The following is a 115,343-nucleotide window of genomic DNA, read 5'->3' on the forward strand; positions in this document are numbered from 1 at the left end:
ATATATTCAGTAATATCAAGAATCCCACCAGCGGTATGTATTTTTTGTAAACTTCCCGCAATTTCTTGTAGATGGTACATTTCTACTGCTTTTTCTCCATACGTGGCAACCTTGTATAAAATTCTGTTTAACTGCACATATTCCGCTTTCATTTTTTTGTATAAAGCAGGGTTTGTCGCAAGATACCACTTAAGATGGGTGCCTTGTAAGGTAAATTGATCTTCCAGTGCAAGTAATCGCTCTGTTGCAATTTGAAAATATGTGAAAAAATTTTCATCAATGCCCTGAACTGCAAGAACATAATTTGTATATTCTTCAAGATATTGTAATGCTAATTTTTCATTTTCATCGTTATAAGAAAAATCTTTATCTCGTTTTTTTTCTAAATAATCTTTTTTATTATCACGATCTTTTACAGCTGTTTTCAGGCAGGTAAGAATGTCTTTTTTTCTTTGAATTTCTTTTGCTTGTTGTAATGCAAGAATTTTTTGATTGCGAGTCTGAATGAAATTAACAAATGCTGTTGTCGTATCGTCAAAACCATCAGTTAAAGCTAGGGTATCAGCAGCTTGTATAGTGCTGTTCGATATATTTTTTTCAGTAATAAGCTGATCTAAATACGCCTCATCTTCATCAACTACTAATTGCTCAGGTGCTAACTTTTTTTTCTTTTTTATAGATTTATTTTTTTGTATAGCAGCTAATTTTGCAGCAGCAGCTAAAGCTTCTTCTTGTTGTTTTATCAAAGCAGCTTGATGACGCTCTTTGTCAATTCGACTTTGTTCAGCTCTTTTTTCATCAGCAATTTTTTCTTGCAGCTGTTTTTGCAGCCGATTAGTTTTTGTATGCATGCTTAAGAGACTTTTTTTAGATACTTGCTTAGTTATATTCTCTTGTAGCTGCGTATTATTTTTTGTTGTTGTATCATTTTCTACTGTTTTGACAGCTGCTTGAACTGGTAAGCCGTTTTGTACGTTATTTTCTGCTTGCATGTGCATGAGAGCATCTGTGTACTGACTTTTTTGGTCAGCAAGATTTTTAACAGCTACGTTCTTTTGTTCGTAAGCGTTTGTTGTATCTACAAGAATATTTTTTTGATACTGTAGACTTTCGTATAGATTATGAAGAATCATCGTTCTATTAAGATTCCATAGTGCACTATGTGCATGTGGGATTATTGGAATCAAGGTTTGAATGGTTTCATGGAAAGGATAATAAGATTCAACAAGTTGATCTTCAATTGCTTTCATAGCTTGCGTGTATGGGTGATCCTTGAGTGAAAAATATTTTTCAAATAAACATAAGAGATGAATTGCAGGAACGGTTGTACTCATTGCCAATAATAAAGGGGCGATGTTTTTATTGTCGATGAGGTCGTAAAAAGTGGTTGTTGTCGGTAAATTTTGCAGGGTTGTATCTATATCAGAAATTGTAGCAAGCAAGCAAGCCTGCTCTTGTGCATTGTGTAGGTATAGTGCATTAAAATTTTCATACTGCTCTATAATGTTAACAGCGCCTTGTAAAGAAGCTTGAGTTATTGTTTGATCTTGGTTGTCAAACTTATTGTCTTTGGTAATGGTTTCGTAAGCAAATTGTGGCGCACAGGTAATGTACGGTGTATGCTGAGTGCTATTGATGGTATGAGTGTATGATGATCGAGGTTTGCTTTGTTCTTGCATGCTCCAAAGATTGCCGTGTAAGAACAAAAGTAAAAGAGAAAAATTTACTAATATATTCATAAGAGATTCGATTTGAAAAAATTATAAGATGATAACACAAGATCTTAATATGCCATAAAGTACACATATTGAAAACTTGTATCTATAATTTTATGTAATTTTTTACGATACTGAGGGCAAAAATTTTATTATAAATTTTTGCCCTCCATTTTTTTATAAAAATATTGGGAGATTGCAGGCAAGTGGGGTATAACTGTTGAAAGTTCATCAAACGTAAAAAATGCCTAGGTTGAGTGAACCAAATTTTTACTATAGAGTTTTGCCCTGCGTTTTCTATGAAAACTTCGGGGGTCGGGAGGCCGGTGGGCCTGATGCACTTTTTTTCAACTAAGAAAGCGTATAGTGGCCGCTGCCACCCATGTTTCCGGAAAAGAGCGCAGCGATATTGGAGGATGGTATGATTATTTTAAATTTGGTTCACACAGCCTACGATTTTTTTATCACAAAGTCTCTAAAAGCTTATTACTTTGTTCAATACGTTTTTTTCTTTCAAGATCTTTTGCTTGCTGCTTAGCAATTTCTTCATCAAGTTCTTGTATATAATTTTTCAGGTCATGATGCGGGGTGCTTACCATGATTGGAGTCGGTGTAGTTTGTACTGGTTGCATGTGCGCAATAATCGAATCTAGATATTCAAGATCTTCATCGATAATTGGTTTCTTCAGCTTGTTTTTATTTTTTGATTTCACACTCGATTGTTTTAAACTTTTTTTAACTTCTGTTAGGTCAGGAGCTGTTTGAGATGCTTTTGTCGCAGCAAGATCGAGCTGTTCTTTTAGTACCATAGCTTGTCGCTCTTTATCTCTTTTACTTTGCTCTGCTCGTTGTTCAGCTGCAAGTAAAGCAGCTTTTTCTTTTTTAGATAGTTCAGGAACATTGATTACAGGTTCCTGTGGAGTTTTTTTGACCGATTTTTTTTGCAGTTTTTTCTCGTGTCGTTTTTTTAAGTTTTCAATTGAATCTTTTGCCTGTTGATATTGATTTTTTGTATGAGTTAGTTGCTGATCAAAATTTTGTAAATTATGAAGCTCAGTCATATTTTGAGCATAATCTAATTCTGCATCTTTTAATGTATTGAGTAATCCAGATGTTACGGTGAATTTATGACCGTTCCAAACTTTATCATAAAAAACTGGAAGTAGTTGAGCCATATCATCAAGATTTCTTAGATTGTATTTCTGTAAATCATTGATTAATGGTATTTGGTATGGTAGCAAAGTCCAAAGTTGATGGAGTATTTGATTTTTTTCTCCAAATGAAAGCGTATCGTGATACAAAAGATATTTCTGGCTTGCCAGTAAGTATTGCATTGTTTGTAGACCTATGCCTATCTTTGCAAGGCTTAAAAGATTCTGATCGTTGAATAAAGGGTCAAATTCTTTAAGTCCTAATGGTTGTTCTTGAGCTTGTTTACTGATAGTTACAATTTTTTCTATACCATCATATTTATTTTTTAACACATGCAATTGTGATTGTATGCGGATATTTTGCAACGCTTGATACTGTTCTACTATATCAAGAGCACCTTGTATCTTATCAAGGTTGTTTTGAGCGATAATTTGTTCAGGATGTAAAAAAATTTGATTTGTTAGTATAACATTTGATTGGTGTATCATTGCTTTGCCATAATTTGGGCATAGCATAAAAACAGTAAAAATAAATATGATTTTTTTCATAATGGATTCACTTTTCAACATAATAATAAATTATTGTACTTTTATAAGGTTTATTGCAGATGATGCAACAAGCCTTGTATGTAATGATACTATATTATTGTTTCAAATTGAAAGGTTTGTGTTTTTTTGCAAAGGTTTTGGTTTGTATTATTAATATGTTTCATACAAAAAGGGAGCTTTATAGAAAAGCTCCCTTTTTGTAGATTTGATCAAGATATTTATCGATTGCTTACGCAACGATTGAATAATCTTCTTTGCTTGTAGGTTCATCAAAAACGATTGTTTCTACAACAGTTTCTTTTTGTTGTACAGCAGCTGTTGTTCTTTTTTTGTTAGAACATCCAGCGCCAAAAACAACTGATGTTACCAGCAATAAGCTGAATAAATTTTTCATATAATATTCCTTATAAGAAACGGGTGATACATATTTTTTAGTTGCTTGCAGTTACCGTCTTCTTTTTTTTAGGTGCGCTTGTTTTTTCTACGCTCTTTTTCTTTTCTACTTTTTCTTTTGCTACTTTACGAGTAAATGGATTTTCTTCCAATGCTCGTTCAAGAACTTCGTCCATATCTTTTGCAAAAAATAGGTTAACATTTTCAATTTCATGAGCAAATTCTTTGATATCATCTTCGTTTGGATATGGTAAAATAACATCCGTCATCTGATACTGTTGTGCTGCAAGAAGTTTTTCTTTTAATCCACCAACACCAAGCACTCTGCCTCGTAGTGTTATTTCACCAGTCATTGCAAGATGCGGTTTTAATGGAACACCTGTTAACGCCGAAACCATAGCACAGCACATTGATATTCCTGCAGAAGGGCCATCTTTAGGTGTTGCACCCTCTGGTAAGTGAATATGAATATCTTTGTTGTTAAACATAGTTTGCGGTATTTTTAAACGAGTTGCATTTGCTTTAATATAGCTAAATGCAGCTTGTGCAGATTCTTGCATAACTTCGCCAAGTTGCCCAGTTAGCGTAAAGTTTCCTTTACCTGGAAGTAAAGCAACTTCGATTTCTAAAACATCGCCACCCATTTCTGTCCATGCAAGGCCAGTTGCAATACCAACGCGATTACCAATATTTAAGTTTGTTTTTTTAAATTTAGGGTAACCAAGCCATGTTTGTATCAGGGCAGGTGTTACAGTCACTACTTTTTCAAGGTCACCGTTTAAGAGTTCTTGAATTGCTTTGCGAATTAATTTGGTAACAACTCGTTCAAGCTGACGAACACCAGCTTCTTGTGTATATTCATTAATAACAAGCAGCAGGGTTGCATCATTAATTTTAAACTGTTTTTTAGGAACGTTATGTTCTTTTAAATGTTTTGGAATTAAGAATTTATTTGCGATAAAAAGCTTGTCTTTTTCTGTGTATCCAGCAAGCGAGATGATTTCCATACGATCGTATAACGGGTAAGGAATCATTTCAATCATGTTTGCTGTTGCAATAAACATAACTTGAGACAAATCATATTCAGCATCCACAAAATGATCGATAAATGATTTGTTTTGTTCTGGATCTAACACTTCAAGCAAAGCTGCAGAAGGGTCACCAGCATGGTCACGCGCCATTTTATCAATTTCATCAAGCAAGATAACAGGGTTGACTGTTTTTGCTTTTCTCATAGCCTGAATAATCTTTCCTGGCATTGCCCCAATGTAGGTTCTACGATGGCCACGAATTTCAGCTTCATCACGAACCCCACCAAGAGATATACGCACAAACTCACGACCTAAACTTGCTGCAATTGAGCTTGCAAGTGATGTTTTACCAACACCTGGTGCACCAACTAAGCAAATAATTGGAGAGCGTGTCAGATTTTTTGCGAATTTTTTTGCTGCAATAAACTCAATAATTCGATCTTTAACTTTTTTTAGGCCGGCATGTTGCTTATTTAAAATGGTCTCAGCTTGTTTTAAGCTGATAGAGTCTTTGCTTATTTTATGCCATGGCAGGTTAATAATCCAATCAAGATAGTTTTTACTCACCGATGATTCAGCAGACATTGCTGGCATCTGTTCAAGGCGAGACAACTCTTTATCTGTTTTTTCAACCAGATGAGCAGGCAACTTTAAGGCTTTTAATTGAAGACGAAGTTCATTAACTTCTTCCATCTGATCTTCTTTACCAAGCTCTTTATGAATAGCTTTAATCTGTTCTGTTAAATAATATTCACGTTGATTTTTTTCAACTTGATCTTGGATACGACATTTAATTCGTTGTTCAACATCTAAGATGTCGATCTCATTTTTTAATAAGACCGTCAGGTTGATCATACGGGTTGTTAACTCTGGAGTTTCTAAAATTTTTTGACGATCAAGAAATGACAGATTTGCATGCACTGCAATAGTATCAACGACAGAGTCTTTATCCGTAAACGAGCGAGTCATAACCGTTAAGTCTGTTGGTATTTTTGTATTAACTTTTATGTAGCTTTGGTACACGAGGTCTAATTGTCGCCAAGCAGCTTCCATTTCTGAATTGCTTGAACTGTGTACAGTTGGTATATATTCAAAATTTGCTTGTAAAAAATCAGACTGAGGAGCCATTGATGCTATTTTTGCCCGATGAATACCTTCGATTAATATTTTAAGTGATCCGTTTGGCATTTTAATAATTTGTAAAATGCTTGAAACCGTACCGTATTCAAACAGATCATCGAGTTTTGGATCTTCTGTATCAGGGTGTTTTTGAGACGTTACAAAAATAGTTTTATTGTTATGTTTCATAGCATATTCAACTGCATTAATAGAAGATTTTCTTCCAACAATGACAGGTACGATGCTACTTGGCAGGGTAACAATATTTTTTAAAGGTAAAACAGGAAGTGTTAATGGTAAATCTTCTATAGTCGTGTCCGTTGAAGCATTATTGAATTCGGAATCTTTAGCGAAAGTTGTGATGATATCTTTTTCTGAGTTCATGTACAAAACTCCCTTTCTCAATGATATTTTTCCCTAATCTATCAGACTTTTATAGTTTATCAGAGATCACGTATTTCGCAAACTGATATGCATAGTTTTAAAAAAAAGAGAGTTCAATTCATACAATCAGAAAAATGATACATAGGTTAAGTTTTATTGAATATGGACCTAGGTTTTGGGAACCAAATTTTGACTTTAAAGTTGTACCCTACGTTTTCTATGAAAACTCCGGGAATTTGCTTACCGGTGGGACTGTTGCACTTTTTCTTTACATAAAAAAAGCGTCAAGTTGCTGATGCAAAAACTATGAGTTAATTATATTTTCTACGTACGTTTGGCATTGCTGTCATTATATTGCTATCTTTTTCTAAAGAATCGTTCTCTCTGGTTCGTTTATTATTGTCAGAGCTGCTTGAAATTGGTTGCTCTAAAGTTTCATGTTCATCAATTATGATAATTTCTTGTAAAGTTTGTATAGGACGTTTATTTTTTATTTTAGATTCTTTTATGATGTCTAGTAAGGTAGTCATGGCAGTTTTGTTGCGGTGCGTAAAAGTTTCAGGTGTTTGTTCTTGGTTTGTATCAGGCAATGATGGAAAAGAATCATTTAACCATAGATCAAACAAACTTGGCCCTTGCTTTATTGGCCCTTGCCTTAACGATATATTGAGATTTCTTTGATGTGGAGTAAAACTTATTGCGTGATGATCTTGTAATAATTGAGCTATTTCATCAAGATTATAGCGTTGAGCAATTTGTAAAGCTGTGCCATCAAATATATTTGAAATATTCACTTTTGCATCATGATTAATCAGTAATTTTGCAATTTCTAACGAATTTGCATAGACAGCTTCTTGTAAAGGAGTGTATCCATAGAGATCTCGTTTTTGGTTAGATTCATCAGAATTTTCATTAAAGTTTGGCAGAGAATCAGTAAGTTCTTTTGTTTTTATATCAACTCGTCTTCCAGAGCTATCAATTTGGTGAGCTATTTGTCCATCGAAAGTCATTGGATGTTCTTCTTGAAATGAAGTTGGGTTATTTGCATCTGCACCAGCTTGTAAGAGAGCTTGGACTATTTCTATATTTTTTTTCTGAACAGCATGAACTAAAGGAGTTAAGCCTTTATCATTTTTTTCTTCTATATCGACAGGAGATGTAAGTAGTTGTATGACAGCAGCTGTATTATTTTTATCAATAGCCATATCAAGTATGGTATTACTTGGAAATACACCATGGGAGAGTAAGAGCTGCAACATTTCCATATCATCATTTAAGACTGCACGTTCTATAAGAAACGAAAACTGTTGATAAAGGTACAGAGGTGTTTTATCTAAAACTAGTTTTGTTACAGGGAGCGAATAATTTTCTACTGCATTTTGCAAGTATTTACGAATATTATATTTTTCATGATGCATGTCAATTGCATGTGAATTAAACAACAGCGTAGCCAAAGGTACATGGTTGAATCTTATAGCACCATTAACTAAGCTGAATAGCTGAGCAGAATTATTTTGTCTCAGTTTATTAAAAATAGAGGGCAAAAATATATGTTGATATTTCAATAGGTAGGTACATACAGGGTTGTCTATTTGATAAAAAGATGTAATGAGAGCTTGCTGAATTGTTGGAATATTATAGATTTGATTATATTCTTTTTCGTATTGACAAGTCATATCATAATCTTTATTTTGCCCCGTACCTATTGCTTGGTACGATCTAAAAAATCCTACATCACTATCTTTAAACATCTTGCCATTGCATGGGAAACATAATTGATTTCTATCAAATTTTATATATGCATCTTTTGCTTGAGCAATTTCATTTTCTAATGCATATAAGAATATTTCTTGCATGCTGTCTGCAATATAATCTTGTGATAATTGAATTACTTCACCAAAATTAGTTTCATCATCTTGAATAAGATGATTTTGTACATAATCATGGAGCTTTGGTGTCGTTGAATCTAGAGAATGTAAAATTCGAAAACCTTCTTCAAGTATAGGATATTGCGTAGCTATGTTTGATATATCAATAATATCATGATTATCTTTTGATTCTTCTGCTGCATGCGTAACATGTAAATTATGCAGCATCGTGCATAGCAGGGCTATGTGTAAGATGTTATATTCTTTCATATTATTCCAAATTTTCATAGAGTCTATTAATAAAAATATTCAATGAGTAATAGTATACAAAAAAAATGTTATATATTTCAATGTATCTTTAGTTTATATGTTTTTTATTGTATTGATTATTGGCAGCTGAATCTATTGATGTCGCTCCAGCTATTTTAGTATGATGACATAGCAGGCTGAATATTTTTATTATAAAAAAGGAAAATTATATGAAGTTTATACCAGTAAATAATTTTATGATGTGTGTTTTATTGTCAATATTGGGTAACGCTTCGCCTATGCAAGCTTTTGGTTTTGAAGATTATCATACTTCGCATACTGTTACGTTAGCTCAAGTTGTTGATTCATATCCAAAATTTGAGGTGATTAGGGATTATTTATTGACTCAATTATCAGCTCGAGCAGAGGCTTTAGGGCAGCAACCTTCTGGAAAAGACTTTATTGCAATATATGATGCAATGCCAAAAGACTTACAAAAAGATTTAAATAATATGTATCTTACGATGCCTCTATTTGCACAAAACGAAGTAATTGAACAGTTTGGTTATGATCCAAATGAGCTTCATGCTGTTATAGCAAATGAAATTGCACAACGGGCAACTAAAAAAATCAATAAAGAAATTAATAAAGCTGCTAAAAGTTTGAATACATGGTGGAATGGTAAATAAAATTTACACGTGCACAAAAACCTACGATATTGCTGGGCTCATTTACGGAAATGCACTATTTTTAGTTTGAAAAATAGTGCATCAGGCCCACTGGCCTGCAAATTCTTGGAGTTTTATTAGCAAAACGTAGGGTAAAATACGACAGTGAAAAATTAATTCACTGAGCGCTACTTTAAAAATTATTATGAGATAGTACATCTTTTTTCTTGAGATTTGGGCGCATTTTGTAAAATTTCATACATGCTTTTATGCAAAGCTACATTTGGTTGACGTTTAAAAATAGTGATATCTGCACCAGCATCAATGAGCGTTTGTACTATTTTTGCATGATAAAATTGAACAGCTATATAGAGAGGCGATTTCCCTTGGCGATCAAGACTCTCGATACAAGCATCATTACATAGTAAATTGCGGGTAATTTCATCTGAGGAATTATATTTTGCTGCATAATGTAAAGGTGTCCATCCGTTCATATCTGCGGCGTTACTATCTACTTGTTTGCGCAAAAGAGCTTGTACTGCCCTCAGGTTATTATATTGAACAGCTACATGGAGGGGCTTTTTGCCTTGATGGTCTGGTATGTGTGGATTTGCACCATGATACAGCAGTAAAGTCACTTTACAGCATTCATCCTTTTGGTGGTTTTTATGAGCGGCTGCAAGGTGAAGAGGTGTTAGCCCGTTAGATTCTTGCGGATTAATGTACACACCTGCATAAAGCAAAATTCCTGTTATTTTATAGTTTTGTATAAAATGTAAGCAGCTTAAGCCTTTATTGTTTACCAGGTTTACATCTGCTCCCATTGCAATAAGGTCTGACACAATACACATTAAAGAGCGTTGCTGTTGTATTCCTTCATGAGAATTTGGTTTAAATATAAAAGTGTTTACAACTTTATGTAAGATGGTATTACCATCTTCATCGTGGGTATTTATAAGCTTTTTAATGTATGGTTGACTAAATTTGGTATGATTTTTTTTAAGATAGCTATAATACGGATGATCTAGATTGCTGAGCACAGGAATAGGTTGTTGAGCTGCCGTTGTTACAATGTCTAAGAAAGTATCTTTCATGCGGTCTAAAATAATAGACTCAGCTTGTGCAATAACATGTGCAAAGTCTTGTGTGAAGTTTTCATCTAATATATTTTTAACATGCAGTTCAGATTTTAAAAAATCATAAAATGATAATTTTTCTTCTGTAAGATCAAAGCCTTCATCAATATGTTTGTATGAATGAACAATATCTTGCACAGGAACTGTTCTTGTTTGCTGGCAACTATACAAAGTGCTCTGTAAAAGTGAAAATATGTTACCTGCAATCAACAAGCATTGTTTAAAGTTCGTTTTTATTACGTGTTGCGTATGGGATTTTTGCATGAGTTTAAACCTGTTTAAGCACTGCTGTGATTTCTCTTGTTTTTTTTCTTATCTGATTAATGAGGTACGCAGAGTCTACTTCGTAGGTAGGGTAGCCAGATTTTCTTGTATCACGTAATGCTCTATAATATAAACATAGTTCATCCATATCGTGAGTTCGTTTGATTCTAGCAGCAATATTTTTTTCATCGACGATTATCATAGATGATTGTATTGCCGTAGACATAAAATCTGTATTGGATTTTTGAGAAAATGGAATATGGGAAACAATTTTTTTGTTGCCAAGAAAATGTTTTTCAGATGAATGCGTTTGCGTCGTAACAAATACAAGAACAAGCATTATTATTTTTTTTATACATTTCATGATATATATTTCGTTATATGTAAAGAGCTGTTCTTGACTGCTTTGTATTAGTATCTTCAGGTAGTTCCTCAGCTTTTCGTTTTTTTTCAATTGCAGCAGTGAGCATTGGTGCAATGCTCGTGTTTCTTGCTAAAGATAAAGGAGTAGATCCTTGTAGCGATTTTATTTCAAGATCAGCTTGTGCATCAAGAAATAATTGAATTATTCGTGGATTTTCGTATTGTATCGCAAAATTTAGAGCTGTATTATTGTATTGACACTGAGCGTTGACATCAGCTCCAGCTTGTAACAACAATTGTATAATTTCTGGTCTGTTTTGTAGTGTTGCGATATGTAAAGCAGTATAATTATATCCATGTCGTATGCTTAGATCAGCTTTCGCTTTGATAAGATGCTTAACACCATTAATATTATTTTTATTTATAGATTCACTTAATGCTGTTTCTTTGTTATCGCTCATAATATCAGGATTTACACCAGCCTTGAGTAATATTTGCATTGCTTCTGAGTCTTCATTGCTAGCTGCAATAACCAAAGGTGTTTCTCCTAAGTAATTTTGAGAGTTCCCATCAAACTGCTGCTCAAGCAACATGCTTATTATGGAAACTCTGTTGTGTTGAACTGCGACATGTACAGGTATATAAACTTTTTCATGAATACTATTTTTATTGATATCAAGTGCAAGCAAAGTTTTAACAACTGGTAACGCATTGCTTGTAATAGCAGAAATGAGCAACTCAAACTCTTCATGTTTCCATTCTTCTGTTATAAATTTCATCCACCCAGCATGATGATTTTTAACATAGATACAAACAGGATTTGTATCTGTTGTATTGTTTTTATTTTCAATAGCATCACTAAGTGTTTGCATGAATAAAGGATGTATTGTGCGTGCAATAAGAGCTTGTGCTGTTTGTATTGCTGCATCAAATCTATCAACAAAATCACACTCATCTTCATGTTCTTGTTTGTTTTTTAGGTGTGTTGCAAATATAGTTGCAAGTGTTGGAATAGTTGTATTATGTTCCCGCAAAATAGTAAGCCCTTGTTCAAGTGCTGGATGAAGGTTAACGTAACCTGCAATTTCATCGGCATCAATTAATTGGCTTGTATCTTCAGACAGATGCAATGATGCAGTTTGAGCTAAAATTACTAAGATTAAAGTCCGGTATTTTTTAAATAAATAATTCATATGTGAATTTTTTCATAAATAAATAATTGTTATAATGGTAATGTAAGCATGCCATTATTTTTAGTGAACGGCAATTGCCAGTTGCGTACATCATATTTTTATTACGGTGCTTTGCCGTGATTTTGTTATGAAAATTCTGAGTGTCTGCAAGTCAGAAGATCTGATACAATCTTATTTCAACTAAAAAAGTATAACATAGCGCAGACTGCCGATAAGAATTTTGTTCTATGATTTTTACAAAAACTCCGAGAATTTGCTAGCCGGTGTGCTTGGTACACTTTTTTTAGATTAAAAAAGCGTCTAGTGGCAGCCGCCACCAACTTTCCGGAGATGAGCGCAGCGATATTGCAGGCTTATGTATTGATTTTAAAACTGTACAAGATTTTAACTATTTGCAAACAGGTTTTGCATTGCTCTCATGAAATTGATATGCTTTATTTATACAGTATGTATTAAATTTCAAGATATCTTAGTAAAGACTATCAAACTTCAGAAAAAACTGTTTGCGTATAGAAATCATTAAGATTTTTTCTTTATGGTTGATATATAAGATTGTGTACATGAAACATGTATACTTTTATATTTTTTATACGAGTTGATGCTTTTTACATTGATAGAGCTGAGTGTATGCAATTTTTTAATTTTAAAGGATGTTTCATGGGTTCGGGTCTAGAAAAAACGATTCATAGTGATGTGAAAAAATATGAGCAGCTCAAATTTGCCCTTTTGACGCTTGCTTTTTGTCTGGTAATTGGCGCATATACTATTGTGAAAGAACTTAAGGACACGATCTTCGTTGGGATTGTCGGAAAATCACACATACCAGAAGCAAAATTTTTAGTTGTCTTCTTTTTAATTCCGGCAGCGCTTTTGTATGCAACTTTGGTTGATAAAATTCGTCGTTATCAACTTTTATCATTTTATTGTTTCTTGTATGGATTAATTTTACTCTTCTTCACCTATTTATTAGGTTCTCCCGAGCATGGGCTTTTAAATACGGTAACCAGTCCTTGGCGTATTTTTGGATGGATATTCTTTTTTGTTCTTGAAGGTTTTTCACCGTTTGTTGTTGGTGTATTTTGGGCGTTTGCCAATTCAGTTTCTGATCCTGCAGAAGCAAAATCAAGTTATGCAACTATGGTAGCAGGCTCTAAAATGGGCGGTATGGCTACAGCTTTATTTGCATGGTACATGATGAGCAATCTTCGCGATGTCTGGTTTTTTGATTTTTCTGATGTTGTTGCACATCAAGTTTTACTTGGTTTGTCAGCAGTTCTTCTTCTTTTAGTTCCCCTTGTTATTTATATTTTAATGAAAAAAGTTCCTGGTCGCTATTTGCACGGTTACGAAGTTGTGTATAAACAAGAAAAACGTAACAGCAAAGCAGGTACTGCAAATACTGGTATGTTATCTGGTTTGCAGATTATGCTAGAATCGCCTTACATATTAGGTATCTTTGCACTCGTATTCTTTTATGAATCTTTAAACGTTGTGTTAAGTTATCAACGGATCTGTATTTTAGAAACTGCAGCAAAAGGTGCTAATGGGTTGGTAAGTTTATCGCATCTGACCGGATCAATGTTTTGGCAAAGATTTTTAATGCACTTTGCAGGCTTAGTTTTATCATTGTTTGGCGTTCGCGTATTACTTAAACGTTATGGCGAAAAAGCATGTTTATTGTTGGTGCCTTTCTTAGTAGCATTATTATTAATCTATTTTATGGTTGTGCAAACAGAAGATTCAATTACATTTGTATTTATTGGTTTAGGTTCTATTAACTATTCATTCTCGCAACCACTGCGTGAAAGTTTGTATATTCCAACCATGAAAGATATTAAGTTTAAAGCTAAATCGTGGATTGATACCTTTGGTACAAAAATATCAAAAGCAGCTGGAAGTAGTTTTGTGAGCGTTGCAAAACATGCAGTTCCAGGTACAGCAGGTTTTTATTGCATCTACACAGGATTTTTTACCGTGTTAATTGCGGTATGGTTTTTAACTGCCTATTTGCTGGGTCGCCGTTATGAAAAAGCTGTTGAATCAAACGAAATTATTATGCAGTAATATGGCAACTTTGTTGTTGTGTAAGTAATAAATTACAGATAAATAAAAAATATAATCTATTAAAAAGGTGAGGTTTTATGGCACAATTGCTGAAAAGAATGGGATTAACTTTAGATCTAAATAAAAGAGATTTATTTAAGATATTTCTTTTATCGCTCGCATTTTTTTGTGTGATTGGTGCATACACAATCTTAAAAGAGTTGAAAGATATTCTTTTTACTCAGTTTGTTGGTAGTGGTTATATGGGTGACGTTAAGTTCATCTCAATGTTTATGTTAGTGCCAGCAACATTGCTGTACGCAAAGCTTGTTGATTCGATGAGTCGTTTTAAGCTGTTATGTGTGTACAGTGGATTATATGGCATTGTTGGTTTAATTATTGCCTATTATTTAGGTGATGCTCAGATTGGTTTACCAAATGCTATTGCAAGTGGTGATCGTTGGTTTGGTTGGTTTATTTATCTGTTTTATGAAGGTGCAGTTCCTTTTGTTGTCAGTCTATTTTGGTCATTTTCTAACTCAGTGACGTCACCAGAAACAGCTAAAAAAGGGTATCCTTTAATGATTGCAGCATCAAAACTTGGTGGTATGTTTACTGCTGGTTTGGCATGGATGTTATTAACTCCAACAGGAATCATTGGTAATATTGGCTTGACTGATGTTGCGATTCATCAACTCTTACTTGGTTTAGCATCAGTTATGTTATGCATTGCACCTGTTATTGTGTACTACTTATTAAAACTTGGTAATCAAGAAAATTTACATGGTTATGAAGCTGTGTATAAAGTTGAAAAAAAAGAAGAAGCAGATGGAACTGATCAAACAGGGATGTTTTCTGGTTTAATGATCATGTTTAAACAACCGTATATTTTAGCTATTTTTGCAATGATTTTCTTTTATGAATTGTTGAATGTTGTTATATCCGTGCAACGTCTTGTTATATTAAAATCAGCAGCAGAATCATTTAGTGGTTTTTCTGGAGCAATGTTTGAACAACGACTCATTATTCATGTTATCGGATTCTTTGTTTCGTTCTTTGGTACTCGAATTTTATTAAAAGTTCTGGGCGAGCGCGCATGCTTGTTATTAAATCCTATGTTTATTGGCTTGTTGCTTGTTTACTTTATGGTTATGCGCGATGCTCATGCCGTGTTAGTTGTGTATACAGGTCTTGGTGTTTTAAACTATGCATTTGCTTCTCCATTAAGAGAAAGCTTGTATATTCCAACAGTTAAAGATATTAAATATAAATCAAAATCATGGATCGATTCGTTTGGTATGAAAATATCTAAATCAGTCAGTTCATTATTTATTAAATCAGCTAAAAATGTTGTGCCAGGCACCGCTATGTTTAATGTTGTCTACATATCGTTTTTCTCAACCGTTATTGCACTATGGATTTTAGTTGCATGGTGGCTTGGCAGAAGATATTGTAAAGCTATTGAAAACAATGAGGTAATTGGGTTACAGTAAATCTTGTTGGTGCAATTAAGCTTAAATATAGTAGTTGCACCAATGCATTTTTTACAAAAAAAATGATATAAGGCACACCGGCCTGAAAATTTTCAAAGTTTTTGTAAAAAACGTAAGGAATGCTGTGCAGTGGTAAGGTAGTTTGTTCGTAAGCTTGTTGTTTATACAACGTATGTGTAATTATTTTATATCAGTTTGGGTTGTAAATATTGCTCTTTTTGTTATTTAAAGTAAACTTAAGTATGTATAGAAAACAAAGCATAATTTACGTGTAAATTAAAATGTTAATAGATCATTACTTTGTAATGTAAATTTTCATAAATCTTTTGAGTGTATACAAAAAAGATAAGCGCAGCGTAAGCGTATCAATGTAATGTATTTATAAAGTTATATCCTTGCAAAAGGAATTTTAAGGTGTTTTTATGATAGATTTTCGTGATTTAATTCAAGCTGGTTTACATTTCGGTCATCAGAAGTCTCGTTGGTGTCCAAAAATGGCTCCATACATCTGGGGACATAGAAATGGCGTACATCTTATCGATGTATCAAAAATTGCTTTCAACTTAGAAAAAGCAGCTAAATTCTTAGAGTCAGTTTCTGCTAAAGGCGAAACTATTCTTTGGGTTGGTACTAAAAAATCAGCAAAAAGCATGGTTGAATCTATTGGCCATAATTTAAATATGCCATACGTTAGTCATCGCTGGGTTGGTGGTACAATCACTAACTTCTACCAAGTTAAAAAAGCTGTAACAAAATATTTACATCTTTTAGATGTGATTAAAAAAGCTGATGAAAGCATGTACACGAAAAAAGAATGTGTAGTGTTCCAAAAAGCTGCAGACAGACTAGGTAAAACAGTTGGTGGTCTTATTGATCTTAAAATGCCAGTTGGCGCAATTGTGTTAATCGACGTAAGAAAAGAAGCTACTGCATTGCAAGAAGCTGTTTCTGCGGGTGTTCCAGTTGTAGCGTTAGTTGACTCAAACGTTGATCCAACAGGTGTTGACTATGTTATTCCAGGAAACGATGATTCACCAAAAGCAATTAAATTAGTCCTAGACTATTTAGCAGCTGCGGCGGCTCGTGGACTTGATAAAAAAAGTTTACAAGAAGAATCTGAAGCTATTGCTCAAGCATCAGACACAACAAGCAAAAAACCTTTTTTGAAAAAAGTAGTAAACGCTCCTAAAAAAGCTGAAACTCCAATCAACAAAAAATTTGCAATTGCTGAACAACAAGAACAATTAACAGCAGCTCTTGCAGAAAAGCTTGAAACAGAAAAGTAATTTTTTGAGCTAAGATAGCTTTCGCAGGAGAGATGTCTGAGTGGTCGAAAGAGCATGATTGGAAATCATGTATACCTGTTACAGGGTATCGAGGGTTCGAATCCCTCTCTCTCCACCAAAATATCTTACTTTATATTTTTAGCTTAGGTTAAAAATAATAAAGAAAGATAGTAGCTAAAGAATAAAAAATTGGGGAAGTTTATAAGAAGTATGATGTTTACTTTGTCAGGTCCGAAAGGAAGCAGCAAGAACACTTATATTTTTGTATGAACTTCCCCTTTTGTTATACCATTCCCTATCAATCGATAAAGATATACCATGGATCACATAGAACTTAATTTAACTCGCAAATGGCGATCAAAAAACTTTCAAGAAGTTGTTGGTCAACCTTTAGCCATTCGAATTTTACAAAACAGTCTCTATCTTAAACAGTTTTTTCCCGTATATCTTTTTTCTGGTCAACGGGGATGCGGAAAAACATCAACAGCTCGTATTTTTGCAGCAGCAGTGAACTGTGCTCGTCTTCCAGAATTTCAGGTCGATCCGCGTAAAGTAGCATTGCCTTGTTTGCAATGTGAGTCATGCGTTGCAATGAGCAAGTCTCAGCATCCTGATTTTATCGAAATCGATGCTGCATCACACACAGGGGTTGATAACGTACGAAACATTATTGATTCATCATCATTTTTACCATTATTAAGTCACAAAAAAATATATCTTATTGATGAAGCTCACATGTTGAGTAAGGCAGCTTTTAACGCCTTTTTAAAAATTTTAGAAGAGCCGCCAGCATCAGTGATATTTATTTTAGCAACAACGGACATGCAAAAGATTTTAGAAACGGTAAAATCACGATGTTTTCAGATATTTTTTGATCCTGTCGAACATCAAGTTATTCAAGACCATTTAGAAAAATTATGCATAGCAGAAAATATCCAGTTTGATGAGCAGGGTCTTTCGGTCATAGCTCGCCAAGCAGATGGTTCGGTTCGTGATGCGATTAATCTCTTAGAACAAGTACGATTTGCAACAAAGAAAGTTTCTAAAGAAGCAGTTCTATCGATTCTTGGACATATTGATGAGTCAACATTATTGCAGTTGTTTGAAAAAATTCTGACGTGCAATGTGCAAGATTTATTACAGTTTTGTAGTTCGTTAGAAAAATATGAGATTTCGGTTGAGTACATTTGGGCTCAATTAATAGAGTTAGTGTACGATGCAATTTTAATAAAGTATCAGGTGCAACCACGACAATTCACTGATTTGTCAGCAGGGCATATACTGTTTATTGAAAAATCTGATCTTGGAATGTTAACTGCATTATTTGAGATGTTGTGCAGCCAAGAACAGTATCTTGCAAAAACAACCAAGAAATTACGATTCCTTGAAATGATGTTGTTAGTACATATATCACAAGAGAGTCCTCAGGGAACAAAAAAAAAAAATAAATCATTTGTAAGCGGTAACGAACAAAAACATCAATCAGATGAACAAGTTATAACACCAGAAAATCAATGGCAGCAGTTTATCAGTCATACCAAAGTTTTTGATGATCTTGTTTTGGTTACGATGTTTCATGATGCAAAATTTATAGAATTTGATGCAACAAGTAATCTGTTGACCGTCTCATTTTTGAAAAAATTTACGATTTTTAAAGATCGTTTAGAGCAAGAAAAAAAAGTATGGCATGTCGTTTTGCAAAATGTATTTGGGCACCAAGTTCAATGCAATTTTACATTTGAGCATGTCAGTGAAAATATAAAACCGGTTGCAGTGCAAGATCGTAGTGTAAGAATTGAATCAACACCGCCGTCATCATCACTGACACCGTCTCGTTCAGTAGGTAACAAATTAGATATATCCGATACAAATAGATGGCAACTTGCAAATGAGTTGATACAGCATTTTGATGGGATAATTACAGAAATTAGTGGGAACATGTATGAGTAAGTTAGCAAACGTTGTTTTAGTTGGTAGAACAAACGTTGGTAAATCAACGCTGTTTAACAAAATTACCCAAAAACAACGAAGCATTGTATTAGATCAAGAAAACGTAACTCGTGATTGCATCATGGAAGATGCTGAATGGAATGGCGTAGCATTTAATCTTGTTGATACTGGTGGAATTTCGCTAGTTAAAAAACAAGATTATATCTCTCAACAGGTATACGACAAAGTAGAACATATGATTGAAGAAGCTTCAGTGCTTTTATTGGTCTGCGATGTTCAAATCGGGATTACTGGGGAAGACCAACGTATTGCTCGTAAATTATTAAAATTACAAAACGATACACGTAAAGTATTTGTGGTGGTTAATAAAGTTGAAAACGCAGAAACAAGACTGCGTGTGCATGAATTTGAGCAATTAGGATTTTCTCAAGTTTTTGGCGTATCATCACACCATTCTCAAGGAATTGGGGATCTACTTGATGCGGTAACACAAGTTGTGCATGCTGCAACACCAAATTTTACGCGTGGACCATTAATTCCACGAATCACCTTGGTAGGGCGTCCAAACGCAGGTAAATCATCATTGATTAACTGTTTATTAGAAGAAGAGTTTGCGATTGTTTCTCCAGTAGAAGGGACAACCCGTGAAGCTTTAAAACGTAAAATTCAGTTTAATAAATCATCATTTGAGCTTGTTGATACAGCTGGTATTCGTCGCCAAAAAACGGTAGAAACTGGTTTAGAAACGATGATGGTAAAAAATAGTTTACAAGCTATTCGTCACGCGCATTTAGTTTTATTAATGATGGATGCAAGCGAACCACATCTTTCTGCACAAGTTTTAAAACTTGCAGAATATGCATTTGAAAACGGTTCAGCGCTTATTTTATTAATTAATAAATTAGATTTATTTACCAAAGAAATGAACGAGCGTCTTGAAAACAGTATGCTTGAGTATGAATTTATTATGAAAAAAATTGAAGTGTTAAAAATTTCATGTCTTGATGGTAAAAACATCGGCAAAATTTTACCACTCGTAGAGACGGTGTGGGAACGACACTCAACAAAATTCCCAGAAAATTATTTAACAGAGCTGTTCAAAAATGCATTACTACGTGCTCCATTGTACAAAGCAGGTAAAATATTAACATTTTACAAAGCAGTACAGGTTGGTGCAGCGCCGATGCGTATCGAATTAGTGGTAAGAAACCCTGAATTCTTTGGTCAAATGCAATTTTCATTCTTCGAAAACGTGTTACGTAAAGAAGTCAACATGAAAAGTATGCCGATCGAATTTAAGGCTCGTACCAAAAAAGGACCTGTTGTTTAACAGATTGTTTATATAAGTATTATGAAAAAGCGCTCACTATAAAAATATAGTGAGCGCTTTTTACATTAAAATGTTTTATACAATTGGTACAAATACATAATAAGTAGTATCAATGGAATCTTTTAGATATAAATTTAGTGCAGAATTTTGTACATAACCTGTAGGTGCACCTACTCTTGATGATCTTGTACCAGTTCTTTCAATAAAATTTGATGGTTTGCCATACAAATTTTTTGTATTGGTAGAGCTACTACTTTGAGTAATATGACCATGATTTGTTTGTTTTGACAGTGTTCCTATTTTTTCATATGTTGAATCATTAGATTTGTCAATTTTTGTTACATCAGTATAAGATTTAATCATTTTATTTGTTAATGAGTCTCGTATGATAGCATTGTTTGTGTTTTCATCCCAATAACCAGTACCTTCTAAAGAAGGGTAAAATGTTTCTGCTGAAATATTTACAAAACCGACAATCATTGCCAAAGCCATAATTTTTTTAGTCATATTTTTCATACATTATCCTTTTTTATATGTTTATTATGCATATTGATAGTATCAGATGCTATCTGTAAAAGTAAATAGAATTGTATTTTTGTTTCACGCTGAAACTTTGTTGATCGGTGCAAAAATAATAGCATAATAGTTTTAACTGATACTCAATATAGAGTATGATCATTGCGTTGATATCATATGTGCTTTTTAATAAAGGATATTTCATGCACATTAAAATTACGTATCGAGCTATGGATCATAGCGCAACCATTGAAAAATATGTACGCGCTGAAGTTGCAACGTTTGAGCAGCTTTTTAAACGAGAAGAAGGTAAACCATCTGTTGAAGTTATTTTGCAGGGTCATACAAAAGAAAATCATTTTACCGTAGAATTTGTGGTGAAAAGTGGTGCTTACAGTGCGTCTGCACGTGTAGAAGGCAAAGATGTTTTTGCAACTATCCATGATGCAACTCATAACATCACGCAACAAATTATCAAGCAAAAAGGTAAAATGCTTGATAAAGAACATCATCGTCCAAAGATGCAATAACGAATGATTTTTTAGAATTACAAGGGGAGCTTTATGCTTCCCTTTTTTGTTTACGTTTTTTAATCAATTTTTAATGGTAAGACTTGGCTCATAGTTTTTATAAAACATCATGATATCGGCATGATAGATTATTTATTGTATGTAAAAAAGCGTTTTGTGGCCGCCGCCACCCTGTTTCCGGCTGTGTCCGGCGTAGCTTTATGCGAAGCCTGGGAGATGAGCAAAGCGATATCGTAGGTTATTTTTCATTTCTCATATTACGTTTTTTTCTCTTGAAAATACAGCTATCGTTTTATAGATATTAATTGCAATAAGGCCTTTTTACAAGCAATTTAACCCTTTTGTAGAGCCATTAATTACAATTCGTCATAATAAAAAAACATTCTCTTTTTTTGCTTGAATAAACAACTATTTTTCCATACAATGACTTGAAATCATTGATCTTTTACAGGAATATTGTATGAAAAAATGGTATCTGGTTGTAGTTGTAATACTATGTTCGCTGGTGTATGCAGACAAAAATAATGATGATTTTAATCTTCATGCAAATTCATGGTCGCCTGCTTTAAACCAACCCGGAGGTGCTACGCGTAAATATGTTAATAGTGTTGATGGCATGGAATGTTTTATTACGGAGACTGACTCTAAAAAAATTATAACATCCTACGATTGTTATGGTAATAAACTTCATACGTTTGATCTTTTTTATGGGAGTAGCCAAGAATCTGATTTTTTAAGTCTATTTCCTCAAGCAGCTGGCAGTTCTTCAGGACATTCTTCTCCTCCGTTACCTACAAATTATAACACCCCGCGTCTTAGTTCACCTCAGCAATTACAACAATTTATTGAGCATCAAGAAAATGCTCGGCCAGGCAAGCGAGCTCGTAGTTTTCAGAATTCTATTACGGATCAACAAATTTTATCCAATCGCTATTTAGCTGGTGATGCAACCGATGAAGAAGTCAGGGCTTATTATGAAAATTTAGCTGTTGCTCAAGCATATGCAGAGCAACAAGAACAAGATCGATTACAAGCAATTGCTGATTTAAAAGCATTACAGAAACGGCATGCACAGGAATGGAATCAGCTTCGTGCGCAACAACATGCAGCTCTTGCTCAAGAAAAAAAGAATCATAAAGATAAACATTATATTAAACGATTGCGCGCTTCTCAAGAGCAAGCGCGCAATGAACTTTTGTTACAGCAATATGCTGAAAATCCTACCATGGCAAAATATTTTTATCTTGGATGTAAAAATATGAAAGATGGAGTATCCTCTCTTTTTGGGACACAATACAATCCATTACCAACTCAACAATCTACAATCATCAGCCCAGATCAGATTGAAGAAGATAGAGCTTTAATAACCTATGCACAACAGCACATAGATACTCATGCAAGATCATTAGATGATGAATATAATCTGCTTGATCAATCAAAAAATCTTTCTCATCCATCACCTCAAGATGAAGTTGAGTTGCAAAATATCCATGATGAACATGTTGAACTCCTTGCAACTATTGCTGAGAATGCGCCGCAAGAATTTATCGATGTTATGCAAGATCGATTGCAAGCTTTGCATGATTCATTACAAAATCCTACGCCTCGTGTTGTAAATTATCATTTACAAGATGATACCATCAAGACGCTGCAGGCGTATAATATTGATCCTGCAATTTTTCTGAGCACTGACGGAGTTGCAATTCATCAGCAGCTTACGCAAGAACTTGTTGATATGCTTGATAATCTTGGTGCAATAGCGGTAAAGAATCCCACCAATATTGCTATGCAAGAAAGTTCTTTAATGTGCGCACAAGTAGCTGCATTGGCTCAACAAGAAAATAAAATTCATCATCTTGCACAAGCAGTTAGCGCTACCAATTGCACACACGGGCTATTCCATTATCTTGATGGATTAACACAGCATGGCTTTGAAAAATGTGAAAGTATGATGCAATCGTTAGCATATTTTTCGACCGAGCTTGCAAAGTATACCGGATCTGTAGCACGTGGTACAGCCCAAGGAATTATCGCAACAGAAATCAGCTCTGCTGCCTTGGGGGCAGTTGGCTCTCTTGCGTCAAGCTGCGCGCCTGTGTTAACGGCTACTATCAGCTCAGCAGCATCTGCAGCTATTATTCCGATTGTATTAACAGCAGGATGTGTGTGCGCTACTGTTGCAGTTGGGGAACTTGCGCAACTTGGGTATTTTTATGCTACGGACCAGATGGTATCGTTTCATGAAGAGTGTGCCGGTATAACTAAATTTGCATCACAGTTTTATGATTTTAATCAAACGAGCTATCAACATGTTGAAAATGTTTCTCAAGCAGTAGCAACCGTAGTCTGGCCGAGGAAAGGTCAAGCAATCGTCAATGCATTGCAAGGCTTGCAGACCGTTCATTGTGATTTATATGTTGCAGGCGAAAAATTAGTTCAAAAATCTTTTGCGACAACCAAAGACGTAGTTGCTCGAGCACAATCGATGGTTGAACATCATCAGCTCGATGCATTTAATGGTTTGTATAAAAAAATTATGGGCGAGCATTATTTCGATTTTTTTAAGAAAGAGCAGCTCAAGTTAGCAGGGGTACTAGATTCGGTCAGCATGCACGATCTATCATTATTCTTGCCTGCAAATACCCACGTATTGCTACAAAAAAGCATTGAAGAAAAAATTATAACTTCTGGTGTGAGTCAACTTGGCCAACATGCTATTGAATCTGCAAACAAGTTAACGCCTGAACAAATGGCTGATTTTATCGCATGTCATAGCCACGAAGTTATAGCTCTACAAAACACCGTTCAGCAAGAAATTATGCAACAGCTCAATCGTGTGCAGACGGTAGTTGATCTTACCATTCCGATAAGTTCAGCACGAGCTGTACAATTAGCAGAGCTTGCTCCTTCAATTCGCCAACTGCAAGAACTTGCAAAAAAGACTGCTAACTTTACCAACATGCATGAATTGATACAAGAAGATATCATGTATCTTAATCGAGTGTATAATTTGCAGACCTATAAACAAGAGCTTTTAAAGTTTCTTCAAGAACATAGACCATTTTTTATCTATGAAGGGCAAAAATATTATGTTGAAGATGTTGCATCGTATCACATTCATGCTGGAGATTACTTTTTGAAGCATAATCCTGATGGAGGTCATTCTAATTATGGAGGAAATAAACTTGACCACTTTAGTTCACAGCTTATAAAACATGGTCCAGCTGGAAGTAAAGATCTATTGTTTACAAATCCAAGAAATAAAAATCGAACTAAAAAATCTTCTATATATCCTGAAGCTTGGTCAGAGTTGTTATGTGATTTAAAAGCGATAGAAGCAATGACGAGTAATCAAATTTCCATAAAAAAAAGTGATGATTTGAAAATGATTAATATAACTGGATTTACACCAGAAAAAATTGAAATAAAAATATGTTACGATATAGCTAATAAAAGAATTAAAACTCATCATCCTTTAATCTAACGTAGGTTTTTAATGAAAGAATATTTATTTTTATATAAAGAGTTTAATAATAGATACTATAGCATTGTAAATCATCCAAATACTTCATTAAGATTTTTAAGTACTTTTCTGGCAGAAGATTTTAGGCCTTGGGATACAGATTTTTTAATTCAACCGATAAATCTCTATAATGACAATTTTATTTATCATGATTTTGAACAAAGAATGTTGTATATAGGATTTTCTGAATGGTCTTTATCTGACGGAGAAATGCACTGTCCTGATGAAGAAGAATTCCCTCAGTATGTCAATGAAACTAACAGCTGCAAAATGAGTGTTGATAATTTTATGGAATTTAGACAAAGCTGGATTGCAATAAAAAAGAATCTTCCTGATTTTGTGTTACTCTACCGTGATGAGTTAGATTGGGTTCATTGTAGAGGTTTTGCTACACAAGCTGATATGGAATTATTTGTAAAGAACTATACAGTTCAAGTTGCCCATTAACAGATAGTTGCATACGTTATATTTATGAAATAAACAGAGTAAGTAATGACCCCGGACTGAAGTCCAGGGCTTTCAAAAATGAAAACGGTCATTCATCCCCGGGCTTAAAAGACCCAGGGTTTTCTGACCTGGGTAATAAAAATAGAAGGGAGCAGCTGCTCCCTTCTATCATATATTGATGTTCTAGAATTATTGAACGAACTTTTTAAGTTGCGCAATAAAAAGTTCAATCGTCATGCTATACGGTTCGCTGGTCCATTTTTCAAGCACCGTTTCAGTCGTTGGATCAATTAAAAGCATCGTTGGCTGCGCGTAGACTTTATACTGTTCTTTGAGCATTGCGTAGTCAGGGTTATTACTATGCGTTGCATCAATTTTTACAAAGGTAATAATGTCTGCAGTTGCGCGATTAAAATCATCATTTTTAAATACTTTTTTATCAATTGCTTTGCAGATTGTGCAATGGTTTGCCCAGAAATCAACAAATAATAATGTTTTATTTTCTCGAGCGGTTGCAAGAGCAGTTGCATAATCAGCTTGCCATGCAACTGATTTTTGCGTATTGATCGTCTCTTTGTAAAAAGTCTTTTCGTACGATTGCATTGCCATTAACATGGTTGCACCAATCATGATAATGCTGATTCCGTTGTACACATTTTTTGTGGTAGGGCTACTGTACGCACCAGGACCTGCAAGATAAAATGATGCAGTAAACATGGTAAATGCAGTGAACAACCAGTACACAACAGCAACTGGTAAAATATTTGAAAGGTAGTAAAAACAGGTTGCAAGCATAAAAAAGCCAAGTGCTTTTTTAATCTCGACCATCCACATACCAGATTTTGGTAACAAGTACAGTGAGTTTGAAAATGTTCCAATAACAATAAGTGGGAAGCTTAAGCCAATACCAAATGAAAATAACAGCATAAATCCTAAAATGTTATTACCCATCGTTGCAACGATACTTAAAAGCAAAGCTAACCCAGGTGATACGCATGGGCTTGCAATGGTTCCACTAATCGCACCAAATAAAAATGCTGACATGTACGGACCAAAGCTTTTGTAGAGTTTGATTTCGCCTTTCATGAATGGCGGAATGTACATATCTATCACACCAATCATCGTCAGTGACATGTAGCCAATAAACAGCACGAGTGCAATTACAAACATTGGTTGAGATAATAATGATCCAAATGAGCTTCCTGCAACGGTCGCAAGGAGTCCAAGGCATGCAAAGGTTGTTGCCATACCACATGCATAGCTCATAGAGCCTAAGAAATTAGACAGCAATGATTTTTTACCATGGCTGTGCAAAATACCAATTGTTATAGGAATCATTGGGTAAATGCATGGTGTTAAGCTGAGTAAAAGACCTAAGATAAGTGCCAGTAAAATTTGAGCCCATGGCGTCTGTGTTGTTTTAACAAGATTTTGAAAATAGCCAACCCATGAATGATCTTCTTGAAATTTTGTTTGCTGAGCAACTGGCATTGCAACGATGTTGGTCGTTACTATTGGTTGATCTTCAGCTATGTGATTGTCAAATTGTAGCGGGAAAATAGCATCTTTTAAGCTATTTTCTAACGTTGAAAGATAGCTAATATGCAATGAACCATCAACTTTTTGTTGAGGTTTTGTGCATGTAATGCGCGTTGTTACGATAAAATCTTGATCGTATACTTGTTTGTCTTGTTTAAATTCAGGGATATATTTTTTTGTTGCAGGAACATTCGTAGAACTGCCTATAACTTGCAAGTCAGGATTATTGACTGAAATATTGAGCGTTCGTGCAAAGATTGCTTCATTTTCTTGCAGTGTAAAGGTTACTGCAATATTTTGGTTGAGCTCATCAAGTTGCGTAACTTTATACGAAAAATCAACAGCATTGAGCATAAGCGTTGAGCAGAGCAAAAAAAAGCTTATAATTTTTTTTGATTGTTTTACATAGAGTGGATATTGATGTTGCATACGGTCATTCATAAAATTCCTTTTAAAAAATATCATTTTGTTTGGTATACGGAAGAATTGCAATACAGCCGTTATGAGCAGTCATATGCAATGCTGATGCTGGCGTTCCAATTGAGCCATCAGCAGTTTGACGAAACTCTTTCCATGCAGCTGCATCAAGTTTGGTTGTTTTACTGCTCAGAGTTATAGGGATATCAGATGTTATTTTACCTTGAGGAGCACAAGCATGAACATGTGTATTACTAGTTGCTGTCGTATAAAATTCAATATTTCCTTTATCAGTTTCAAGGTTGCATATTTTATCTGCTTGCATGCTATCAGTTCGCATGCAGATTAAACCATTGCCAGTGTGCGCTTGCAGGTTATCGTGAGGGTTGAGTAATTTTATATCTCCAGCACCCGTTGCAAGATCTAAGGTCCCGTATACATCTTTTACGACGATGTCACCTTGCTTGGTTTTGATAGTAATGTTGGTATCATGCGGGACTAAAATATTAAAAAGGACCGATCCTTTTATTTTAGAATCAAGAAAGGTTGTATGAATTTTGATACTGTTGTCGATACACTCAATATCAATGTTAATATCTTTGATGGTAGCCTGTGGGGCTGTTGTAATAATTTCTAGAGCTATAGTTTTTTGTTTCCAACTATTAATAATCACTGCGCCTTGTTCATTGTTGATAGCAATGAGTTGCGCTTTGTCAAACTCTTTATGCATAATAAGTTCAGTGGTATTATTTATTTTTGTTACAATGGTGTCGATCCATGTATTCCAAAAACTATGCATCACCTGCGTTGATGATAAAAGTGCCATGGTTACGCAAACGTGATAAAATTTCATGAACGTATCTCCTTGTATAATAAAAGAGCGATAATATGAAAATTCTTAATGCAATTCAACTTAGTGTATCCAAGATAGTAAAAAAGCAAAGGTTCGTAAAAAATATTTTTGCAGCAATCCATGAACATGGAGGTAAAGTTCTTTTAGTTGGGGGAGCTGTTCGTGATCTTTTATTAGAAAAAACATCTCAAGATCTTGATTTTGAAGTGTATGGAATTCCCCTAGAAAAATTACAAGAAATCTTAGAATTACATGGCCCGGTCAGCTTTGTTGGCAAATCGTTTGGAGTGTTACGTTTACATGGCCTTGATGTTGATTGGTCACTGCCACGAAAAGACAGCTCCGGTCGCCATCCCGTCGTTGCTTACGATCCGTACATGAGCTATGAGCAAGCTTTTATTCGTCGAGACCTGACAATCAATGCCATGGGAATAGACATGCAGACGTATGAACTCATTGATTTGTATGGTGGTTTACATGATCTGCAGCATAAAATTTTACGAGCGCCTGACCTAGAATTTTTTGTACAAGATCCATTACGATTATTGCGCGTCATGCAGTTTGTGGGTAGGTTTGAGATGTTAGTTGCTCAAGACTTATCAGATGCGTGCAAACAGGTCGACGTCAGCAAAGTGTCACAAGAGCGCATCGAACAAGAATTTTCGAAGCTTTTTTTGCAAGCAGCACATCCATCACTTGGCTTACAGTGGCTTGTAGCAATAGATCGATTCCATCACTTTTTCCCGGGAATTAAGCTGACTGAAGAATTAACTGCAATGATCGATCAAGCTGCACAACAACAGCATAATTGTGATCAAAAAAAATTAGCCTGCATCTGGGCTGTTATCGCAGGCTCTTTGCCACTGTATACTCAGCGTTCTGAAATACATCTGGTACAAGCAACTTATGCTGATAAACAACCCGTCATGCAGTTCATGAAAAAATTAACTGGGCACCAAAAACTAGTCAGCATGATTGCAGACCTTGTCTGGTATGCACCTATGTTATCAACTGATCTGACTGATGCGCAACTCAAGTGGCTTGCAGTCTGGTTGAGCCCAGATACCTCTTTGCGGCTGCTCGTGCAGTATGCAAGATTGCAACAAGGTGATACTGACAACATAGCTCTTGTAAAAAATCGAATTGAGCACTTAGGAATTTTAGATAGGCCAGTGCAACCGTTACTGACTGGCAAAGATTTGCTTGATATTGCACAAGGTCCTGCGCTGGGAAAGCTTGTTAAAAAAGCATACCAACTGCAGATCGATCAAGGTATCGTTGATCGATTTGTTCTCAAAAATTTGGTTCACACAACATAGTCTTATTATTTCTGTTATACATGAGTGTTACATTTTATGACCTTGTAACACGTGTTTTCTGTCAGGGCACACTGTTATGTTTGATCATGTATAACAGAAATGATTTTTTTAGACTCAGTACAAAGTATTTCACGCTGAAACTATAATGTCGATTGGCAGCTTATTATAAAGATTTTTAAATTTGACTTATGGTGTAAATAAGTTCAAATTTAAAATAATAAGTATGTTCTCTTCACGATCGGGTTGTTATGTTTCAGGTTCAAATTTTTATGTTGTATTTTATCTTATTTTTCTCACACCTTCTAGCAGAAAATCCTTTAACAAAAAATATAGCTGTGCATAAAGTTATGCAGTCACGTCAAGTAGTTGTATCTCAAAATCAGGAACAAACGCAGCTTGCTCAAGATTCATTATCACGGGATCGAAAATCAGATGTAGTTGCTTTAATACTTTACCAAAAAGAAAAGAATCAAGCGCTAGAATTGAAGTTAGAGATAACAAATGAAGCAATAACATTTGATATCGATGCAGTAACGTCTTACATTGTGTATTTCATCAGTAAGCAAAAAGAAGCATTCAAAAGGCTATTGATATCTTTTTGTGATAAAGATGATGGTATGTGGGTTCAGCTTGAGGATGTTTATTTTAATGGCAGATATTATAAATATCATGTTTTATCACAAGCTGCAAGAAACGGTACACAGTGGGATAGTTGTACTTTATCGCCTTATGATAAAAATCTTCATTACTTACATTTTGAGGATAGAAAACAGTTAGAAGCTGCTTTAGGTGGTGGAGCTTCAGTTGATTATATATATCAATTGGCAGGGCTTTATCCTGATGGATCGCCATATTCAGGTGACATGGTAGTAAGTAATTCTCCACAAGAAAAGCCATCAGGTCGAGTGCCAAAGCTGTCATCAGATGGAACGCCATTGTCAAAGGGTGCTCAAGGTAATGGCCAAACAGGGTCTGGCGATGGATCAACTACAGATCCTCAGGCAAAGTATCAAGTAAATCAACAAAAATCAGTATCGCAACCATTAAATTCACAATCATCGCTGTACAATCCAGGTACCTTGCAAAAAACTGACACACAGCAAGCAATCACTGAAAACAATATCAGGAACCAAGATTTAAAGGCGTGTGCAAATTTTGAGAACTATCTTAGCAATAAATATCCTGAGTTAGAAAGTTTGATTTTGCAGGATAGGAAAGATGTATTTAATGCTCACAATGGAGTAATGAGTACATACAAATCTGAAAATCCAGGAAGGGTTGTTAGCTTTTTTGGTAAAAAACCTGAAGTGCATGATAGTTATACTTCTCAGCAAGTTGAATACGCACAGCGTATTTTAAAAGAAGGACAAAAAAATCCTCATCGTCATAGAGCTAAAGCGATTCAACAAGCAAATAAAATTATTCAAGTTGATGCAGTTGCAAAAGCAGAAGCATTAAAAAAAGAGCAAGAACGAAAAGCTGCTGAAAAAAAAGCTGCAGATGAAAAAAAGGCTTTTGATGATCAGCAAGCTAAATTACATGACATGCAAAAAAAGCAGAAAAATAATCAACCTGTATCACAAAAACCTCCCATTAAGAGTTCGAATAATTCTTTTGGTACACAGGTATTGCAAGCTGCAGTCTCAGCCTATATACAAGATTGTCAGCAAGGAGGTTTGCAAAGAAGAGAACATGAAAGAAACATGCAAGAAGAGCAGTATCAAGCTGTTACATATCAAAGGTACCTACAACAAAGAAAAATTGAAGAACAGCGAACAAATCTTATTCAGCAAAAATATATCCAAGAAAAAAAAGCTGAAATAGCTTTTTTAGATCAGCAGGGGTATACGTACGAACCATCAGAGCAAGATTTTATAGAGTTAGTAGCAAATCAACTTCGTTTAGAATCTGCTCGAAACAGTTATAGTTCGATGAGTAGCTTGTCATACGATTATTTGATGAGTAGCAAGTCAAGCAATCTTAAAAAAATCATAGCGGATAGTGATGCAAAGGTTGCGTATCTACAAAATAAAATTGCAAAAGATCGATACGATTGGCATGCAAAATCGTTGCAGGAAATAGCTGGTACCAGCAAATCGGGAAGTACAGCTGTTCAACAAGCAAAAAATAGTCGATTGGTAGATGCTCACAATATAGATGATTTTGCATCATCAAAAATATTGATAAAAGATTCTGAACATCGTTATACCATGCCAAGTTCTGTTGCGAACGCTATTCGTGGCAAGCTTATTGATCGTGATAATGAATATTCTGGCAAAGTCAGTGCAGATGAAATTACTATCATAAATTATATGCTTGATGCGATGGGTAAAGCTAACAATAGTATGACGGTTGAATTTGCTCAAGCAGGCTTGCAAGCTTGTGATGATGCTCAGCATGCAAAGAGCGATCAAGAGCGTGCTTACCATAAAGAACAAGCGCAGCTTTATTATAACAAAATAAAAAATAGCCAAACTAACTATTCACTTGCAAATAAAGCAACACCAGTTCAAGCATCTGATCTTGCTACCATGTTGCAAAATTATAACAGCGTTATCGGTCAGCATAAAAATGCAGCAGCATTAGATTCTCAAAAAAACCATAACCCGTTTATTGACCGGCTTGAAAAACGAGCACAAGCGATAACGCAATCGCAAGAGCAGCTACGTACCAACAAGCTTGTGCGTGCTGATTTTAAAATGAGTTCACAAGCTCGTGGTTATTTAATGGCCAATCATCTTAATTATGCAGCATTTGATCCGTCTGAAGGAACAAGCATTCAGCATTGTTTAACGCAAGAAAATTTAGACATTATAGAATCAGCGGTTCAAACTGCTCATCGTTATGAACACCAGCCAGAGACTAAAAAAATTGTTAAACAGATTTGTAATCAAGCAATCACCGCGCAACAACTTAATCAAAGATCGCAGGTGCAAGCAGCAGCTTTGCTAACTGATTTAAACTATATCAATGCTTATTTTGCACAAATCCCTGAGGGTCAAAATATATTCTTAGATCTTGCGATTGGCACTGCACAAGGGCACGCTCAATTTTTATGTAAATGGGCACATTTTTTTAAAAACTTGTACCAAGATCCACGCCATTCTGTTCATGAAATGGGCAAAGACTTACGTGCTATTGCAAATGCTTTATCTGGTGTAGCATCTGCAGTCTATGATTTTACACCGTTAGCAACCAATATTGATACGGCGTTCGATTCTTTTGGATTTCAACCAGATAAAAATAAAAATGCTGATGGTACTGTAAAAACTTATGCAGATCAACGCAGCCTGAAAAAAATGCAGACGATTGAACATCTTCTTTCTACAAGTCGTTCGTTTGTTGAATATATCCAAAAAAGCTCTTTACGCAAAATCACCACAGATACAACAGAATTCGCAGATGGCATGGCGGTTGATGGGTACCTTACCCACAAAGCAATGACGTTAGCCGGTTCGTTAGCACAGCAGGTAGGGCAAAATATTAGTCTAGCAGGTGATAGCATGTATAATCTATTACCGCCTGAGCTCATGGATGATGTTGTGACCTATGCAACAACATGCAAGGGTGACACACTTGCCTTGACTGAAAAAACAGCTATTGATCTTGGAGCAGCTGCAGTACATCAAGCAGCTGTAAATAAAGCTCTTCAAGCTGAAAAAATTGCTGAAAAGAAGAAATTAATTAATAGTACTGTCAATAAAATTACCAAGACAAATCAACAACATATAACAAATTTTACAAAATCAATGGAATCTCATCTTGTGTATGACAAAGTTCTTAATCCAGAGCGGCTTAAAACTATTAATGATATACCACAAATTAATTTATACAGAGACTTTACGAATAATTTTAGCCCAGAAGGTTTAGCTAAATTAAAACCAGAAGAAATTTTACATCTTAATTTATGTGAATGGTTGGAGCCTCGGGCAAGAGCTATAAATGAAAATTTGAAAAAAACGGGTGGAATTAAAATAGTTGAAATAAGAGATTCTATACAATGTGTTACAGATATTCATGAATTTGATTTATTTCATTCATTATTGGGTGATGTCAAACCAGGATCAATTCGTTCTCATACTTCTGGAGGACATTTAATGATCCCTGAATTAAAAGCAGCTCTTTTAGATATAGCTGAAATTAAACATGTTAGAAATGAATTTTTTGATATGGCAATTCAGTATGCCGGAAGAGAAGCAGATGCATATATAAATAAAACTTTTTTTCCTTTCGGGACATCGGTAGAAGAGGCTGTTGAAATAATAGAAAGAAGTATTAAAATGCCTAAAAAAATAGATTTTGATGTAATCAATAATATAGGAAGAGTCCCTGTTTATATTACAGATACATTAGATAATGAATTTGGTATTTATATATATAAAGGGGTTGCAAGATTTTATCCGATGAGACCTATAAAATAAAGGCGGTTAATAATGATTATTAAAGATAGTACACAATTAAGATACAGCGTAGGATTTCATGTTTTTTTTACTATAAAGCCTGAGATACAAACTTCTATTTGTTTAGTTAATATATTTTTTAGGGAAAATTTACGTTATCTTAAAGATGAAGATGAATTAAATTTTAAACAAAATATAAAAAAACTTTTAGAGCATGGGATGGGATTTGAAAATATTTATGTGAGTGTTGATCAGGTTCATCATTTAGTATATCTGAGTGAGTATGAGAATGACTTCTATCGATCAATAAGTGATGAAATAGAAGCATTGCTTGAAGAGCAAAATTTTATAGAACTTTGTAAAATTGGATTTTTAGATCACGTCGTTTTAACAAAAGATAATTTACATGATGTTATACTAATATGGGATAAAGCTTTAAAAGAGCAGTCACCTTTTCTTTTACTTTATCTTGATGATAAGAGTTGGTACAATGTGTTGCCATTTGAGACAGAAGAAGCTATGCAAAAATTTGTAGCTGATCATACTCAGCACGAAACTATCTAAAGTAATTAATTTGTAAGGCGCATTTCATTTATTTGATTGTGCCTTATTTCTTTTGAATTTCTCAATGAGCATTTTATAAAAACCATTGTACGATTTCATCCTGTAAATCCTAAATCTATTAAAAAATAAAGAAATGTTATTATGAAAATTAAACAAACAGCTCAATTAAGATTTAATATAATTTTTAATCGTTTTTTTCCTGCAAAGCGGACTATAAATAAGCCTATATCTTTTATATATTTATTTTTTTTAGATGCGACTGGAGCAATTTATGGAGCTGGAGTTGAAAATTATATAGAGGAATTAAAGACTATTTACAGAGAAGGTATGAATTTTCAAATGATCGAATTGAGTTTGGATTATGAAAATCAACTTGCTTATATCAATGAACCATTTGATAATTCAAAAAAAGAAATAACTCCTGAAATAGATGCATTAATAGAATCTCAAGCAACAGTAGAGCTTTGTCGTAGAGATTTTATGGGATACGCTGTTATGACTCAGGATAATTTATTTCATTTGTTGCGAGCATGGAATAAAATTTTACATAAAAATTCTTTATTTGCTTTAATTTATCTTGATGATAAAGATTGGTATGATGTATTGCCATTTGACACGCAAGAGGCTATGGAGAAATTTGTAGCTGATCATACACAGCAAGAAATAGCTGAAAATAAGTAAATAATAAGGCGCAATTCATGAAGTGAATTGCGCCTTGTTTTCTGTTCAGCAGTAATTTTTTGGAATGAATTATTTGTTAAAATTTTTTAACATAACCATTAATGCAGCTTCCCCATCGCATAAAATAAGAGCACGGGCTTGTTCTTCGCAGACGGTTGGAATTCCTTCAGCATTTTGTTGAGCGTCTTTTTTGATGCTTTCTAAACATTTGCTAAAATTTGCTTCTGCCTTAAGATATTTTAATCGTTTATTTGCTTCTTCTGTTCTAACTTCTGCTTCTGCTTGTTTTGCGATATCTTCTTTTTTTGGAAACATCCAGTCATATGCAACAGTTCCAGTTTTCAAAAGAGCAGCGCTTGTAAGACCTATTACACCCTTATTAATTTCGTCCTTATTAGCCTCTGCTTGTTTAGATAATTCTGAACAAATTTGATCGCTGTTTTGAGTAATTTTTGTCCATATATACCAGCTGTTTTCTGAGATATTTGCAATGACATAGGTAATTAATTGATTTATTGGTTCATCTGAAGCATGCAATGATTGGCTGTTTGAAACAGCTGTTAATAGTAACAGATGTAAGATAAATTTTTTATACATTTTTAAAATTCCTTGAGTGTTATTTGAAAAGTGATTGGTATCGGTATGACAACAAATTAACTGCTTATTAGTACATTAATTTTTAAACTATGCCTTTCATATTTAATTGATGAGTGATGGGATATTGAATATTTCATTGTGCTATAATACATTGCTATGTGCACTGTTAATTTCGATCAAGATTGATATTTTCTAACAGCTTAATTCCATATGAATTGCACTTGGTGATAATTTATTCAAATTGAAAACATTGATTGAGTCGTGTTCTATATAATAATAATATACGACTACAGAATGTTCGTCCAGTAGAAATAAAGAAGATTGTAAACATATTAAATTCGATTCACATGCATTATTTATTGATGTATTCTGTAACATAATAAAGTGCTGTTAAAAAATATTTTTAAATAAATTTATAAAGGTTAAATTCGTGATACATTTTACAAAAAAATTCTATGCAATGATGTTTGTTGTCTTTTGCATGTCGAACATTATGCAGTCACATGACATGAGTGATGAAGAAGGCAGAACAGAAATTATGAATTATGTGATAGCGATAGAAAAAGAGATTGCATTAAAAAAGTCTGAACTCGAAAAACTTTGGAGTACTTATTTTTATACTAAAATAACTGTTACTAATAATGCGCTTATTAAAGATACAGGCATGCAATATTATGATTTTACAACTTTAAGAAAAGCTTATACGACTGAGGCAGATGTTGAGCATTATAAAAAAGTTAAAGATGAATATAACTCATTTATTAAAGATATACGTGATAACATTAAAAGTATGGTTTTGGATGGTGCCAACTTACAAGCACGTGATGTAAAGGGTAAATCTGTTTCAGATTATTGTTGTTCATGGGAAATGTATGATATTTTACACGAATTGGGTGCACCAAGAACACTTAACCAAGAATTTTGGGGAGCTATTGTAGGTGGTGTAGTAATTACCTCATCAGGTGCTGTAATTATAACAGCGGCTGCTGTTGTTGCAACGGCTTGTTATAGAGCTTGTTTTCCTCAGTAAGCATAGCTAAATTATAAGCTGCCATATTTTAAAAAGGGAGAGGTATAGATTTGTTGTCTATATCTCTCCCTTTTTTGTTAAAAAATTATATTTCTAAATCCAGAATTCGTACCAGGCTTTTGATGCAGGATCTTCAAGCAGTTCTATGAGGTTGGTATTTCCTGACTGTTGAGCGTATGCCAAAGCCGTCAGCCCGCAAGCATCGCTGATATTTTTATCTGCGCCTGCAGCAAGAAGTAACTGAATCATCTCAACATTATTTTGTAGCGATGCGATGATTAACGCTGTTTGGCCATCATTATTTTGTAGATTAAGATCAGCGCCATGATTAATATACAGTTGCATGAGTTCAATTGTATCATGCAGAGCTGCTTGCATGAGAAGCGTCTGACCATTTTGATCTTGGTAATTAATATTGATACCTGAAGTAATGAATATTTTAATAGCTTTTATTTCTTCATCATCGTCATTACTCTCATGAGCAAACATTATCATGAGCTCCATCACGCTGTTTCGGTTATTATCCCTTGGTAGACAGCCCGATTCGATAAGCAGTTCTTTCATTTCGATATAATTAAAAAAAATTGTTAGCGATACAAGTGTTATCTTATCCATGATGCGAAGATGTTCATTTGCGCCATATTGAATGAGTGTATATGCAATATAAAAATCGTTCCTAGCCACAGCAAAGCTTAAAGGTGTTGACCCACAATTATTTCTAATCTCAAGATTTGCACCATATGCAAGCAACATGCGTACGGCATCAAGATCTTGACCATCGACAGCATGCATCAAAGCTGTGTTTCCATCTTCATCTTGAGCATCGATATCGATACCATCTTGTATAGCAATCTTCATTGCATGAATATCACCGCGGTATGCCGCTTGCATGAGGTCATTTTGCCCGTACGAAATATTCATAAAACCAAGACACAGTAGAGTTAACAGTATTATTTTTTTCATGTATATCCTTATCGTATATTAAATAGTTAAAAATGATGATTTCTAACTATTTCCAAAATTTATACCAAGGTTTTGAACTATTATTTTCTAATAATTCTACGATATCTTTATGGCCTCTAAATGAAGCAATCCTACAAGCTGTGCAGTCTCCAGCAAAACGAATGTTTTTGTTAGCGCCTTTTTCAAGAAGAAAGCAAACAGCTTGTATGCATCCATAATGAGCTGCATACATTAAAGCTGTTAAGCCATCTTTGCTTATACAATTAATTTTAGCACCATGATCAAGTACTATTTTCATGAATTCAACGTCATTATTTGAAGCTAAACACATTAATGCAGTCCACGTATTACTACAAATATTAACATCTGCGCCATGTTCAATTAAAAGTTTCATAATTTTAGGTGCATTATACCTAGCTGCCATAATTAAAGGAGTTTCTCCTTTATGATTTTGTGCATTTATATGTGCGCCATGCTCAATAAGCAGTTGAGCAATTTCAACTTTGTCTGCATCGGTTGTGTACATTAAAGCTGTATATCCTGAATTACTTTCTAAATCAAGATGAGCACCATAGTGTAGAAGAAGTTTGACTATCTCAATGTTGTTTTGATAGATTGCAAGCATGAGGGCTGTTTCTTCACCGCCAGATTGCACATTAACGTTTGCGCCTAATTGTAGTAACCGACGTACTATTTTATCCTGATTATTTTCAATTGCAGCCATTAAAGCTGTTTTTTTGAAGCGTGGTTCTTGAGCATTGATGTTAGCACCATGAATTAATAATGATGCTATTTTGTGTTCATAACCTAACCGAGCAAATGTTACCAATGCAGTTCCGTCGTCATATTGCTGTTGATCGAACCTTGCTTTATGACTAACGAGCATGTCAATTATTTCCTGTTTATCATCTTGAGCTTTCCATATTTTTTTATATTTGCTCACGCCTTGCTCGTCAAATAATGGAGCATCCATCATTTCTTGTAATCCATGAATTTCATATAGCACTGCATATTGTAAAGCTGTTAAGCCCATGTTGTTTCGAGCGTTAACATCTGCCCCTTGCTTGAGTAAATATTCTACCATAGGAACATATCCATAGTATGATGCTATCATTAAAGCTGTCGATTGATCAAGGTCTGTTGTATCAATAGTAATAGAACTATTGTATTCAAGCAGATCTTGCATCGCTCCCAAATTATTAGCATATGCTGCTTGTATAAAATCATTTTGAGCTGGCATTACGGTAAAAAAGCTACAAAGCATGAGCAAGGTGACTATTTTTTTCATAGAAGAAAAAGGTTTGCATGATTGATTTATATTGTTTGATGTTTGCATGTTTAGAATCGATTCGATAATAAATGGTTGGCAAAATAGGGGTCAATTATTCAAGGGACAGTATAAAACAATCCAGTAAAAATAATAGATGATGCAGCCCTTGTAAGCGCACCAAAAAAAAGACAGATCGACCAGCGTTGAGTTGATCGATCTGTCGTAAAATTATCTATAGATAGACTATTATTTAGAATTTTTCATGTATAACATAGCACTCAGCACCACAATCGTTGTGATGAGCATCGCATCGACTGAATCGATCTCGATACCTATGTCAGGTCGTATCTTTTCAGCTTTCATAGAAGGGGAAAAGTCTTGAGGTACAGCAGGTCCAAATAATATTTTTGTCAGTTTTTTATATAGAGTTATTTTTTTATCAGATTGAGGTAAAAAATTAAGAGCTTCTTTTTCTAATTTTTCTTCTTCAAAATATTGTACAAGGTCAGCTGGATCTTGCGTGCTTGGCACAAAAATTCGATAATGCCCATCGGTATACAGAATTGTCGCTATGCCATGCGCAGGCTGAGCTGTACTGATCGCTAATGGTTGATACTGGTTGTGCTGACTGATGGTGTAAAGACTGATGCCCGTTGCTTGCGCTAGTAAGCGTGATTGATCAAGTGTGAGTTCGTCTTTCCAGGTTACAATTTGTTCAAGGTACTGCGGTAAGGTAGTATTATCTGCTTGTAGTGCATCGGCAAGCAGCAGCTCAAGTTCGCTTGCCTGAGTAAACAGTTCTTGATCTTGGTCGCTGATAAAATCGCCTGTATGTTTTGCTATGCTCGTAATAGTATGAGCATTGAGTTGAGCAATGTTATCTGCAATAAGATAGCGCAAAAACATAATCATATAATAGACAAATGCATACTCTGTATTCAGGTGATCATGAATTTCTTGTAGATCGGTATACTCAGATAGTTTTTGTAACTGTTCAGTCAAATACTGTTTAATTGCAACTGCAGTGTCATCTTTATTAGAGCTAAATTGTGTATCATGTTTTTTAAATAATGGTATATATTGTGCATCAAGAAGTTGGTTGAGGTGAACGAGTAAGGATGCATTGTCAGATTGGTTTGCGTTGATAAAAATAGACCCTAAAAAAGATCGATACCCACAGTTACCATCACCTTTACTATCGATAATATATTCAGCTGGTGCAAGGTTGTGCTCAATAATATTTTTATCAGGATCGTAGTCATAGTTAATCAGATAGTCTTGCGTATGTTCTACATCACCCAGATTATCACTGGTACGATCTGATGATACCCATGCAGTTTTCTTGATGGTATCAAAAAGTGATATTTGCTGTGCAGGAGCTATTTCGTGATCGCTGTGATTATCGGTATCCATAAAGCGAAAGCTTGGGATTATAATTTTTTTATTACCAAGGCTTGCATCGATGATGCCGTGTGAAAAAATCATGCAATACGTCAGCATGCAGAGCATTATCTTGTGTAAATTCATGATAAAGAACCAATATATTTTATAAGTATTCTTAATGTATAATTATAGTATACAAAATATACAGCGATCATATCAATTCAATCTGAAATTATTTGTTGTACCATGAGCTGTACCAGCTGGATTTTTTTGGGATAAGCATATGATATTGACCAGGTGATTCTGTTGCAAGCAATGAACTGGTGCCCAATTGCGGCTGCCCTTGGTATGTTGTTGTGCATGCAGGGGTGTCAGCTGGTTGAACGCAGATACTCATTCCGGTAGCCTTAGCAAGCAGGGCTAAGTCAAGTTCGCTTGTGTACGCTCCCCATTTTTTCATTTCTTTGGTGTAGGTAGCAAGATTTTGCGACCGAATAATAATTGCGGCGTGTTCCTTTGTGTGCTTGGCAACGTAGTCAATGAGCATATATTTTAAAAAAGTAATCATATAAAAATCAAAGACTGGTTCTTCGTTCCATAACCTGACAACCTGTTCAAGATTTGTGCAGGATTCTATTTTTTTCAGCTGTTCGATCAGATATTTTTCCAGCGCATGGGCAACTGATGGTTGAATATTTTTAGGAAAGAGCTGATCATACTGCATAAAAAGATGGACGAAGTTTTCTGCAACTAATTTTTTTATAGCATTGATAGATTGTTTTTGATTGGTGTCGATTGCATGCATGAAATTTGATGCAAGCACGCTACGATACCCACTGTTACCATCATGAGCAGTTTGTATAATAAATTTATATGATTTTAGATAATCTTTACCTGATTGATTACCCGATGTTTGTATAAAAGAATCGATCGTTTGCACAGGGCTGAGGGTAGGGATGAGTTTTTTTGTTGATGCTAGCTGTGGCTGTGCCAGTTGCACAACAATGTTGGTCGCAACATCAACTGGTTTTATCTGTAATTTTGGTTTGATGAGTTGCAGGCAATCAAGTAGGTCGGTCAGTTGAGCTTGTAAGATTAAAATTTGTTCTTGGTCAAATTGAATGGCGTCTGTTTTTCCCTGTAATTGGCTTGCAAGTAATGCTATTTTATCCAGCACGATAGCAGCTAAAAGATATTGACTCTCAAAATCTTGTAAAATTTTTGATTGTTGTAATGCTTGGCCAAGGTTAATTGCTTCTTGTACAAAAGAAAGCGCATGCAGCGTCGTTTGAATACTACTTTTTTCATCTTTAATATAGGTCAGCACTGCCTTGGTGTTACTATTCCAAAATGATATGCCCACTTGAACTAATTTTTGTAATGCTTCATTGGGTGTTAAAATTCGCTCTTCACGTTTGTACAGAGTGTCAACCGACGATGCCATGGTATAATCAAAGACGTGTGAAAATGTCTGATCTGAGATTGCATACAGGATGATGAATAAACGTCGGTATACTTTCATCGATAACCAATCTATTGTTACATATTTTATTTTTTATAAATTTTTTACAACCTACCAGAAACATAGCTACAAAAACGATAGTTTATCATAAAAAATTTAGATTTTGTTAACTCAATGTAAAATATAGGTACGAGCCTGCGATATCGCTCCGCTCATCTCCGGCAAAATGGTTTGCGGCGGCCACGTTACGCTTTTTCAGATCGAGAAAAGTGCATGAGGCTCACTGGCCTTGGGGTCCCAGGAGTGTTCAGAGAAAATGTAGGAAAAAATTCTGTAATAAAAAATTGGTTCACACAATCTAGACTCATTTGAGCACAAGGTGGGGTGGTTGTCACTATGCTTTTTTACTATCAATATAAATATATATAATTGTTTTTTTTTAGAAAAAAATGTATAGGATACGAATTTAGTATCATCATTAAAACAGGAGAATAAAAAATATATTTTTAAAAATTGTTATGAAATTGTGAATTATAATTTTAAAAAAGGATTATGAATGAGCGTCAAAAAAAAATCTAAATCAAGATGTTTTTTTACTATGTTCTTAGCGGGATCGCTCTGCGGATCAATAAATTACATGCAAGCTGATCCAGATGCATCATCTGATGATCTATCTGAAGAACCACAACATAGAATACAAATTACCGGAGCTTTAAACGTAACATTAGCTGCAATAGATACCGCAGTTGAAGTCTTAACTGGTGGCAATCCAACAGTAAATCTTTCAACGGTTCAAGATAATGGTGTTCCTACAGGTACTGTTATTGTAGGAGGAACTACGTACACACCTCATACCAATGATCTCACTTCACTTTCTCTTGGTGTATCTACTATAAAAGGTACTGATTTTAATCCTGCAACAGACAGTCTTAAAGCTATTTCTGATGTCGTAAGTTCTTTTAACGCTGATTTGGACGGCGTTGCAACATCAGCACAATCTGATGATATTATGGGTGCTGGTTTTGATAGCACAACAGACAGTCTTAAAGCTATTTCTGATGTAGTAAGTACGCTTGACCTTAACAATGTTGCGACAGTGGCAAACCAAACAACACAAGGTCTTGTTCCATTGGCGACATCAGCGCAAGCAGTTGATATTATGGGTGCTGGTTTTGATACGACAACAGACAGTCTTAAAGTTATTTCTGATGTAATAAGTACGCTTGACCTTAACAATGTTGCGACATTAGCAAACCAAACAACACAAGGTCTTGTTGCTCTGGCGACAAATGCACAAGCAGTTGATATTCTGCAAGGTAGTACGGCTTCAGGGACTGTTATAGTAGGAGGAACTACGTACACAGCTGATACGAATGATCTTACGTCGATTTCTCGTGCTATATCTGCTGTGCAAGGTGCTAGTTTTAATACTGCAACAGATAGTTTAAAAGCTATTTCTGATACAGTAGATGCTCTTAACCTTGAGCTTGATGGTGTTGCGACATCAACACAATCTGATACTATTATAGCAAATCAAACATCACAGGGAACTGGTGCACTGGCGACATCGGCTCAAGCTCTTGCTATTCAAGGTACTACTTTTGCGACAGGAACCGATAGTTTAGAAGCTATTTCGAACAATAATATTTCTGTACCATTTGCGACTGCAGCAAACCTTGCAACGCTGCAAACAACTGCAAATACTATAAATACGAATGTAACAACACTTGGCACTGCTGCACTGGCGACAAATGCACAAGCGGTAGATATTTTACAAGGTAGTACTGCTTCAGGTACTGTTATAACAGGTGGAACTACTTACACAGCAGACACGAACGATCTGACTTCGATTTCTCGTGCATTATCAGCAATAGAAGGAGCTGGATTTGCTACGGGAACAGACAGTCTGAAGGTCATTTCTGATGGTACTGATACTATTATAGCGAATCAGACATCACAAGGTACTGGCGCACTTGCGACTGCGGCAAATCTTGCAACATTACAAACAACTGCAAATACTATAAATACAAATGTAACAACACTTGGCACTGCTGCACTGGCGACATCGGCACAAGCCGTTGCTATTCAAGGTGCTACGTTTGCTACAGGAACAGATAGTTTAGAAGCTATTTCTAATAATAATATTTCTGTACCATTTGCTACATCAGCACAAGTTGGTACTCTTACCAATACAGGTGGAACAGCAACAATTGGTGCTATTCTAGGTGACGCTGCAAACATTAGTTTTGCGACTCGACTTACAACTATTGATACAGAGGTAGGTGTTATTGACGGCATTGTAGATAATATTCTTGTTGATACAGCAAATATTCTGGCAAATCAAACATCACAAGGTACTGACCCGCTTTCAACATCGGCGCAAGCAGTTGACATTCTGCAAGGCAGTACGGCTTCAGGTACCGTTATAACAGGTGGAACTACTTACACAGCAGACACGAACGATCTTACTTCGATTTCTCGTGCATTATCAGCAATAGAAGGAGCTGGATTTGCTACGGGAACAGACAGTCTGAAGGTTATTTCTGATGGTACGGATACTATTATAGCGAATCAGACATCACAAGGTACTGGCGCACTTGCGACATCGGCACAAGCTCTTGCTATTCAAGGTGCTACTTTTGCGACAGGAACCGATAGTTTAGAAGCTATTTCGAACAATAATATTTCTGTACCATTTGCGACAGCAGCAAACCTTGCAACACTGCAAACAACTGCAAATACTATAAATACGAATGTAACAACACTTGGGACTGCTGCACTGGCGACAAATGCGCAAGCGGTAGATATTTTACAAGGTAGTACTGCCTCAGGTACTGTTATAACAGGTGGAACTACTTACACAGCAGACACGAACGATCTTACTTCGATTTCTCGTGCATTATCAGCAATAGAAGGAGCTGGATTTGCTACGGGAACAGACAGTCTGAAGGTTATTTCTGATGGTACGGATACTATTATAGCGAATCAGACATCACAAGGAACTGGTGCTTTAGCGACGGCAGCAAACCTTGCAACACTGCAAACAACTGCAAATACTATAAATACAAATGTAACAACACTTGGGACTGCTGCACTGGCGACAAATGCACAAGCGGTAGATATTTTACAAGGTAGTACTGCTTCAGGTACTGTTATAACAGGTGGAACTACTTACACAGCAGACACGAACGATCTGACTTCGATTTCTCGTGCATTATCAGCAATAGAAGGAGCTGGATTTGCTACGGGAACAGACAGTCTGAAGGTCATTTCTGATGGTACTGATACTATTATAGCGAATCAGACATCACAAGGTACTGGCGCACTTGCGACTGCGGCAAATCTTGCAACATTACAAACAACTGCAAATACTATAAATACAAATGTAACAACACTTGGCACTGCTGCACTGGCGACATCGGCACAAGCCGTTGCTATTCAAGGTGCTACGTTTGCTACAGGAACAGATAGTTTAGAAGCTATTTCTAATAATAATATTTCTGTACCATTTGCTACATCAGCACAAGTTGGTACTCTTACCAATACAGGTGGAACAGCAACAATTGGTGCTATTCTAGGTGACGCTGCAAACATTAGTTTTGCGACTCGACTTACAACTATTGATACAGAGGTAGGTGTTATTGACGGCATTGTAGATAATATTCTTGTTGATACAGCAAATATTCTGGCAAATCAAACATCACAAGGTACTGACCCGCTTTCAACATCGGCGCAAGCAGTTGACATTCTGCAAGGCAGTACGGCTTCAGGTACCGTTATAACAGGTGGAACTACTTACACAGCAGACACGAACGATCTTACTTCGATTTCTCGTGCATTATCAGCAATAGAAGGAGCTGGATTTGCTACGGGAACAGACAGTCTGAAGGTTATTTCTGATGGTACGGATACTATTATAGCGAATCAGACATCACAAGGTACTGGTGCACTTGCGACTGCAGCAAACCTTGCAACATTACAAACAACTGCAAATACTATAAATACGAATGTAACAACACTTGGTACTGCTGCACTGGCGACATCGGCACAAGCAGTTGATATACAAGGAGCTACGTTTGATACAGCGACAGATAGTCTAGAAGCAATTTCTAATGCTTTGGTAGTTGTTGATGGTGTTGTAGATGATATACTTGTTGATACTGGAACGACGCTTCCGGCTCAAATAGCTGTACTTGGTTCTTCGGCACTTGCGACATCAGCACAAGCAGTTGCTATCCTGAATAATCAAACATCACAAGGTACTGGTACACTGGCTACTGCAGCTAACTTATCAACAACAAACACGACGGTAAATACCATTAATACTAACTTAGGTAATCCTGCAGCTGTGATAGGTGTGCCTTCTATTGCAGCATCTTTAAATAATATTCAAGGAGCTGGATTTTCTTCTGGAACAGATAGTCTGAAAGTTATTTCTGATGATACGGATACGATTATAGCAAATCAAACATCGCAAGGTACTGGTGCATTGGCGACGTCGGCACAAGCAGTTGCTATTCAAGGTGCTACTTTTGCGACAGGAACCGATAGTTTAGAAGCTATTTCGAACAATAATATTTCTGTACCATTTGCGACAGCAGCAAACCTTGCAACACTGCAAACAACTGCAAATACTATAAATACGAATGTAACAACACTTGGCACTGCTGCATTGGCGACAAATGCACAAGCGGTAGACATTCTGCAAGGCAGTACGGCTTCAGGGACTGTTATAACAGGTGGAACTACTTACACAGCAGACACGAACGATCTTACTTCGATTTCTCGTGCATTATCAGCAATAGAAGGAGCTGGATTTGCTACGGGAACAGACAGTCTGAAGGTTATTTCTGATGGTACGGATACTATTATAGCGAATCAGACATCACAAGGTACTGGTGCTTTGGCGACATCGGCACAAGCGGTTGCTATACAAGGTCTTGGTTTTGTTACAGGAACAGATAGTCTAAAAGCTATTTCTGATAATACTATTTCGGTACCATTTGCGACTGCAGCTGCTTTGTCGACGACGAACTCGACGGTAAGTACGATTAACACTAACCTTGGTGATCCTGCAGTTGGGACCGTTGCAGGTAATATCGGAAGTCCTGTAGTTAACACAGCAGCTTCAACATTAGCTCTTGTTCTAGGTGATCCTACAGCATCGACTCCTTCGGCTTCAGCTTCTATTGCTGCTGCTTTAGGTGGTATCGAAGGTGCTAGTTTTACTACTGGTTTAGCTGCTTTGTTTATTATTTCTCGACAGACTGCATTAGCTCAAGTTGTTGCTGCAGCAAGCAGTTCTGCAATAATAACTGATGCAACTGCTGGCGGTGTAGGCTTTCTTAACTTTAATATCACTCTGGCAAACTTACGTGCAGCTATTATTACAGCTACGGCAGTGGGAGGTCAAACCAAAGTTAATATTGATGCTATAACTTCAACTGCAGATCTTGCATTCACATCAGCAGCAACTGAAACAATCACAGCACCATTTACACAAGCAGCATATCAAGCTGCTTTACAAGCATTATCACTAGCTTCAATAAATTGGTCAGCTTTCTACTCATAAGTAGATTTATTTTAAAAAGGATTAATGGTAAGAGCCCTGACTATAAAAAGTTGGGGCTCTTTTTTTATATGCTATGCATAGGCTGTGTGAACTAAATTTAAAAATTAAGATACACGCGTACGATATCGCTGTGCTCATCTACCAAAATATGAGTTGCGGGGACCACTGTACGTTTTTTAAGTTAAAAAAATAGTGTATGAGGCATACTGGCAAGCAAATTCTTGGAGTGTTCCTAGAAATCGTAGGGTAAAACTTGAGAGTGAAAATTGGTTCATTTAACCCAGATTGTGCTACAAGGTATGCTGGGGATGACCATCGCTATTTTTAAAATTTGAGGCGTTACTTGGAACAAAATTTGTTATTTGTTGCAATTGTATACCACTCTTATTGTAATCTATGCAATGGATGATTACGCACTACAAATAACGCAAAAAAAATTGTAAAAAATATACTTGCTTTTTACAAAAAATGTATCTAGGATCATGACAATTATTATAATCTCCAAGAAAGGATTGTTTATGTCTATCAAAAAAAATGCTAAATCAACATTGTTGACTGCTTTATTAGTAAGTTCACTATCATGTGGTTTACAAGCAAGTGATATGATCGAAGAAGAAGGCACAAGATTACAAATTACAGGTTCATACAATCTGTTATCAGCAGAAATCGCTGCTGTACAAGCAAGTCTTGCAGCAGTTCCGTCAGTTGCTCAAGCGTCTGCAGACAAAGTAGCTGCTTTAGCAATTAGTCCAGTAATTAATGCGTTTGTACTTACTGGTACTGGTGCAGGTACATATAATAGTGCTGTTGCTGCACTAGCTCCTTTAATTACTACAGCGTTAGCAACTCCAAATAATGCAAATATTTTAGCTGTGCAAACATCTATTAACGCTCCTTCTACTGGTTTGCTAGCAGCAGCGGCAGGTCAACTTTTAACACCATATGTAACAGCATCTGTTCTTGCTGCAGCAAATGAATTAAACGTTGCTGTAAATGCTTGGTTAGCTGCATACCCTGCGTAATAAACTGCGATAGTTTTACATCATTTTGATGTTTTTGGGAGTGACTTTGGTCACTCCCTTTTTTTGCGTGCAAATTCTGGCTGTGATGTTTGCATCTGCACCTGCATATTGTTAGGGGGCTTGCGACAATAATTTTCTTCTTTGTTTTTTAATTTTGTTTATACAGGGTATCTTGCGCACTCTATTTTGATGGTAGTGCGTGTACCAACATGATCTGAAAAATGTATAAAAAATTGTGAAAAAATTTGCTTGCATTTTAAAAAAATCTATCTAGGATGATGGCAATTATTATAATCTCCAAGAAAGGATTGTTTATGGCTATCAAAATGAATGCTAAATCAAAAACGCTTCTTACTGTTTTACTAGTAGGATCACTATGCAGTCTACGCGCAAGTGATTTGGTTGAACAAGAACCAAAAAGATTGCAAATTACTGCAGCAACTGAACAAATTTTAGATGCAATTGCTGATGTTTCAACATCTGGCCAAACAAGTGCTATTCAAGGTACTGGCTTTAATACTTCAACAGACAGTCTTGTAAATATTTCTAACAATACTACAAATGTGCCATTGGCAACAAATGCACAAGCAGTTGATATTTTACAAGGTAGCACTGCTGCAGGTACTGCTATCGTAGGCGGAACTACTTTCACAGCTGACACAAACGATTTAACTTCAGTTTCTCGTGGTTTATCTGCTATGGAAGGTGCTGGTTTTACATCAGCTTTAGCTAGTCAGTATGTTAATGCTCGTAATATTGCATTAGGTCAAGTTATTGCTGCAGAAGGTAATTCTGTATTAGTAGATATTTACACTGCTGGAACTGGTAATGGAACTTTCACTGCATTAAATACAAATTTGGCAGCTATATCGACTGCTATTACTGCAGCTATGACAACTCCAAGTAATGGTACTATAAGTCCTATTCTTACAGCTATAAATACTGCGCAAACAGCTATGTTTACAGCAGCTGGAGCTCCGCATTCAGCTGAAGCAGTTAATGCTGGTTTACAATCATTAGAATTTGCTGTAAACAACTGGTTAGCTTTCTACCCATAATCTGATTGATCTAACAACGATAGCTGGGTAACTAGTTTTCTTTGAAATTGATTCATAAAAAAGCCTCAACGATAAAAAGTTGGGGCTTTTTTTGTGCGTCTGACGCGCGCATAGTCTGTATGATGCAATAGTGCGTTCGCAATTTTAAATTTGTTGTAGCATAAAATGCTATAATTTCTTCTTTGTAATTTGTCATCGTATTACCTGGTAACACTCTTGTATAGAAATTTGATATGCAGAACTTATGGTTTGTGCATTTTTTATAAATCTGCGATACTTTTCATATAGAATTTTTTTAAGATAGATCATTTTGTCAACATAAGGAAAGTAGTTTTTATTATTGCACTGCTCTTATAAAAATAATATGTTCGTATCTATAACTATAAAAATAAAAGGTTTTTTTATGAAAAAAAGTTTATTCGTAATTGTATACATTTTTTCTGCAGTATCGTTATGTGCAAGTCAAGGTCAAGAGAGTCATCTGTTATTGACACCTCAAGAAACCAGGGAATTGTCGTATTGGAAAAATGTTGAAAACTTACGTACAGCCCGTTATCAAAAATGTATTGAGAGTAATAATAACACGCTTACGATGTATTATGGTCTTGAGGTAAAGATAGCACAACTTCGTCAGCGAGTAATTTTAGAGCCAGAAAATGTTAAAGAATATACTTTAAAAATTGAACAGTGTCTAAAAGAGCGATACAATAATACGCATAAATAAGAACTATGAATTGAGTTATTTTTGTCAGGTTGTGTGAACCAAAGTTTTGCCTGGAGTTTTTTTATGAAACCTCCAGGCATTTGCGCGTCCTGGGTCATCATGTACTTTTTTCAACTAAAAAACCGTCACGTGGCCACCGCCATCTGATAAGCGTAGTAAAATACAAATCATGCGATTGTCCAGGTAATTTGTTCCTGTTTGGTATAAATTACCTGGAAGATTGTGTTGCGGTTACAATTTAAGGTACATTATGTCTTGAAAAATAGATGGTAGTATCTGGAGCATCTATTATAACCTATTACCATTAACTTTAAAAAAGTGATAAAGTATTGTCATTTTTAGATATGAATCTTTTTCGATTTTGTTAGACTAAATGAGTTGTTTTTATAAGCATAATTTACAGGGGGATGTATGGTACAGGTAGCAGGTATGAATAGTATGTGGAGCCTTATTTTACAAGGCGATGCGATGACAAAATGTATCTTGATATTTCTTGTGGGAATGTCGGTGCTGTGTTGGTCAATTGCGCTCTATAAATTAGTACTATTTTCTATAAAAAACAAACAACTCAATCAAGTTGTGCAAGAATTACAATCTGTTCAGGATTTTAAAAATCTATTTGCGGTTGCAAAAAAACATGCAAAAACGTTACCAGGATATTTTCTGTCGCAGTCATTACGACATTTTAAAGAACTTTTATTGTTAAAAAAATCTGGTAAACAAGAGTATGCACAAGGTGCAGGTATCGATTTTTTACAGATGCAAATGAATCAATCTATCGATGAAATTTTACACCAAGAAGAGTCACACGTTTCTACGTTATCGTTGTTTGCAGCAGTTTCTCCGTTACTTGGTCTTTTAGGGACGGTATGGGGATTAGTGCATTCATTCTTAAGCATTAGTCAAAAACAGTCAGCTGACATTGTGACCGTAGCGCCTGGTATTGCAGAAGCGTTGATTACCACGATTGCAGGGCTATTAATCGCGATTCCAGCGTTGATGTTGTATTCGTTTGTCAGCAGCAAAGTACGAGAAATCGAGTTTCAGTTGTATATTTTATCAGATAAAATGATAACGATTGCTCGCAAGGTAATTGTTGAAGATCTGATATCGGTAGAGTTTGATGAAAATTTTATGCATGATCAGTTAGATCGGGAATAAGTATGAAAAATTTTCGTTCACGACGGGGACGTCGAGCTGTCGCATTGCCAGAAGTTTCTTTAACGCCGTTAATTGATACCGCGTTGACGCTACTTGTTATTTTTATGATCACCACACCGATGATGAATAATGTTATTAAAATAAACTTACCGTCATCATCAGTTAATGAAGGTAATAGCCGCGATCAGCAAGAGACGATTGTGTATGTTGATAAACAAAGCAAGCTGTATTTAAACGGTGCAGAAATGAACTTGCAAGCAATCTTGCTGAACTTACAAAAAATGAGCCAACATAAAGAAATCGACATTGTATTTGTTAAAGCTGACCAGGATGTTGAGTATGGCAAGGTGATTGAACTTGTTGATATTATGAAGACAGCTGGCGGTATAAAATACGTAGCTCTTGCGACACAACGTGCAGTACACTAAAAAAACGTTAAAAAAAGAGATTTTTATAGCGGTCATGGTAGCACATTGTGTGCTCCTCATGCTTGTCATCGTTTCCCAAAAAGGGGATTTTGAGCACGAAAAATTTCTTATCAACACAAACTCTTTAGGATCGACGGTGGTGTTTATGCCATTGCATAAAAAAGTTGCTCTGCAGCAACCAAGCAATGTCATGCAAAATTCATCCCAATCACGCCGTGTGATAACGCATGAGGTCTATCAAAAAGCCTTAGCATCTGCGCAAAAAAAGAGTAAGCCTGCCGTTGTACCAAAAAAAGTTGCACCTAAAAAAAGTGTACCAGTCCGACAACCTACAAAAAAAGTTACGACGCAAGCTGAAAAAGCATCGACAACCATCACGTCAGAAAAAATGATGCCAGTCGTCGAGAAAAAAAAGATTCAGACTGTTAAAAAACTGGTTACACCTGAGCCAAAAAAAGTAGCAGAAAAATCTGTTGATAAGAAAAAAGTTATCGAAAAGCAAGTTGAAAAAGCTGTCAAAAAAGAAACAATTGCTCCTGTTAAAAAAGAGATTGCAATTGAAAAGAAAATAGAACCAGCTCCAGCTGAAATCGCTGAAAAAGTGCAACCAGGTGAGCACGTTGCATCGGTACAGCCTGAGCCAATTAAACAAGAAGTACCTGAACTTCTTCAAGCTGTTCAACCTAATCAAGAATCTATTGAATCTGATGATGGTGATGAAAATCTTGATCTTGATTTGAGTAACGTTTCGTTTGTTGGTCGCCACGATCTTGAAAAATATGAGATACAAGAAAAGATAAAAGCTGAGATTACCAAGCACTGGAAGTTTCCGTTTGGTGTGAGTAAAACAACGTCATGTGAACTTGGCGTTACCGTCGGACTTGATGGTAAGGCGCTGCTTGTTATGATTAAAAAAGGTTCAGGAGTTTTGGTCTATGATATGAGTGCAAAAGCTGCAGCGTATCAATCACGATTCCCAAAAGAAATGTACGGTAAAGAATTTACAATTGTGTTAGGTTGCTGATGAAAAAAACTATATTCTCTATTTTTTTGATGATAAGTTTTGCAACTTTTGGTTTGCAAACGCAAGAAGAGTCGATTCATATTGCAGTTTCTGCAATGAAGCACGAAAAAATATCGATTTTACTCGGCACTATTGGTGATGTGTCAGCAGAGTTACATGAAGTGGTTGGAACAATTGCATCAGATTTTCAGATGACTGAGCAGTGTAACGTTACGGTTCAAAATTTTTCTTCGTTGCAAAAAAAGTCTCAAATTAAAGATCTTTTTACAAAAAAATATTATATCGCAATTTTTATTATACAAGACAAGCATGGACTCAGCTGGCGTTTGTACGATACGCACAATGCAGAGATGCTTGCAGGTAAAAAGTATGAAAAAAAAGGGACGATTGTTCGTGGTTGGGCTCATAATCTAGCTGACCAAATCTGGCAAGATTTTATGGGAACAAAAAGTTGTTTTTCGTCAAAAATTGCCTACTGTAAGCAAGTCTGGGTTAAAGTCAATGGTCGAGATAAAGTGTATAAACATGTCTATATTGCTGACGCTGATGGCAAACATGCACGCGTATTGGTCGATATTCCAACCGTTTGTTTAGCGCCACGATGGAGTAACCAGCCAACTGATCCAATTGTTTTTTATTCAGAAAATACACTTTCTAACGTCCGATTAGTGATGGCAAATATGTTTGGTAAACGCAAAACGATTTGTAGTTTTGATGGTTTAAATATGTTGCCAGCTTTTTCGCACGATAATAAAAACATAGTCTTCTGTTTATCTAAAGATGGGTCAAGCCAGTTGTACCATTCGTTTATCAATGCTGAAAAAAAACGAGTATTTAATCGTATGACCAGCAACAATGCAGATAATTTTTCACCATGCTTTATAGATGACAACACGATAGTTTTTGTTTCTGATTACAAAACATCTAAACCACAAATTTATGCAATGGATATAAAAACGTTACAGATTACGCCGATCACCAGCGACGGGTACTGTGCATGCCCTGCGTATTGTCCTGCAAACAATAAATTGTTGTATTCAAAAATGGTTGGCAAAGGTATGCAGATTTTCTTGTATGATTGTGCTACCAAGACTCATGAGCAGTTAACAACTGGTGCTGAAAGCAAAGAGGAAGGTTCATGGTCACCGTGCGGTAATTTTATTATTTTTGCTGCACGATCACACGGCAATAGTAGAATTGCTCGGTATAATTTATTAACGGGTAAAATGCATTACATGACGCCAAAATCTGAAAATTGTACCTACCCAGCATGGTCACCAGTGCATACGGTATTTGTTGAGTAACTAAATTATTATGTTTTTTCCATCTAACGCTGTCAGGTTGTTATAATGAATATAAAAAATAGCATCGTATGCATGAGCTTATTATTTTTTGGAATGTATACTTCGTTACAACTTTGTTGTGAAAATATTTTGCGACCTCAACTGGACTGTTGCCAAGGAGTTTTTCAACCAGAAGTTGATGTTACAAGCAATGAATGTTGTGGTGTTTCGTATAGCACGGTAGCGCTGACACTGACATCCTACACTTGTTTACAAAATTTAGCATGCTATGAGCCTTGCACGTGCAGTGTCCCGGTATCGTGTATTGGATGTTGTTGTCTTACCATTGGTGATCAATTACCAACCGAGCAAGCTGTCTATAAACCATTGCCAGATTTTTATGAAGATAATCCAATTTATAAAAATAAAGTGCGAGCATGGACAGGCAGACTCAATGCTCAATTACATACCATAGAAGAAGACCCTGAAGAACATTTTTAATAAAAAAAGGGAAACGCATTTTTATGCGTTTCCCTTTTTTTTAATGAATCAATGCTAAGCTGTGCAAATTAAATTTAAAAATTAAGATACAGGCCTGCGATATCGCTGCGCTCATCTCCGGAAACATTTGGTGGCCGCCATTTGACGATTTTTTAATAAAGAATTACGTTGCAAGCTGACGTACAATCTATGCAAAAAATGAAGCAAATTTTGAGAAATTAAACTTGGCTAAGATTTAGAATGAGTGCATCAGGCCCACTGGCCTGCCGATTCCCGGAGTTTTTTTAAAAAACGTAGGGCAAATTTTCATCGTAAAAATTTTATTCACTCAACTTAGAGATAGTTTGTAGCCTTGGCTGATGCCAAGGTTTTTTGTTGTCTGTGACGTTGAGATAGTAAAAATATGAAAAAATAGGTATATTTTGATCTTTATGATTGTACAAAAAATTTAAAATTCGAAAGATCTTAACCATGAAAAAAATTGTCGTCGGCCTGATTTGTTTACTTGGCTTTGGTTTTTTATATGTTGTTATGCAGCAGCAACGACATGAAGAAAGCAAAGCGGTTTATACCATCGGAATATTGCAAACAGCATCGCATCCAGCACTTGATGCAGTTGCACGAGGATTTCAGGAAGAGCTACAACGACTTATGGGTGATACCCCAATTGCTTGTGTGGTACAAAATGCCCAAGGTTCAGTAGCATCTGCTCACACGATTGCACAGCAGTTTCATGGATCAAAAAAATATGATCTATTCTTTACGATTGCAACGCCAGCGGCTCAAGCGATGCATGCGGTGGAAAAACAACGACCAATTATTATTGCTGCGGTAACCGATCCAGCTGCATTAGATCTTGTGTATCAAGGAAGTAACGTTTCTGGGGTAACCGATATGATTGATGTCCCAGCTCAAGTTAGTTTGCTACAAAAATTAGTACCTACTGCAAAAAATATTGGAATAGTATTCACGACAGGTGAAACTAATTCGCTTGTTTTGGTTGCACGTATGAAGTCTGAGCTGATCAAAGCAGGGTTAAACCCGATTGAATTTGCGGTTGGTTGCGAATCTGACGTACAGGCGGTGATGCAAGTAGCATGTCGAAAATCTGATTGTATTGTGACCCCAACTGACAATACCGTTGCATCAACAATTTCTCTCATCGCTACCATTGCTCGTAGTTATAAAAAACCATTAATTGTGAGTGATAATATGTTAGTAGCTGCAGGGGCTTTAGCTTCGTGCGGTGTTGATTATGAACAAACCGGTCAACAAGCTGCTCAATGTGCATGTGCATTGTTAACCAAGGTGAAAAATATTACAGAGCTGCCGGTAGAACAACCAGTTTGTAATCAAGTGTATGTTAATCAAGAAACAGTACAACTGCTTGAAATTGCTATTTCTGAAGATTTGCGACCATCTCTTACTTTTGTTTCGTAAAGGAAATTGTAGAAAGCTGCGATGTTGCAGTGATAATTTCTGGAAGCAGTAGGGCGTAACCCCAGAGCTATTGAAAGTTAAAAACTGCCTACGATTTTGTTATCACAAAATCTCCGGAAATTTGACGGCGGCGGCCGTACATCGCTTTTTTATACAAAAATATGAGTTGGATAGCGAAAAGTTTCCATATACTAAAAATTTTATAAAAATAAAATTGTATTTTAAATTTTTAACAAGTATGGGTGGAACTCATGATATGCTTTTTTATTAAAAAATAGTGGATAAGGCCCACCGGCCTCCAGCAAATCCCCGGAGTTTTTATAAAAAACGTAGGGCACAATTTCATAGTCAAAATTTTGTTTACAAAAACAAGGATATTTATTTTATAAAGGAAATCATCATGATTGAATTACTCCAGATGCTCCAAGGTATTCTTGAACGAGGGCTTATTTTTAGTTTCATGGCAGCAAGTATGTACATCGCAACACGGGTCATACATTTTGATAATTTATCGGTCGAAGGAGCGTTTGGGCTTGGTGGAGCAGTGACAGCGTATCTGCTTGTTGCGGGGTATAATCCTTGGGTAGCTTTTGTTTGTGCGGGATTAATTGGAGTTGTATCAGGAATTGTAACTGGTCTATTGCATACAAAACTAAAGATCAATGCATTGATTAGTGGCATTGTTGTGACCACTGGTTTGTTTTCAATTGCATTAAAAATTGCAAGTTCAAACATGACGCTTGGCAATAAGCCGACGATCTTGAGTTATTTGTCTTCATGGAGTATTGTCTATACACCATTCGTAATTCTTGCGCTTATAGTTACGTCTATTTTTGTGAGCATACATTGGTTTTTAAAAACTGAAGTTGGGTATCTTTTGCAAGCAGTTGGTGATACGCCACAAATGCTTACCAATATTGGTAAAAATGTTGATGTGTATGTTATGATGGGGCTTGCGATCTCAAATATGCTTGCTGCGATCAGTGGCTCACTATTTGTACAATATTCAGGATATTTTTCGATCTGGGCAAGTGTTGGCATTTTGATTATTGGATTAGCAGGAATGATTTTAGCGCAAACGATAAGTTCTCAATTTGGTCTAGCTTTAGTTGCAGGTTCAATTATTTATCAAGCAATTATAGCGCTGACGTTTGAGTTACAATTTGATCAGAATTGGAACAAGTTAATTACTGCAGTTTTGATTGTTGTGCTCATTGTTATCAATCAATCACTACAAAAAAAGTAGCGTCATCACAAAGGCTGAGTGAACCAAATTTAAAAAATATAAACACCTACGATATCGCTACGCTCATCTCCGGAAACATGGTGGCGGCGGCCACAATACGCTTTTTGTTACGACAAAAAAGAGTGTGTAAGCCTCGTGCATCATGCAAATTCCTTAAATTTGTGTAACAACGTAGGTTTGAAAAATTATAACTGAGTAGTTAGAAAATAGGACCTGTTATGTTAGAACTTAAAAATATTAATGTGCAATTCGGTCACAATCATGTGCTTAAAAATTTGTCGTGTAATGTTGAGCAGGGTGATTTTATTGTCGTACTTGGAACAAATGGAGCGGGAAAAAGCAGTTTTTTTGATACGATTGCCGGAAAAATCAAACCAACATCAGGCCAAGTTATGATTGATTATGAAGACGTAACGTCATTAGATGAACTGCAACGATCTGGCATGGTGACTCGAATTTTTCAAAATACTCGTTTAAATTCAGTTGGCTGTTTAACGGTTGCTCAAAATTTAGCTTTTGCTCATTACAGCCGCAGGCCAGCACAGTTTGTCGATGGAATGTCTCATATGCCCCGTGAAAAAGCAATCGCATTAGTTGAACAAGTTGGTATGGATGCATCGATTTTAGATCGACCAATGAACGCTTTGTCTGGTGGTCAACGACAATTGATTGCATTTGTGATGTCTACGCAATTAATACCAAAAATATTATTACTTGATGAGCCTACGGCAGCACTTGATCCACAAGCTTCTACAAAATTATTAGAGTATGCTGCAAAATTTATTAAAAAGCATAACGTAACAACGTTGTTGATTACGCATGATCCGCAGATTGCATTAAGTGTCGGTAATAAAATTTGGATTTTGCAAGATGGTCTTATAGCACAAGAATTTGGTATTGATGATAAAAAAAATCTGCAACCACATCAGCTCATCGGTCAGATTGATTATGATGCTTTACAAAAAATTTAGTGACTTTATCAAGCCCTGGAATATTCCGGGGCTTTTTTTTATGTAAAAAGTGCATCAGGCACACCGGCCAGCACATCCCCGGAGTTTTCATAGAAAACGCAGGGCAAAACTCTCTGATACAAAATTGATTCACTCAATCGAGTATCATTGCATTTTTGTATATTTTATATTACGGTGATGGCAAAGAATTATTACCAAAAAGGAGATGCGTATGTTCTACGATAAAAAAACAGTAATATTTTTGTCTTTATCGATCTGCTTTTCGTTATCAGCAGACAGTTGTACTGAGACAAATGTTAAAAGCAAAGCTGATAAGTTACAAAAAGATGCAAATACTTTAAAGGCAAATGCAGCAAAGTTGCAAGATGATGCAAATACACTGAAAAGTAATGCTACAAAATTAAAATCAGATTTAGAAACATTACAGGTTAATTGTATAAAACTTGAAACATTGCAACAAAATGCTGATGCTCTTGATGATGCAGTTGCTCAACTTACGACATTATCAACTCAACTTAAAAAATAATAGATGATTGTTATCTGGGTTGAGTGAACAAAAATTTTATTATTTGTTGTCCTGCGTTTTCTATGGAAACTTAGGGAATTTGCAGGATGTGTTGACCTGATAAAATTTTAAATTTGGTTCACATAGCCTACAGTTTTTTAACATCAGATAGTGATAATAGAGTAAAAATTATAGAGAGGATTGTATTTTTATGAAAAATAAAAAAATAGTATTGTTATTCGTTTTGTTATGTTGCCCGATGGTCGTACTTGCTAAAAAAAACATAATGAAAAGCGTTTCGAAAGGTTTTAATAGCGCAACAAAAAGCATTTCAAAAACAGCTACAAGTGTTGTAAATAGTACAGAACAGACAGTAACTGCTGCAGCAAATGTTGTTGTTAATACCGCTACAGAATTAGTAACTGCATGTGATACTTATAATGATAAATTAGCTGATTATTATACCGCTTTAGACCAATATAATACAGCTTTAGCGACGTACCAAAAAGATTTGGCTTCTTACAATAGCGATCTTGTAAAATATACTGCCTTGCAACCTCAAATTGATGCTATTAATGATGCAATGAAAGATTATGATGCAGAGCATGCTGAATACAAAACAGGTTTAAATTCATATAACACTCAAGCAGCAGCATTTAATAAAAAAGCTGGTAAGATTCTTGCACCGATATTAACAGAAAGTACAACGCCTAAAAGAACAGATTATGTTGGTAAAACATTATCGGGTGATCTAACAGGAATAGATTTTTCTTACCAGGATTTAACAACGACTATTTTAGCTGGATGTAATCTTACCAATGCTGATTTTACTTCTGCTAATTTAACGGGCGTTAATTTGAATGGGACTTTATTAGCTGGAGCTGATTTTACTCGTGCTAATTTAACCAATGTAACATTCTGGGCAGCTGATCTGCATGGAGCAGATATGACAGAAGCTATCCTAAAAGGAGTTGATTTGACCAATGCAAATCTTGCAAATGTAGTTGGTTTAACTCAGCAGCAATTAGCAACGGTAGCAAAGAAATAATAATTTACAAAAAATAAGCATATAAAAAAGGCCCACTTTATATCTAGTATAAAGTGGGCCTTTTTATCTGTCTTTTTTAATTAAGCAGCTTGTCCAGCTCTTTTTGCCGCAGCTTTTTTTACAGCTTCTGCGTGTGCTTTTTTACTAGCAAGAGCTCTTGCTTTTTCTTTGCCTTGAGCACTACCATCTTTGCGAGCAGCTTGTCTATCATCATTACGTGCAAATTTGTCTTCGTGTCCAGCAAATTTAGCTTTTACAGAACCATCACGACCATCACGTTTTTCGCCACGGTTCTCACGTTTTTCGCCACGTTTTTCTTGTTTATTGTCATTACCTGCAAATTTGTCTTCACGTCCATCAAATTTAGTTTTTGCAGAAGCGTCTTTTTCTTCAGCAACACCTTTTTTATCTTCAGCAGCAGCTTCATCTTCGTCAGTCATGCTTGCTTTTTTACCTTTAACAGAAGCAAATTTTGAACCTTTTTCGCTATTTGCACGACGTGAATGTGGTTTTTTTGCTTCATCTTCACCTGTGAAAGTCATTGATGTTGAAAGTAACATAGACAATGCTAATAATTGTAACTTCTTCATACGATTCCTTTTTTTGTTCATAATGAACGGTTGTATTATTAAAAAAAATGTATCAATATTGGTTTCTTTGTGTCAACGTTTTTAATTTTTTCTCTAGATTTTTACCTTCTCTTTTCTGTAAAAATTACGGGGATGTGCTTGCCGGTGGGCCTGATGTACTATTTTTTTACATCAAAAAAGCGTAACGCGGCCGCCACCACAACTATTTTCGGAGATGAGGGCAGCGATATCGAAGGTTTTTTATGCACATCTACATTTAGTTGACACCGCCGAGCAAAATTGTAGGTTTTACAAGAGGTCTATTGACAAAAACTTTCTAGATACGTAAAGTAACAGATGAATACAATCTAAAAAAATTAAGGAATATTTTGTGAATATCATAGCGACATTTTCTGTGTTGTTAGTATCTGTAGTTAAAGTCGGGACGATTTCTTCTCCCTGGCAACTATAATTCACGTTATATTCTATTTCTCATCTTTTCCCTACAAAAATTTTTAATCTATTGGCCTTGCTGGCCATAACTATCTTCATTTTTTAAACATGATCGTTTGTTTACGCTCACGATCATCTGTGTTACGCTATATTCTTTATAAAAATTATTGTGGAAGTGAAAAATATGAAAAATATTTTTAAAAAAATTCTGATATTAACTGTTGTAATGAGTGCTTTAAGTTTTGTTGCCTATGTGGTATTGCAACAAATGAATTTTGTTCAAAGTGATCAATCTGCTGTTACAAAAAAACGCATTGCTATTTTTGAACCGGCAACACACCCAGCAATTAATGAAATTGCTCAAGGGTTTATCGATGAAATGAATACGTCTGAATGTCACTATGTTTTTACTCGTTATAATGCCAATGGCAACAAGATGTTACTACAGGCGCAAGCTCAAGAGATCTTGCAATCATCCTATGATCTTGTTTTTACGATTGGTCTTGGTTGTTCTGTCGGTATGAAAGAGGTAACTGCAAAGCAGGGACGTAACTTGCCCATAGTATTTTGTGCGATAGATGATCCGATAAAATTTAATGTACAAGGCGAAAATATAACTGGAGTTATTGATACGACAAATTATCAAGAACAGCTTGCGCTTGCATTGCAGGTACAACCATCAATTAAGAAAATTATTTTGGTGTACGATGTATCGCAAGGCTCTGGCTTAGAAAAAGATAAAGAGTCGATTGTTGCTATTTTGCAAGAAAAAAATATTGATTGCAAACCAGTTGAAATTAATGGATTAACAGAAATACAGCAAAAAGTTTCTGGATTTATGGCTGATACAGATCTTGTCATGATTTTAAAAGATAATACGATTGTCTCTGGCATTGATACGATTATTAAATTGTGTCAGCAGTATAAAGTTCCTTTGCTTGCAACAGATTTAAATTCAGGTCAAAAGGGAGCAGCATTGGCGTATGGTATTCATGAAGCTGATTCCGGAAAAGAAAGCGCTGTTCTTGCACAACTAATTATAGAGCACGGCCAACAACCATCTCAAATTCCTGTCGTTGCAGTAAAAAACATGGTCATGAAAATTAATCGTCAGCAAGCAATCAAGCAAGGTTTACATAGTAATTTTGATACAATTACCAGTTCTGAAATTCACATAGATTAATAAAAATAGAACACAGGGGCTTGCGATATCCTACCAAAACAAGCCCTTGTGTTTGATGAGATAAAAAAGGTTTGAAAATGTATAATTTTATCATGATTGTGCTTGAGCAGTCGTTTATATATTTGCCCTTAGCATTGGGTGCTTATATAAGTTTTTCTTTGTTAAAAGTGCCAGATTTAAGTTTAGAATCAGCATATCTTATGGGTGGTTTAGCTGGAACAACAGCGTTATCATACCTTGTAGGGTATCCTCTTGGAGTAACGTTTGTTCTGACTATTATTGCAGCGATGTGTGGGGGTGCTTTGGTAGGTCTTTGTTCAAGTTGCATGACTTCATTTGGTAAAATTCCTCATTTGCTCTCAGCTATTATGACGTTTGGCCTGTTTCATGGAATTTTTCAATTCTGTTCGCCAGCGTATCAATCATTAGCTGCATATGATAATGGGTTCATGCTTTTTCCTTACTTTGCTCTGTATCCTGAATTATGTGCCCTTGGTATGGTTGGAATCATCATGACCTTGATAATCAGCTATCTTTTAACCACGCAGCTTGGGTATAGTTTTGCAATATTTGGTCACAATCCAAAATTTTTTAAACATTTTGGTATTGCAACTTCGTATGTGTTTATAACTGGCATGATGATCTCAAATGGTCTTGCAGGGTTAGCAGGATTTTTATTTGCACAAACAAGTAATTTAATTGAGCTCAATATGGGAATTGGTAAATCACTATTTTGTATTACCGCGCTCATTTTGGGTCGATCAAGTATCGCATCTAAAAAAAGTTCAATCATGATCCCCGTCACTGGTGTCATAACTTATTTTGCACTGCAACAAATGCTCTTAAAGATTGGATTTAATTTAAAATATTTTACGATGATGCAATCGTTGCTCGTGCTTGTTATTTTATTGATGACGTCTACAAAAAATAATGATCATCATGATCAGTTGGGAGTGTAATATGAAACTAGGTAACAAAATTGTTGTGCATGATCTTACATTTTCATTTAACAAAAATAGTAAAAAATTTTTTGATAAGCTGCATGTTGATTTTGTGCCAGGAACACTTAATTTTATTCAAGGTAAAAATGGTGTTGGCAAATCGACGTTGCTTAAAATTTTTTCTGGTAATATGAGTCCAGACCATCAGTTACAGGGGACATTACATATTAATTGTGATGTGTATGACTTTTGTCAACCAGATACCATGAGTAAAGCTGTCGCATTTGTACCACAAAAGTTTGATGAGTTGCTTGTTGATTCATACTCGTTGTATGAAAATTTACAATTTGCTCAGATGTCTGCATATCCATCATTAGTAAGTTTGCCAAAGATAGTCGCATTGCCAAAGTTGCTTGATGAGTATGGAATTGATTATACGATACCAGTTTCATTATTATCTGGTGGGCAGCGACAAATTTTATCAATGCTCATGATGCTTGAACGTAACCCAAAAATATTACTTTTAGATGAGCCAACAGCAGCATTAGATGAAGAAAATACGAAACTAGTTATGAGCTTTTTGCAAAATTTATGCGTTGAGCAAGGAATGACAATTATAGCAATTGTCCATAACCAAGAATTGGTAGATACTTATGCTCCATCAGGTTATTTTGAGCTTGTACAACATGATGGCAAACGAGCTATCAATTTTGTTTCTTCAAAAATATGATGTTTATGCAGTATCAAATATTGTTAGTATAAAAAAGCGTATAGTTGCAGCCGCAACCATGTTTCCGGAGATGAGCAAAGCGATATCGCAGGTGCGTATGAGGTTTTTCATTTTTAGAGTTGAATAAAGATTTTCTGTGTGTAAAGTTTGTCGACAGAGTGTCGAAATTTGATTATAATTAATGAGTTATCGATTGTTTCGTGATAAAAATGCAACAGTATCTTTGTTGTTGCAAGGGTACATTCATGATTGAAGTATCCAAAGATTTTTTAAATAACATCAGAAAAGGTTACCTTCACTATGTCAAAAAAACCATTTAAAAAACCATCATTTTTCGGTGGTCCTAAAGCGTTATTTATAGCAATCATTGTGCTTGTTGGCTTATTGAGTGTTTTAACTCAATTAACTGATTATGCACGAAATATGAGTGATTTAACGTATAAGCAATATATAGAAAAAGTTCGTGCTGATGAAGTAAAGTCAGTTACGATTTCTGGCCAACATATTGATGGCGTATTTAAAAATGACCAGTTTTTCCAAGTAACTCTGTCATCTGCTGATCAGAGCAAATCATTTGTTATCTCTGGTACCATGCTTGGTCATGAATCAAAAAATACAGATGATCCAAATTTTCAAGCGACGATAGTTCAACGAGATGGTGATTTTGATCTACTTGATAAACATGGCGTGACGTATAAAATTATACCTCCTGCTGCGCCAACAAACGTTTGGTATGTTATTTTATTAGTTTTGTTGTTAGTCAGCTTAGGTCTTCTTTCTGCTTGGTATCTTAATAAACAAGGTAAAGGCAATAATAACCAAGGTGGCGGCGGTCTATTTAACATGGGCAAAAGCCGTGCTAAAATTTTTATGCCAAATACTATTAAAGAAAAATTCACCTCAGTTGCAGGTGCTCATGAAGCAAAAGAAGAGCTTTTTGATATTGTAGATTTTTTAAAGAATCCAGGTAAATATCGTAAAATTGGTGCAAAAATTCCTCGTGGTGTTTTACTGCAAGGTGAACCTGGAACAGGTAAAACATTGCTTGCCCGTGCTGTAGCAGGTGAAGCTCAATGTCCTTTTATTAGTGTGAGCGGTTCTGATTTTGTTGAAGTATTTGTTGGTGTGGGTGCATCTCGTGTTCGTGATTTATTTGCACAAGCAAAACGTAATGCTCCATGCATCGTATTTATTGATGAGATTGATGCGGTAGGGCGCCAACGTAATGGCAGCGGAAATGGTGGCAGTGATGAACGTGAGCAAACATTAAATCAGTTGTTAACAGAGATGGATGGTTTTGAAGTTAATGAAGAACCAATCATTGTTATGGCTGCAACAAACAGAGCTGATGTTTTAGATAAAGCATTGTTACGTCCTGGCCGTTTTGACAGAATTGTTAATGTTCCAGTGCCAGATTTATTATCGCGTGAAGAAATCTTGCATGTACATTTGAAAAAAGTAAAAATAGCATCTGATATTGATGTGAAAAAATTAGCTCGCGCAACAACTGGTTACACTGGTGCTGATTTAGCTAATTACATTAACACTGCGGCTATTTTAGCAACTAAAGCAGGTTTGACGCAGATTACTATGGTGCAATTTGATGAAGCTTTATACTCTAAATTACTTGGTAAATTAGCTAAAACTATTGTTATGACTGATGAAGAAAAAAGAATAACTGCGTACCATGAAGGTGGCCATGCACTCATTAACATTTTAATGGGTGACTTGACGAGTCCTTTGCATAAAGTTACTATTACTCCTCGGTCAGGTGGTTCACTTGGTGTTACGTGTTCTTTACCAAATAGAGAAAAATATTTAAAAACAGTTGAAGAGAATTTAGCTGATATTTGTATCTGTATGGGTGGACGAGCAGCAGAAATGTTAGCATGTAATGTTATGACGACTGGAGCAAGCAGTGATTTTGCTCAGGCTACAAGAGTTGCATACTATTCAGTAGCTCATGTTGGCATGACACAAGCATTAGGAATGGTTGTATATGATCGATCTCATATTGCAGATGCAACTCAAGCTAAAATCGATGTCGAAGTTGCAAAAATATTAGAACAAGAGTATCAACGAGCATATGCATTGCTTGTGGAGCACCGTGATAAATTAGAAATTTTAGCAGCATTGCTTTTAGAAAAAGAAATGGTTGAAGCTTCTGAAATTTATGAAGCTTTAGGAATGATTCAACCTGATATTGTAAAATTGGTCTAATATTGTAGTGGAGTTGTATGCAATATTTCGATCAAATTGAAAATATTATGGTCAGATCCGGGCAACTGGTTATGCAATATTTTCGCCAAGATCTAGAAGTTTATTGCAAAATAGATGGTTCTCTTGCTACAAATGTTGATATTGAAAATGAAATTTTTTTGCAACAGGAACTTTTGCGAATCATGCCAGATGCAGGTATAGTAGCTGAAGAGTCTGGGGCTCAAAATGAAGACCGAGAATATATGTGGATTATTGATCCTTTAGATGGGACCAAAAACTTTATTCAAGGAATTCCTCATTTTTGTATTTGTATCGCATTAACATTTCGTGGAGAGCCAATTGTTGGAGCGATTTATAATCCTATAACCAAAGATCTGTATTATGCAGAAAAAGGTTTAGGTGCCTGGTTGAATGGTAAAAATAAAATTGCTATACAGGATCAAAACTTTGAAAATACAGGTGTTTTAGTTGTGGTTGATGATCTTCAACTTAAACATATAAAATTACAGCAGGAGCTTAAAAGTGGTTGTAACAATTTGCAAATATCAAATCGGTATTTTGGTTGTGCAGGGCTTGATAGTGTGTACGTAGCAGCTGGGTATCTTAATTTTATAGTATTTGAAAATATAGCTTGGTGGGATGTAGCAGCAGGAATGTTGTTAATTGAGCAAGCTGGTGGAATGGTAGACTGGAAGATAAAATCAAGTGACAAAAGCATAAGTGGTAGGTTTATTGCTGGACATCCTTCGATTTTTAAACAGTTTTATATGATTGTTGATAGCAAAATTTGTAATTAATTTTCATTGTAGTAAACTAAAAGTAATAGAATTTATTTTGATAATAAGGTTAATTAAATGGCAAGAATTTGTTCTGTTTGCGACAAGCGACCACATGTCGGTAATAATGTAAGTCACGCAAATAACAAAACTAAACGTTGGATTTATCCGAATGTGCACAAAATGCGTTTTGTTCGTACATCAAGTCCAAAAGTTATTGTTGAGCGTGGCGCAGTTTGCACGAAATGTGTTAAAGCTGGTAAAATAACAAAAGTAATCTAAGGGTAAGGTTTTATCAATGGCTAATAATAAATCAGCAAAAAAACGCGTTTTGCAAAATGAAAAACGTCGCATGAACAACTGTTCTCGCCGTTCTTCAATCAAAACTGCAGTTAAAAAAGTTATGGCAGCAATTGAAACAACATCGACAACAGCAAATGTTGAAGTATTGTTCAATGATGCTCAAGCTAAAATTGCACGTGCAAAAGGTAAAGGCCTTTTACACCGCAACACAGCAGCTCGCAAAATTTCTCGTTTAGCTAAACGTGTAAATGCAGCGAATGCATTAGCAGCAGCTGCTAAGTAATTAGCTTCTGGTAGCGAAAAATTTATGTGGTGCTTGCATTGCATATAAAAATTTAAAATAGGTATATCATCACTGATATACCTATTTTTTTGTCATAAAAATATGAAAATTTGCTATTTTTTAGAGTTCTGGTTAACGATATTATGTTGAGCTTTATACTTTCCAACAGCGTATGCAGTTGCAAGTAATGCCCCATAAGCAGCAACACCAGGAACACCCCCTGCAGCAGCAGAACCAATTAACCCGCCTGTAGCTACGAAAGCAGGGCTTGTAAATGATTCAATTTCTTTTACATCAACATCGATGTTTGCAAGATGACATGGAGGAGCTACAATTAGCCCTGTAATAATAGCTGCACTTCCGCCAGCTATAAGTCCAATTCCTGCACCTATAGATCCACCGATGACTCCTTTTGCACCATCAATAGTATATGTTTTTAACGAATCAGCAGATTTGTATTTAGGGTGTGATGATATTGCACGGCGTGCAGCGGTTGAAATTTTAGATGATGCCATCGATGCAGCTTTGCTATTGAACATAGCATTCATGTAATTTGAGCAAGTAAGAGCGCTGATAAAAATAATGTGAGAAAATAGCTTTTTCATATTCAGATCCTTCAGGTAAAAAACAAATTTACAATTCATTGGTACTCAGGCTTATCATTAAAAAATAGATGCTGTCATTTGTCAAATTAAGATGAAGTTGAGTCAATCAAATTTTTACGAGAGAGTTTTGCCCTACGTTTTCTACGAAAACTCCGGGAATTGGCAGGCCAGTGGGCCTGATGTACTCTTTTTAAATTTTAGCCAGGTTTAATTTCTCAAAGGTTGCTTTATTTTTTGCATAGATTGACGTAGTTTGTCATGAAAAAAGCGTAACGTGGCCGCCGCCACCACTGTTTGCCAAGATGAGCAAAGCGATATCGTAGGTTTTTGTGCACATGTACATTTGGTTCACACAGCGTAGAGTAGAGGCTGCCAAAGATGTGTTTAAAGATGAGATAAACGGTGTCATAGATTTGTATCTTAATTTTTAAATTTGGTTTACTCAGCCTTGCTATACGGTCTTGTATATATTTATTTTAAGCTTTTCATGTAACGAGAAAGAAACTTTTGAGCAACGCTTGTTGCAACCGTAGAGCTTCCAGCATTTTCAAGTAAAATGATCATGACTAAAGGATCATTATCTTGATAATAAAAATAGCTTGCAAACCATGCATGGCAGTTATCCTGTTTTTCTTTCGTATCGATCACTCGGCTTTTAGTTTGTGCTGTTCCAGTTTTTGCATAGACGGTAATATTTTTTAATCGATTTAAATTTTTTGCAGATCCACTGACAATTGCTGATTTCATAGAATCTTGTAAAACATCAAGCGTTGATTGCTTTACATCAAGACAAGTTGTCACAACTTCAGTTTCTTGTAATATTCTTGGTTTAACCAAATACCCTTGAAATATTGAACCGACCATGCAGGCAATTTGAATAGGGGTTGCAAGCAAAAAGCTTTGACCTATTGCTGCAGATAAAGTTTCACCTTTCCACCATGGTTCACCTTTTACGACTCGTTTCCATTCATTTGATGGAACAATCCCCGATGATTCTGGAAACATAATATTTGTTTTTACACCAAGGCCAAATCGGTATGCATAGTCAGCAATCGTATCAATCGATATTTTTTTTGCTATTTCATAACATGCAATATTGCATGAGTGGACAAGGTTTTCTTTTATTGTTAATTTTCCATGTCCCCAGCGATTGTTGCAATAATATTTACGACCTTTAAACGTTGTGTAGCCATGACATAAAAATGTTGATTCTGGAGTAATAATATCGTTTTCCAGGGCAGCTGATATTGTCACGAGTTTAAAAATAGATGCAGGTGGGTAGGATGCGTTAAATGCTCGATTAATAAAAGGGCGATTTGTTTGCAGTTGCTTCCATTCTTCTGTTGAAATAGGCTTAAGAAATATTGAGGGGTCAAATCCCGGTTTTGATACCAGTGCTTTGATTGCTCCATTTTGAGGATCAAGCAAAATAAACGTTCCTGCAAGATCATCAGGCATTGTCAATTCAGCAAGCTCTTGCAGCGATATATCAAGTGTTAGTATCAGGTTTCTGCCCGATTGCGAGTTTGTTAAAGGTGTTTTATGAAGATTTTTACCAAATGAATTAATAATATTAGTTGTGGTACCATGCTTACCCTTTAAAGACTCTTCAAATATAAGTTCAAGTCCCATTTTACCAGCAGATTGTGTGTGTGTGCTATCAAGATCACCAAGATAGCCAAGTATGTGGCATGCCAGATTTTTGTTGGGGTAAAAACGTTTAAAGCTTGTGGTGATGCTGATGTTTTCACTGTCGGCGCACTGTTCAGAAATTTCACTTAAAGCTTGGATGTTAAGATCGCAGCCAAGTCGAACTACTGTTCCAAATTTTTCTGCACGGTTAATTTTTGAAAGTGGTGCTATGATTGGATAGTTGTATTTTTGTAAAATTGCTTCAATTTTTTGTAACATAGTACGTTGCGATGTTGTTAATTTACCGGTACCGGTTCCAATCCAATCGATTTGTGTAATAGGTCGATTCGTGGCAAGTAAATTACCTTTACAATCAAGAATATTACCGCGTAAAGGTTCTATGTTTTTGATGCGAGTGAAGTTTTTTTGGCTTATTTTATCAAGTCGTTGATGATGATAGACTTGTAGATACAATAATCGTCCAAAAATAATAAGAAAAAAAACAAACGAAGTTATACCAATTAAACTCAGTTTTTTTGTTGATTCTTGACTTCTGTACCGCATTATTTTAGCGTTGCCATCATCGAATTGATGGGATGCAATGTGTCATACATAGTTTGTAAATCTTTTGTTGTCACGTGCGTGTATTTTTCGGTGCTTGAAAGTGATTCATGACCCAAAAGCTCTTGCAATGCTCGCAAATCAAGTCCTGCATTTAAAAGATGCGTTGCAAATGAGTGGCGAATTTTATGCGGTGAAAGATGTTTTCGTACCGTTAAATGTTTACTAAACATGGTAAAAATTTTCTGAATCGATCGACTGGTAAGTCCTGCTCCTGAATGATTTAAAAACAAGGTTGTGTCACCTTTATCATTGAAAATTCGTTCATCGTGAATATATTGCAAGATCTTATGTTTAGCTTTTTCACCAAACAGTACGTAGCGTTGCTTTCTGCCTTTGCCAGTGATCAGGATAGTTTTTTCATTAAAATTAATATCTTCAATTTTTATCTGAGTTAATTCAGAGCATCGTATGCCAGTTGCATAAAATGTTTCAAATATAGCTTTGTCTCTAATAGGTCGTAATGACCCAAGATCAGCATCTTGGACTGTATCTAGTAAATAGAAAATTTCATCAGTTGTTAAATACGTAGGAAGTTTTTTTTCTATCGATGGTCGTGTCAGTCGAAGTTCAATTGAAATACCGCATGCTTTTAAAAAACGTTCAAAAGATGTAAAGCATGATATTTTACGTGCCATTGATGATTTTTGTGTTTTTTTATGAAACATAGAAATCAAAAACCGTTCAAGCGCTGTTTTGATAGTAATACCTTGCTCAGATTCAGTATTAATTTTTTCCCAAAAAGAAAAAAATTGATGAAGATCACTTGCGTATGATTTACATGTGTTTGCTGTTAAATTACGTTCTACTTGTACATAAACAAGAAAATCAGCTTTTTTTTCTAGAGCATCAAGGTAGTTCATACGTCCTTTAGTGGGTGTGTTATAAAAGGTTATATTCTTTGCAACGTCTATTAACTGAAGATCTATTAACACCTAAAAATTGTGCTATTTTACTTTGGCATTGAAATTGTTGCCATAGCATCGACATGATTTCAGCATCTTTTAACGCATGTTTACCAAGATTAGCAGCTTGTAACAGTTTTGGATTGGTAACGTTAAATTCAGGATCAAAATGAGTTTCATGGAAAATATGATTTTCTTTTGATTTTTGCGCAAGTAGATGTTGAATCTTCGATTTGAATTCTTGTAAACTTGCAGGTCTACGATCAATTAACTGCTCTTTATCTCGTTTAGAGATTTGCAGTAATGTCGTAAAATTACTTTCTTCAATTGCTTGGTGCGCAAAGCCGTCAATAAGTTCTTGCAGCTCTGTTTCTTCCATAGTCAGTAATGAAGGAAGTGCAAGTGTTGTTGTAGCAAGTTCTTTGTACAGTGTTATAGAAAGCTTGTTTTGATCAATAAGCACTTGAGGGTTTTGACTCATAGAGCAGATGATTCTCACGTCGCTTGATATTTTTTGTTCGCTTTTTACCATGGTAAAGATACCGTATTTGATAAAGTGAGCAAGCTTGTTTTGTGTTTCAAGATCAAGTAATTCAATATTTTTAATAAATAGTGTACCGGTTTTGTCTAATTTCTTGAGCAAGGATTCTTCTTGATCTTGCATTAAAATTGGGTTTAACCCAAAGAGTTTCATAGCAAGGTTATGATTGCTCGAAGTTGGTTTTAAGTCTAAAATGTGCAGTGTGTTTCGTAAGCTAATATGATGAATAATCTCAACAATCGACAAAAGGTCGTCACTATGACTTTGTAGAAACGTTGCTTTTTTGCTCATCGAGATTTCTAATAATTTTATTTTAAAATTAAGAAGTATTTCGCTATTGCTTGGAATAATTTGATTAATTAATTTACCAGATTTGGTTGTTTCTAAGTAGAGTAAATAATCGATTTGGGATGGATCTTGTAACTGATCAATATGAGTTTTAATAATATCAGAAGTGTCTGGGTAATGAATAGTAAAAATAACACCACCATTATGATCAAGATGGGGCACCCCGGTAATCATTAATTGTCTATTATTGTTGTCGTACAAAAATCGAGATTGAATCGTTCTAAATGATTCAACTTGTTCTGCAAGCTTTGCAATCGTAATAGTTGTCGGATGTTTTGTTTGATGATTTAAATTAATTGGTAAAAGTTTTTGTGACGTTTCATTACCAAGCGAAAATTTACCATTTTTATAGAACAGAACACCAATTTGAGCATTGGTTTTTTGTTTTAATAAAATTTTAATACTTTCTTTGTACTGATTAATTTCCTGATGTTTTAGGTATAAATCTTCTTTAATTTTTTTGCTTTCTTGCAGCAACGTTAAGATGTTACTGTTGTGCATAATATTGATTGCACTGGCAAGAAAAGTTCCAAAAATAACAATTTTATTTTGCTCTGCAATGCTATAAAATTTGTGAGTGTTGCTACGATTAATAGTTAAGTAAGCAATAATCGTGTTTTTGTCATACATTGGTAAAAATATCTCACTAGATATTTTTGTTAAGAAATTTGAAAGTGTGTGCTGGTTTTTATCTGCTGTATAAAACGCATCAAACATGACTTCGTCAGCAACTAAAATTCTATACTGTTTTAACAGGTTGACCGCTTCATAATCAGTGTTGATAAATGATTCTATAATATTGCTTATCGAGCTACAGGAAGCTTCATTATTATTTGAGCATATTTCTTGGTTGTTGCGAAAATTAAGGCAAACATTTTCTGGCGCTATTTGAAAATTTTCTTTAAAAAAGATTTGAGTAATAAAAATAATTTCTTGTGGAGTTGTTGCTAGACTTAGATGTTCAATCGTGTTCTTAAAACTTCCGGTAAGAGAAGTCTTTGATCGATCTTGCACTTTGTTTGAAAAATTTAAAAAACGAAATCGTGTGACATGCATACTAAAAAAAATGATAGCAATAGTCATGAGTATTGTTGAAACTGCTGGAATAATACCAGAAATATCAGCTTGGTTGCCTTGTGGTCCAAAAAGTGGAACATATTGCAAAAATTCAATAAATAGATACGGCAGCATAATATATTGTAAAAATATCGTGAGCTGTTTTTTTAAAATGATGGGTAAGTTTTTCTGGTGAAGTTTTATTAACACGGTAATAATCGAAGGTGTTACAATAAAAAATCTATACAATGATGCAAATTGATACATGGCATCAAGTGAAATAAATCCAGTTTTTTTATAAATTCCAAGTGTTGTAATATGTACAAAAATTGGAATGAGTACGCTATTGATAGCAGCAAATAGTTTTTGATACCATCGAAAGGTGAATTTTTTTTCTAAAAGATTTTCTATAAAGAGACCTAAACTTTGATATTGAATAAAGCTTATAATCCATCCAAGAATAATAAAGTGCAGGACATACTTTTCGTCGATAGAAATAATGGATAAATCGAAAGAATATCTCAGGATCCAACAGATATTTGCCATAACCATGCCAAATATTACTATTAATAAAAAATAAAAAGCAGGAGCCTGTTTTTGAGTAAGTTCATTATGACGTATATAAGTTTTAATTAATAAAAAACCTATAGTAATTGATACAATACACCCTATTATTTCTGTATAAAGACAAAATAGGTCGCTAGAAAATATAGTTATAAAATCGATTAAATTGATCATAAAAATTTGATTTTATGTTATATGGTTACTATACTCATTGTAATTACTAGATATTAACATTTTATTAAATTTGACGGAAGAAATTATATTTATGAATATAAAATATCTTATTTCTAACTTACTGGATTTGTCAAAATCTGCAAGTTTTGTTTTGATAGCATTTTTTTCATTCGTGAATGTTAATCAAGTAGATGCGTACTACACAGGATCAAAAAATGAAACTGTATGTCAAGGCCTTCCGACAAGTGCTGAGTCAGGAAAAGGAGGATCATCAGGTTCTGGAAGTGGAAGTTCAGGAGAAGGAAGTTCTACAGGTTCTGGAAGTGGAAGTTCTTCAACAACAGGTAAATAAGAGTTGTTTTTTGTATGTATGAGCAGTCATATATTTACCTACAAATTGAAAAAAAATGAAGAGTAGTTTCTCTATTGATTTATTAATTCAATTACTGCAAAAAGCTACTCTTCACGCAGTTCCGCCTATGACTTTATCAATAAGTCAAGCGTATCCAAGTAATCCTTACCCAATTTTAATCAGTTGTCTTTTAAGTTTACGAGCTCAAGATAAGGTGACGTTACCTGTGTCTCTTAAACTTTTTTCTCGTGCTCATACTCCTGAGCAGATGTTACTGTTATCCATTGAAGATATTGAATCTATTATTCGCCCTGTTAACTATTATAAAACGAAAGCAGCTTTGCTCCATAGCGTGAGTGCAGATTTACTTAATCGCTTTGCTGGTAAAGTTCCTTCCAGTAAAGATGAGCTCATGTCGATTAAAGGAGTTGGTTTAAAAACAACTAATCTTGTTTTAGCTGAAGCTTTTGGCATACCTGCTATTTGTGTTGATGTGCATGTCCATCGTATATCAAACCGGTTAGGTATTATTGCAACTGACACTGTAGAGCAGACAGAGCAAGCATTGCAAATAGTATTGCCTAAAAAATATTGGATAGAGTGGAATCGTTTGCTTGTTATGCTCGGCCAAACTATGTGTACCGCTCAATCACCGTTTTGCTCAAAGTGCCCGTTAGTAGATGTTTGTGATCGTTTTGGTGTGTTTAAGCATCGCTGAAAATGTAACTGGTTTTGATAAATGTGTTGTGCTTGTTATAGTGTTATTATAGTTACATGTTTCTTATTTGTATTTTATTGCATGATGTAGGATCTTTTTTATGATTAATTTTTCAAAACAGCTTGTGAGTGTAATTTTAATGGCTGGAGCTTGCATAGGATTACACGCTCAAGAGTTAGATATTCGTGATGACTTTGGTAGAACAGAGCTTATGAATTATGTTATATTGCAAGAAATAGTCATTGCAGCAAAGCAACAAGAGGTTGCTTGTTTATTTGATACTTGTTATGAATATCGCACAGTCTACCTAGGTCGCATTCATAATGAACCTATCTATAGTACCGTATTGTGTCGAAAAGCTTCTTGTATGGATAAAGACATTCAAGCATTACAAGATTGCAAAAAAGATCTTGCGGCATGTATGAGTACAACAGTTATAGATATTAATGCTTTCGTTGCAGCTGGTGCACAGCTTAAGGCGTATGACCATGCGGGTAATACTGTATTAAACTATTGTAAAACGTATGAAATATATAAAGCTTTGATTGATCATGGAGTGCCGTTTCAGTATGGCGCATGGGCATACTTTAATCCTGGTCAAACAGCGATTGCAACAGTGGCTATGGTGGCATTAACTGCGTATGTTATACATTTATATCAACAAGGTTATTTGTCGTATGATGCGTGTTTGCAATTAAAAAATAATATAGCAGCAGGATTAATAACAACGAGTAATGATGTGCAAAACATGATAACTAAATCATTAGAATATTCGTATGATCTATTTGATACATCACCTTGCAAAATAACAGTTCAGCATCGAGAAGATGGTATATGGCCAGAATTATTGTAGTATAAATTACGTTGACATCAGATGGATTGCATATTATTGCACCCATCTGATTTTTTTATTAAAAATTTTTATAAAGTAGAGGAATTGTTATATGAAATATTCATTCTTTTTTGTAGTAAGCTTAGTATGTTTTCAGTTACAAGCTGCTCCTGAGCATAAAAAATCACACAATCATAAGGTTGAAAAATCTGATCATGCGCTTATAAAAAAAGTTCATTATTCATCGATGGCAAATTTTGCTCAGTCAATTGAAGAGGGTAGAAATCATGTTGAAGAATATGTTACAACACGACCAAAATTATTAACGAAAGTTGAAAAAGTTTCCGGGTTAACACCGCTTGAAATTGCAGTTGTGGCTGATAATGAATGTGCCGTAAAAAGCATACTAGCTGCAGCCTTTGAAAATGATAAAAAATTAGCAATTTCTATGGCTATCGATAAAGCAAGTAAAGCTGGTAATACACATCTGGTAAATATTTTAAAATTTTCATGTATTGAAGATGAAGATGCACTGTAAAAATAAATGATTTTTGATTGACATGAAAAAGGGCGGAACTTTCTATAAAGTTCCGCCCTTAATTTTTAATTTAAAGATTTACCCTACGTTTTCTACGAAAACTCCGGGAATTTGCTGGCCGGTGGGCCTCATGCACTATTTCTTTACATTAAAAAAAGCGTAACGTGGCCGCCGCCACCACTGTTTCCGGAGATGAGCGAAGCGATATCGTAGGTTTTTTTGCACATGTAAATTTGGTTCACACAGCCTAGAGACATAATTCTAGAAGTTTTGCTTTTTCTAAAATATTTTCAAGCGTCAAGTTTTGTTCTTGTTTGCCCGAAACATGTCGCAAGGTGATGGTGTCAGATTCTAATTCTTTTTCACCGACTACCAGCATCCATGGAATACGGTCAAGTTGAGCAACTTTGATTTTTGCAGATAATGGCTCTGCTGAATCGTCAAGTTCTACACGCAAACCCTGAGCAGCTAGGCTATGCATAATTGATTGCGCGTACGCTTTTTCTTTTTCAGTAATAGGCAACACTTTAACTTGTACTGGAGCCAACCAAAAAGGCATATGACCTTTGGTGTGTTCTAGTAAAATTCCAAAAAATCTTTCAAGTGAACCAAAGTTAGCCTGATGAATCATGATCGGCTGTTGTTTTGCTCCACCAGATGCTACGTAGGAAATATTAAAGTTTTGAGGCTGGAACGGATCAATTTGTACTGTTGAACATTGCCATTGACGATCCATTGAATCTTTGATTTTCACTTCGATTTTTGGTCCGTAAAAAGCACCTTCGCCTTCTTGCACAATAAAGTCTTTGTTAGCTTTAGTTAATGCTTGTTTTAAAGCGTTCGTTACTAAATCCCAATACTCATCACTACCCATTGCATTTTCTGGTTTGGTTGAAATTGCATATTTAATCTCATTAAAACCAAAAAGGTTTAAAAGTTGATCAATAATTGCAACAACTTTGATAATCTCTTCTTCTACTTGGTCTGCTGTACAGAAAATATGAGAATCATCTTGCGTAAAAGCGCGAACTCTAAATAATCCGTGTAAAACGCCTGATAGTTCATGACGATGCACGTGACCAAATTCAGCAATTTTTAACGGTAACTCTCGAAATGAACGAGGCTTGTCTTTGTAAATCATGATCGCGCCAGGGCAGTTCATTGGTTTTACTGCATAGGTTTTTTCATCGATATTACAGTAGTACATATTATTTTTATAATGTGCGTAGTGTCCTGATTGCTTCCATAATTCTGAATCAAGCATCATGGGTGTTGAAACTTCTTGATAGTTGTTCTTCGTCCAAATTGTTCTCATAACCGCTTGTAAACTGTTAAGTATATGTTTACCTTTTGGATGAAAAAACGGGAAACCAACGCCTTCTTCCTGGAAAGAAAACAGGTCCATTTCTTTACCAAGTTTACGATGATCATATTTTGCAGCTTGTTCTTGACGTTGCAGGAACATACGAAGATCTTTTGCTGTTGGAAATGCTATGCCGCTGATGCGTTGCAGCGGTGTGCCTTCGCGGTCTGCTCGCCAGTATGAGCCGGAAATATTAGTCAGCATAAAATTCTTAAGTAAACCAGTTGATTTTACATGGCCACCACGACATAGGTCATAAAAATCACCTTGTCGAGAGAATCCTACTGTGTCGCCAGGAATACCGTCGATTAATTCAAGCTTGAATGGATTGTTTTTGTAAATTTCACGAGCTCGTTCTTTTGAAATTTCTTCATGGGTAATTTCTAAATTTTTTTGTGCAAGTTCAGTCATACGAGCGGAGATAAGTTCAAGATCGCTTTCTTTAAAATTGGTTTCTGGTTGAAAGTCATAAAAAAAGCCACTGCTGGTTGCAGGTCCAATGGTTAATCTTGTATTTGGAAATAGTTCAATGACAGCTTGACCAAGTAAATGGGCTGTCGAGTGTCGCAATATTTCTAAATCTTTATCATGTTCCATGAATCAATCCTTTTGTGTTAGCCATTTTTGTATAAATGTCTGAATTTTGCTAATGGGAGCCCTTTATATTCTATTCTGTAGGATAAATCGAATTGATGAAAAAAACAAATTTATGCATGATCTTAAACGTGTTTGTTCTGATTATTATTGTCTTGGGCAATTTTTTTATTTTTTTCTTGGTGCAAAAATTTTGTGTTCTCATAATAATTCTTTGAGTCATTGAAGTCTTTTCAATAAAACATCTTTGTTTGTTAGCTGGCCAGTTGTTTTAGTTTCAGTTTGTGATATTATTAAGATGTGTAATATTCAATTTGTAAAAACAAAAAAGTCACCTAAAAAATTAAAGGATATAGTATGAAAAATAAATTTATGATGTGTATGATGCTTGGGGTCATGAGTTCTTTGCATGCAAGTGAACAAGAGTGCGGATCACCACGTGTAAGAGACGTCAAAAAAAACGTTCAGAATTTAGATTGGCAAGACAAGCTTAATACGCTTGATAATGAGTTAAAAGTATCTGACTTATCATTACAAGAAATTTTAGCTTTACGATCAATGAAAGCAAAATGCGAAAGAGTTTTGAATTTAATTAAAAATAAATAATTATATTTATTTTTAATAGTGAAAAACGCTAGGTTATTAAGCCCTGGATGAAAGTCCGGGGTTGTTAATTTTATAATAAGAATAAAGAAAGAAATACTATGAAAACAAATTTAATAGCATTCATAATGATTGCGCTTGCAGGCTCTTTGCAGGCAAGTGAAGATAAGCAAAGTATGCAATTTATTCCTTTTGCTATGAAATCTAATTTAACTAAGCAATTGCATGCTTATAATAAAGAAATTCGTAATGATGGGTATCAAATGACAGCTTTATGTCGTAATGGCCGTATATCAGAAGATCAGGTGTTTCAAGTAGTAGAACAATCGCGCTTGAGCCCACATTTTGGTGTTGCTGCACAATTTAGCAAGGGTATCAGCGATAATTGTCGTATGAGTTCTCCTTGCTATATAGATTTGCAAAATAAATATAATGCGCAAGGTACAAGTGACGAAGAAAAAAAGCGATGCAAGCGGATCATGCATGCTATATTAAATAAATAGTTGTATTAAATTTTAAAAAATAGATATTTCGTTATGTTTGTAGCGGAGTATCTATTTTTTGTCGTATGGCATGTATGTTATTTTTTCATCTATTGATTCTCATATGCTCAAAGTGCTACGTTGTATTTGTTGTTTAATTACATATATAAAATATTGTAATCGCTCACATACTTTTATTTTTTCGTGTTTTTTGTCAGATAGTTTTAAGAGCATGTGCTTTGTCGTCCATGCTCATTATATTTTTTAGTTTTTTTAAGGAATTTTCATGATGAATAAAATATTTTTAATCATAGTTAGTCTTATAGGTTTTAATTCTGTTCATTGTAGTCAGATTACTGACGATGATAAAATGCACATGCTTAACACAGGGTTAATTGCTATAAATCCAAAAACTCATTGCTTTACTCTTGCTCGTGGAGTTGATAAAGCTATTGTCCAAGCAATTTGTAATGGCGCAGATGATACATTTGTTTTATTATTAGTTGATCAATCCAGAGAAACAAGTAAATCAATAAAATTTAATGCTTATATGGCAGCAAAAATTAAATCAACATATCAATTGTATGACCCAACAATTGTAAAAATAAAAGATGATTTAAAGTACGCAACTACCAATGACGATCGATCTGAATTAAATCAAAAACTCCAAGCTCGTTTGAATTCTTATAAAATATATTATTAAAAAAACGACTTTTGGGCATTTTTACTTGTAGCGTTATCATTTTTTACGATGAAAAGCTATTTTAAAAATAGCAAAAATCATAATGTATGGTATGCAATAAAAACTTATAGTAAGTATGAAATTGCTGTATGTATAGTAAAAAGCAATGCATCGAAACGTGCATTGCTTTTTACTATTTGTGTAAGGATCAATTTGGAAAAGTAGTGTATTCTTAGATTCTTATAAGAATATTGAATTTTTTTTGTATCAAACTCTTTATTTCTGATCTATATTCATACGTGTAGATATATTCTACTTTTAACATTTTTGAATTTAAAAAAAGTATAGAAAAGATAAGGATCTCATGATAGATAAAAAAATTTATGTTCTTGATACCAACGTTTTGGTTGAAGATCCCGAAGCGATTTTTCGTTTTAAAGATGCCATTTTAGGTATACCTGTTACCGTTCTTGAAGAGCTGGATAAAATTAAAGTTGAAAATAGTAGTCGTGGAACCAATGCTCGATTAATTACTCGTCATCTTGATCAACTTCGATCAAAAGGGAATCTTTCTGATGGTGTTGAACTAGATAACGGCTCATTTATTCAAGTTTTATTTGAAACTGAATGCCGTCAAAAATCTGTTTTTGGTGTTAATGTTGCAGATAATAAAATATTATTAAATGCTGCTTATCTTAAAGAGCAGGGTCGTGATGTCGTCTTTGTTACCAAAGATATTAACGCTCGTGTAAAAGCTGATGTGCTTGGTATTGAAGCGCAAGATTATTTACAAGGGTTAGTTCTTGTTGATAATTACTACAAAGGCTGGAGAGAGCATGCAATTTCGAGTAATGAATTACGACAAACTCAGCCAACAATTTTAAAAGATTTGGCGGATGCAGAAACATTGTTTATTAATGAATTTGTTGTGTTATCGAGTTTGAATAATCCTCATAATCAACGAGTTTTTAGATATCTTGGACAAGGTAAATTTAAGAACGTTGAATCAGCATTAGTCAACTGGCCAATCACTGCTCGTAACGTGCATCAGATTATGGCGCTTGATTTATTATTTGATCAAGACATTAAAATGATTTCATTAACTGGGCCAGCTGGAACAGGAAAAACTTTCTTGGCCGTGCTTGCAGGGTTACATCAGGTTTTAGAAACTGAAGATTATTTAAAAATGATGATAGCTCGTTCGGTTGTGCCATTGGGCCATGATATAGGCTTTTTACCAGGTGATGTACAAGAAAAATTACACGGTTGGATGCAACCGATTTATGATAACGTTGATTTAATTACGCACATGATTGCAGATCGTCGTAAAAATGAATCATCGTACCACCATGAAAAAGGATACGATCGTAATTGGAACGAAGAAGATCATCACTTTAATAAAAAACGTTTTGTTAAGGGTCGTCATGGCGGCAAAGGTTATTACAAAGATGTTCCAGAAAAAGAGTTCCGTTCTCTTGATGAATTAATTCAAAAGCGAAAAATGAGCTTAGAAGCAATTACCTACATGCGTGGTCGTTCGATACCTAATCAGTTTATTTTGATTGATGAGGTGCAGAATTTAACAGCTCACGAGGTGAAAACATTATTAAGTCGTGTTGGTGAAGGCAGTAAAATTATTTTAGCTGGTGATCCGTATCAAATTGACGTACCATACTTAGATTTTTCAACCAACGGATTGGTTATTGCAACCGACAGATTCCGTGGGCAGTCCTTATTTGGTAGTGTGTTTATGCCAAAATCAGAACGTAGCGAATTAAGTCGATTAGTACAAGAGCTACTCTAAATTTAAATATTTCAAAATGAAAAAGGCGATTAGTACATAATCGCCTTTTTCATTTTGAAATATTTAAAGATGTTTTCTAATTTTGAGCTGATCTGATAATTTCACGTATTTCATCTGTTATTGCTACATTTAGAGCAACTTGTCCATGAGTGTTTTGTAAATTAATGTTTGCATCTGCATCGACTAAATATTGCACTATTTCTGTAAAACCTGATTGAGCAGCTATTAATAAAGGTGTAGCTTTATCATCAGTTGTTTGAAGGTTAACATCTGCTTGAGCTTTGATTAAAAGTTTTACCATTTCTTTATCGCCTTTATGAGCTGCTATGAATAAAGGCGTAGCGCCAGAATATCTTCTGTAATCTAAATATAAATATGACGGAAGCCAGCCGTTCTTGCTTGTTGCAAGATTAACATCTGAACCCGCTGTAATTAAAAGTTCTGCAATTTTTGTATTGCCTTGAAAAACTGCCATTATTAATGGACTGATTCCTGTATAAGTTGTTTGAATATTAGGTTTTGCGCCTGCTGTGAGTAAAATTTTTACAATTTCTATATTATTATTTTGAGCTGCGATTAATAATGGAGTCGCTCCAACATAATTATTTGCATCGTATGCATGTATATGATCAAATGAATACATAGATTGTTCTTCGGGGATACGATCGATGGTTTTAATATCAACGTTTACAGCTGCTTGAAGTAAAAGATTTATAATTTCTGTATGATTTTTTTTAGATGCAATATGTAATGGACTTTCTCCATATGTTATTTGGTTGCCCCATTCAAATAACCATTCTTTTACCATATTATTTAACTGTTCATCTCTGTTTTTTCGCTGCATAATATACGTAAATAATGGAATTTCTATTGCTCCAACAGGGCTTGTGGCATAATTTATATAATTAGCTAATGGCTTATTATCATAAAGAGCTTGCTTGATTGTTGATATAAATGATTCTTTCATCTGTTCAGTTATCAGATCTTGAGCTTTTTCAATTACTTCATCAAACGTAGCATCGTCTGATTCAGTAATATTTTGGTTTAATACATTAAAAAATGAATGAAGTTCAAGTAAACCTTGTGACTCTAAAAATGCAAGATCTTGTTTTAAATCTCTATAATTATGAGATTCCATTGCAAGATCAATAATATCTTGTCGATTTTGCGCTGGTGTTACAATTTGTTCTGAACCATCTATCTTTATTGTTAGCTGTAAAGACATCATAAGTAATATTATTAATTTTTTTCCATACTGATCCTTTTTTATATTTATATTTGTATTAATCTTAGCAAAATTAATTTATACATAGCAAGTGATGTAGGCTTGATTTGCATTCAGGTGTGATAAGATAAAGAAAGTTATAAATCATCGTAATAAAAAGATGAAATGTAAAATCAGTTCACATTCAAAATATAGATATCTGTATCATATAGTATGGATTTCAAAATACAGAACTATGATTGTTATTGTAATGAAATCTGGTACGATGTGTTTTGGTATAAATTTAATAAATTTTTTTTGTAAATCGATTGTTTGTATGAATAAAATGACAATGTTTTTGGTAGCTACATTATTTCCATCGTTTTCATATAGTAGCTTTCCTACCGTTACAGAACTTTGCAACGCTGGAGCAGAGTTGTTTTGTTGTCGTTTAAGTAAACCTGGTTCAGAAATATTACCATCCCTGGCCCCAGGTAGTTTTTCATCATATGAAAAAGTAGTTGAAACGAAAAATGTAACAATTAATTTGCATGATTATACTCAGCTGCAAAAAGATGCTGCTTTAGCTCGTTACCAAAAAGTTGTTGACTGTGGATTATATACTCAAGCTGATGTGCATAATGGCAAAGTAAAGGCATCTTTAATTTCTAAAGAAACAATAGCGATAGCTATAGCCTACAAGCAAGATCAAGTTCGTTTAAATTCTCTTGCATAAATAAAAAATTTGAGCAAAAAATTATAAAATAAACTACTTGTTTTAAAAATATTAAAAGGCTTGTATGAAACATTTCATGCAAGCCTTTTTGTTATGAATTTAAATTGCTATTACTCACATTGAAAACATTGGTGCAAAGTTATTTTTATAAATGGTCTTACCTTTTTACAATGTATGCTTTACTTGGTATTTTTATTACAGATATTTCTATGTCTATAAAAATTTTAAACTGAAAATAAAAAAGGTTATGCCTGTGAAAAAAAATTATATAAAATTACTCATAATTTTATTAATCTTTGGAAGTAAACAATCGATTGCCAATTGGAAAAAAACAGCAATAGATTCTACCACTTTAGCAAAAGCTGTTTTAGCTGGATATTATGTACATAATAAACATAATAATCCTATGGTTAATCAATCTTTTAGTCCTGCTGTAAATGTACAATCGTTAAGTTACAATCCTGTATATTCACAATTAAGAACAAGTGCTCATTTAAAAAATAAAAAAGATCAATGTGGAGTAGCTGGTCTTTATACAGCTACAAAAGAAATATTAGAAGAATTTGCTATTCAAGATCAGTATGAATCTCAAGATGTTTTAATTGAAGGTTTATTGTGGTCGGAATTAATTTCTGATGAGCAACGAATTGTATATTTAAAAAAAGCTTTAAAGCTTAGTGTCGATGAAAATTTTAATTATGAATTAGCTGTACGTTGTTTGTCTAAGATATCTCATGAAGAATGGGATTCTTTTTTAAAAAAATTACATGAATTTGCTTACCAAGATAGATCAAAAATTATTACTATGAATAATTTTTATCAGGCTACCATCTTTAATGGATTTAATTTTAGGAATCAAGTTGAAATGTATCAGTTGCTAGGTGTAAATAATCAGCAACTTATTGATATGATTCTTAAAATTCATGAATGGCTTATAACTCTCCGTGACGTAATTGATACACATATTTTTAATTCAAATAAAAAATTAGAATATGCTTGGCATGAATCTTCTCATGCATTTGAAGCTGTTTGTGCAAATAAAAATTTAATTCTAAGTCAAGTTTCAATTAAAGGAAGTGGACTTATAGGAGGCGCTTGTTTCTTTAATACTCAATTTGAGCAAAGAAGAAGTACTTCATTACAAGATGAATTTTATGACCATGCCGAAAGATTAGATTTTATGAAAAGAAGAATTAGAATTTTTTTAGCAGGTGGTATTGGGCAGATGATTCTAGAGAATAAAAAATTAAGTTATGCAGAGTTTCAAGAAAGATATGAATGCAATATAAGTAGCGATATGCGTGGCGTTAGTAAAGAATTGATGCATTACTTACTATGTAAAGACTTTATTATGATTCCTGAGTGTTCTAAAAGTAAGTTAAAGTCTCGTGTCATAAAAATTCCGGGAGAGCGGCTAGAATATATTGAAAAATTAGTTGAAGAGTGTTATGAAGAAGCATATCTAAATTTATATGCAAACAAAGATATTGTAGATAAAATAGCGCAAGAAGTTTTAAAGCATGGTGTAATTTCTGGAGATATAGTTTATCAGTTAGCTGGTAAAGAAAGGGCAAAGTATGATTTTGAAATGTCTTCAACTGAAATAGTTACGAGATCTTTATTAGATTGGTTATCATGGACATGTCATTGTATGGCTTTTTATGATCAGTATGATACACAGATCTAATAAAACTAGCTTTGGTTGAGTTATGAGAAACATAACAAACTTTTTACAAAGCCATTCAAAATAATGTTAAAGTTATGTTGAAAACTTAACAAAATCTAGGCTGTGTCAGCAAAATTTAAAAATAAGATACAAGCCTTTCATATCGCTTCGCTTATCTGCGCAAACAGAGGTAGCTGCGGCCACTGGATGCTTTTTATGTAAAGAAAGAGTTCGCCCCACCGGCCAGCAAATTCCCTGAGTTTTTCTACAAAACCTAGGTTGAGTGAACCAAATTTTTACTATAGAGTTTTGCCCTGCGTTTTCTATGAAAACTTCGGGGGCCGGCAGGCCGGTGGGCCTGATGCACTCTTTTTAAATCTTAGCCAGGTTTAATTTCTCAAAGTTTGCTTCGTTTTTTGCATAGATTGACGTAGTTTTTCATTAAAAAAGCGTAACGTGGCCGCCGCCACCACTGCTTCCGGAGATGAGCGAAGCGATATCGTAGGATTGTACACAAGTTTTAAATTTGGTTCACACAGCCTAGGGTCAAACGCTTTCTATAAAATTTGTTTCAGATAACGTACATTTTTTTAATGATGCAATAAAATTTCTTATGAGAAATAAATCATACTATTGTTTATTGTAAAAAGCTTTACCTTTTTACAAATTGTTTTTAATTTGGTATTTTTATACTATATATTTTATTGAAATGTTTTTTTGTAATAAGGATATAATGAAAAATTTAAAAATGTTTTTTATGCGTCATGTTGGGTTAATTTTAACAATGATGGCTGGCTATACAGGAATGAATGCATCTTCTGCAAACGAATTTGAAAAATGTCTTAAAGCAAAAGCTGATTTTTTGAGTATGTGTAGCACAGGAGTTATTGATCAACAATTTGTTTCTCATTATTCAACAAAAAAAAATAATGTTTATAAAATAGCATTTCAAACTTGCATGCAGGTTAAATATGGAAAAGATTATTTGAGCAATGCTTCTTATCAAGAAGATTTAAAGCGAGAACAATTATTTCAGCAAGAATTATCAGTTGACCTTGATAATATAAAAAAATCTGCATCTCAAGTTCGATGTGATCAACTTCGTAAAGATTTTGTAACAAGTTTAGCATCAGTGCAAAGTGAAGAAAATAAAGCAGCAGTTATCAAAGCGTTTGATAAACAATTGGCTGAGTGTAACGTCTAATATTTTTTATAAAAAAGCGGAGCTGAGATAGTACTATCTCAGCTCCGCTTTTTTATTATCTACAATCTATAATTTTATCCCTCAGGAGTAATTCGTGTTGATTTTGATCGTTGTCTACTTGCTGCAACAATAGTATACCGATCGGATATTGATGATTGACTTGGTTTTAAAGAATTTTCTGCAAAATTTACCGTTTCTCTTCTTTTTGACGAAGCAGAACTTTTGCTACTTGAGCTTGATGTTGATGAAGATGTTCTGCTGCTCGCTCGTGATGAAGGTGTTTTTTTATACTCTATAAGCTGAGATACATCGATGGTGCGTTCAGGAGTTTTAAGTATTGAATTTTCAGGTGTTTGTGTTGATAATGGCGCAGGAGCAATTTTAGGAGAGCCTTTAAACATGTTTGTTATGCCAGCCATAATAGCTTGGTAACATGAAGCTTTTTTTACGGGTTGATTTTTAAAAGCTCGTTCCCATTGATAATAATCAAGTTTAATTTCTCGTTTCTCTGCATTAATATCACGTGTATCTTTGTTTTTTTCGTGAGATTGGTTTTTTGCTATTGATTGTTCTAGTTCATTAAAATATTCTACAACATAATCAAAAGCAGCTTTTCCCTGCATGTCTTCAGCTTTTTGGTCAACATAATTGTCTAAGAGCATGCTGGTAATTTCAAAATCATGTGCTACACATGCAATATGCAAAGGAGTTTGCCATGAATTATTCGTTGCATTAACATCTGCACCATGTTCAAGTAAGAATCGTATAGTTCTTATCATTTCTTGGTATTTTATTTGGTGGTGTCTTTGCTTATCTTTATTGTTACCTGGTTTGTAAAAAAGAATTCTATTTTTGTGATATGCAGCAATTTCTACTGCTATATGTAATGGACGTGATTCTGTTTCTTTATCAAATATATAGTTTACAAGCCTTGTAAAGTTTGCATCATTTTCAGAGCCACGTAATGCAAATGATTTATTAAAAATTGCTTCAAGGTATGGTGCATTACCTGCATATAAAGCTATTTCAAAATTATGTGCAAGTTGATCTTGTTCAGCTTGATATAAATAATTATTAATTTCATACAGATTAGCGTTAATAAATTTTGAAAAATTTTGTAAATGAGAACTTAATTTTTTGTAAGGATAGTTTGCCGTAAAATATCCACTCATGAGTAGATCTGGATATCCACTTATGAGTGCAAGGGACAAGCAAGCTATAATTATTTTATTTTTTTTAATCATGGGGTAACTCCATTTCGATACATATTCTATTTGAAAACATTCTATCAAATTTAAAACATTCAAATCAATGGATTGCCAGAGTTTTTTTACTGCGTATTGTTTTTTTTGATGGGAGTTGTGCATATAGATACGACAGCTCATGTTTTAATACGATATCATGTATGTATCATGCGGTAGCTGTTTAATATCAGATATCTAAGAGTCCGGGAGTATGTCTGATAGACTCTTTTCTAAACTAAAAAAGCGTAAAGAGATTATTGCCACATGTGTTTACTAAGATGAGCGCGGCGATATCGCAGCCCTTGATCTTAATTTTTGAGCGTGGTTTATGCACTGAGAGAATACAGATGCAATAGAAAATTTTATTCTAGCTATGAATGGTCGATGAAGCAGGGCAAGCAACATCGATTGTATTTGCAGCAGAGTTGTTATTTTTAGACGTCTTTGGCGTAACTACGACTGATTTTTTTAAAATTTCTTTAAATTGATCAAACGTTAAATTTTTTGCCGCAGATTTAAAAATAACAACACAATCTTTATTAAGTTCAAATAATTTATTTTCATAGAAAATAGCTCTACCCCATCGACGCAAAAGATTGCGCTCTGGAGCATTACCAACTTTTCGTGAAGTAATAAGAAGTACTCGACCAAAAGAAAGGATACAAGGAGCTGATAATATTACCAGCTCCTTGCTTTTATATGCTGCTTGAGTCGTTTGAAACAAAAGATCTATTTCTTTTCGTTTAAACTTAGAAATCTGTTTTGCAACATCTTTCATTGTGATATTAAGCGCGAACAGCTAAGCGTTTTCTGCCTTTAGCACGACGACGGTTAATAATTGTTCTACCACTAAGAGTAGACATTCTTTTGCGGAACCCGTGTTTACGGTTTCTTTTTACGCGGCTTTTTTTAAAAAAGGTGACTGACATGAAGTACCTACTATATTAGAAAATTTACAAATTAATCTAAATCTAAGTCTAAAGATTTTCCTCTTTTTTGCAACAGAAAGCTTTAATCTTTTTTACAATAATTATTTAATCATCTGATTAAAAAGGCTTTAATTGAGCTGTTTTGACCTTTTAATGCTGCTGTGTCTATGAATTAATGAAGTTGACAATAGAAAGCAATGTGGTGCAAAAACTGCTGCAGAAGTTGCATATCAGAGTTTTTTAGCAAGAGCGCTTGTGTTTATTATGAAAGATTGGGTGAGCTATTTTTCATAATAAATTTTATGATTGCAGGTAAACAAAAACGGTAGACCTTACAAAAAGATCTACCGCCAAAAAAAGGAGCAGAGTTAGAAAGAGATGAGTTATTGCAAACTTATATCTTGTAATAATTCTAACATACGTAAAATTTAACGCAAACGGGTAGGGGTGTTTTGCTTGTAGCCGTGAAAAAGGCCTTGATGCTTTATGTGTATCAAGGCCTTTTATAATTGCTGTTTATTTTGTCAGATGATAAATAATATGGTTTAAAGCTTTTTCTCTCACGCACGCACGCTTGATAGATTCAAGAGCTATAGGAGCTTCTTGGCCTTCAAATTGAGTAGAAGGTGGATCAAAGTATAAGAACTCTTTTGTTCGTGTGCGTTGCATCAAATTAAAGTATGCTTTAATATCATCATGACTTGCAGTCAGATTTTCCGTGTATGCTATGTAATCGGTAACAACAACTTCATACAGCTGCTTTTTAGCCAAGGTTGTAATGTGGTCGTCAAAATCAGATTTCATTTTATACAAAGTATAATCTGGTTTTTGTTGCAGTTCATAAATGATGACTTCTTTTTGAGCTTGTACCGATGATGGTGGTACTAAAATATTATTCCGTTTAATAATCGTGTTTAAAGCAGCGTCTGCAGTTAAACGACTCTGAGAGACATCAGAACTAAAGGAAAAAATCTCAATAAGTTTGTTGTGAACGTCTTTTTTACTTTTTAACCTAAAGTGATGCTTGAGGTATTCAGTCGAAAAGTATTTGAATGGTAATCGATCTTTAATCTGAATTGCATACGTGTAGGGTGCATCAAATGAATTGCAGAAATATTGACGTAAGCTTGTGTTGTCAGTGATGATAATTTCATTAATTCTTTTGTTTAAAAAAAGTTCATGGAACGTAAGATCTGGTTCTTCATCACCAATTTTAAGCCACAGTTCAGATTTTTTATTTTGAAATAAGGCTTTTTTGTCGATATCAATAATCCATGCATCAAAACATACCCAGTCACCAATTTGGACCGTATCTTCAGCTTGATAGATCAACTGTTGTTGCTCTTCTTCTTCTAAGAAAGATTTTACTTGGTTGTCGATATCACGATATTTTTTTCGTTGTGTAGCTTTAAATGGAAGCGTTTTCCATCGTTGAATGTAGATCTCTTTTGGTAAAAGACCTTCAAACGTGTACACAGCGTCTTTATCAAGATCCATACTGATTTCAGTAAGACGTAATTGACCAACGACTAAAAGTTTGTTTTTGTGAATGTATTCAAGAAGGGTATCAATGACAAAATGCTTAAGAAAAATCTCTTGCATATGATTGATAATTGTTTTTTTGTAATGAACTTGGATGTAATCTAAAGGAACTGCGCCTTTTTTGAATCCGTGGGAATCAGAATCCAACTGTTGGATTTGGGCAGCATGTTTGAAAAAACTTTGAACAACTGACTGAGGAATGATGACACGACATTTGCATATACCAGGTGTGTTGCAATCAATCTCGAATTGAACTCCTTTGTGCTTCACGCGCTCTCTCCTTCGCATTTTTTTGGTGCACGAGGAGGGACTCGAACCCCCACTCCGATAAAAGAGCCGGAACCTAAATCCGGTGCGTCTACCAATTTCGCCACTCGTGCACTAGCTTGTATGTCAATTTCAATGATTATATCTTATCACAGATATAAATAAAGAAAAGAAATATTTTAAAAAGTTTTTAAATCTTTCTTTTTCTTTTCACCAAGCATATCAATTTGAGCAATAAATTTGTCAGTAAATTCTTGTAAACTTTTTGTTAATCGTTTAGAAAAATCTTCTGAAATATTTTTTTTCTTTTCGTTGTCTTTGATAACGTTCCCAAAATCTTTACGAACGTTACGAACTGCAACTTTAGCATCTTCAGCTTTTTTGCTTACTAATTTAGCAAGTTCTTCACGTCGAGTTCCACTCATTGGTGGTAATTCAAGACGAATTACGGTTCCATTTGTTTGTGGATTAATATTCAACTGTGATGCAAGAATTGCTTTTTCAATATGAGCAACAACTGATTTGTCCCATGGTTGAATGCTAATTAAGTTCGACTCAGGGATGCTGATTGAAGCAAGTTCACGCAAAGGCATCATGTTGCCATAACAGTCAACTCGTAAATCTTCTACCATTGATGCAGAAGCTTTTCCTGTGTTAACACTGCTTAAGTCTTTTTCAAAGTGCTTAATAGCTTTATCCATCTCAGTTGCAACTGAAAGATCAAAAGGCTTTATATTATTTTCTTCTATAGTTGAGATCATTATCGGTTCCTTAAGGTTTAGTTACCAACTTCAAAACGAGCAAAACGTTTGATTTTGATATTTTCGCCTGTTTTAGCGATAAGTTCTTTTAATAGTTCTTCAATTGTTTTTGTTTCATCTTTAACAAAAGATTGTTTTAGTAAACAAACTTCACTGAAGATTTTTTTCATTTTGCCTTCAACGATTTTATCGATCATTGCAGCAGGTTTGCCTTCGTTTTTTAACAATTCGCGAGCAATTTCTTCTTCTTTTGCAAGGAAAGCAGCATCAACGTTTTCATTGTCTAAGTACAATGGTTTCATTGCAGCAATATGCATAGCGATATCTTGAGCAAAAGCTTTTGTTGCAGATGTACGAGCTACGAAGTCTGTTTCGCAATTTAATTCAACTAATACACCTGTTTGATCACCTGGGTGAATGTATGAAACAACAATACCTTGTGTTGTTGCGTTGCCTGCACGTTTACCAGCGATTGAAGTACCTTTTTTACGAAGTTCTTCGATTGCTTTTTCGATGTTGCCATCAGTTGCTTCAAGTGCGTTTTTGCAATCAAGCATGCCAAGACCAGTGATTTGACGAAGTTCTTGAATTGCGCTTAATGATACTTTAGCCATTAGTATGGGCTCCCCATGAATAATATTCGTTTAATTTTCATCGCGATAATCTGAATCTATTGTAATAAAATTCATTACCATTAGTATGCCATACTCTGTAAAAATTAGAAAGTATGACGCTATTTTTGGTAGTATACAATTTTAAAAGAATGAGATAGTAACTATTCTACGGAAAAAATAAAAAATGCATAGAGGTAAAGCAGGTGATTGTGGTTTTACATAAAAATAAAGGCTGACGAGAGCCAGCCTTTATTGAAGATTTCAGAGCTGCTTGCTTATTGAAATAGATTCCAGCTCTTAGCTTTTGCTCTTTGTTGTTCTAGTAATGCGCGGCTAGAATTTTGAAAGTCAGAAGCATTTTCTTTTATTGTCGTAGATTGATTGCTTAGATCAGATAACTTTTTCCCCCTGTTTTCAAGAGATTTGCCTAAAGTCGATTCTTGAGGTTGAGCGATGGAAGAATTGCTGTCACGAGCATCAGCCAAGTTAAAGCTTCCAGATTGAGTTGCTACGGGCTCGACGCTTGAAGAACGACTAAATACCCAATCGTAACAACTTGAAATCCAATTAGTGAAAGATTCAAGACTCCAATTTTTTAACCAAGATTCAGCGGTTTTAGTAAATTGAGCTTTATCTGCTTCTGTTGTTTTTGTACCAAGAGCTTGCTCAATATCTTGAGCTGCTGTATCTACAATTGATTCTGTTTGAGCAGCTTTTTTTTCAGGGTCAATTTCGCGAGATGTACTTTCAGCATCGGCTTGTAATTTTTCTGCAGTAACTTTTGCTTCAGGTCTTTCAGCTGAGGTAAACCAGCTTGATAGATTCCATGAAGATGATGTAGGAGAGCTATTTTTTTTAGATGATTTTTTTAGGCTATCAGCACTTAAATTATCAGCTGACGATTTTACATTTTTTGCTTGATCATTCATACGATTTTCTGCTGCTTTATTTTGTTTTGCAATTCTATCTTGTTCAGCTTTTCTTTGTGCATTATCGTTCTCAGTTTTTTTATTTTCTTTTGCTGGGTCGACTGTTTTTTTAGTTGCTTTTGCAGCTTCTCCTTCTCCAAAGCCCCATGCTTGTAAATTCTTCTGGCAGCCTACAGCAAGTAAACTGCATGCAAGTACTATGTGTAGTTTTTTCATACGTATTTCCTTTTTATTATAATTGAAATTCTTATTGTTATCGTACACGTTTCAAGCTTTTATTTGCAATGGATTACAAGCTATTATGCTGTTTGAAAAAGCTTTGTGTGGTATGTCATGGAGGTTAAAAACAGAAAACAAATAATTTTTATGTGCAATAAAATAAAAAATAATGATATAGTATTGGTTCTTTGAGAAAAAATAAAAAATAAATGCTTAAAAACCCTCTACAAATCACACTATGAAACTTGATCAACAGACACTTGTATACGAAAAAATTAAAGCGGGTTGTACTCGCTTTGTTGGAAAAACTATTCTTCATACAGCGCCTCATCATGATGATATTTTGCTTGGGTACCATACGTATGCTATGCAGCTGTTATCAGGTAATACAAATCATATACTGTATGCAACGAGCGGATACAATGGTGTGCGGGATGAATATGTTGCAAAAATGATTCGCGGGCTTGACGAGTCGATTATTGCAACAGCTATGAATATGTCATATGAGCAACTATTGCATCGATTTGCACAAGCGTATACTGCTTATGCAAGTAAAGAAATGCTGCTGTTGACACAATACATGATTATACAATTTGTAGCAGATATTTTTGGATGTAGAACGAATGAGGCGATTGCAGATCGATTGAATTTGTTGACGGTCTATTTTTCTTCAAAGAGTCAGGGTTTGCATGAGATAGAATTAGTTCAAGAGCTTAAAGGGCGAATTCGAGAATCAGAAGCAGATCGTAAGTGGATGATATCCAAAGGCGGCATTGAAAATATTAATCATTTTCGTGCTTTGTTTTACCAAGCATCTGAGCAAACATTTCAACAAGCTTTGCAAGCTGACGTAGACCGACTGAGTATGTATCTTGAAGCGGTAAAACCAGATATTATTACGATTGCACTTGATCCACAGGGTATTGGGCCAAAAAACCATTTTACGACCCTGCAGTTGATCACCAGAGCTTTGCAGCAATCACAACTTAAAAATGTAGAGATTCTTGGGTATCGTAATATTTGGAGTAATTTTGAATTACAAGAGGCTTCGCTTATTATTCCGGTGACACAGAAAAACATTGATGAGATGAAATCGATATTTATAAACTGTTTTGCAACTCAAAAATCAACAATATTTATGGGAACTGATATTGATGGTAATTTTGCAGACCAGGCAGAGCAGCTACAAAAAATTCAGCTGCAGCAGGTACAGCATGCTTTGCCAACACAAGATTATCACGATGTGATCAGGAAAGAGCACGTTGGTGCAATTTTTATGAAAAAATTAAAAGTTGATGAATTAAGTGACATAGTTAATTCATGGTAACAATTTGTATTGCATAGATTTTTTAATTTGTAAAAAGAGAGTCTTGCAATGAGACTCTCTTTTTACAAGTAATGTCTGTAAATTATTATCTGCTTATTAAGAGTTTATAGAATCACGACTACTCCATGGATCCATCGATATATCATCTTTGTAAACACTATCTGCACGACTATCATAATAAAAATTAGCTGAGCTCACTTGCGTAGCCATAGCACTTCCCGTGCCTGTTGATGAAAATAGTGAAGCTGGAGGAAGAGATGCTTTTATTTGTTTAAAACTTTCCATAGTATTGTCGAACCATCTTTGGAATTTTGATCCATCCCATGGACTCCACCATTGTTCAGCTTGCGCATCACTCATAGCTTTATCCATACCATCTTTAACTTCAGGATTATTTGCATCCTTGCCAAAGAAGCTATCAACCATAGATTTTATAAAAGAAGTAAGAGTTGAAGAATCTTTTACATTTTGAGCTTGTGCTTGCGCGGTAACTTCATCAGTGAGATCAACAGATTCAAATCGTTGTGAATCTGTTGAATCAGTACGACTTGTTTCTGCGCTTGATTCAGTTTCTTCTGTTTTGTCTACAGCAGGCGATGCTTCAGCTTCTGATGAAGGGATTCCTGTTGATGATGTATCTGTCGAGTCAGTACGACTTGTTTCTGTGTTTGATTCATCGTATTGTTTTTCTCCTAGAACAGGAGATGCTTGATTATCTTCTAAAGAAATTCCAGTTGATGATGAAGTTGGTTTTTCACCTTGAACTGTTGATGATGTTGTAGAAGTTATATCAGAACTATTAAATCTTTTGTTGTTTCTCGCGTCAGCTTTTTGTTGACTTTTTTTTCTTGAGTTTTCTTTTGATTTCTTATTCATATCTTGTGTTTTTTCTATGGAAGTTTGTTCTATAGATTTATTTGGCTCAGCTACTTTAGCAGGTTCATGTGCCATTGCATGCACATCTAAGCTTGCGCATACTGCAAGAAGAGTGTATAGAGCGATTTGTAATTTTTTCATATTACATCCTTTTTTATTATATGAAAGTTGTATCATATAGTAATTATAATCAATATTGTTTTCTATTTGCAATAGTCTGATGGTGGCTTTTCATAAAAAAACAAGGTGGACATGGAGTTCCACCTTATAGTCGTAGCTATAAAATTAGATGATTTTATTTTTTCTCAATTGTTTGAAAATTACATGAGTTATATTTTATAAACACCGCTCTCTTCTTTGGTAGGCAATGATGCTACTTCCATTATTTTTGAAGTAGCGTATGAGATTTCGGCACTTTTAGAGGGGTCATTTTTAGCAGCTTGTGTAGTTTTTTTAATTGAAGCCTCAAGTTCCTTATTTTGCTCTGGTGTCATATTTTTAATTGCATCTGCAGCATCAGTTTTTATTTCTTCATGCTCACTTGATTTTTCTTTTGATTTTCCAGCTTCTTGAGCTTTAAGACCTGCTTCTTTTTTTGATTTTCCAGTTTCTTCTGCTTTAAGATCTGCTTCTTCAGAATCTTCTTTAATTTTTTCTACAGCGTGCTCAACATCACTTTCCCCACCGTGATCTATAATAACATCCGTAAATGTTTCTTCTTCGCCTTCTTCTTCACCTGTATTTTTTGCTGATTCTAGTGATATGCCAGTTTCAGACTTTGTGCTGGTAGTTGCAGAAGGTTCTTGTTTTGTTGCTACAGTGCCTGCATTATTATTTGGTTCTTGAGTAGTTTTATGTGAAGTCTGATTTTCATAGTTTTTTTCTGCAGCAGTTGTAGGTTGTTGTTTATCAGCTGAGTTTTCTTTTGCGGGCTCTACTTTTGCAGGTTCAGCTGGAGCAAGCAGATAGCTTTGCGATTGAGTTAAAAGCAGTAATGTTAAGTTGATAATTGTTATTTTTTTCATACTATTTCCTTTTATGAGTTTGTCATTACAGGTAGTATACTAAGATCTTTATTCATTTTTATAGAGTTTTACAATCTTGGTTTTTATGAAAAAAGCCCAAACATATTTTTGTATGTTCGGGCTTTTTAAGATAACTTAGTTTTGATTACATTTTGTCTGGTGAACTAATTCCCATTAAATTAAAGCAAAGATGCAAGGTTGAGTTCATGATTTTAATAATACATAAATTGTTTTTAGTTTGCTCAATATCATCAACTATAGCTTTTGTGCTGTTGTAGTATGCATGGAAAATGTTTGCTAACTCAAAAGTGTAGTATGCAAGTACGTGCGTTTGATGGCTTGTGTTTAATGATTTTAACAAAGCTTGCAGTGCGATTACTTTTTTAATTATCAGTTTTTCTTGTTCAGTCAGATTTTTACAATCAGCTGCAGTCAGCTGTGCATAATCAGGGTTGATTTCTGCAGCTTTCTTTAAAATACTATTGGTTCGTACGTAAGCATACTGAATATAAAATACCGGATTTTCGTTACTTGTTGTTAAAGCAAGTTCAAGATCAAAATCTAATTCAGCATCAGCTTTACGGTTTAAATAGAAGTAGCGAGCAACGTCTTTGCCAACGGTGTTGATAATATCGTGAAGATCAACAATCGTGCCTGCTCGTTTTGACATACGTGCAGATTCGCCATTTTTGGTGATATGCACAAGTTGGTATAAAATCACGGTTAAGCGATCAGGATTGTAGCCAAGCGCCTGCATTAAGGCATGTAAACGGACGACAAAACTGTGGTGATCATGACCTAAGATCATAATTAATGTATCGTAGCCTCGTTCTAATTTGTTAACAAGGTATGGTAAATCGCCAGCCAAGTAGGTATATTCACCATCTGATTTGCGTAAAACACGATCTTTATCATCGCCAAATTGTGTGGTTGCAAACCATAAAGCACCATCTTGTTCGTAGGTGTAACCATTGTCTGTTAGTTTTTGAATGTAGTCATCGATGCTAACGCGGTTTTTTAAATCTTTTTCAGAAAACCACAAGTCAAATCGGATGCCGTATGCTTGTAACGTTTCTTTTTGTTGTGCAAGCATTTTTTGTTTTGCAATGTCTTGAAAATATTCATCAGATTCTGTAAGTAACCCGTCTGCGTGAGCAGATGCAAGTTCAGTCCCTAAATCTGTTAAATATTGTCCATGGTACGCATCATCAGGCATGACGACTGATTGACCAAGTGCTTGTTGGTAGCGAACGCGCAGTGAGTTGCCAAGCTTGGTGATTTGAGCTCCAGCGTCATTGATATAAAATTCACGCGTAACATCATGGCCTAAAAATTCTAAAATTCGAGCAAGCGTATCGCCTAAAATTCCGTTGCGACCGTGACCAAAATGTAATGGTCCTGTTGGGTTTGCGCTGACAAATTCTATATTGATTTTTTTGTGCTGAATATCAGATTTAAAAAACTCATCGCCTTTTGTTAATATTTCTTGAGCAAGCGTGATTAATGATTCTGGAGTCAGGAAAAAATTTAAAAATCCAGGGCCAGCAATCTCAATTTTGCTGATAGCAGGGTGTTGAAAATTTTGAGTAATTGTTTGTGCCAGTGCACGTGGATTGGTTGCAAGTTCTTTTGCAAGCACCATTGCTGCATTGCTATTAAGATCGCCAAAAGCAGCTTTTTCAGGGTCGGTGTTCATGTCAAAATTACAGCGTGTAAGTTGATTTTCATTTAAATTATAGTGTTGTTCTAAAAATGTAAAAAATGATGCTTTAACGTGTTCAATTGAATTCATAACAGACCTTTATTCATAGATAGCTTTTTTATGGTACACTTAGCGTAGCATACCTCGTATAAATGCTCAATTTTTAGGATAAGGTTCATACATTTTTATCGGAGCAAACTATTGACAATTTGAAATCAATAGTGTGATAATGTGCCATATACATAAAAGTAATTAAATTGTAAAAAATATAAAATAGGTCGTCTATATGAAAAACAAAAAAATTACCATAGCTTTGCTTGCTATGGCAACAATACAGGTGTATGGATCTGATGATCGATCTCCACGAACTGTTGCAACAAACTTGAGTAATCGACATTTAGAAAAATTAGACAAATTAGAAAGATTTGATGATGAAGATGATTTTCATGATGCACAGCAAGGTTTTCCTATGCTGAGCAGTAAAGATATTACTGCTACCGATGAATATTCTGGCATAGATAAATATTTTGATGATTTGCATCAGTTTGCAAAACGCGATTTGTACTTGGCGCAGCAAAATGAAAAAATGTTTCCAGACAAGGTTCATTCATATGAAAATTTAAAAAATTATTATGTTAAACTTTGTCAGCAACGTGAGCAGATGGCTCTCATGAAAGAGGCAATAAAAAAATCGCTACATCATAATGCAAGCATGCTTGATCTAGAAAATTTTGAGCCAGAAGTTCGATCAAAAGTGAATACTATTGAGCTTGAAATTCAAAAAATATTTAATGCAAACGTGCAACGTCCAAGTAATTCAAAAATGCTTGTTGATTATAAAGTGCCCTATGAACCTCAATTAAAAATAAATGAGCTAAAATTATTGCAAACCCGAGTTATGCAAGATGCTTTACACAAGCGTACAGACAAATAACAAGGGATTACATTTTTATGTCTGTAACAAATAAAATTATGTTTATTATGCCCTACGATTTTTATAAAGTCGTAGGGATTTTTTTGGGCTGCCTGGTATTTGCTTAAGGTTCATGATATTCTTAAAAAGATTACTAAATAGAGGATTTTCATGAAAATAGCAATGTTGATTTCAGGTGGTGTTGATAGTTCTGTAGCGTTAGCTTTGCTCAAAGAGCAAGGGCATGATGTTACAGCTTTTTATTTAAAAATTTGGTTAGAAGATGAATTGTCATACCTTGGCAACTGTCCATGGGAAGATGATTTAGAGTTTGTTCGCAAAGTATGCGAGCAATTTGCTGTACCGTTAGAAGTTGTTTCTATGCAGCAAGCGTATTGGAGCAAAGTTGTTGCCTATACGATTGCAGAAGTGCAAGCAGGGCGTACTCCTAATCCAGATGTTTTGTGTAATCAACACGTAAAATTTGGTGCTTTTTATGATTATATCTCTGATGAGTATGACTATGTTGCAACAGGTCACTATGCACAAGTTGAACATGGTACAGAATTTTCAATTCTAAAAAAAGCTCCTGATCTGGTTAAAGATCAGACTTATTTTTTGTGCCAACTATCGCAACAACAGTTACGTCGAGTTTTATTCCCGATTGGGCATCTAGAAAAACATGAAGTTCGTCAATTAGCGCAAACATTTAATCTACCAAATAAAGAACGTAAAGATAGCCAAGGCATCTGCTTTTTAGGTAAATTTAAGTTTGCTGATTTTTTACGTGCACACCTTGGTGACAAGCCAGGTGATTTTATCGAATTTGAATCGGGCAAAGTTGTTGGGTCGCATCAAGGATTTTGGTATTACACCATTGGTCAACGACAAGGAATTGGCCTTTCTGGAGGTCCGTGGTACGTTGTAGCAAAAGATACGACAAAAAACGTCGTCTTTATTTCTAAACAGTACCAGAATGCAGCAGAGTCAAAATCTGGCGTTGTTGTCAATTCTATGAATATTATTTCGCAAGAGATTTCTTTAGCTTCACAGTTGCACGTGAAGTACCGCCATGGAGCAGACATTCATCCAGTTACTATTACTCGTGATGGTGATGCATGGGTTATTACGTTGCAGCAAGAAAGCAAACAAGGCATAGCAACAGGACAATTTGCAGTGTTGTATGACGGGTCACAATGCGTGGGTGGTGGAATTATCGATAAAGCTTTTTAGTATTTTAAAAAAGTTTGGTAAGCAGAAAAGGGTATAGAAAAAATCTATACCCTTTTTTAGTAAACTTAGCTAATTATGTTGTTGCCTACATCCCATGTTGTTTTGCCAATAAAGTCACTGCCTTTATGTTGATTGCTGAATTGCTTTTTATTATCTGTAGATGTAGCATAATAATAGTCTGAATCAAAATTATAAGTTCCATCACCATTCATCTGATGACTATCCCTATCCATAGAATCTTTAGAATCTGTACACTTTTCGATATGTATTTGCTGTGAATAATCTATTTTTTTAGAATCAGGGTTTGAACTTCCAGCAATAATAAAATAATTTTTAGGTGTATTGATTACTTTAATTTTTACAGTCTGATGATTTTTTTATCTCATTAAATTCACGATCAACGAAATAAACTAAACGGCTAAGATTTGAAACTATAGCTTGGTTTGATTTTGAATATTGTTGATATTGAGAATCATTCATAAGATGTTTGTAAAAAGCTTCTAATTGATTAGATAAAGACAATTTTTTATCATTATCATAGGTCGCTCCAGTTTTTAAAGAAGCTAAAAAATTTGTAACTGCTGCTGTAACGTCTTTATATTCAGTTTTTAATGCATCACTTAATTGTGCATCTTGAGCAAGAGTTGCAAACTCCTTAGATAAATAATTTGCTAGATTTTCTAGCTGAACTTTTTGTTTATCATTAATTTGACTAGACATAAGTAATGATGTATTACCTGCAATAGATACCAACATACTGAGCATTGCAATTTTTTTAATTACATTTTTCATAACGTTCTCCTTTTTTGTTTGAATTACTCACAGCGAGAAATTCTTTGTGTAACTATTATAACATTACCGCCCATTTTAAAGTCAATCATTATCAAATTAATAGTTCTTGTTGGCGTTTTTTTAGTTGATTAAAACATTATTGAGGGGTGTGCAGTATGCTTTTATAAAGCCGTTGGAATAGTTTTTTTGATTGCTGCTTTACTAAGGTCGTAGTACACTGAATTTTATATATTTTCATGGTAAAAAGGTAAACTATTGTATGAACTATTTGATTAATTTTGCTGTTGCAATAACCTTGTTACGCATTTTTTTAACGCCATTGATTTGCAGTTTGATTGTGTATCATCAGTGGATGCCAGCTTTATGGTTAACAGGTTTTGCAGCTTTGACAGATTTTCTGGATGGCTACTGCGCACGTCGTTATCAGCAAGAAACAGAGTTTGGCAAAATGCTTGATCCTGTTGCAGATAAATTTTTTATATTTTTTGTTTTAGCAGCGTTATATTACACGCTTGGAACAACTATTATTCCTTCATGGTTTATGGTTGTTTTTGTAGTCAAAGAGTTATTGCTTATAGTGGGAGCTTTATTTTTGGTGTATCGCCATCATGGGATTATTTCTCCATCGTTTATTTCTAAAATTATCACCGCGTTGTTGATGATATTTATGATGTACGTGTTAGCAATTCATTGTTCATTTTTTCAAAATTATCTATCTTCAATATCGATGGATTACCTATTTCAATTTTTTGCGATATCGCTTGGCGTGATTTGTGTTGATTATGGGTATAAAATTTATAAACTTGCGTAAGGTTTTTGTATGATAAAAAAAGTTTCTTATAATTTTTTGCTTGGCGTTTGCATGGTAACAATAATGACCCACATGACCATCGGTCTGAGTGAGAACAATGAGGTAAACAGTGAATTTGTGGTCAAGAAAAAAACTAAAAAAGAGTCGATAACTTCGATTAAAGAAGATATTGCGTCTGAACTTGAATTATCGTTACGGCAGATCAGTAAAAATATTGCAGAACAAGCACGCGTTCAACAACAAATTTTTGATAAGTTTAAAGATTTGCTTGGTGCAGGTGAGTCTGAAACATCAGTTTTTGGTGGGACTGTACAACAACTGAAAGCTCAACGTGATAAGTTGCAGGTATTTCATAATAAACTTGTGCACCAGTATCATGAATTACAAACTTTTCCAGGTTGTTTTTAATATTTTATATGTAGTAACATTGAAAGAATCTATGAAAATCATATCATATGTATCGATAATATTTTTATTTTTTATGTCAATAAGTTGTTATGGGTCTGAAAATTTAGAATCCATTATTTTTCTTGATTTACAAAGAACATCGGTAGTAGTGCCCAAAAAGAAACTTGGATTGGATAATATACCTGTTACATTTCTTGGCGCAATTGTCGGCTACTTGAGTGATCAGACCGGAACCCCAACTTTTTATAATGCAAAAGATTTACCTTTTATTATTGAAAATGTTGATAATCTTGCATCTGTTAACAAAGCATTACATGAAGCGGTCTATGGTGATGTTGTTACCGATGCATTACTGTTATCGTTATCTCATCGTTTTAAAATGCATCCTATAGATATTGCTATTCAATTTAAGACGAAAAGAACACAAGCTTGGTTTCAAAAAAATCTTGAAAAATCTGATGATTTTCACATGTTTTTAGTGGTACAAAATATCTTTAAAATATGTGAACAGATAAGTCATCAGACAGTATATTATAAAATTGATACGAAATATTCTATGGATCAGGATTCCAGATTTGCTGAAGAAGATCAAGATTCAATCTTCTATAAGCCAATATCCAATACAGAACAGGGATTAATTTTAGATGTTGGTGGCAAAAATCGAGATGAATTTATACTTTATACTCCCTGGGGTCAAGTACGTTTGTTTGAAAAAAAATCTAAATCCTTAGATGCTCATAGCGTTAATCTTGAAGCTATTGCAATGCAGCAAGCTTTATTTGAACAGATAACAGTTTCTTTTGATTCAATTGGAGATCTGTTATATAAAATTAATGGCGTTCAAAATCAACAATTACCAGATCCTACAATGGCATCGAGTAAAAAATATCGAAGTTGGAATGCAAGAAAAGCTATATGGCAAGTTATGGATAATAAATTTCATGAACGAATTCCGGAAGTTTCTTTACCTCAAAATAAATATGAAATTAAGAATGTGCCTGTTATTTATCCAACACCGTACGAAGAGCATCCTTTAATTTCAGCAACATCAATTCATGAACTCATTGAAAAATATGCGCAATTAGCAGTACGAATAATTGCTTTGCCAAATTATGAACATGAAGATGAGGATGATGATTATGCATGTAAAGTTTTACCCTGTTCAAATTATGAGGATACATGCATTGTTCGTGATGTAACAGATATGACCAATAAGCTCGTGCCAGAAAAACAACAGATATCATTTCTGACTTTAGGCGATGATCCTGATTATAATTGTCATTACGTTATTGCAGGACAGCCTGTTAATAATGGATTGCGTTTAACAACGTGGTATAAGAATTCTTTAGAAGAAGACAATGAGGTGTATGCGATGTGGTCTTTAGAATTTCTACAGACTCATTATCAAGAAGTTGTCGATACCTTTAAGGCTCATTGGAAAAAAGTTAATGTAATTGATTATCAAAAATTAGACCGTTTTGAGTCTGAAGAAGCGTGGTGGTTGCTTGCTCGACCAAGATTCATGGATCGTGATGAATATCAGTTTAATTCATCATTGTTACGCAAGCTTGGATTATCGAAAGAACAAATTTATTGTACGTACAGCTTGGATAAGGCTCATAGCGATACAATATTTTTTTGGGTCAAAAAAGACGCAATGAATGATGTGCAAAATATTTTAGGCCTTGAAATAAGTGAAGAAAACAAAAAATTTTAAGGTGATTTAATTTTATTAGATTTTGTTATTGAGGTTCATGTACATACAATGCAGATTGATTCATTGGCATACAATAGCTTATGGCATGTGGATGATCATATAGTTGAATGTATTGATATTCTTGATAGTTCATGCCATGAAATAGAGGCTGTCTATGCGGTTGAATTTGTAAGACTGTGATTATTCTGTTGATTTTGAGTTGAATTAATTTGTTGATGTGTCTGTGCGGTAATTGGTTACCAAGGGTGCGGTGCATTTGTATTCAGGTAACAAAATAAAATAGCTCAACGTGATAAGTTGCAGGTATTTCATAATAAACTTGTACAGCAGTATCAGGAATTACAAAATTTTGCAGGTTGTTTTTAATATTTGCTTCTTGTTTTTTCGCTGTGCTCCGCTTGAATGTTGTGCGTTTTTATACGATACTAGATATAAGTGTAATCTCATTACCACCAAGGTCTTCATAATTACACGTAATTCTCGCTAAAAATTTCTCTATTTATTTGTAAGGATTTATTCGATGGCTAGCTATAATCGCATTATCATCGTAGGTAATTTAACACGTGATCCTGAACACAAACAGTTGCCATCAGGGCAAGGTGTTTGTCGTTTAGGCATTGCATCAAACCGTCAATTTAAAAATCGTCAAACAGGTACACAAATTCAAGAAGTTTGTTACGTTGATATCGACGTTTGGGGACCACAAGCAGACAGTTGTAATAAGTTTTTACAAAAAGGTCGCCCAGTTTTAGTTGAAGGCCGTTTAAAATTTGATACATGGCAAGATCAACAAGGTCAAACTCGCAGCAAGCATAGCATTGTTGCTGATCGTGTTGTGTTCTTGGGTAGCAACTCAGAAGGTGGGGATGTTCAAGAGGAACCTTCTGCCGAAGATTTTTCTTCAGCTAAACCATCATTTGGAACACAAGATACTGCTGAATTTTCTAAAATAGCACAAGCTGTGTTAGATAAAAAACGTAAAAAAGAAACTGAAACACCAAAATCTTCAGCTTTTATTGATCAGCCTCCATTTGAAGATGATCTGCCTTTTTAAGTAGATTGTACTAGATTAAAAAAGAGCCTTGTAATGAAGGCTCTTTTTTTTGTCCAAAAATGCTTACACTGAATTTTTAAGTTGGATTATGAAATGCATTTGTTGACAAATAGAACTTAAAAGATAGAAACTAGAAATAGTTAGCATATCAGGTAGAAAATATAAAAATAAAAAGGGGTTGTATGAAAAATAGTTTAATATATGCGATTATTATTTGTGTATGCATAACAATATCGCAAACTTATGCTCATCAATCCCATTTTGATGTTATGACTGATTGTGCTTATCCTGTATCATCGCACGAAGAAGTGCGCCATGATATTGCGCAAGGGTTGTATTTTTTACAACAAGCATCAATGCATCATAGTTCTCAAGAATTTACACAAGCATTACAAGCTCTTGAACATGCTCACAGTGGTATCATCTACACTGATGATAGTTGCCAAGATAATCAAGATACGCTTGTTAATTTATTAAATCAAATTAATGTCTTAATTAATTCTTTACACGAGCAGGAAACTCGTTTGCAATTGTCTGATGTTTATGATCGCTTGCAAGATAGATTACAATAATTTTAAAAAGTAATATGCACAGCTAGATTTTTAAAACCAAATTTTAGAAAGTGGATAAAAAGTAAAAACTGCCTACGATTTTGTTATCACAAAATCTCCGGAAACTTGACGGCGGCGGTCGTATATCGCTTTTTTCTCTACAAAAAATATGAGCGAATAGCTAACTTTCTTTATATAGCAAAAATTTTATAAAAATTGAAAGTATATTTTTAACTTTCAACAGCTATGGCTGGAGGGCCTAATACACTCTTTTTTAAACTAAAACAGCGTAACGTGGCCGCCATCACCACTGTTTGCCAAGATGAGCACAGCGATATCGTAGGTTTGTATCGTTATTTTAAATTTGGTTCACACAACCTAGAATTCTAAATTTATTTGAAGATTGCATTCACCGCCAAAGAAATATACTTTTTGGTAATAATTACCAAGTATCGGCATTGAATAAAAGAAAGAAATAATAGGGGCTAATTTTTTGGTCGGACCTGAGCAATCTATTTCAAGTTCAAATAACAAGCTGCCAAAGGTGTAACCATCAAGCAAAATTGATCTGTTTGCATGGGCAAATGGAAATTGAGACCGGTCAATAGGGGTGATAACACTTTGTAAATATTTTGAGTACGTGTAGGCAACAGCACCTTTTATTCCGGAAGCAGGGTTTTCTATATCAACGTATAATGTGCCCGAAATAAATGGGCTTTGCTGAACATTTGCCTGTGTTTCTTGAGAAAATAGTAAGAAATTATTTTCACTTGTTCTATTAATTGGAATCATTTTTTGAGTTGGTTGGTAAGGAATAATTTGTCCTGTAGCACCAAAACCAAACCAGTCACGAACCCCAATCGTGACAGCTGCGATGATAGGGTATCCAAAATAATAGTTATTTGCAGGTGAATATTGCAAAATTGATTGATTGTCATTTTTCATGATTTGCGGCGTTATGATGCCAGCAAGAAGTAAAATATCAATAGAGTCTATGCGATTAAACGTAGTAATGCTTTCATTGTAGCCAAGATATAGAACAGTTGAATTCATTCCACTGGCATTAATATTTGAAGGAATAACACGCTCGAGTTTTTCTAGGTAGGTATTTTGTGCTAAAGATATTTCTTCATCGATAAATTTTGGTGTAATGTTTGTGACAGAAAGATCTTGAAACGATGAAATTATGCCAAATAAAAGTTGATGAAAAATGTTTTTTTCTAGAGCAAAAATCATCTGTTTAAATTCGTAGTTTCCTGAAATATATCCTTGTCCTGCAGATGCAAGATTATCAAAACCAAGTGACGGGTCAACAAATCGTAATAAAAAATCTTCAGGTCCGTATTGTTGCAAAAAAGGCACTGCGGTGCCTTGTGCATTATAGGCTTGATTTGCAAAACCTGCAGTAAAATTTAAAGAGGCGTTGGCAAGATACGGTTCATCTTTTGAAGGCTTTGCGTAATAGACGTGCGGGGCATAGTGACTGGCAAAAGTTGTCTGAAATAGTTGGGTTAAAACGATACACAAACAGGATGCAAGAGTAACTATTTTTTTATTCATTGAGAACAATTTTAACCTTATGAGATAGACTTTGATCGTATAGTTATAGTTGTATGCTACTACAGAAACATGAGTATGCATAGATCATTTACTTTGTTATGCACACTCATCTGATGACTTCTATTAAAAAATATAACTTATTTGCAAGTTGCAAGAACCACCAAATAAATTAGTTTTTGGGCAAAGTTTACCTGCAATAGGAATTGCGCAAAACATGGTAATAATAGGTGCGCTTGGTTGTGTTTCAGTTGCAAAGTCGACATCAAACTGAAAATAGAGTGAACCAATACTCCATTCATTCATCATAGTTGAGTTATTTGCTTGTTCTACTGGATATTGAGTTATGTTGAGGGGGGTTATGGTGTATGCTAAGTTTTTTGCATAGGCATAACCAATGGTACTTGAAACACCAGAGATGATATGATCTGCTTCGATGTATGCTGACGCAGAAAAAAGTGGTCCTCGATGAATGGTAGCAAGTGATGATTCAGGAAGTAACAGTTGGTTTGCAGAGTTTGTGTTATTAAGCGCAATGTTTTTTACTGCTGGTTGAAATGGTTGAACGGTTCCATTGCATCCAAGTGTCATCCAGTCAAGCAGGCCAATTGAAATAGCCCCAATAATTGGGTATCCAAAATTAAAATTTTCGTTAAAAGGAAATTGTAGAATCGAGTTGTTATTTTCTTTCATCCATTCTGGTGTTGCAAAACCTGTTTTGAATAAAATATCAACAAAATCAAGATGACTAAAATGGTGAAACGTTCTATTAAAGCCAATATAAAAAGCTGTTGTAAACATACCAAATCGATTAATTGATGGAGGGAGTGCTGCTTGTAATTGATTGAGGTATGCTATCTGCTCAGTTGTTAAAGGGGTTGATGAAGGAACAAATTCAGCATTAATATTGGTTATGGTTAGATCTTGAAAAACTGTTGCAGCTTCAATAAAAATGTCAGAAAATATATTTTTGTACCATGATGCAAAAAATTGTCGATACTGAAATTCACCCGAGAGGTTGCCGTTTCCTATGCTTGAAATATCAGAGCGGCTACGTGTAGGATCTACAAATTTATATAAAAAAGCTTCTGATCCAAATTGTTGTAAAAAGGGGACTTTTTCATTGTCATTATTAAACGCTTGATTTGCATAACCACCGGTAAAGTTGGTTGAAATATTCGTAAATAGTTTTTGATTAAAATATGGCTTTTGAAAAAAGCTGTCTGATGCGTATTGACTTACACTCAGTGTACAAAAAATCTGTTCTGTGGCCGTAAAAAAACAAAAAAAGAGCGCTATAACATTTTTAAATTTCATAATTTTATTTTCTTCATAAAAGATAGCATAGTTTATGCTGACTATGCGATTATTTTAATCTTATTAACCTACATTGCAAGTGTACTATGTAAAAATTAGTGTTGCCGGTTGAACATTTTTTTCAATTCCGGACATTAAATTTTTCAATAGTTTTTTTTATAAAACGTAGGGTGTTTACATTAATTTATAAGAGGTCGTACTTGAGTTATTATAACAGTGAATCTTTAATCTATCATAGTTCGATGCGCTTGTCTCTTTGTTCTGCTATGATATACTTTAAAATAATGTTAGATAAATTTGTTGCGACAACAAAAGGATACCTATGAATTCATATAATGAAAATGATATGCACAACCAAAATGAGCAAGAAGAAGTAGTAGATCAAGAAGTAGAACAAGTAGAAGCAGCGCAAATAAGCGATCTTGAAGTTTGTCAACAAGAAGCAGCTATGTGGAAAGATCAGTACGCTCGAATTTCTGCTGATTTTGATAATTACAAAAAACGTATGGACCGTGAGCAAATCCAATGGATGCAAACAGCACAAACGATGGTAATTAAAGATTTATTACCAGTTGTTGATAATTTTGAGCGAGCGTTGTCTCAAAAAACTGACGATACTGCAAATTTATATGTTGGTATCGAAATGGTGTATAAATCTGTTTTGCAAACTTTAGCAAAATATGGCGTGAAAGAATTTGCTGAATACAAACAGTTTGATCCTGAACTGCATGAAGCGTTAATGCATGCACAGTCAGCTGATCATGAATCTGGGCAGATTGTACAAGTTTTAGAAAAAGGCTTTATGATTAAAGATAAAGTTTTACGTCCTGCAAAAGTGACGGTTGCTCAGTAAGAAGTATAGTTTAAAAATAGAAAAAGGGACCGGTATACAATCGGTCCCTTTTTTGTGAGTAAATCATCTTTACAGTGTTGTGTTAGAAAAGGCGGATTATGCACGCCGGCCTTATGTTTCAAGAGGCGTAGCCCTAGGTGTATGTGTATAAGTGATTATTAATGTTTAATAATCGCTACAATTAATTCGATCATAATCAGAATAATTATTAATGTTGTTAAAACATCTTCACGAGTTGTATCGATTTTGTTTTGGTAATCGTATTGCACTTCTTTAATAATTTTAAATTTCTTCTCGATCGATTGTTTCCAATTTTCAAGATCTAAATTTAATACAATTTCATCATAAATCTCTGAATAGTAGGTTTCACCAACCAGCTTAATACTATTTTCAAGGCGCTCTGTAATCACTGAGATATCAACTTTTAATTTTGTTAATTCACCGACTGGATCAAAATAATGAGAACCAATGAATGGAAAGTAGGCAAGTATTGGTAATTTACGATTTTTATCTTCGTAAATTGCGGTCATTTGTTTATCAAGCAATTTGTCAAAATATTGTAGTTCAAGCTGTTGAATATTACCAAGTTCAAAGAAGTCTAGAAGTTCGATATGTTGAGGATCGTAAATAAATGCAGCTTCGGTATCGATAATAATAAAATCTTTTTTAAAGTAACCGACAGAAGAAGTTAAAACTTCTCGTTTTTGATGTTCAGAAAGGGTTTGAGTTTCAAAGCGCAAAATTGCTGCAATCTCATTGCCAAAGTAGTCTTTAATTTGTGTACCATTAAAATTCTTGTCACAATCGATTTGTATCAAGGTGTAATAACTGCGCAGATGAAAAAAATTTGGTTTAGCAGTAAAAGGTAAAATTCTTTTATAGATTGCTAAAGCATCATTGATACTTCGTGGTTGATACTCTTCGTCAATTGCAATAACTTGTGATTTTAAACCTTGAAATGTGTTTGACACAGGGACTTTATACGTAATAGAAATTGCGCCAAATTGGTGTAATTTTGCATCGATGCAATGAGGACTTTTATCATGATCAGGAAGTTCTATGTTGAGTGGGGCATGATAATTTTTGAAAAACTTTGATAAATTAACGGGACTTATATTCAGATCTTTTGACTGCTTGACAGCTTCAAAATTAATATCTTCTCCAATATCAAATGCAAAAAACATGTAGACATGGCCAGAAAAAACTTGAGATTGATACGATGTTTTAGGTGAATGATGTTCTTTTTCCATGAAAAATACCTTTACAATCGAAAGAGAGTTTCTTTTTAAGATATAGCAATAATAAATATATTTGCAAATTTTAAGGCGATTTTCATTGATTATCAGCTGTCTAAAGCAAATTTCATAGCAGTCTGGAACATGTCATATAGATGATTTTATTAATATGATTTTTTGAAAATAATTTCAAAATTCTTTTTTTGTCACAAAAAAAAATGATATTATTGTTTCAGTTAGAAAAAATTTATGTGCTTTAATTTTATCATATTCGGCACTGATTGAAATTAAATTATAGAGAATGTAGTACTAAAAAATATAAAAAAAGAGTCTGCGTCAAGCATACTTAAAAAAGGAGAATCGTATGAAAAATTTTACTACAAAGTTATCAACATTAGCATTGTGTGCTTTTGTTATCAGTTCATCGGTATTTGCACACGGCAAAACTACTGTTCATATAAATGTTCCAGACGCTACTGAAACTAATTATTTTGATAATAAAAAGGGTGCTTCAGTATCTCCCCTTTCATATCATTTTGATAGCGAATATCCAAATAAATTTAATATGGAACTGGATCCTTCTAGTGTTCATAATGTTGATATAAGGCATGTAATTCAAGATACTGTGCATTATGCAACTGAATCTAAAAAGTCTAGACCTAATACAGATTTTAAAGGATATGCTCAATGGAATTGGATATTTGATAAAGATTACAATGAAACACGCCAAGGATTAGATTCTGATGGTAAAACTGTTCTTTGCGAAGAAAAAAATGGTGTAGTTAGTTCTTCGAAAGTGAAGACTTATGGTGCTAACACTTGTGCAAGAGGATAGCATTAATAATAATATGTTTACAAAAGATTATTTGTACCAATTATAAAAATAAAATCAGATTAATTTTAATAAGAACTAGGCAATTTGTATACAACTTTGCTTAGTTCTTATTTTTTAGACAGATTGTTCATTTTTAGCAATAAACGAACAATATTATTTATATTGCATCAAGATGAGTTCTAGGTTCTGTGAACGAATTTTTTACTATAGATTTTTGTCCTACGTTTTTTACGATAACTCTTGGAATTTTCTGGCCGGTTGGCCTGATGCACTCTTTTTAAATTCTAAGTCTACTTCTCTATCAATTTGAGCTATTTCTTCTTTTGTAAGCTGAGTTTTAATATATGTTTGAAAATCTTTTGTGTATTTCATAACAATTTTCTAACTAGTTACTACTTTTAAATATACTACTTCTTTGTGAAGTAATAATCAGGAGCATTAAAAAATGATTTAATTTCATTTTTTATTCAAGTGTGTGGCTTACACTAACAATATGCAGATTGCACAATTTGATAATTATTTTGAAAATATATACGCAAATATTTTCAAAAGTCTTTTTTGTTAGAAGGGGAAAGTGGTATTATTATCTCAGTTATGAAAAATTCTACATTTTGCTTTGCCTTTTCAAGGCTAATTGAAATTAGATAATAAAGATTATGGTACTAACAAATATAAAAAGAGTATGCGTCAAGCATACTTAAAAAAGGAGAATCGTATGAAAATTTTTACTACAAAGTTATCAACATTAGCATTGTGTGCTTTTGTTATGGGTTCATCAGTATTTGCAGGGGGTAAAACTACAGTTCATCTCAATGTTCCAAACAATTCTCAAACGTCTTATTTTAAGAATAAAGATGGTCGTTATGTAACAGAATCTGAAAATAATATTGATATTGCAATGGATCCTTCTAGCATTAATAATGCTACTATTTATAAAACATCTCAATATTCTCTTATAACTGAAATTAAAAAGTCTAGACCTAATACAGATTTTAAAGGATATGCTGCTTGGAATTGGATATTTGATAAAGATTACAATGAAACACGCCAAGGATTAGATTCTGATGGTAAAACTGTTCTTTGTGAAGAAAAAAATGGTGTAGTTACTTCTTCGAAAGTGAAGACTTATGGTGCTAACACTTGTGCAAGAGGGTAGCATTCATAATATGTGTATAAAATATTATTTTTATCAGGTATAAACTGAAACTGGATTAATTTTAATAAGAACTAGACAATTTGTATACAACTTTGCCTAGTTCTTATTTTTTATACAGATCGATGTCATTAAATTGCTGAGTGTGAATTTAATCTCTGTGATTATTGACTTGCTAGGTAAGCTTTTTGTTATAATTGTTTCATATTTGAATTATTTAAAAGTCGTAAAGGAGAATGTATGAGAAATTATATAAAATATCTATTTGTTAGTTTTGTTCTGAGTGGATCTTTTTTTGCATCATCTGTAACAAGTAAAACATTTTTACCACAAACAGTTACTATTAATTTACCATCACTTGATTACGTTGTGAATGCGCGGTTTTGTAACAAATGGAAGACGCGAAACGATGCTAAGGGTCCTTATGTTTGTGATCAATTAGGATTAGAGAAAGCTATATTGGTTAATCCAAAAGTGCCGGGTGGTTCTGCATATGATATAGAAGAAAATTCTTACTATTACATTATGCTTAAGGGTAAGCAGGTAGTAAAGGACGCTCGTTTAGGGATACGTGATTTTGTTAACAAAAAAAGTTGGACAGTCCATGAAGATGGAACTGATATTATTGCATAATATAGATAATAAGTTATAGAGCAAGTGCTGTGTAAAGTAGTAATACTTACACAGCACGTTTTGTTTTTAATTGTAAAAAAACTCACCCCAATAGTATTTTGCTGCAATGAATAAAGATGTGATTAATTACAATTGTTGAATTTTTTATACGTAGTGCGGTACAGTAAAATGAGTATAAAAAAAGGATAAGCAATGAAATTACATCAATTCATAATGATATTGTGTTGCATGACATTTTCGTTAAATTCTCGTTATGATGAACATTCTTTGCCTGTCATTAATGAGCAGCATTACGCACAAGTTGTTGGTCAGTTTGAGCAGATCATAGATGCTATTGCAAGCATTTTGCATAACCAGACAATACAAACGTATAAAGATCTTCTTCATTTACCATTGCAACAAAATATTGCTCAACAGTATCTGTACTTATCGTCTATTGTTGATTGCTCATTAAAAGATTGTAAGATAATTTTTTCAATGCAACATCATGCTGTGTTAGAAAAAAAATTAGGTGGTATTACTCAGAATAATACCATGAATGCATCAAAATTAGGTGCAATGCAGCGCCATAATCGAGCTCAAGTCAAAGAGATAATTTCTTACCTTTCGCCTATTCCTGGTAGCATTTGTTTGCAGATGGCATTGCAAGATTTGTATCATGCATTACATGAAGTAAAAAAACAGATTGCAACTATTGATAAAGCACCAGCAGTTAGTGCATGGTATATCTATGTAATGATGCTTTATCTCGATCTTATTATGATGCAAGCAATTGTATATCTTGAATTGAGTATGTATAACAACGTTGAGCAACAAGCTTGTATCAATCAATTCTGTTGTATGACTGAGCGATTTACACAGACTATACGGTCTAATTTTATGATGTAAAGAAAATGGGGGGATAAGGGATGAAAATAGTAAAAATTTGTATAGCTCTAGTATGCTGTTGTGCTGGAATCTATTATGGAATGTTGCATTTGTCACGCAAACCAGCAGTTGTTGTCGTTGCAGATGAAGTCGCTATACCAACGGTAGAAGAAAAAATTCAAGAGCCAATTATGCAAGAGCAGCATGATGAGCCTGTGGTCATTCAAACGTATCATGCTATGGTTGAAGAACAGCCTGTTATTGAAGAAGAAGATGAACACGTTGTAGAGCTTGCCACCATTATTGAATCTTGCCCAATATTACCTCATGATAGTTTTGTTACCACAGAATTTCGTGATGGGGCTCAATTAGATGCAACAGTTCAGCAATCATTTGATCTTTTATTGAGTAAAAATATTGATGGTCTTTTAGATTTAATTGTCCAGAGCAATAATAATATACTTGCTCAAAATAGTTGTAAAAGCTGTGCTATCGATACAATTTTAAAAAAAGTGTTAAAACGTAAAGCTTTAACGGTAGCTGAAATTATTTCCTTGCAACATGTAGTAGAAAATTTATATAAATTTGTAAATACTATGCAGGCATTAGGTCAAAAAACAATATTGACGCATGAGCAATTTTTGGCACTAAAAAATTTGAACACCTCTCAGGTATCAATCAAGCAGATTGCAAGAGAAAGTCGACAAGCTGCTACTATTGCGGCATTGCAATCATTGAAAAATATTGATATGGTTCAGCGTCAGGGTTAATTTAAAAATAAGTACATAGGTAAAAAAATAGTAGCATGAAAAAAAGTGGAGTAGTCAGATGCGCAAATTATTACAACCAAAATTATTATTGTTTTTTGCATTATCAATTATGAGTTTTTATGTAACGTCAGAAAATGCATGGGCTGCACAGACGGCAGTAGTTCACGAGCAAGGTGAACAAAGTTATTGTGAGCTAGGTAAAAAAAAACTTTTATCGCTGGGTTCATATTGTCAAAATTTGTGTCTAACTAGTTATAATTATGTATGTTCATTTTTTGCAAAGTCAGATGACAATGTCAAAATTCAGATTGCAGGCCGCAAAAAAGAAAAAGAAGTAACTGATACTCGTTTGTGTACCGCTTATGATCTTGGTGATGAGCAAGGAGATCATTGTGAACCAGGTGACGTAGTGTGCCAAAGTAATATGGATTATTTTAACACTGCGTATCTTGCAGGGCAGCTGATTTTTGATGGTGAAGGTTCATCAAAAATTGATCAATTTGATGATAAATATTGTGGATATACGACGCAAGAACAAGAACTATTATATGAACATACTGATGCTATCAACGATATAGTCGATGTTTCAAATGAAGATGGCAATGCTTTTGATACGATCAAGAAACATTACGAATCGATTGATTACCAAGAGTTAGTATAAGCATAAAATTACATATAATTTTTAAATAACAAGGGTTTGCTTGCATGAGAAATGTAAGTGAACCCTTGTTATTTATACTTGTATTTTTGTAATATAGTTTCATATAGAAAAATTCAAAATCAAAAAAGGAGTTATTATGATGAATTCTATGAAGAAAAAAATTACAGTGTTAGCTTTACTTGTATCTAGTTTTAATATTTCTTT

The 115,343-nt window shown here is 34.5% G+C and carries 102 protein-coding genes, 2 tRNA genes and 1 other RNA gene (2 of these 105 only partly in view); 65 read left to right on the forward strand and 40 right to left on the reverse strand.

The features are described from left to right. The 5 genes from C0J27_RS04750 to C0J27_RS04765 all read right to left on the reverse strand — a co-directional run. Positions 1-1,739 carry the 5' portion of a hypothetical protein gene (locus C0J27_RS04750; RefSeq protein WP_162801812.1) on the reverse strand. Its footprint begins 406 nt before the window's first position, so 1,739 of the gene's 2,145 nt are visible here — the first part of the coding sequence; it begins with the start codon at positions 1,737-1,739; its stop codon lies off the left edge, out of view. Positions 1,740-2,179: 440 nt separating this feature from the next. Beyond that, positions 2,180-3,415, reverse strand: a complete 1,236-nt coding sequence (locus tag C0J27_RS04755; protein WP_115586029.1) for a hypothetical protein — start codon at positions 3,413-3,415, stop codon at positions 2,180-2,182. Positions 3,416-3,644: 229 nt separating this feature from the next. Next, complete coding sequence (locus C0J27_RS05720; protein ID WP_162801813.1) at positions 3,645-3,809, reverse strand: hypothetical protein; 165 nt, start codon at positions 3,807-3,809, stop codon at positions 3,645-3,647. Between the two features lie 37 nt (positions 3,810-3,846). After that, entirely contained in the window at positions 3,847-6,342 is a 2,496-nt protein-coding gene (gene lon / locus C0J27_RS04760; RefSeq protein ID WP_115586030.1) for an endopeptidase La, read from the reverse strand. A gap of 311 nt (positions 6,343-6,653) precedes the next feature. Then, on the reverse strand, positions 6,654-8,498 hold the full coding sequence (locus tag C0J27_RS04765) for an ankyrin repeat domain-containing protein (protein ID WP_115586031.1): 1,845 nt from the start codon (positions 8,496-8,498) through the stop codon (positions 6,654-6,656). A gap of 191 nt (positions 8,499-8,689) precedes the next feature. Here C0J27_RS04765 and C0J27_RS04770 point away from each other — a divergent pair, with 191 nt between their 5' ends. Continuing rightward, positions 8,690-9,148, forward strand: coding sequence for a hypothetical protein (locus C0J27_RS04770; protein WP_115586032.1), 459 nt, complete (start codon positions 8,690-8,692; stop codon positions 9,146-9,148). A gap of 182 nt (positions 9,149-9,330) precedes the next feature. On the opposite strand, the gene C0J27_RS04775 is transcribed toward C0J27_RS04770, so the two are convergent. Genes C0J27_RS04775 through C0J27_RS04785 form a run of 3 tightly spaced genes read right to left on the reverse strand, consistent with a single transcriptional unit; the run spans position 9,331 to position 12,083 of the window. Continuing rightward, positions 9,331-10,527: an ankyrin repeat domain-containing protein gene (locus C0J27_RS04775; RefSeq protein WP_115586033.1), complete on the reverse strand. Its 1,197-nt coding sequence runs from the start codon at positions 10,525-10,527 to the stop codon at positions 9,331-9,333. 4 nt (positions 10,528-10,531) lie between these two features. Next, positions 10,532-10,891: a hypothetical protein gene (locus C0J27_RS04780; protein WP_162801815.1), complete on the reverse strand. Its 360-nt coding sequence runs from the start codon at positions 10,889-10,891 to the stop codon at positions 10,532-10,534. A 13-nt stretch (positions 10,892-10,904) separates the two neighbouring features. Next, positions 10,905-12,083, reverse strand: a complete 1,179-nt coding sequence (locus C0J27_RS04785) for an ankyrin repeat domain-containing protein (protein WP_115586035.1) — start codon at positions 12,081-12,083, stop codon at positions 10,905-10,907. A gap of 657 nt (positions 12,084-12,740) precedes the next feature. On the opposite strand from C0J27_RS04785, the gene C0J27_RS04790 reads away from it, so the two are divergent. From C0J27_RS04790 to der, 7 genes are all read left to right on the forward strand, one after another. Further along, positions 12,741-14,147, forward strand: a complete 1,407-nt coding sequence (locus C0J27_RS04790) for an NTP/NDP exchange transporter (RefSeq protein ID WP_162801816.1) — start codon at positions 12,741-12,743, stop codon at positions 14,145-14,147. A gap of 77 nt (positions 14,148-14,224) precedes the next feature. Further along, positions 14,225-15,619: an NTP/NDP exchange transporter gene (locus C0J27_RS04795; protein ID WP_115586037.1), complete on the forward strand. Its 1,395-nt coding sequence runs from the start codon at positions 14,225-14,227 to the stop codon at positions 15,617-15,619. 422 nt (positions 15,620-16,041) lie between these two features. Beyond that, positions 16,042-16,905, forward strand: coding sequence for a 30S ribosomal protein S2 (gene rpsB, locus C0J27_RS04800; RefSeq protein WP_115586038.1), 864 nt, complete (start codon positions 16,042-16,044; stop codon positions 16,903-16,905). A gap of 26 nt (positions 16,906-16,931) precedes the next feature. Beyond that, positions 16,932-17,023 (forward strand) — tRNA-Ser (locus C0J27_RS04805). 70 nt (positions 17,024-17,093) lie between these two features. Next, an RNA gene (ffs, locus tag C0J27_RS04810) (signal recognition particle sRNA small type) lies at positions 17,094-17,189 on the forward strand. 34 nt (positions 17,190-17,223) lie between these two features. After that, the gene (dnaX, locus tag C0J27_RS04815) at positions 17,224-18,855 is read left to right on the forward strand and encodes a DNA polymerase III subunit gamma/tau (protein WP_115586039.1); all 1,632 of its coding nucleotides are present in this window, start codon (positions 17,224-17,226) and stop codon (positions 18,853-18,855) included. Beyond that, positions 18,848-20,185 (forward strand): ribosome biogenesis GTPase Der, encoded by a 1,338-nt coding sequence (gene der / locus C0J27_RS04820; protein WP_115586040.1) that lies wholly within the window; start codon positions 18,848-18,850, stop codon positions 20,183-20,185. The genes dnaX and der overlap by 8 nt, the downstream gene beginning before the upstream one ends. A gap of 75 nt (positions 20,186-20,260) precedes the next feature. Here der and C0J27_RS04825 read toward each other — a convergent pair whose 3' ends face one another. Next, positions 20,261-20,701 (reverse strand): hypothetical protein, encoded by a 441-nt coding sequence (locus tag C0J27_RS04825; protein ID WP_115586041.1) that lies wholly within the window; start codon positions 20,699-20,701, stop codon positions 20,261-20,263. 203 nt (positions 20,702-20,904) lie between these two features. Between C0J27_RS04825 and C0J27_RS04830 the strand changes: the two genes are divergently transcribed. The 3 genes from C0J27_RS04830 (at position 20,905) to C0J27_RS04840 (ending at position 25,201) form a co-directional block, all read left to right on the forward strand. Beyond that, complete coding sequence (locus tag C0J27_RS04830; RefSeq protein WP_162801817.1) at positions 20,905-21,231, forward strand: HPF/RaiA family ribosome-associated protein; 327 nt, start codon at positions 20,905-20,907, stop codon at positions 21,229-21,231. Positions 21,232-21,691: 460 nt separating this feature from the next. After that, positions 21,692-24,715 carry a hypothetical protein gene (locus C0J27_RS04835; protein WP_115586043.1) on the forward strand — a complete coding sequence of 1,008 codons (3,024 nt, stop codon included), beginning with the start codon at positions 21,692-21,694 and terminating at the stop codon, positions 24,713-24,715. A 12-nt stretch (positions 24,716-24,727) separates the two neighbouring features. Further along, entirely contained in the window at positions 24,728-25,201 is a 474-nt protein-coding gene (locus C0J27_RS04840) for a hypothetical protein (protein ID WP_115586044.1), read from the forward strand. Positions 25,202-25,390: 189 nt separating this feature from the next. Here the strand turns inward: C0J27_RS04840 and C0J27_RS04845 are convergent, their stop codons facing one another. Beyond that, the gene (locus C0J27_RS04845) at positions 25,391-27,181 is read right to left on the reverse strand and encodes a protein-disulfide reductase DsbD family protein (protein WP_162801818.1); all 1,791 of its coding nucleotides are present in this window, start codon (positions 27,179-27,181) and stop codon (positions 25,391-25,393) included. A gap of 10 nt (positions 27,182-27,191) precedes the next feature. Further along, positions 27,192-28,010: a DUF4097 family beta strand repeat-containing protein gene (locus tag C0J27_RS04850; RefSeq protein ID WP_115586046.1), complete on the reverse strand. Its 819-nt coding sequence runs from the start codon at positions 28,008-28,010 to the stop codon at positions 27,192-27,194. A 35-nt stretch (positions 28,011-28,045) separates the two neighbouring features. Here C0J27_RS04850 and C0J27_RS04855 point away from each other — a divergent pair, with 35 nt between their 5' ends. From C0J27_RS04855 to C0J27_RS04870, 4 genes are all read left to right on the forward strand, one after another. Further along, on the forward strand, positions 28,046-29,329 hold the full coding sequence (locus C0J27_RS04855) for a CCA tRNA nucleotidyltransferase (protein ID WP_115586047.1): 1,284 nt from the start codon (positions 28,046-28,048) through the stop codon (positions 29,327-29,329). Between the two features lie 248 nt (positions 29,330-29,577). Further along, complete coding sequence (locus C0J27_RS04860; RefSeq protein WP_115586048.1) at positions 29,578-33,750, forward strand: hypothetical protein; 4,173 nt, start codon at positions 29,578-29,580, stop codon at positions 33,748-33,750. Between the two features lie 12 nt (positions 33,751-33,762). Further along, the gene (locus C0J27_RS04865; protein ID WP_115586049.1) at positions 33,763-34,293 is read left to right on the forward strand and encodes a hypothetical protein; all 531 of its coding nucleotides are present in this window, start codon (positions 33,763-33,765) and stop codon (positions 34,291-34,293) included. Positions 34,294-34,434: 141 nt separating this feature from the next. Then, positions 34,435-34,974, forward strand: coding sequence for a hypothetical protein (locus tag C0J27_RS04870; protein ID WP_115586050.1), 540 nt, complete (start codon positions 34,435-34,437; stop codon positions 34,972-34,974). Positions 34,975-35,043: 69 nt separating this feature from the next. Here C0J27_RS04870 and C0J27_RS04875 read toward each other — a convergent pair whose 3' ends face one another. Next, a complete protein-coding gene (locus C0J27_RS04875; protein ID WP_115586051.1) occupies positions 35,044-35,571 on the reverse strand; it encodes a hypothetical protein in 528 nt (175 codons plus the stop codon). 430 nt (positions 35,572-36,001) lie between these two features. On the opposite strand from C0J27_RS04875, the gene C0J27_RS04880 reads away from it, so the two are divergent. Then, positions 36,002-36,601, forward strand: a complete 600-nt coding sequence (locus C0J27_RS04880) for a hypothetical protein (RefSeq protein ID WP_115586052.1) — start codon at positions 36,002-36,004, stop codon at positions 36,599-36,601. A 93-nt stretch (positions 36,602-36,694) separates the two neighbouring features. Here C0J27_RS04880 and C0J27_RS04885 read toward each other — a convergent pair whose 3' ends face one another. From C0J27_RS04885 to C0J27_RS04900, 4 genes are all read right to left on the reverse strand, one after another. Next, positions 36,695-37,564: an ankyrin repeat domain-containing protein gene (locus tag C0J27_RS04885; protein ID WP_115586053.1), complete on the reverse strand. Its 870-nt coding sequence runs from the start codon at positions 37,562-37,564 to the stop codon at positions 36,695-36,697. A gap of 46 nt (positions 37,565-37,610) precedes the next feature. After that, positions 37,611-38,900, reverse strand: coding sequence for an ankyrin repeat domain-containing protein (locus tag C0J27_RS04890; protein ID WP_115586054.1), 1,290 nt, complete (start codon positions 38,898-38,900; stop codon positions 37,611-37,613). A 180-nt stretch (positions 38,901-39,080) separates the two neighbouring features. Further along, positions 39,081-40,361, reverse strand: a complete 1,281-nt coding sequence (locus C0J27_RS04895) for an OTU domain-containing protein (RefSeq protein WP_115586055.1) — start codon at positions 40,359-40,361, stop codon at positions 39,081-39,083. A gap of 88 nt (positions 40,362-40,449) precedes the next feature. Beyond that, positions 40,450-41,739 (reverse strand): OTU domain-containing protein, encoded by a 1,290-nt coding sequence (locus C0J27_RS04900; RefSeq protein WP_115586056.1) that lies wholly within the window; start codon positions 41,737-41,739, stop codon positions 40,450-40,452. 496 nt (positions 41,740-42,235) lie between these two features. Between C0J27_RS04900 and C0J27_RS04905 the strand changes: the two genes are divergently transcribed. The 14 genes from C0J27_RS04905 to C0J27_RS04970 all read left to right on the forward strand — a co-directional run bounded on the left by C0J27_RS04905 (position 42,236) and on the right by C0J27_RS04970 (position 59,662). Further along, the gene (locus tag C0J27_RS04905; RefSeq protein ID WP_115586057.1) at positions 42,236-47,251 is read left to right on the forward strand and encodes a beta strand repeat-containing protein; all 5,016 of its coding nucleotides are present in this window, start codon (positions 42,236-42,238) and stop codon (positions 47,249-47,251) included. 518 nt (positions 47,252-47,769) lie between these two features. After that, entirely contained in the window at positions 47,770-48,273 is a 504-nt protein-coding gene (locus C0J27_RS04910; protein WP_115586058.1) for a hypothetical protein, read from the forward strand. A 314-nt stretch (positions 48,274-48,587) separates the two neighbouring features. Further along, a complete protein-coding gene (locus C0J27_RS04915) occupies positions 48,588-49,331 on the forward strand; it encodes a hypothetical protein (RefSeq protein ID WP_115586059.1) in 744 nt (247 codons plus the stop codon). A 403-nt stretch (positions 49,332-49,734) separates the two neighbouring features. Then, positions 49,735-50,055 carry a hypothetical protein gene (locus tag C0J27_RS04920; protein ID WP_115586060.1) on the forward strand — a complete coding sequence of 107 codons (321 nt, stop codon included), beginning with the start codon at positions 49,735-49,737 and terminating at the stop codon, positions 50,053-50,055. Positions 50,056-50,466: 411 nt separating this feature from the next. Next, the gene (locus C0J27_RS04925) at positions 50,467-51,216 is read left to right on the forward strand and encodes a MotA/TolQ/ExbB proton channel family protein (protein WP_115586061.1); all 750 of its coding nucleotides are present in this window, start codon (positions 50,467-50,469) and stop codon (positions 51,214-51,216) included. A 2-nt stretch (positions 51,217-51,218) separates the two neighbouring features. Further along, entirely contained in the window at positions 51,219-51,644 is a 426-nt protein-coding gene (locus tag C0J27_RS04930) for an ExbD/TolR family protein (protein ID WP_115586062.1), read from the forward strand. Beyond that, complete coding sequence (locus C0J27_RS04935) at positions 51,631-52,668, forward strand: TonB C-terminal domain-containing protein (RefSeq protein ID WP_162801819.1); 1,038 nt, start codon at positions 51,631-51,633, stop codon at positions 52,666-52,668. The genes C0J27_RS04930 and C0J27_RS04935 overlap by 14 nt, the downstream gene beginning before the upstream one ends. Further along, positions 52,668-53,972, forward strand: coding sequence for a beta-propeller domain-containing protein (locus C0J27_RS04940; protein WP_115586064.1), 1,305 nt, complete (start codon positions 52,668-52,670; stop codon positions 53,970-53,972). The genes C0J27_RS04935 and C0J27_RS04940 overlap by 1 nt, the downstream gene beginning before the upstream one ends. 45 nt (positions 53,973-54,017) lie before the next feature. Then, a complete protein-coding gene (locus C0J27_RS04945) occupies positions 54,018-54,452 on the forward strand; it encodes a hypothetical protein (RefSeq protein WP_162801820.1) in 435 nt (144 codons plus the stop codon). A gap of 471 nt (positions 54,453-54,923) precedes the next feature. Further along, entirely contained in the window at positions 54,924-55,892 is a 969-nt protein-coding gene (locus tag C0J27_RS04950; RefSeq protein WP_115586066.1) for an ABC transporter substrate-binding protein, read from the forward strand. A gap of 400 nt (positions 55,893-56,292) precedes the next feature. Continuing rightward, on the forward strand, positions 56,293-57,138 hold the full coding sequence (locus C0J27_RS04955) for an ABC transporter permease (RefSeq protein ID WP_115586067.1): 846 nt from the start codon (positions 56,293-56,295) through the stop codon (positions 57,136-57,138). A 218-nt stretch (positions 57,139-57,356) separates the two neighbouring features. After that, positions 57,357-58,109, forward strand: a complete 753-nt coding sequence (locus C0J27_RS04960) for an ATP-binding cassette domain-containing protein (RefSeq protein ID WP_115586068.1) — start codon at positions 57,357-57,359, stop codon at positions 58,107-58,109. A gap of 211 nt (positions 58,110-58,320) precedes the next feature. After that, complete coding sequence (locus C0J27_RS04965; protein WP_115586069.1) at positions 58,321-58,635, forward strand: hypothetical protein; 315 nt, start codon at positions 58,321-58,323, stop codon at positions 58,633-58,635. Between the two features lie 190 nt (positions 58,636-58,825). After that, a complete protein-coding gene (locus tag C0J27_RS04970; RefSeq protein WP_115586070.1) occupies positions 58,826-59,662 on the forward strand; it encodes a pentapeptide repeat-containing protein in 837 nt (278 codons plus the stop codon). A gap of 80 nt (positions 59,663-59,742) precedes the next feature. Here the strand turns inward: C0J27_RS04970 and C0J27_RS04975 are convergent, their stop codons facing one another. Next, positions 59,743-60,252, reverse strand: coding sequence for a hypothetical protein (locus C0J27_RS04975; RefSeq protein WP_115586071.1), 510 nt, complete (start codon positions 60,250-60,252; stop codon positions 59,743-59,745). A 616-nt stretch (positions 60,253-60,868) separates the two neighbouring features. Between C0J27_RS04975 and C0J27_RS04980 the strand changes: the two genes are divergently transcribed. From C0J27_RS04980 to rpsT, 7 genes are all read left to right on the forward strand, one after another. Further along, positions 60,869-61,867 (forward strand): ABC transporter substrate-binding protein, encoded by a 999-nt coding sequence (locus C0J27_RS04980; RefSeq protein ID WP_162801821.1) that lies wholly within the window; start codon positions 60,869-60,871, stop codon positions 61,865-61,867. A 77-nt stretch (positions 61,868-61,944) separates the two neighbouring features. After that, positions 61,945-62,826 carry an ABC transporter permease gene (locus C0J27_RS04985; RefSeq protein ID WP_115586073.1) on the forward strand — a complete coding sequence of 294 codons (882 nt, stop codon included), beginning with the start codon at positions 61,945-61,947 and terminating at the stop codon, positions 62,824-62,826. 1 nt (position 62,827) lies between these two features. After that, positions 62,828-63,538: an ABC transporter ATP-binding protein gene (locus C0J27_RS04990; protein ID WP_162801822.1), complete on the forward strand. Its 711-nt coding sequence runs from the start codon at positions 62,828-62,830 to the stop codon at positions 63,536-63,538. 300 nt (positions 63,539-63,838) lie between these two features. Then, positions 63,839-65,758 (forward strand): ATP-dependent zinc metalloprotease FtsH, encoded by a 1,920-nt coding sequence (ftsH, locus tag C0J27_RS04995; protein WP_115586075.1) that lies wholly within the window; start codon positions 63,839-63,841, stop codon positions 65,756-65,758. Positions 65,759-65,775: 17 nt separating this feature from the next. After that, positions 65,776-66,555 (forward strand): inositol monophosphatase family protein, encoded by a 780-nt coding sequence (locus tag C0J27_RS05000; protein ID WP_115586076.1) that lies wholly within the window; start codon positions 65,776-65,778, stop codon positions 66,553-66,555. A 57-nt stretch (positions 66,556-66,612) separates the two neighbouring features. After that, positions 66,613-66,816, forward strand: a complete 204-nt coding sequence (gene rpmB, locus C0J27_RS05005; RefSeq protein ID WP_115586077.1) for a 50S ribosomal protein L28 — start codon at positions 66,613-66,615, stop codon at positions 66,814-66,816. Between the two features lie 16 nt (positions 66,817-66,832). Continuing rightward, complete coding sequence (gene rpsT, locus C0J27_RS05010) at positions 66,833-67,120, forward strand: 30S ribosomal protein S20 (RefSeq protein WP_115586078.1); 288 nt, start codon at positions 66,833-66,835, stop codon at positions 67,118-67,120. Between the two features lie 113 nt (positions 67,121-67,233). On the opposite strand, the gene C0J27_RS05015 is transcribed toward rpsT, so the two are convergent. From C0J27_RS05015 to C0J27_RS05030, 4 genes are all read right to left on the reverse strand, one after another. Beyond that, positions 67,234-67,725 (reverse strand): hypothetical protein, encoded by a 492-nt coding sequence (locus C0J27_RS05015; protein ID WP_115586079.1) that lies wholly within the window; start codon positions 67,723-67,725, stop codon positions 67,234-67,236. Between the two features lie 471 nt (positions 67,726-68,196). Next, entirely contained in the window at positions 68,197-69,921 is a 1,725-nt protein-coding gene (gene mrdA / locus C0J27_RS05020; RefSeq protein ID WP_115586080.1) for a penicillin-binding protein 2, read from the reverse strand. Beyond that, the gene (xerA, locus tag C0J27_RS05025; protein ID WP_115586081.1) at positions 69,921-70,841 is read right to left on the reverse strand and encodes a site-specific tyrosine recombinase/integron integrase; all 921 of its coding nucleotides are present in this window, start codon (positions 70,839-70,841) and stop codon (positions 69,921-69,923) included. Before xerA ends, mrdA begins: the two co-directional genes overlap by 1 nt. Positions 70,842-70,860: 19 nt before the next feature. Further along, complete coding sequence (locus C0J27_RS05030) at positions 70,861-73,566, reverse strand: sigma 54-interacting transcriptional regulator (RefSeq protein ID WP_115586082.1); 2,706 nt, start codon at positions 73,564-73,566, stop codon at positions 70,861-70,863. A gap of 91 nt (positions 73,567-73,657) precedes the next feature. Between C0J27_RS05030 and C0J27_RS05755 the strand changes: the two genes are divergently transcribed. From C0J27_RS05755 to C0J27_RS05050, 4 genes are all read left to right on the forward strand, one after another. Beyond that, positions 73,658-73,918 carry a hypothetical protein gene (locus C0J27_RS05755; protein ID WP_252120572.1) on the forward strand — a complete coding sequence of 87 codons (261 nt, stop codon included), beginning with the start codon at positions 73,658-73,660 and terminating at the stop codon, positions 73,916-73,918. A 55-nt stretch (positions 73,919-73,973) separates the two neighbouring features. Then, positions 73,974-74,636, forward strand: coding sequence for an endonuclease III domain-containing protein (locus C0J27_RS05040; RefSeq protein WP_115586083.1), 663 nt, complete (start codon positions 73,974-73,976; stop codon positions 74,634-74,636). Positions 74,637-74,736: 100 nt separating this feature from the next. Then, the gene (locus C0J27_RS05045) at positions 74,737-75,489 is read left to right on the forward strand and encodes a hypothetical protein (RefSeq protein WP_115586084.1); all 753 of its coding nucleotides are present in this window, start codon (positions 74,737-74,739) and stop codon (positions 75,487-75,489) included. A gap of 91 nt (positions 75,490-75,580) precedes the next feature. After that, a complete protein-coding gene (locus C0J27_RS05050; RefSeq protein WP_115586085.1) occupies positions 75,581-76,006 on the forward strand; it encodes a hypothetical protein in 426 nt (141 codons plus the stop codon). Between the two features lie 247 nt (positions 76,007-76,253). Here C0J27_RS05050 and thrS read toward each other — a convergent pair whose 3' ends face one another. Continuing rightward, positions 76,254-77,966 carry a threonine--tRNA ligase gene (gene thrS, locus C0J27_RS05055; RefSeq protein ID WP_115586086.1) on the reverse strand — a complete coding sequence of 571 codons (1,713 nt, stop codon included), beginning with the start codon at positions 77,964-77,966 and terminating at the stop codon, positions 76,254-76,256. 354 nt (positions 77,967-78,320) lie between these two features. Here thrS and C0J27_RS05060 point away from each other — a divergent pair, with 354 nt between their 5' ends. From C0J27_RS05060 to C0J27_RS05075, 4 genes are all read left to right on the forward strand, one after another. Then, a complete protein-coding gene (locus C0J27_RS05060) occupies positions 78,321-78,569 on the forward strand; it encodes a hypothetical protein (RefSeq protein WP_115586087.1) in 249 nt (82 codons plus the stop codon). Positions 78,570-78,667: 98 nt separating this feature from the next. Further along, the gene (locus C0J27_RS05065) at positions 78,668-79,069 is read left to right on the forward strand and encodes a hypothetical protein (RefSeq protein ID WP_115586088.1); all 402 of its coding nucleotides are present in this window, start codon (positions 78,668-78,670) and stop codon (positions 79,067-79,069) included. A gap of 265 nt (positions 79,070-79,334) precedes the next feature. Further along, positions 79,335-79,751 (forward strand): hypothetical protein, encoded by a 417-nt coding sequence (locus C0J27_RS05070; protein WP_115586089.1) that lies wholly within the window; start codon positions 79,335-79,337, stop codon positions 79,749-79,751. Between the two features lie 343 nt (positions 79,752-80,094). After that, positions 80,095-81,534 carry a PhoH family protein gene (locus C0J27_RS05075; RefSeq protein ID WP_115586090.1) on the forward strand — a complete coding sequence of 480 codons (1,440 nt, stop codon included), beginning with the start codon at positions 80,095-80,097 and terminating at the stop codon, positions 81,532-81,534. Between the two features lie 76 nt (positions 81,535-81,610). On the opposite strand, the gene C0J27_RS05080 is transcribed toward C0J27_RS05075, so the two are convergent. After that, positions 81,611-82,762 carry an ankyrin repeat domain-containing protein gene (locus C0J27_RS05080; RefSeq protein WP_115586091.1) on the reverse strand — a complete coding sequence of 384 codons (1,152 nt, stop codon included), beginning with the start codon at positions 82,760-82,762 and terminating at the stop codon, positions 81,611-81,613. A gap of 313 nt (positions 82,763-83,075) precedes the next feature. Between C0J27_RS05080 and C0J27_RS05085 the strand changes: the two genes are divergently transcribed. From C0J27_RS05085 to C0J27_RS05095, 3 genes are all read left to right on the forward strand, one after another. Further along, complete coding sequence (locus tag C0J27_RS05085; RefSeq protein ID WP_162801823.1) at positions 83,076-83,474, forward strand: hypothetical protein; 399 nt, start codon at positions 83,076-83,078, stop codon at positions 83,472-83,474. A gap of 253 nt (positions 83,475-83,727) precedes the next feature. Next, positions 83,728-85,161, forward strand: a complete 1,434-nt coding sequence (locus C0J27_RS05090) for a hypothetical protein (RefSeq protein ID WP_115586093.1) — start codon at positions 83,728-83,730, stop codon at positions 85,159-85,161. 712 nt (positions 85,162-85,873) lie between these two features. Next, on the forward strand, positions 85,874-86,344 hold the full coding sequence (locus tag C0J27_RS05095; RefSeq protein ID WP_115586094.1) for a hypothetical protein: 471 nt from the start codon (positions 85,874-85,876) through the stop codon (positions 86,342-86,344). Between the two features lie 74 nt (positions 86,345-86,418). On the opposite strand, the gene C0J27_RS05100 is transcribed toward C0J27_RS05095, so the two are convergent. From C0J27_RS05100 to C0J27_RS05135, 8 genes are all read right to left on the reverse strand, one after another. Continuing rightward, on the reverse strand, positions 86,419-87,588 hold the full coding sequence (locus C0J27_RS05100) for an ankyrin repeat domain-containing protein (protein ID WP_162801824.1): 1,170 nt from the start codon (positions 87,586-87,588) through the stop codon (positions 86,419-86,421). A 367-nt stretch (positions 87,589-87,955) separates the two neighbouring features. Next, the gene (rnpA, locus tag C0J27_RS05105) at positions 87,956-88,366 is read right to left on the reverse strand and encodes a ribonuclease P protein component (RefSeq protein WP_115586096.1); all 411 of its coding nucleotides are present in this window, start codon (positions 88,364-88,366) and stop codon (positions 87,956-87,958) included. Positions 88,367-88,373: 7 nt separating this feature from the next. Continuing rightward, positions 88,374-88,517, reverse strand: coding sequence for a 50S ribosomal protein L34 (gene rpmH, locus C0J27_RS05110; RefSeq protein WP_115586097.1), 144 nt, complete (start codon positions 88,515-88,517; stop codon positions 88,374-88,376). A gap of 516 nt (positions 88,518-89,033) precedes the next feature. Further along, complete coding sequence (locus C0J27_RS05115) at positions 89,034-90,329, reverse strand: trigger factor (protein WP_162801825.1); 1,296 nt, start codon at positions 90,327-90,329, stop codon at positions 89,034-89,036. 23 nt (positions 90,330-90,352) lie between these two features. After that, positions 90,353-90,439, reverse strand: a tRNA-Leu gene (locus C0J27_RS05120). Between the two features lie 66 nt (positions 90,440-90,505). Next, complete coding sequence (gene frr / locus C0J27_RS05125) at positions 90,506-91,087, reverse strand: ribosome recycling factor (protein ID WP_115586099.1); 582 nt, start codon at positions 91,085-91,087, stop codon at positions 90,506-90,508. Between the two features lie 17 nt (positions 91,088-91,104). Continuing rightward, entirely contained in the window at positions 91,105-91,701 is a 597-nt protein-coding gene (tsf, locus tag C0J27_RS05130; RefSeq protein ID WP_115586100.1) for a translation elongation factor Ts, read from the reverse strand. 275 nt (positions 91,702-91,976) lie between these two features. Then, positions 91,977-92,846: a hypothetical protein gene (locus tag C0J27_RS05135; protein ID WP_115586101.1), complete on the reverse strand. Its 870-nt coding sequence runs from the start codon at positions 92,844-92,846 to the stop codon at positions 91,977-91,979. A 241-nt stretch (positions 92,847-93,087) separates the two neighbouring features. Here C0J27_RS05135 and C0J27_RS05140 point away from each other — a divergent pair, with 241 nt between their 5' ends. Next, the gene (locus tag C0J27_RS05140) at positions 93,088-94,176 is read left to right on the forward strand and encodes a PIG-L family deacetylase (RefSeq protein ID WP_115586102.1); all 1,089 of its coding nucleotides are present in this window, start codon (positions 93,088-93,090) and stop codon (positions 94,174-94,176) included. A 96-nt stretch (positions 94,177-94,272) separates the two neighbouring features. On the opposite strand, the gene C0J27_RS05145 is transcribed toward C0J27_RS05140, so the two are convergent. The 3 genes from C0J27_RS05145 to argS all read right to left on the reverse strand — a co-directional run bounded on the left by C0J27_RS05145 (position 94,273) and on the right by argS (position 97,869). Continuing rightward, complete coding sequence (locus C0J27_RS05145; protein WP_115586103.1) at positions 94,273-95,193, reverse strand: hypothetical protein; 921 nt, start codon at positions 95,191-95,193, stop codon at positions 94,273-94,275. Between the two features lie 188 nt (positions 95,194-95,381). Next, a complete protein-coding gene (locus C0J27_RS05150; protein WP_115586104.1) occupies positions 95,382-96,077 on the reverse strand; it encodes a hypothetical protein in 696 nt (231 codons plus the stop codon). Positions 96,078-96,222: 145 nt separating this feature from the next. Next, on the reverse strand, positions 96,223-97,869 hold the full coding sequence (gene argS / locus C0J27_RS05155) for an arginine--tRNA ligase (protein ID WP_115586105.1): 1,647 nt from the start codon (positions 97,867-97,869) through the stop codon (positions 96,223-96,225). A 196-nt stretch (positions 97,870-98,065) separates the two neighbouring features. Between argS and C0J27_RS05160 the strand changes: the two genes are divergently transcribed. Together C0J27_RS05160 and mnmA are read left to right on the forward strand one after the other, a co-directional pair. Beyond that, the gene (locus tag C0J27_RS05160) at positions 98,066-98,713 is read left to right on the forward strand and encodes a hypothetical protein (protein WP_115586106.1); all 648 of its coding nucleotides are present in this window, start codon (positions 98,066-98,068) and stop codon (positions 98,711-98,713) included. Positions 98,714-98,863: 150 nt separating this feature from the next. Beyond that, entirely contained in the window at positions 98,864-99,925 is a 1,062-nt protein-coding gene (gene mnmA, locus C0J27_RS05165; RefSeq protein WP_115586107.1) for a tRNA 2-thiouridine(34) synthase MnmA, read from the forward strand. 65 nt (positions 99,926-99,990) lie between these two features. Here mnmA and C0J27_RS05725 read toward each other — a convergent pair whose 3' ends face one another. Then, positions 99,991-100,158 carry a hypothetical protein gene (locus C0J27_RS05725; protein ID WP_162801826.1) on the reverse strand — a complete coding sequence of 56 codons (168 nt, stop codon included), beginning with the start codon at positions 100,156-100,158 and terminating at the stop codon, positions 99,991-99,993. A gap of 118 nt (positions 100,159-100,276) precedes the next feature. Further along, the gene (locus tag C0J27_RS05170) at positions 100,277-100,717 is read right to left on the reverse strand and encodes a hypothetical protein (RefSeq protein ID WP_115586108.1); all 441 of its coding nucleotides are present in this window, start codon (positions 100,715-100,717) and stop codon (positions 100,277-100,279) included. A 259-nt stretch (positions 100,718-100,976) separates the two neighbouring features. Here C0J27_RS05170 and C0J27_RS05175 point away from each other — a divergent pair, with 259 nt between their 5' ends. The 6 genes from C0J27_RS05175 (at position 100,977) to C0J27_RS05195 (ending at position 105,279) form a co-directional block, all read left to right on the forward strand. Continuing rightward, positions 100,977-101,528 (forward strand): CDP-alcohol phosphatidyltransferase family protein, encoded by a 552-nt coding sequence (locus tag C0J27_RS05175; protein WP_115586109.1) that lies wholly within the window; start codon positions 100,977-100,979, stop codon positions 101,526-101,528. Between the two features lie 9 nt (positions 101,529-101,537). Next, positions 101,538-101,936: a hypothetical protein gene (locus C0J27_RS05180; protein WP_115586110.1), complete on the forward strand. Its 399-nt coding sequence runs from the start codon at positions 101,538-101,540 to the stop codon at positions 101,934-101,936. 31 nt (positions 101,937-101,967) lie between these two features. Continuing rightward, positions 101,968-103,653 (forward strand): hypothetical protein, encoded by a 1,686-nt coding sequence (locus C0J27_RS05185; RefSeq protein WP_162801827.1) that lies wholly within the window; start codon positions 101,968-101,970, stop codon positions 103,651-103,653. A gap of 48 nt (positions 103,654-103,701) precedes the next feature. Then, positions 103,702-103,833 carry a hypothetical protein gene (locus C0J27_RS05780; RefSeq protein WP_286206271.1) on the forward strand — a complete coding sequence of 44 codons (132 nt, stop codon included), beginning with the start codon at positions 103,702-103,704 and terminating at the stop codon, positions 103,831-103,833. 340 nt (positions 103,834-104,173) lie between these two features. Next, positions 104,174-104,707, forward strand: coding sequence for a single-stranded DNA-binding protein (gene ssb, locus C0J27_RS05190; RefSeq protein WP_115586112.1), 534 nt, complete (start codon positions 104,174-104,176; stop codon positions 104,705-104,707). Positions 104,708-104,889: 182 nt separating this feature from the next. Next, complete coding sequence (locus C0J27_RS05195; RefSeq protein WP_115586113.1) at positions 104,890-105,279, forward strand: hypothetical protein; 390 nt, start codon at positions 104,890-104,892, stop codon at positions 105,277-105,279. A gap of 357 nt (positions 105,280-105,636) precedes the next feature. On the opposite strand, the gene C0J27_RS05200 is transcribed toward C0J27_RS05195, so the two are convergent. Both C0J27_RS05200 and C0J27_RS05205 read right to left on the reverse strand, forming a co-directional pair. Then, on the reverse strand, positions 105,637-106,818 hold the full coding sequence (locus C0J27_RS05200) for a hypothetical protein (protein WP_115586114.1): 1,182 nt from the start codon (positions 106,816-106,818) through the stop codon (positions 105,637-105,639). A 123-nt stretch (positions 106,819-106,941) separates the two neighbouring features. After that, positions 106,942-108,132 (reverse strand): hypothetical protein, encoded by a 1,191-nt coding sequence (locus tag C0J27_RS05205; protein WP_115586115.1) that lies wholly within the window; start codon positions 108,130-108,132, stop codon positions 106,942-106,944. A 322-nt stretch (positions 108,133-108,454) separates the two neighbouring features. On the opposite strand from C0J27_RS05205, the gene grpE reads away from it, so the two are divergent. Further along, positions 108,455-108,985 carry a nucleotide exchange factor GrpE gene (grpE, locus tag C0J27_RS05210; protein WP_115586116.1) on the forward strand — a complete coding sequence of 177 codons (531 nt, stop codon included), beginning with the start codon at positions 108,455-108,457 and terminating at the stop codon, positions 108,983-108,985. 158 nt (positions 108,986-109,143) lie between these two features. On the opposite strand, the gene C0J27_RS05215 is transcribed toward grpE, so the two are convergent. Beyond that, positions 109,144-110,235 (reverse strand): hypothetical protein, encoded by a 1,092-nt coding sequence (locus C0J27_RS05215; protein WP_115586117.1) that lies wholly within the window; start codon positions 110,233-110,235, stop codon positions 109,144-109,146. Positions 110,236-110,584: 349 nt separating this feature from the next. Here C0J27_RS05215 and C0J27_RS05220 point away from each other — a divergent pair, with 349 nt between their 5' ends. Continuing rightward, positions 110,585-111,055, forward strand: a complete 471-nt coding sequence (locus C0J27_RS05220; protein WP_115586118.1) for a hypothetical protein — start codon at positions 110,585-110,587, stop codon at positions 111,053-111,055. Positions 111,056-111,283: 228 nt separating this feature from the next. Here C0J27_RS05220 and C0J27_RS05730 read toward each other — a convergent pair whose 3' ends face one another. Then, positions 111,284-111,427 carry a hypothetical protein gene (locus C0J27_RS05730; RefSeq protein ID WP_162801828.1) on the reverse strand — a complete coding sequence of 48 codons (144 nt, stop codon included), beginning with the start codon at positions 111,425-111,427 and terminating at the stop codon, positions 111,284-111,286. A gap of 343 nt (positions 111,428-111,770) precedes the next feature. Between C0J27_RS05730 and C0J27_RS05225 the strand changes: the two genes are divergently transcribed. The 6 genes from C0J27_RS05225 to C0J27_RS05250 all read left to right on the forward strand — a co-directional run. Then, entirely contained in the window at positions 111,771-112,211 is a 441-nt protein-coding gene (locus tag C0J27_RS05225; RefSeq protein ID WP_115586119.1) for a hypothetical protein, read from the forward strand. Between the two features lie 237 nt (positions 112,212-112,448). Continuing rightward, positions 112,449-112,841 (forward strand): hypothetical protein, encoded by a 393-nt coding sequence (locus tag C0J27_RS05230; protein ID WP_115586120.1) that lies wholly within the window; start codon positions 112,449-112,451, stop codon positions 112,839-112,841. A gap of 192 nt (positions 112,842-113,033) precedes the next feature. Continuing rightward, entirely contained in the window at positions 113,034-113,729 is a 696-nt protein-coding gene (locus tag C0J27_RS05235) for a hypothetical protein (RefSeq protein ID WP_115586121.1), read from the forward strand. A 20-nt stretch (positions 113,730-113,749) separates the two neighbouring features. Beyond that, the gene (locus tag C0J27_RS05240; RefSeq protein ID WP_115586122.1) at positions 113,750-114,478 is read left to right on the forward strand and encodes a hypothetical protein; all 729 of its coding nucleotides are present in this window, start codon (positions 113,750-113,752) and stop codon (positions 114,476-114,478) included. Between the two features lie 58 nt (positions 114,479-114,536). Next, the gene (locus tag C0J27_RS05245) at positions 114,537-115,139 is read left to right on the forward strand and encodes a hypothetical protein (RefSeq protein WP_115586123.1); all 603 of its coding nucleotides are present in this window, start codon (positions 114,537-114,539) and stop codon (positions 115,137-115,139) included. A 136-nt stretch (positions 115,140-115,275) separates the two neighbouring features. Further along, a protein-coding gene (locus C0J27_RS05250) for a hypothetical protein (RefSeq protein ID WP_115586124.1) crosses the window boundary here: on the forward strand, positions 115,276-115,343 show its beginning. 418 nt of this gene lie beyond the right edge of the window; 68 of the gene's 486 nt are visible here — the first part of the coding sequence; its start codon is at positions 115,276-115,278; its stop codon lies off the right edge, out of view.

It is taken from the genome of Candidatus Chromulinivorax destructor (assembly GCF_003366055.1).
GTDB lineage: Bacteria > Babelota > Babeliae > Babelales > Chromulinivoraceae > Chromulinivorax > Chromulinivorax destructor.

Coding starts and splice junctions, on each gene's coding strand:
- C0J27_RS04900 (WP_115586056.1), bottom strand. CDS start 41,739: ATGAAAGTATACCGACGTTTATTCATCATCCTGTATGCAATCTCAGAT.
- C0J27_RS05100 (WP_162801824.1), bottom strand. CDS start 87,588: ATGATTAAAAAAAATAAAATAATTATAGCTTGCTTGTCCCTTGCACTC.
- C0J27_RS04775 (WP_115586033.1), bottom strand. CDS start 10,527: ATGCAAAAATCCCATACGCAACACGTAATAAAAACGAACTTTAAACAA.
- C0J27_RS04890 (WP_115586054.1), bottom strand. CDS start 38,900: ATGCAAACATCAAACAATATAAATCAATCATGCAAACCTTTTTCTTCT.
- C0J27_RS04965 (WP_115586069.1), top strand. CDS start 58,321: ATGTTCTACGATAAAAAAACAGTAATATTTTTGTCTTTATCGATCTGC.
- C0J27_RS05230 (WP_115586120.1), top strand. CDS start 112,449: ATGAGAAATTATATAAAATATCTATTTGTTAGTTTTGTTCTGAGTGGA.
- C0J27_RS05755 (WP_252120572.1), top strand. CDS start 73,658: ATGAATATAAAATATCTTATTTCTAACTTACTGGATTTGTCAAAATCT.
- C0J27_RS04770 (WP_115586032.1), top strand. CDS start 8,690: ATGAAGTTTATACCAGTAAATAATTTTATGATGTGTGTTTTATTGTCA.
- C0J27_RS05160 (WP_115586106.1), top strand. CDS start 98,066: ATGAAAAACAAAAAAATTACCATAGCTTTGCTTGCTATGGCAACAATA.
- C0J27_RS04870 (WP_115586050.1), top strand. CDS start 34,435: ATGAAAATTAAACAAACAGCTCAATTAAGATTTAATATAATTTTTAAT.
- ssb (WP_115586112.1), top strand. CDS start 104,174: ATGGCTAGCTATAATCGCATTATCATCGTAGGTAATTTAACACGTGAT.
- C0J27_RS04845 (WP_162801818.1), bottom strand. CDS start 27,181: ATGAATGACCGTATGCAACATCAATATCCACTCTATGTAAAACAATCA.
- der (WP_115586040.1), top strand. CDS start 18,848: ATGAGTAAGTTAGCAAACGTTGTTTTAGTTGGTAGAACAAACGTTGGT.
- C0J27_RS05780 (WP_286206271.1), top strand. CDS start 103,702: ATGCAGATTGATTCATTGGCATACAATAGCTTATGGCATGTGGATGAT.
- frr (WP_115586099.1), bottom strand. CDS start 91,087: ATGATCTCAACTATAGAAGAAAATAATATAAAGCCTTTTGATCTTTCA.
- dnaX (WP_115586039.1), top strand. CDS start 17,224: ATGGATCACATAGAACTTAATTTAACTCGCAAATGGCGATCAAAAAAC.
- C0J27_RS05215 (WP_115586117.1), bottom strand. CDS start 110,235: ATGGAAAAAGAACATCATTCACCTAAAACATCGTATCAATCTCAAGTT.
- C0J27_RS05045 (WP_115586084.1), top strand. CDS start 74,737: ATGATTAATTTTTCAAAACAGCTTGTGAGTGTAATTTTAATGGCTGGA.
- C0J27_RS04850 (WP_115586046.1), bottom strand. CDS start 28,010: ATGAAATTTTATCACGTTTGCGTAACCATGGCACTTTTATCATCAACG.
- C0J27_RS04790 (WP_162801816.1), top strand. CDS start 12,741: ATGGGTTCGGGTCTAGAAAAAACGATTCATAGTGATGTGAAAAAATAT.
- mrdA (WP_115586080.1), bottom strand. CDS start 69,921: ATGCGGTACAGAAGTCAAGAATCAACAAAAAAACTGAGTTTAATTGGT.
- C0J27_RS04955 (WP_115586067.1), top strand. CDS start 56,293: ATGATTGAATTACTCCAGATGCTCCAAGGTATTCTTGAACGAGGGCTT.
- C0J27_RS04765 (WP_115586031.1), bottom strand. CDS start 8,498: ATGAAAATTTGGAATAATATGAAAGAATATAACATCTTACACATAGCC.
- C0J27_RS04975 (WP_115586071.1), bottom strand. CDS start 60,252: ATGAAGAAGTTACAATTATTAGCATTGTCTATGTTACTTTCAACATCA.
- C0J27_RS04885 (WP_115586053.1), bottom strand. CDS start 37,564: ATGAAAAAAATAATACTGTTAACTCTACTGTGTCTTGGTTTTATGAAT.
- rnpA (WP_115586096.1), bottom strand. CDS start 88,366: ATGAAAGATGTTGCAAAACAGATTTCTAAGTTTAAACGAAAAGAAATA.
- C0J27_RS04915 (WP_115586059.1), top strand. CDS start 48,588: ATGGCTATCAAAATGAATGCTAAATCAAAAACGCTTCTTACTGTTTTA.
- C0J27_RS04960 (WP_115586068.1), top strand. CDS start 57,357: ATGTTAGAACTTAAAAATATTAATGTGCAATTCGGTCACAATCATGTG.
- C0J27_RS04755 (WP_115586029.1), bottom strand. CDS start 3,415: ATGAAAAAAATCATATTTATTTTTACTGTTTTTATGCTATGCCCAAAT.
- ftsH (WP_115586075.1), top strand. CDS start 63,839: ATGTCAAAAAAACCATTTAAAAAACCATCATTTTTCGGTGGTCCTAAA.
- C0J27_RS04795 (WP_115586037.1), top strand. CDS start 14,225: ATGGCACAATTGCTGAAAAGAATGGGATTAACTTTAGATCTAAATAAA.
- C0J27_RS04950 (WP_115586066.1), top strand. CDS start 54,924: ATGAAAAAAATTGTCGTCGGCCTGATTTGTTTACTTGGCTTTGGTTTT.
- C0J27_RS04780 (WP_162801815.1), bottom strand. CDS start 10,891: ATGAAATGTATAAAAAAAATAATAATGCTTGTTCTTGTATTTGTTACG.
- grpE (WP_115586116.1), top strand. CDS start 108,455: ATGAATTCATATAATGAAAATGATATGCACAACCAAAATGAGCAAGAA.
- C0J27_RS05070 (WP_115586089.1), top strand. CDS start 79,335: ATGATGAATAAAATATTTTTAATCATAGTTAGTCTTATAGGTTTTAAT.
- argS (WP_115586105.1), bottom strand. CDS start 97,869: ATGAATTCAATTGAACACGTTAAAGCATCATTTTTTACATTTTTAGAA.
- mnmA (WP_115586107.1), top strand. CDS start 98,864: ATGAAAATAGCAATGTTGATTTCAGGTGGTGTTGATAGTTCTGTAGCG.
- C0J27_RS05200 (WP_115586114.1), bottom strand. CDS start 106,818: ATGAATAAAAAAATAGTTACTCTTGCATCCTGTTTGTGTATCGTTTTA.
- C0J27_RS05140 (WP_115586102.1), top strand. CDS start 93,088: ATGAAACTTGATCAACAGACACTTGTATACGAAAAAATTAAAGCGGGT.
- tsf (WP_115586100.1), bottom strand. CDS start 91,701: ATGGCTAAAGTATCATTAAGCGCAATTCAAGAACTTCGTCAAATCACT.
- C0J27_RS05225 (WP_115586119.1), top strand. CDS start 111,771: ATGAAAATTTTTACTACAAAGTTATCAACATTAGCATTGTGTGCTTTT.
- C0J27_RS04835 (WP_115586043.1), top strand. CDS start 21,692: ATGAAAAAATGGTATCTGGTTGTAGTTGTAATACTATGTTCGCTGGTG.
- C0J27_RS04945 (WP_162801820.1), top strand. CDS start 54,018: ATGAATATAAAAAATAGCATCGTATGCATGAGCTTATTATTTTTTGGA.
- C0J27_RS04930 (WP_115586062.1), top strand. CDS start 51,219: ATGAAAAATTTTCGTTCACGACGGGGACGTCGAGCTGTCGCATTGCCA.
- C0J27_RS04855 (WP_115586047.1), top strand. CDS start 28,046: ATGAAAATTCTTAATGCAATTCAACTTAGTGTATCCAAGATAGTAAAA.
- C0J27_RS05135 (WP_115586101.1), bottom strand. CDS start 92,846: ATGAAAAAACTACACATAGTACTTGCATGCAGTTTACTTGCTGTAGGC.
- C0J27_RS05000 (WP_115586076.1), top strand. CDS start 65,776: ATGCAATATTTCGATCAAATTGAAAATATTATGGTCAGATCCGGGCAA.
- C0J27_RS05030 (WP_115586082.1), bottom strand. CDS start 73,566: ATGATCAATTTAATCGATTTTATAACTATATTTTCTAGCGACCTATTT.
- C0J27_RS04990 (WP_162801822.1), top strand. CDS start 62,828: ATGAAACTAGGTAACAAAATTGTTGTGCATGATCTTACATTTTCATTT.
- C0J27_RS04920 (WP_115586060.1), top strand. CDS start 49,735: ATGAAAAAAAGTTTATTCGTAATTGTATACATTTTTTCTGCAGTATCG.
- C0J27_RS04785 (WP_115586035.1), bottom strand. CDS start 12,083: ATGAATTATTTATTTAAAAAATACCGGACTTTAATCTTAGTAATTTTA.
- C0J27_RS05145 (WP_115586103.1), bottom strand. CDS start 95,193: ATGAAAAAATTACAAATCGCTCTATACACTCTTCTTGCAGTATGCGCA.
- rpmH (WP_115586097.1), bottom strand. CDS start 88,517: ATGTCAGTCACCTTTTTTAAAAAAAGCCGCGTAAAAAGAAACCGTAAA.
- C0J27_RS05060 (WP_115586087.1), top strand. CDS start 78,321: ATGAAAAATAAATTTATGATGTGTATGATGCTTGGGGTCATGAGTTCT.
- C0J27_RS05730 (WP_162801828.1), bottom strand. CDS start 111,427: ATGAAATACACAAAAGATTTTCAAACATATATTAAAACTCAGCTTACA.
- C0J27_RS04875 (WP_115586051.1), bottom strand. CDS start 35,571: ATGTATAAAAAATTTATCTTACATCTGTTACTATTAACAGCTGTTTCA.
- C0J27_RS05245 (WP_115586123.1), top strand. CDS start 114,537: ATGCGCAAATTATTACAACCAAAATTATTATTGTTTTTTGCATTATCA.
- C0J27_RS05085 (WP_162801823.1), top strand. CDS start 83,076: ATGAATAAAATGACAATGTTTTTGGTAGCTACATTATTTCCATCGTTT.
- C0J27_RS05175 (WP_115586109.1), top strand. CDS start 100,977: ATGAACTATTTGATTAATTTTGCTGTTGCAATAACCTTGTTACGCATT.
- C0J27_RS05235 (WP_115586121.1), top strand. CDS start 113,034: ATGAAATTACATCAATTCATAATGATATTGTGTTGCATGACATTTTCG.
- C0J27_RS04825 (WP_115586041.1), bottom strand. CDS start 20,701: ATGAAAAATATGACTAAAAAAATTATGGCTTTGGCAATGATTGTCGGT.
- C0J27_RS04905 (WP_115586057.1), top strand. CDS start 42,236: ATGAGCGTCAAAAAAAAATCTAAATCAAGATGTTTTTTTACTATGTTC.
- C0J27_RS05240 (WP_115586122.1), top strand. CDS start 113,750: ATGAAAATAGTAAAAATTTGTATAGCTCTAGTATGCTGTTGTGCTGGA.
- C0J27_RS04860 (WP_115586048.1), top strand. CDS start 29,578: ATGTTTCAGGTTCAAATTTTTATGTTGTATTTTATCTTATTTTTCTCA.
- thrS (WP_115586086.1), bottom strand. CDS start 77,966: ATGGAACATGATAAAGATTTAGAAATATTGCGACACTCGACAGCCCAT.
- rpsB (WP_115586038.1), top strand. CDS start 16,042: ATGATAGATTTTCGTGATTTAATTCAAGCTGGTTTACATTTCGGTCAT.
- C0J27_RS05080 (WP_115586091.1), bottom strand. CDS start 82,762: ATGATGTCTTTACAGCTAACAATAAAGATAGATGGTTCAGAACAAATT.
- rpsT (WP_115586078.1), top strand. CDS start 66,833: ATGGCTAATAATAAATCAGCAAAAAAACGCGTTTTGCAAAATGAAAAA.
- C0J27_RS05185 (WP_162801827.1), top strand. CDS start 101,968: ATGAAAATCATATCATATGTATCGATAATATTTTTATTTTTTATGTCA.
- C0J27_RS05015 (WP_115586079.1), bottom strand. CDS start 67,725: ATGAAAAAGCTATTTTCTCACATTATTTTTATCAGCGCTCTTACTTGC.
- C0J27_RS04895 (WP_115586055.1), bottom strand. CDS start 40,361: ATGAATTTACACAAGATAATGCTCTGCATGCTGACGTATTGCATGATT.
- C0J27_RS04830 (WP_162801817.1), top strand. CDS start 20,905: ATGCACATTAAAATTACGTATCGAGCTATGGATCATAGCGCAACCATT.
- C0J27_RS05040 (WP_115586083.1), top strand. CDS start 73,974: ATGAAGAGTAGTTTCTCTATTGATTTATTAATTCAATTACTGCAAAAA.
- C0J27_RS04970 (WP_115586070.1), top strand. CDS start 58,826: ATGAAAAATAAAAAAATAGTATTGTTATTCGTTTTGTTATGTTGCCCG.
- C0J27_RS05050 (WP_115586085.1), top strand. CDS start 75,581: ATGAAATATTCATTCTTTTTTGTAGTAAGCTTAGTATGTTTTCAGTTA.
- C0J27_RS05095 (WP_115586094.1), top strand. CDS start 85,874: ATGAAAAATTTAAAAATGTTTTTTATGCGTCATGTTGGGTTAATTTTA.
- C0J27_RS04910 (WP_115586058.1), top strand. CDS start 47,770: ATGTCTATCAAAAAAAATGCTAAATCAACATTGTTGACTGCTTTATTA.
- C0J27_RS04840 (WP_115586044.1), top strand. CDS start 24,728: ATGAAAGAATATTTATTTTTATATAAAGAGTTTAATAATAGATACTAT.
- xerA (WP_115586081.1), bottom strand. CDS start 70,841: ATGAACTACCTTGATGCTCTAGAAAAAAAAGCTGATTTTCTTGTTTAT.
- C0J27_RS04940 (WP_115586064.1), top strand. CDS start 52,668: ATGAAAAAAACTATATTCTCTATTTTTTTGATGATAAGTTTTGCAACT.
- C0J27_RS05195 (WP_115586113.1), top strand. CDS start 104,890: ATGAAAAATAGTTTAATATATGCGATTATTATTTGTGTATGCATAACA.
- C0J27_RS04985 (WP_115586073.1), top strand. CDS start 61,945: ATGTATAATTTTATCATGATTGTGCTTGAGCAGTCGTTTATATATTTG.
- C0J27_RS05065 (WP_115586088.1), top strand. CDS start 78,668: ATGAAAACAAATTTAATAGCATTCATAATGATTGCGCTTGCAGGCTCT.
- C0J27_RS05170 (WP_115586108.1), bottom strand. CDS start 100,717: ATGAAAAATGTAATTAAAAAAATTGCAATGCTCAGTATGTTGGTATCT.
- C0J27_RS05725 (WP_162801826.1), bottom strand. CDS start 100,158: ATGGATAGGGATAGTCATCAGATGAATGGTGATGGAACTTATAATTTT.
- C0J27_RS05180 (WP_115586110.1), top strand. CDS start 101,538: ATGATAAAAAAAGTTTCTTATAATTTTTTGCTTGGCGTTTGCATGGTA.
- C0J27_RS05150 (WP_115586104.1), bottom strand. CDS start 96,077: ATGAAAAAAATAACAATTATCAACTTAACATTACTGCTTTTAACTCAA.
- C0J27_RS04980 (WP_162801821.1), top strand. CDS start 60,869: ATGAAAAATATTTTTAAAAAAATTCTGATATTAACTGTTGTAATGAGT.
- C0J27_RS05205 (WP_115586115.1), bottom strand. CDS start 108,132: ATGAAATTTAAAAATGTTATAGCGCTCTTTTTTTGTTTTTTTACGGCC.
- lon (WP_115586030.1), bottom strand. CDS start 6,342: ATGAACTCAGAAAAAGATATCATCACAACTTTCGCTAAAGATTCCGAA.
- rpmB (WP_115586077.1), top strand. CDS start 66,613: ATGGCAAGAATTTGTTCTGTTTGCGACAAGCGACCACATGTCGGTAAT.
- C0J27_RS05720 (WP_162801813.1), bottom strand. CDS start 3,809: ATGAAAAATTTATTCAGCTTATTGCTGGTAACATCAGTTGTTTTTGGC.
- C0J27_RS04865 (WP_115586049.1), top strand. CDS start 33,763: ATGATTATTAAAGATAGTACACAATTAAGATACAGCGTAGGATTTCAT.
- C0J27_RS04925 (WP_115586061.1), top strand. CDS start 50,467: ATGGTACAGGTAGCAGGTATGAATAGTATGTGGAGCCTTATTTTACAA.
- C0J27_RS05220 (WP_115586118.1), top strand. CDS start 110,585: ATGAAAAATTTTACTACAAAGTTATCAACATTAGCATTGTGTGCTTTT.
- C0J27_RS05075 (WP_115586090.1), top strand. CDS start 80,095: ATGATAGATAAAAAAATTTATGTTCTTGATACCAACGTTTTGGTTGAA.